Raw genomic sequence first — 114,100 nt, 5'->3', positions numbered from 1 at the left:
GAGCAGTTCACGCTGTTCGGGCGTGTAGTGGGCGAGGATCCGGGCCATCATCTCGGAAACGCCCTTGAACAGCACGCTGAACCGCTCCGGGTCCTGCGCGCTGAGGGTGACCTCGACCAGCACCTTGCGCCGGTCGTGCGGGTCGCGGACGCGGCGGACGTAGCCGGCCCGCTCCAGCCGGTCGATGACGCCGGTGACCGCGCCGGTGGACAGCCCGGACAGCTCGGCGATGCGCCCGGCGGTCATCGGCTGGCCGCTGCGGGCGGCGAGGTCGAGGCACTTGTGGTCGGTGGCGGACAGCCCGAGTTGCTCGGCGATGCGCGCATGGAACATCACCGTCACCAGGCTGCTGTCCCGACCCAGCCACGAGAACCGCTCCAGCTCCTCGTCGCTGACCGGATAGACCGCCCTGGCCTCGGCCGTCTCCGACATTCGCCATCACCCGCTTACTTGCTAAGACACTCGGCCCAGAAGACATCGTAACCGCCGAACGTCCGTTCCGCGACGGTCCAGCCTAGGGCTTCCAGCGACTACCCTGATCGTGATGGCAGCCGTCGAGCTAGGAATTCCAGGCGTGCGGAGCACCCCTGACGCCTCGACGCGTCCCGATCGGCCGGACTTGATCGACTCCTACGGCCGTGTGGCCACTGACCTGCGGGTTTCGCTCACGGACCGGTGCAATCTGCGGTGCACGTACTGCATGCCGGCCGAGGGTCTGGAGTGGCTGCCGAGCGGCGACCTGCTGACCGGGACCGAGCTGATCCGGCTCATTCGCGTCGCGGTCGACCTTCTCGGCGTGCGGGAGCTCCGGTTCACCGGCGGGGAACCGCTGCTGCGTAAGGATTTGCCGCAAATACTCGCGGCCGCGGCGGAACTGCGCCCGCGGCCCCGCATGTCCCTGACGACCAACGCGGTGTCGTTGGCCCGCAAGGCCCACCAGTTGGCCCTGGCCGGCCTGGACCGCATCAATGTGTCCCTCGACACACTTCGGCCGGACCGGTTCGCGACGATCACCCGCCGCGACCGCCTCGACGACGTGCTCGAAGGCCTGGCCGCCGCCCACGACGCCGGGCTGCGGCCGGTGAAGGTCAACACCGTGCTGATGCGCGGCGTGAACGCGGACGAAGCCCCGGACCTGCTCCAGTTCTGCCTCGACCACGGCTATCAGCTGCGGTTCATCGAGCAGATGCCGCTGGACGCCCAGCACGCGTGGGACCGCGCGAAGATGATCACCGCCGAGGAGATCCTCGACCGGCTGAGCACCCGGTTCACGCTCACTCCCGAGCCCACCGCCCGCGGCGCGGCGCCGGCCGAGCGCTGGCTGGTCGACGGCGGCCCGGCCACGGTCGGCGTGATCGCGTCGGTGACCAGGCCGTTCTGCGCGGCCTGCGACCGGACCCGGCTGACCGCCGACGGGGCGCTGCGGACCTGCCTGTTCGCCACCACCGAGACCGACCTACGCGGCCCGATGCGCGACGGCGCCTCCGACGAGGAGCTCGCGGGGCTGTGGCGGATCGCGATGTGGGGCAAGGCCAAGGGGCACGGCATCAACGACGACGGGTTCGCGCAGCCGGACCGTCCGATGAGCGCGATCGGGGGCTGACCGCGTGGTGTTGACCATCCGCTACTTCGCCGGCGCCAAGGCGGCGGCCGGCGTCGGCGACGAGCAGCTGAGCCTGCCGCCCGAGTCCACTGTGGACGACGTGCTGCGGCTCGTGCGGGACCGGCACGGCGAGGGACTGGCCCGCGTGCTCACCGCCTCCAGCCTGCTGCTGGACGGAATTGCCGTGCGGGACACCAGGATTCCGGTCGCCGACGGCCTTGAGCTCGACGTCCTGCCGCCCTTCGCCGGCGGCTGACCGGGTCGATCCGAGGTTCGGAACGGACCATTCCGCCACTCGGAGTTCGGGAAGGGCGCTGTCGTGGCGGCCGTCAGGCCGTGATCGCCGCGCGGATCTGGTCCGTCCAGGCGCGGCCGTCGATGGTGCGCAGGGCCTCGCGGTTGAGCTGGTCGGCGGCGTCGGTTTCGCCACGGTGCTTGCGCACCTGGGCCATCACGTGCAGGGACCAGGCTGAGCCGCTCGGATTGCCGGCGGTCTGGAAGATCTCCCGAGCCTGCACCGCACACGCGTAGGCATCGGCCATGTCCTGCTCCCCGCGACGGGCGATCAGCAAGTGCGCCAACAACAACAGCGCACGGGCCCGGTAGAGCGGCAGCGGGGCGGCGAGTTCGAGGGCGCGGCGGCCGATGGTCAGCGCCTCCTCCAGTCGGCCGACGGGGATCATCGCCATCGACGCCCCGATCAGCACCCACAGCCGGGTCCGCATGTGCCTGACCTCGTCCAGCATGCCCAGCGCCTCGTCGAAGCACCGCATGGCCTCAGGGAACTTGCCGGCCATGTGCAGGGTCAGGCCCAACGCCGACAGGCTCATCGCCTGCGCGCGGCGGCTGCCGGTGCGGCGGGCGCTGTCCAGGGCCTCGCGGGCCAACTCCAGCGCGGGTTCGAGCCGTGCCGTCATCTGGTACGCGGTTGCCAAGCGGTGCAACACTTCCAGCCCGGCGGTGACCTCGCCCATGGCCCGGAACATGGCCAGCGCGGTGGTGAGCTGCTCGATCGCCTCCATCGGGTGGCCGCGTTCCAGCAGGGCCGCGCCAAGGTTGGCGACGCTGTGGGCCTCGCAGTGCCGCAGGCCGGCCGCCCGGCACAGCTCGATGGACCGCCGGCAGTGCTCGATGGCCTCGCCGAGCCGCCCGAGTTCCAGCAGCACGAAGCCGATGTTGGCCTGCCCGATGACCTCGACGTCGCGCAGCCCGGACCGCCTGGCCAAGGTCAGCACCTCGTCGAAGTAGCCGGCCGCCTCGTCGAACTGGCCCAACTCCAGGTGGGAATTGCCGGCGTTGTTGAGCGAGGCCGCGGCGCCGTCGTCGGCCCCGAGCTCGCGGAAGATCTCGGCGGCGGCGAGGAAGCTGTCGATCGCCTCCTCCTGCCGGTCCATGTTCCACTGCGCGGTGCCGAGGTTGAACAGCATCGCCGCCTCGCCGCGGCGGTCCCCGGCCCGCCGGGCCACCGTGACGGCGGTCGAGGCGGTGGCGAACCAGTCCACGTTGTATTGGTGCGCAAGGAAATACCCGCGCAGGGCGTCGGCGAGGCGCACGGCGTGGTCGGCCAGGTGGTGCCGGGCCGCGTAGCCGAAGGCGGCGATCAGGTTGAGCCGCTCGGCATCCAGCCACGCCAACGCGTCGGGCTCGGTGGCGAAGGCCAGGCCCCGCTGCTTGCCGACGACCAGCCGCACCAGATCCCGGTACGCCACATGGGCCGCGCCGATCGCGCCGGACAGGTAGTGGTCGAGCAACCGCTGCACCACGATGTCCCGCTCGGTGCGGGTGTTCTCCTCATGCTCACGCTGCGCGGCGTAGAGCCGGATCAGGTCGTGGAACTGGAAGCGGCCCGGCTGCCCCGGCTGCACGAGGTGCACGGCGGCGAGCTGGTCGAGGAGCTCGGCGGCGTCGACGGCGTCGGTGGACATCAGCGCGGCGGCGGCCTGGGGCGTGAAGTCCGGCCCCGGCACGAGGCCCAGCAGCCGGAACAGCTCGCGGGCCCGCGGTTGCAGCGTCGTATAGGAAAGGTCGAACGCCGCGCGCACGGCGGTGCCCTCGTCGCCGGCGATGCTCAACGCCGACAGCCGGTTGCCGTTGCGGAGCTCGGCCACGTAGTCGGCCAGCCCGGACGGCGGCGACTTGGCCAGGTTGGCGGCGGCGATGCGCAGGGCCAGCGGCAGGTACGCGCACAGCCGGGCCAGCTCCGTCGACGCCGGGACGTCCTTGAGGTCGGGCCCGAGCACCGCGCTGAGCAGCTGTCTGGACTCGGCCGGCGTGAGCGGCTCCAACAGCACGGTCTCGACGTGAGGCAAGCGGTTGCGCAGGTCGTTGCGGCTGGTCACGAGCACCGCGCAGCCGTCGGGCGGCGGCAGCAGGGACCGGATCTGGTCGGCCGCGGCGGCGTTGTCCAGCACGATCAGGATCCGCTTGCCGTGGACGAGGGCGCGGAAGGTCGCCGCCTGGTGCTCGACGTCGATCGGGATCTGCTCCGGCGGCACGCCCATCGCCCGCAGGAACCGGGACAGCACCTGAGCGGTGCTCAGCGCGGGGCCGAGGGCGTAGCCGCGCAGGTTGGCGTAGAGCTGCCCGTCCGGAAAGCGCGGTCGCAGCCGGTGGGCGAGGTGGACGACGAAGGCCGTCTTGCCGACACCGGGCGGCCCCATCACGGCGACCGGCCCTTCCGGCATGCCGAGCCGGAACCGGGCGACCAGTTCGTCGATGAGCTCCTCGCGGCCGACGAAGTCGGCGATGTCGGCCGGCAGCTGCGACGGCACGACCACCGGCCGCGCCTCGCCCGAGGCCACCGGGGCGATCAGCTCGGGATCGTTGCGCAGCATGGCCTGGTGCAGCCGGCGCAGCGGCTCGCCGGGGTCGATGCCCAGCTCGTCGGCCAGATAGCCGGCCACGCCCCGGTAGGCGGCGAGCGCGTCGGCCTGCCGGCCGCTGCGGTGCAGGGCCAGCATCAGCTGACCCCAGAACGGCTCCCGCGTGGGGTGCTTGGCCGTCAACGACTGCAACTCGGCGATCAGCACCTGGTGCCGGCCGCGCTGGAGGTCGATGTCGATACGCCGTTCCAACACCTGGAGGTGCTGCTCGACCAGCTGCGGGACGACGTTGCGCTGGAGCTCCTCCGACGGCACGTCGGCCAGCGGGGCGCCGCGCCAGAGCTGGAGGGCCTCGTCAAGCGCGGCGGCCGCGGCGGTCAGGTCGCCGGCGTCACCGGCGCGCGTGCCCTCGTCGGACAGCTCGCGGAACCGCTCCAGGTCCACCGATCCCGGCGGCACGTCGATGTAGTAGCCCTCCGGCGCGGTGCGGACCAGGGCCGGGTCGCCGAGGGTCTGCCGCAGCCGCAGCACGTAGGTCTGGAGGGTGCCGCGGGCCCGGGCCGGCGGGTTGCCCGCCCACAGCCGCTCCACGAGCGCGTCCACCGGAACCACCCGATTGGCCCTCAGCAGCAGGCTGGCCAGCAGGGTCCGGTGCTTGGCCGCGCGGATCGGCACCGGCCGTCCGGCCAGCGAGACCTCCAGCGGTCCGAGGATGCGGAAGCGCATGTCGGTCGACATGCCCGCCTCCTCTCGGCCGTGCAGTTGTTGTTCAGCCTAGGAGCGTCGCGCGGTGCCGACTAGCGAAAATGGAACTTCCCACCGGGGAAGCGTCGAGTCTAGTTCGAGGACGGCGCGAGTCCCATCACGCCCAGCAGCCATGTGGCCTCGGCGTCGTGCCGATCGGCCGTCGCCCCATCGCCCGCGGCCCGGTGCGCGGCGGCGAGCACGACCAGTGCCCGCGGCCACCACAGCCGCAGGCCGGTCTTGCGCAGCAGCGCCACCGCCCGTTCGGCGAAGTCGATCGCCGCTTCGGTTTCCTCCCGGCGCAGATGCACGTGCGCCTGCGCGAGGAGCGCCCGTCCCTCACACAGCCTCAGCTCGTGCCGGGCGGTCAGCTCGACCGCCTCGACGGCGTGGGCCAGCGCGCGGGAGCTGTCGCTCATCGCGTACGTCAGCCCGATCAGTGCCTCGACCTCGCCGAACCGCAGGTCCCGCTGGCGGCTCAGGTCCAGCGCCTGCCGGTAGTGCTCGATCGCCTCGGCCGGGCGGTCACCGACCAGAGCGACGTCGCCGAGGGTGTTCAGCGCGTCGATGCGGGAGCGGAACATGCTCGGCGAGTCGGCCAGCTCCAAGGCGGTGGCGGCCATCCGCTCGGCCTCCTCCTGACGGCCGAAGTCCAGCCGCACCAGGGCCATCGCGTTGAACAGCCCGGACTCGCTCTCCTGGTTGCCCAGCCGCCTGCTCATCGCCACGCCGCGCTCGAAGTACTCCTCGACGGCCTCGAACCGGCCCATGTGCCGGCTGAAGTTGAGCAGGTTGTTGAGGCAGTTCACCTCGCCGTGCTCGATGCCCAGCTCGGCGCAGATGGCCCGGGCCCGGGCCAGGTAGCTGAAGCCCTCGTCGGTCTCGCCCAGGCTGACCTGCACCAGGCCCAGGTTGAACAGCACCGGGGCCAGCCGGGTCGGCTCGTTCTCGGCCAGGGCCAGCGCGTCGGCGAACCGGGTGGCGGCGCCGTCGAGATCGCCCATTTCGGACAGTGCGATGGCCAGGTTGGTCAGCGCCGAGTACTCGCCGACGCGCAGTCCCGTGCGGCGGAACACCTCCAGGGCGCGGGCGAAGCCGTCGGCGGCCTCGTTGGCCCGGCCGCGGCTCCAGTCCAGGGCGGCCCGGTTGTAGCGCATCGCCGCCTCGGCGACCTCGTCGGCGGCGACAGCCGCGGCGCCGAGGCCGGCCTGCGTGACGAGCTGCCATTCGGTGGCCAGCCGCTGGGCGTAGAAGAAGCCGCGCAGCGAATCCACCAGCTGCCAGACGATCTCGCCGCGGCCCTGCTGGATCAGCGGCACCAGGTTGGGCAGCTCGGCGGTCATCCAGTCCAGCGCCTCGTCGCGATCGTCGAACCGGTCGGGCCCCGGTCGCGGCGGCAACGGCACCAGGCTCGGGACCTCGGGTCCGAGCAGACCGGCGGCCTCCACGACCGTGTGCAGGTAATACGTCTGGAGCCGGGCCAGCGCCTGGTCCTCCGGCTCGGCCAGCGCCCGCTCGTGCGCGTAGACACGGAGCAGGTCGTACGCCTGGTAGCGGCCGGGGCCCAACTGCTGCACCAGGTTCGCGGCGGCGAGCTGGTCGAGCAGGCGGCGGGCCTGGTGCGGCGCGCAGTCGGCGAGCGGCGCCATCGACTCCGGCGTGAGGTCCTGGCACGGCGCGAGGCCGACCAGACGGAAGGCGCGCTTGGCCGGTTCGGCCAGCGCCTCATAAGAAAGGTCGAACGCGGCCCGGACGGTCACCGTCTCGTCCCCGTCGGCGGCCAGCGCGGCCAGCCGGTTGCCCTCGCGCAGCCGGCTCAGCTGCTCGGCCAGCCGCGGGTGCTCGTCGTCGATCATGTTCGCGGCGGCGATCCGCAGCGCCAGCGGCAGATGTGTGCACAGCTCGGCCAGTTCGGCGGCGGCGGCCGGCTCGTTGCGGACGGTCTCGTCGCCGAGGATGCGGGCCAGCAACGTGTTCGACTCGGCCGGGGTGAGGCCGCCGACGTGCACGCGGCTGGCGCCCGGCTGCTCGACGAGCCCGCGCAGCGCGTCCCGGCTCGTGATCAGGACGGCGCAGCCCGGGTCGCCGGGCAGCACGGGGCGGATCTGGCCGGGGCGGGCGGCGTTGTCCAGGACGATGAGCATTCGCTTGCCCGCCAACAGGGAGCGCAGCACCGCCGACTGCTCGTCGAGATCGGTGGGCACGTCGTCGGCCGCGACGCCGAGGGCACGCAGGAAGCGGGCCAGCACCTGGTCCGGGCCGAGCGCCGGGCCGCGGGCGTGGCCGCGGAGGTCCACGAACAGCTGGCCGTCGGGGAAGCGGGCGCGCAGCCGGTGGGCGACGTGCACCGCGAGCGCGGTCTTGCCGGTGCCGGGCGGCCCGGTCAGCACCACCACTGGGGTGGCGGTCGGCTCGGCCGGGACCAGCCGCTCGACGATCGCGGCCGTGGCAGCCTCCCGTCCGACGAAGTTGATCACCTCGGGCGGCAGCTGGGCCGGCACGGCGGCCTTGGCACCCAAGGGACTTCGCAGGCTCGGATGGTCGGACAGCACGGCCTGGTGCACGCGCAGCAGCTCGGCGCCGGGGTCCACGCCGAGCGCGTCGGAGAGGTACTCGTACACCTCTCTATATACGTGCAGCGCGTCGACGCGTCGGCCGGCGCGGTAGAGGGCGATCATCAGCTGGGCCCAGACCTGCTCGCGGGCCGGGTTGGCGTCGGCCAGATCGCGCAGCTCCGGCACCAGCTCCTCGTGCCGGCCGAGGGTGAGGCCGACGTCGATGCGGCGCTCCCGGGCGTCCAGCCACTCCGCCTCAAGGCGGTTGATCTCGTTGTGCCGCAACGGGTCCAGCGGAACATCGGCCAGCACCGGGCCGCGCCACAGCCGCAGCGCCTCGGTCAACAGGGTCCACATGGTCGTCGGATCCTCGACCGAACGGGCCCGAACGAGCAGTTCACGGAAACGGGTGGCGTCCAGCGAGCCGGCCGGGACGTCGAGCGCGTAACCGTCCTGGGCGGTGCGCAGCGCGCAGGCGGGGCCGAGCTGCTGGCGCAGGCGCATGACGTAGGTGCGCAGTGTGTTGCGCGCGCCGGCCGGCGGCCGCTCACCCCAGACGACGTCCACGAGCTCGGACGCGGCGACCGCGTGGTTGGCCTGGAGCAGCAGTGAGCCGAGCAGCAGCCGCTGCTTGGCCGCGGGCAGCGGGCGCGGGACTCCGTCGATGAGGACCTCCAGCGGGCCGAGGACGCGGAACTCGATCTCGCCCGCCATCCGTCCCCTCCCCTCGACCCACCGCCGTCGGGGGAGAGCCTAGCGGTCCGCGACGGGTCGCTGTATCGATCCAGTCAGTGGTACGCAAGGGGTTTCCGGGCAACTTTTCGGTTGCGCGGATGCCATCGCTTTTGGCCTAAACCACGTGACACAGGCCTCACGTTGGGTGATCGATCTCGACTTGGAAACGGCCAGATAACGACGCTCTGACCTGCGCGAACAACCGTGATCGACCCCGGTTGCGCCGCGTTACTGTGATGACGGTCACACACTTCTCCATTTGGCGATCCCGTCGTCGTTACCTAGTGTCGCTTCTCGGTCGAACCCGAATCGGCTGGCAGTACCCGAGGGACCGAAGCGCCAAACCCTGTTCGGCGGTCCCCCGGCACCACACCCCGAGCGAAGGACAACTACCGAACAGGGGCGGGGGAACCCACCCCCTGGGCGCCCGAGAACCGCCCAGAGGTGAGCACCACGCGGTCCCCACCGCCGGACACTGTGCGGGCAGCACCTTGCCCGCCACGGCCCGGCGTGCTCGAACAGCAGGCGCTGTAGGCGAGAGGTCAATGATTTCTTACCGCGGTAAGCACCGTCAGCAGTCCACCGTCGCTCGTACCGCCACCCAGGTCGTCCTGGCCGGTGCGATCGTCGCCGCCCCGATGGCGATTGCGGCCGGCACCGCCAACGCGGCGCCGAGCGTGAACTGGGACGCCGTTGCCAAGTGCGAGAGCAGCGGTAACTGGGCAATCAACACCGGAAACGGTTTCTACGGCGGTCTTCAGTTCACCGCCAGCACGTGGCGCGCCTACGGCGGCACCGCCTACGCGTCGCAGGCCAACCTGGCCAGCCGCGAGGCCCAGATCGCCGTCGCCGAGCGCGTGCTCGCCGGCCAGGGCATCGGCGCATGGCCGGTGTGTGGCCTTCGCGGCCTCGGCGGCACGACCGCCGGTGGCACCGGGGCTCCGGCTCCGGCCCCCAAGAAGAGCGCCCCCGCGCCCCAGCGCAAGGCCACCCCGGCCCCGCAGGCGCAGGCTCAGGCCCCGTACCAGGCTCCGAAGCTGGACGGCAACGGCGACTACACCGTCAAGGCGGGCGACACCCTGTCCGGGCTGGTGCAGGACCTGAAGCTGCCGGGCACCTGGCAGGACCTGTACAACAAGAACAAGGACGTCGTCGGTTCGAACCCGAACCTGATCATCGTGGGTCAGAAGCTGACCACGAAGTGACGTCTGCTTAAAGCTCGACGGGCGGAGCCGCATCGGCTCCGCCCGTTAGGCGTGTCTAGGGGCAGTTGACCCATTCGTCGGTGCCGTCGGTGAAGACCTGGCGCTTCCAGATGGGCAGCCGGGCCTTGACCTCGTCGACGAGTTCGGCGCAGACCACGAAGGCCTCGCGCCGGTGGGCGGCGGAGACCGCGCACGCCAGGGCCACGTCGCCGATGGCCAGGTGGCCGAGGCGGTGGCTGACGGCGAGCGCGCGCACGTCGGGATGACGGGCGGCGACCTCGGCGGCCACCTCGGCGATGACGTCCTTGGCGCTGGGATGGCCGGAGTACTCCAACTCCGTCACGCCCCGGCCATGGTCATGATCGCGGACCACGCCCTCGAAGGTGACCACGGCGCCGGCGCCCCGGTCGGAGACCAGGGCGGCGTGCTCGGCGGCGGAGACCGGGGTCTCGCTGATCTCGGCCCGCACCACGACCGCCGGAGCAGCAGCGGCCGGAGCCGCCGGGGTGTGGTCGCCGCCGGCCAACTGGTCCACCGCGTGATCCAGGACGCCGGCCAACACCGACAATCCGTCCTTCACGCCGCCGGTCGAACCGGGCAGGTTCACGACGAGCGTGGTGCCGGACACCCCGGACACGCCCCGGGACAGCACGGCGGTCGGCACCTGGGGCAGCCCGGCGGCCCGAATGGCGTCGGCGATGCCGGGAATCTCGTAGTCCAGGACCGAGCGCGTGGCCTCGGGCGTCCGGTCGGTCGGCGTGACGCCGGTGCCGCCGGTCGTCAGCACCACGGCCACGCCGTCGGCCACCGCGGACCGCACGGCGGCGGCCACGGGATCGCCGTCGGGCACGACCACCGGATCCGGCACGTCGTAGCCCCGCTCCCGCAGCCAGCCCACGATGACGGGACCGGTCCGGTCCGGGTACACCCCGGCCGCGGCCCGGTTGGATGCCACGACGACTCGCGCCCGCCTGCTCATCGGTCCTCCGGTCGGGTCCAACTGCCGGTCTTGCCGCCGTCCTTGCGCTCCACCCGCACCGCGTCCAGCACGGCGGCCGGGTCGACGGCCTTGACCATGTCGTGCAGGGTCAGCCCGGCCACCGCGACGGCGGTCAGCGCCTCCATCTCGACGCCGGTCCGGTCGGTCGTCTTCACGGTGGCCGTGATGCGCACGGCCTCGTCCTCCAGCTGAAGGTCCAGCTTCACGCCGGTGATGGCGATCGGATGGCACAGCGGCACGAGGTCGGGGGTGCGCTTGGCGCCCATGATGCCGGCGATCCGGGCGGTGGCCAGCGCGTCGCCCTTGGGCAGGCCGTCCCGCCGCAGCAGGTCGACGACCTCGGCGGTGGTGCGCAGCACCCCGGTCGCGACCGCGACCCGGGCACTGGCTTCCTTGGCCGAGACGTCGACCATCCGGGCCGCGCCGGCGGCGTCGACGTGACTGAGCTCGCTCACTTGTTCTGGGCGGCGTTCTTGACCGCCTCCGCCACCGCCGGCGAGACCGCGTTGTCGAACACGCTCGGCACGATGAACGAGGCGTTGAGCTGGGCCGGCTCCACCACGTCGGCGATGGCGTTGGCCGCGGCCACCAGCATCGCGTCGGTGATGGTGCTGGCGTGGGCGTCGAGCAGGCCGCGGAACACACCCGGGAAGGCCAGCACGTTGTTGATCTGGTTCGGGTAGTCGCTGCGGCCGGTGGCCACGATGGCGGCGTGCTGCTGGGCCTCCACCGGGTCGATCTCCGGGTCCGGGTTGGCCAGCGCGAACACGATGGCGTCGGAGTTCATGGTGGCCACCTGGGCCGCGCCGAACAGGTTGGGCGCGGAGACGCCGATGAACACGTCCGCCCCGACCAGCGCGTCGTGCAGGGTGCCGGCCTTGCGCTCGGCGTTGGTGCTGGCGGCGATCTGCTCCAGGTTGGAGTCCAGGTCGCCCCGGTCCGGGTGCACGATGCCGTGGATGTCGACGGCCAGGATGTCGCCCGGATTCTGGTGCTGGAGCAGCCGGATGATGGCCGAGCCGGCGGCGCCGACGCCGCACACCACGACCTTGCACTTGGTGATGTCCTTGGCGACCACCCGCAGGGCGTTGCGCAGCGCGCCGACGACCACGATGGCGGTGCCGTGCTGGTCGTCGTGGAAAACGGGGATGTCCAGCTTCTCCCGCAGCCGGGCCTCGATCTCGAAGCAGCGCGGGGCGGCGATGTCCTCCAGGTTGATGCCGCCGTAGACCGGGGCGATCAGCTCGACCGTGCGGATGATCTCCTCGGTGTCCTGTGTGTCCAGACACACCGGCCACGCGTCGACGCCGGCGAACTTCTTGAACAGCGCGGCCTTGCCCTCCATCACGGGCAGCGCGGCGGCCGGGCCGATGTTGCCCAGGCCGAGCACGGCGGAGCCGTCGGTGACCACGGCCACGGTGTTGCGCTTGATGGTGAGGCGGCGGGCGTCCTCGGGGTTGGCCGCGATGGCCTGGCAGATGCGGGCGACGCCCGGCGTGTAGGCGCGGGAGAGGTCGTCACGGTTGCGCAGCGCGACCTTGGAGGTCACCTCGATCTTGCCGCCGAGGTGGACCAGGAATGTGCGGTCGGACACCTTTCGGACGCGAACGCCCGGAAGTGCGTCCAGGCCGTCGGTGATGTCCTTGGCGTGATTGGCCGACATCGCGTTGCAGGTGATGTCGAACACGACCCGATCGACGTGCGACTCGACCACGTCGAAGGCGGTGATCACACCGCCGACCCGGCCGACTGCGCTGGTCAGGTCGCCGGCAGCGCTCGCAGACGGCGGCGCCTCGACCCGAATGGTGATCGAATATCCGGGTCCGGGAACCGGCATGACTGTCCTCCAGATTCGACGCGGCCGACGGCCGATCAAATGAGCCTAAACCGCGTCGAATTCCGGAACGTGAGCGACTCGAAAAGGCTCAGCGGTTGATCTCGGTGACCGGGTGCGTGTACGGCAGCGACTCGGCGTCGAGCGGGAACGCGATGTCGCCGAACGGGGACAGCGCACCCTGCACGTCGGTGGCCAGCTCGCTGACCGGGTGCTTCTCACCCTCGATGTGCGGCCACGCCGGGTCGATGCGCGCGGAGCGGTCCTTCGCCACGGTTCCTCCTCGATCGAACGGTCTACAGGGATAGTGTGCCCGACGCCGTTCCGGCGGCACAGCTAACGTGGTGCATGATGGCCGGCCTCTCACTCGCGGACTGGTTGCGGGCGCTCGACGACGACGCGCTCGTCGCGCTGCTGCGCGCCCGCCCGGACCTGGCGACACCGCCGCCCGCCGACAGCACTGTGCTGGCGACGCGGGCGGGTATCCGCGCGTCCGTGGCCAGGACCTGCGAGGACCTGGACACCTTCACGCTGACCGTGCTGGAGGCGCTGCTCGTCCTCGACGCCGACAGCGCGCCGGTGTCGGTCCGCGAGGTGGCCCGGCTGTTCGCGGCCGACGCGACACTCACCCGGGTGACCGGGGCCGTGCGCGCGCTGCGAACCCGGGCGATCGTGTGGGGCCCGGACGACGCGGTGTCCGCGGTGCCGGCCGCGCGCGAGGTGGCGCCGCAGCACCCGGGCGGCCTCGGCCGCTCGTTACCGCATCTCGCCGGCAAGGACCTGGCCGAGGTGCTCTCCGGCCTCGACGAGCCGGAGCGGCGGCTGCTCACCGCGCTCGCCGGGGACTCCCCGATCGGGCTGACCAAGGACGCCGCCGTGGTCGTGCCGCTGGATCGGGCCAGGACGCCGACCCAGCGGCTGCTGGCCATGGGGCTGCTGGCCCGCCGCGACAACGAGACCGTGGAGCTGCCGCGCGAGGTCGGCATGGCGGTCCGCGGCCGCCGTCCACTCGGGACGGTGCAGGTCAAGGAACCGGAACTCACCACCATTCGGCGCGATCCGTCCGTTGTGGACACCACCGCGGCCGGCGAGGCGTTGGAGCTGGTCAGGCACGTCGAGGGCCTGCTGCGGCTGTGGTCGCACGAGCCCGCGCCGGTGCTGCGCTCCGGCGGCCTCGGCGTGCGCGAGGTGCGTCGGATCGGCAAGGCCCTCGACGTCGACGACACCCGCGCCGGGTTGCTGGCCGAGCTGGTCGTGGGCGCCGGGCTGGCCGCCGACAGCGAGGGCATGGAGCCGGAGTGGGTGCCGACGACGCTGGCCGACGGCTGGCTGGTGGCCGCGCCGGAGCAGCGCTGGGCCACCCTGGCCGCCGCCTGGCTGGAGCTGCCGCGGCTGCCGGCGCTGATCGGCACCCGTGACGAGCGGGACAAGGCCATCGGCCCGCTCACCGACGAACTGCGCCGACCGCTGGCCCCGCGCGAGCGCCGCCGGGTGCTGGAGACGCTGTCCGAGCTGCCGCCGGGCTCCTCGGTGCCCAACGCCGACCAGGTGGCGGCGCTGCTGGCGTGGCGGGCGCCGCGCCGGGGCGGGCGGCTGCGGGACGACGTCGTGCGCTGGACGTACACGGAGGCGGCGGCGCTGGGTGTGATGGCGCTGGGCGCGGTCAGTTCGGCGACGCGGGCGCTGCTGGCCGAGGGGCCGGCGATGGCGGCCAAGCGGATGGCCGACGCGATGCCCGAGCCGCTGGACCACGTGCTGGTCCAGGCCGACCTGACGGTGGTCGCGCCCGGGCCGCTGGAGCCGATGCTGGCCGCCGACATGGCCATGGTGGCCGACGTCGAGTCGGCCGGCGGCGCGACGGTGTACCGGGTCGGCGAGGCGACGATCCGGCGGGCCCTCGACTCCGGTCGCACCGCCGACGAGCTGCACGAACTTTTCCGCAGCCGGTCGCGGACGCCGGTGCCGCAGTCGCTGACGTACATGATCGACGACGTGGCCCGCCGGCACGGCCGGCTGCGCGGCGGGGCCGCCGGGTCGTTCCTGCGCTGCGACGACCCGGTGCTGATCACCGAGGTGCTGGCCAACCCGGCGTCGGCCCGGCTGGAGCTGCGGCGGATCGCGCCGACCGTGCTGGTCAGCCCGCTGCCGCTGATCGAGGTGCTGGACGAGCTGCGCTCCGCCGGCTTCGCCCCGGCCGCCGAGAGCGCCGACGGCTCGGTGCTGGACCTGCGGCCCCCTGGCCGCCGGATCCCGGCCAAGGCGCGGCCGGCACGGCGGGGCCAGGCCCCGGCCGCCGTGGCCGACGAGCAGCTCGAAGTGTTGATCGGCCAGCTGCGGGCCGGCGACCGGGCGGCGGCGACGCCGCGGGGCACGGCCGTGGCGGCGACCCTGGAGCTGCTGCGGGCAGCCGCCAGCGACGGTCGCAGCGTGTGGCTGGGCTTTGTGGATTCACGAGGGGTCGCGACGCAGCGCGTTGTCACGCCGGTGAGCGTCGCCGGCGGCATCCTCGAAGGCGTGGACGGCGGCGAGATCCGTCGCTACCCCGTGCACCTGATCACGTCGGCGGCGCTGGTCGAGAAATAGGCGCGCAAGAGAGCGGGACCCGTCGACGACGAGCCCCGAATCCCTTCAACGTTGTACTGCTAGCCCGCGCGGACCGACATCCACTGACGCATGGCGTGTTCCACCAACGTGATCAGCGTCTGCTTGGTCGACTCCCGGTTGCGGGCGTCACAGGTCACGATCGGCACCGACTGGTCGATGGTCAACGCGTCCCGCACGTCGTCGATCCGGTGGTGCAGCATGCCGTCGAAGCAGTTCACCGCCACGACGTACGGCAGCTGCCGGTCGTCGAAGAAGTCGATCGACGCGAACGCGTCGGCCAACCGCCGGGTGTCCACCAGGACGACCGCGCCGATAGCACCGCGGACCAGGTCGTCCCACATGAACCAGAACCGGTGCTGACCGGGCGTGCCGAACAGATACAGAATCAGGTCGCTGTCCAGCGACACACGACCGAAGTCCATCGCGACCGTCGTGGTGACCTTGTTCGGCGTCGCCGACAAGTCGTCGACGCCGAGACTGGCCTCGGTCATCACCGCCTCGGTCGTCAACGGCACGATCTCGGACACCGACCCCACGAACGTCGTCTTGCCGACACCGAACCCACCGGCGACCACGATCTTCGCCGATGTCGTCGCCTGCCGGGCGATCTGGGGACTAGAGCCTGCGGAGCCCACTGAGCACCCTCTCCAGGAATTCAATGGACGGCCTGTCCCCCACGACCAGGCCGCTTTGGTGAATCAGGACTAGACCCATGCTGGCCATGTCACCGATGAGCACTCGAACCACCCCGAGGGGCAGCCGCAGGTGCGCCGCGATCTCCGCGACCGAGCGGGTCTCCACACACAGACCGCAGATCGACCGGTGCTCGGCGGTCACTGCGGCATCCCTGTCACGGCCGTGGTCGCTGGTGGACACCAGCGCCTCGATCGCCAGGTCGTAATCGGGTCGGGTCCGGCCGCCGGTCCTGGTGTAGGGCCGGACCAGCGATCCGGTCTCGACCACGGGCTCGTGCTGTGCCAGCTCCGGTTCGGGTTCCGGGTCCGGCGGTTGCACGAAGTGCACCTCGTAGCCGTCGGCATCGTAGAGCGGGCCGGACATCGGGTCGGAAATGGGTCCCGACGGCGGACCGCCCCGGTAGCCGGGGTTGCTGCGCTCGCCCGGCCGCTCCTCGGCGAAACCGAACGCGCCACCGCCCGGCATCTCCTCCGGCAGGCCGTACGCCCCACGACTGCGCTGCGGCGGCCCGTCGACGAAGCCGTGCTCGCCGAACAGGTCGGCCCCCGGTCCGCCGAACAGGCCGTTGCCGTACCCGTCGATGTCGAAGCGGTTCGGCACCTCGTCGAGCCCGTGCTGCGGCGGGTCGTCAAGACCGTGTGCTGCCATATCGCCTAGACCTCGTCCCGCGGTGCCGAATGCCCGGCCGCCGGCACCGGGCGGTCGGGGTGCGTCGTGCAGCTGGTGTCGTGGCGGATCATCCAGCACCTCATCCAGCTCGTAGTGCGCGTCGTCCTCGACTTCCGGGGCGGCGCCCTCCGAATCGGGATCGGAGAAACTGAAGCCCTCGGCGGCCCAGGCCTGGTAGTCGAACTTCTTACCGAACCGGCCGCCGGGTACGCCAGAACCCTTGGCCATTGCCTCTCACCCCCGCCCGGGCCTATCTGCGGACCACGCCCTGCAGCTGGGCCCGCAGTTCGGGCGTCAGCTGCTGGCCGACCCGCTCGACAAGGAGCGTCATCTCGTAGGCGACCAGACCGATGTCGCAGTTGGGCGCGGCGAGGACGGAGAGGCACGAGCCGTCGCTGATGGACATCAGGAACAGGTACCCCCGCTCCATCTCCACCACGGTTTGGTTGACCGTGCCGCCTTCGAAGCAGCGCGCGGCGCCCTGCGTCAGGCTGATCAGCCCGGACGACACCGCCGACAGCTGCTCCGCGCGGTCCCGCGGCAGGCCGTGGGAACCGGCCAGCAGCAGACCGTCGGCGGAGACGACGACGGCGTGCGCCACGCCGGGGACCCGGCGGACGAAGTCGGTGATCAGCCAGCTGAAGCTGCCGGGCTGCTGTACAGACGCGGTAGTCACTCCTGCTCCTCGTCTTCACTGCTCTGCGGCGATGTGGACGCATCACCAGAGTAGGCGTCTATCAAAGCGTGCCGGCCACGGCGCACGCCCTGTTGGTAGCTTGACATGCGACCCCGGATGGAGTCAGCCGACCGCGGTGCGGCCGGAGCCCTCGTGGTCGGGGTCTTCGGCGCTGCCGAGCCGGGGATGAGATGCGCCTTCGGAACCCGTTTCGGCAGGCCGGCCTGGGTTTGTGCGTCCGCCGCCTGGCTCAGCAGGGACTCAGCGGCCTGCCATCCTTCGTCGCCGGGCGATGACCATTCGTTACTGCGGGCCGCTGCCGGCCGGGCCGGTCGGGTGGGCAGCGGGGCCGAACCGTTGCGGGCCGCCGGGGCTTCCGGCTGCTGGCGGGCGGGTTCGGACTCTACGGCCGCGGCCGGCGCCGGCCGCTGGCCGGTCGTCGCCCGAGGCGTGCGCTTGGGCAGCGAGGACCCGCCCGTGGCCGCGGCGGCAGGTTTCTCGGCCTGGGCTGCGGCGGGCGGCTCTGCGGCCGGTTCGGGCTGTTCGAGGGCCTGCGTCGGCTGTTCCGGAGCGGGCTCCGGGGCCAGCTCGGGCACCTCGGGCAGCTGCATGGACATCGTGGCGGTGGCCGGTCCGGCGACGGCGTCGTCGGCACTGGCCCCGGCCGGCGACGGCACGCCGAACGGGCCCTCCACGTCGGGGGTCTCGTCCTCGACGGCCTGGAACCACTGCGACAGGACGGCCTCGTAGATCGGCAGCCGCTCGGTCGGCGCATCCAATTCGTGATCTAGATCACGTGCCGGGAAGGCGCTGGGCGCCGGCTGGGCCGGGGCCGGCACGGCGGACGGCGGCGCGGCGTGACCGTTGAGGCTGCCGCCACCGAGGCTGCCCCCGCTGAGACTGCCGCTGCCGTTGAGGTTGCCGTTGACGCCGTGGGTCGGTGCGGGCGGCTCCTCGGGCGCTTCCTGGAAGCCCGCGAACATGTCCACCGGCTTGTCGACGACCGAGTCCTCGAGCGACGGCATCCAGGTGGCGGTGCTCTCCAGCGGCGCCGGCTCCGGGGAGTTCGGCGACCAGCGCGGCACGCCGGTGACGCCCAGCTCCGGGCTGCCCGCGCTGGACACGAACTGCACCGGCACGCCGGCGTCACCGGTCGGCTCCTGCACCTGCAGCGGCGCCTGCTCCGGCGGGGCCGTTGAGCGGCGGGACATGCCGAAGGCGTTGGCGATGCCGCCGCCGTTCTGGGTGGCCGGCCGCTCGCCGCCCGACGGCGGCGTGCTGACGTCGGCCCCGGGGGCCAGCACCAGCGAGCCCGGCACCACGACGAGCGCGGTCATGCCGCCCTCGATGTCCTCGTTGCCGCGCAGCCGCACCTTGATGTCGTGCCGCTTGGCCAGCCGCGCGACCACGTACAGGCCCATGCGGCGGGACACGGCCACGTCGACCTCGGGCGGGTCGGCCAGGCGCTCGTTGGTCTCGTTCACGTCCGGGCCGGACATGCCCACGCCGCGGTCGTGGATCTCGATGGCCAGCTCGCCGCGCCGCGTCTTGGCGGTGCGCACGGTGACCTTGGTGTTCGGGTCGGAGAACGCGGTCGCGTTGTCCAGCAGCTCGGCGGTGAGGTGCACGAGGTCGTTGACCGCGCGGCCCTGGACCGTGAGCTCCGGAGTCGGCGCGACCTGGATGCGGGCGTACTGCTCGACCTCGGACACCGCGGCGCCGAGGACGTCGCCGGCCGGGACGGGCCGGGTCAGGCGTCGGCCCAGGTCGGTGCCCGAGAGAACCAGCAGGTTCTCGCTGTTGCGCCGCATACGGGTGGCCAGGTGGTCCAGCTCGAACAGGTTGGCCAGCTGGTCCGGGTCCTGCTCGTCCTGCTCCAGCCGGTCGATCAGGCCCAGCTGGCGTTCGACCAGGGCCTGGGAACGCCGGGACAGGTTGACGAACATGGCGTTGACGTTGTCGCGCAGCATGGCCTGCTGGGCCGCCATCCGGACCGCCTCGCCGTGCACCGCGTCGAAGGCCCGCGCCAGCTGGCCGACCTCCTCCTTGGTGTGGATCGGGACGGGATCGACCACTTCCCGGGCCGCTTCGGCCGGGTTGGGGTCGGTGAGGATGCGCTGCACCTCTTCCGGCAGGCGGTGGTCGGCGATGTCCAGCGCGGTGCGCCGCAGCACGCGCAGCGGCCGCAGCAGCGACCGGGCCACGAACAGGGCGGTCACCAGGGCCAGCAGCAGGGCGCCGAGAACCAGCGCCGAGTTGCGGATCGCGGAGTCCTGCGAGGTGTTGGCCAGCGCGTTCGTGTTGTCCTGGAGCTGCTGCAGCAGGGCCTGCTGGACCTGGTTGGTCAGGTTGACCGTCAGCGTGGAGTCGATGTCCCACTGCGTGGTGGCCAGGTTGTCGAGGCCCTGGTTGTTGGTGCCGCGGATGAGCGCGGCCTCTTCCAGCTTGTTGGCGTCGTCGACGATCAGGCCGGTGACCGTGTCGTCGAAGATGCGCTGCTGTTTCGGGTCCGCCGACTTGGTGAAGTCGTTCTTGGCCGCGTCGAGCTCGGCGTCGGCGGCCAGCAGGGCCCGCAGCTGATCCTGCGGGAAGGACTTGGTCTGGAAGACCTGGAGCAGGATGCCGCGCTTGCGGGAGTCCTGCTCCTTGGCGCGGGCCACGGCGTTGGTCGCCAGCTGCAATCGCACCAGGCTCGGGTCGGAGATGGTGGAGATGGCCTGCTCACCGAGGTCGAGCAGGTTCTGGATGGAGTCGCTGTAGGCGTTGAACGTGGCGCTGGCGGGGTACTTGGACTCGCCCACCGCCTTGCGCAGGTTCGTCAACCGGGACAGCTGGTCGGCCGCGGTGCTGAAGCGGGCCTCGACATCCGGGGACAGTCCTGGACCGAGCGTGCTCACCAGGTTGCGGAACGCGGTGATGTCCTGCACCACCCGGTCGCGCTCGCGGTCGAGGCTGACCTGGTCGCCCGTCCGGTTGGCCGCGACGAACTGCGCGGTCAGGTCGCGCTCACGCTGGAGCTGCTGCACGAGTTCGGCGACGGAGGTCTGCAGCTGCACCTGCTTGGCCAGGCGCTGGGCGTCGGTGAGGTTGGCCACGTCGGCGCGGACGCGGATGCCACCGAGGATCAACGCCAGGATGGTGGGGATCAGCAGGACGACGAGCAGCTTGGTGCGCAGTCGCCAGTTCTGCAGCCGCCACCTCGAGCCGGTGCCGTCCGCGTTGCGGTCGACGTCTCCGACATCGCCGCTATGTCCGATGTGTGTCGTTTCTTCGCTCACGTCCGCATCACGCTGCGCAGCCAGTCCTTCACCCTTTTCGGGGCCACCCGAACGCGCAGGACCAGCGGGGCCTGGTCGGCCGGGGCCTTTGTCTCGACGGGCCACCCTGGGCTTCCTCATTCCAGCAGCAGTGTCTCGGTCCCTCCCCGGACCAAGTTGGTTCCGAAGTGGGCCGAATTGCAGCACAACCACGGGGCGTAATGCCAGACGGCCCCGCTGCCTTCCTTCTCCGTGGTCCGCGCCGACCACATCCACTAGCCCAATGAGCGTAGTGGCGGATACCTCGGACGGGAAGACTCCAGATGCACTCACGGTATCCGCCGCGGGGGATGCCTTCATACGTCCGGGTGGCTACCATCCCCGCATGTTGGTATCGGTCGTGGTTTGATGCCAGCGGCCCGGTTGGGGGGCCCGTAGATCAAATTAATGAGGTGCGCATGGCCATCGGAGCGGTACGACGGACCGCTGTGGCGCTCGTGGGAGCGCTGGGTCTGGTCGCTTCCGCGGCCGGCTGCAGCCTGCTGCCCGGATCCGGAGCTTCCAGCTCGCCGAACCTGGAGCACCCCTCGCTCCGCGTCGGTTACGAGGCGCAGGTCGACGTGGCCCCGCTGTACATGGCGGTGAAGAACAACCTGTTCGACCAGGCCGGGCTGAAGATCGAGCTCGTGCAGGAGAACAGCGACCAGGAGGCGATCAAGCAGGTCCAGAACGGCCAGCTGGACATCGCCTTCGCCACCCATGTGAGCTTCTTCAAGGCCGAGGCCGGCGGCGCGCAACTGGAGCTGCAGGGCGAGGCCTACCAGGCCGGCACCAACACGATGGCCCTGGTCACGCTGCCCGCACAGGGCTACAACAACCCGTCGGCCAAGGCAAACCCGAAGATCGCGGTCAACGCCGACGACGACCTCGGCGTGCTGACCACGAAGTCGGTGCTGGACACCGCGGGCGTGCAGCAGAACCGCATCCAGTTCTCCACCGTCGGCTTCAACGACATGATCACGGCGCTGCAGAACCGCACCGTGGACGCCGCCTGGATGGTCGAGCCGTTCATCACCCGGGCCCAGCAGCAGCTGGGCGCGACGATCCTGACCGACGCCGCCCGCGGCGCCACCCAGGAGTTCCCGATGACCGGCTACGCGTCGTCCAAGAAGTTCGCCGACGCCAACCCGAACACCATGGCGGCCTTCCGCGCGACGTTGCAGCAGGCCCAGGAGCAGGCTTCGGACCGGCTCAAGGTGCAGAGCGTGCTGAAGGACTACGCCGGTGTCGACGCCGGCACCGCCGACCTGATCTCGGTCGGCAACTTCCCGACCACGCTCAACGCCGTCCGTCTCCAGCGTGTCGCCGACATGATGGAGACGTCCGGAATGCTGCAGAACCGCCTGGACGCGCAGTCGATGCTGCCGCCATCACAGCAGAACAGCTGATCTTCGAGAATTTCTGACGAAACGTAAGACGGCCGGGTCGGGATTTCCCCGACCCGGCCGTTGAAACGTTGCCGCTACGGAATATCAGGCGCCGCTCGGCTTGGCCAAGCAGTAGGTCAACTTCAGCGCCGGGTACGCGAGAGCGGCGGTCGGGTTCTCGCAGGCGCTCTTGTCGGCCTTGTCCTTGACCACCTTGACCTGGACGTTGTCCACGTCGGGGTCGGTGCACGCGAGGCTTGGGTAACCCATGTCCTGGGAAGCCTCCTGCATCTTGTAGCAGCCGCCGTCCTTGAAGATCGGCGCCAGGCACACCTTCACGTTGTTGAGCGTGCCGGACTCGTAATACGAGTCGTAGCCCTCCGCGCACGTCTCGGACGACTTGATCACCTGGCCGACGGTGTAGTTGGCCTTGTCCGAGGTGCAGTCGGCCTTGTCGTACTTCGGGCTGGTCAGCGTGCCGCTGACCGTCGCGCAGTCGCCGACCGCCGTGTTGTGCGCGTCGTCGGCGCTGGACACCGCGGTGCTGACGCCGAGGCCGATGACCACCCGGACGATGATCACCACGACGATCACGCCCACCGCGCCGCCGATGCCGGCCAGCAGCCTGCGGCTCTTCTTGGGCGGGGTGCCCATCGGGGCCTGCGGGAACGGCTGCGGCTGGCCGGGGCCGGGCTGGAAGCCGGCCTGCGGACCGGTGCCGGGAACCGGGCCGGCGCCCGGGAACTGACCCTGCGGGGCCTGCGGGTACGGCTGCCCCTGCGGGAACTGGCCCTGCGGGAACTGGCCCTGCGGGGCCTGCGGGAACTGCCCCTGCGGCTGCTGCGGGTAGGGCTGGCCCTGAGGCTGCTGCGGACCTTCCGGCCCGGCAGGAGGCATGGGTGGAGTGCTCATGGGTCCCCTCTTGGTGTTTCTCGTGACGAAACGCCTGGCCTCAGGCGTTGACCAACCCCCGAAAGGCGGACTGTAACCAGCGCAAAGGTCCCCGCGCCGGGTCTTTACCGGTTGGTTATGAGACGACGGGAGCGCCGGCACCCCGGGTGCCCGAGAGTGCCGTGACGCAGGTCACATCACACTCCGGCGGCCACTCGGCCGGGACGGGATTGGCAATCGGGTTCCGCCGGTTGCAACACTGGTCAGACCACCGATGTGAGGAGCACGAGCGGTGACCGACGGACCACTGATCGTCCAGTCCGACAAGACGCTGCTGCTGGAGGTCGACCATCCGCTCGCCGACGAGACGCGGACGGCCATCGCGCCGTTCGCGGAGTTGGAACGGGCGCCGGAGCACGTGCACACGTATCGGGTGACGCCGCTGGCGCTGTGGAACGCCCGTGCGGCCGGCCACGACGCGGAGCAGGTGGTGGACGCGCTGGTCCGGTACAGCCGGTACCCGGTGCCGCAGCCGCTGCTGGTGGACGTGGTCGACACGATGGCCCGCTTCGGCCGGCTGCAGCTGGTGAACAACCCGGCGCACGGCCTGACCATGGTGTCGCTGGACCGCGCGGTGCTGGAAGAGGTGCTGCGCAACAAGAAGATCAGCCCGATGCTGGGCGAGCGGGTCGCCGAGGACACGGTCATCGTGCACCCGAGCGAGCGCGGCCGGCTCAAGCAGGCGCTGCTCAAGGTGGGCTGGCCGGCCGAGGACCACGCCGGCTACGTCGACGGTGAGGCGCACCCGATCGCGTTGGAGGAGAACGGCTGGCAGCTGCGCGACTACCAGCGCCTGGCGGCGCAGTCGTTCTGGGCCGGCGGCTCGGGCGTGGTGGTGTTGCCGTGCGGCGCGGGCAAGACGATGGTCGGCGCGGCGGCGATGGCCGAGGCCCAGGCCACCACCCTGATCCTGGTCACCAACACGGTCGCGGGCCGGCAGTGGAAGCGCGAGCTGATCGCCCGGACCTCGCTGACCGAGGAGGAGATCGGCGAGTACTCGGGCGAGCGCAAGGAGGTCCGCCCGGTCACCATCGCGACGTACCAGGTGATCACCCGCAAGACCAAGGGCGAGTACAGGCACCTGGAGCTGTTCGACTCCCGCGACTGGGGCCTGGTCATCTACGACGAGGTGCACCTGCTGCCGGCCCCGGTGTTCCGGATGACGGCCGACCTCCAGTCCCGGCGGCGGCTCGGGCTGACCGCGACCCTGGTCCGCGAGGACGGTCGCGAGGGCGACGTGTTCTCACTGATCGGCCCCAAGCGCTACGACGTGCCGTGGCGGGACATCGAGGCCCAGGGCTGGATCGCGCCGGCCGACTGCGTCGAGGTGCGGGTGACGCTGACCGACAACGAGCGGCTCCAGTACGCGACGGCCGAGCCCGAGGAGCGGTACAAGCTCTGCTCCACGGCCCGCACGAAGCTGCCGGTGGTGCAGGCCATCCTGGACAAGCACAAGGGCGAGCCGACGCTGGTGATCGGGGCCTATCTCGATCAGCTCGACGAGCTCGGCGAGGGCCTGAACGCGCCGGTGATCCAGGGCTCGACCAAGAACAAGGAGCGCGAGGAGCTGTTCGACGCGTTCCGCCGGGGCGAGCTGAAGACGCTGGTGGTGTCCAAGGTCGCCAACTTCTCCATCGACCTGCCGGAGGCCTCCATCGCCGTGCAGGTGTCGGGCACGTTCGGCTCACGCCAGGAGGAGGCCCAGCGGCTGGGCCGGCTGCTGCGGCCCAAGGGCGACGGCCGGCAGGCGCACTTCTACTCGATCGTCTCCCGGGACACGCTGGACGCCGACTACGCGGCGCACCGCCAGCGCTTCCTGGCCGAGCAGGGCTACGCGTACAAGATCGTCGACGCCGACGACCTGCTGGGCCCGGCCCTGCCCGAGATCGGCTGACAAAAAAGTTCGGAAGGGGGCATTCCTCCACTCGGAGTGGAGGAATGCCGCCTTGATCAAGGGCTAGACAGTGATGATCGACATGGGGCGGTCGACGTCGTCGACCGCCCACATGAGTTCGAGGGCGTTCACCTCGGTCGTCACCACGATGGCGCGGTAGGCCACCGCGGTCGCCGCCACCACGGCGTCGACCCGGTCGGCCTTGCCGTTCACCGCGAAGTCGATCATGTACTCGTAGACCACCCCGGACTCCTCGGCCCAGTCGGTCTTGCACGCGCTCAACACCGTGGCCGGCTCCTTGCCGCCCGGGCGCTGCCGCAGCTCCGAGCGCACGGCCGAGGGCACGATGAGCCGGCACTCGTCGAGCAGGAAGCACTTGTGCAGGGCCATGAACCTGCGGTCGTTGGCCAGCGCGGCCTCCAGCGCCCCGACCGCGTACACCACGGGCGGGCGGAACGTGCCGCTCACTGCTGCGCCGAGCCTTCCTGGGGCGGCCGCAGCCGGGCCCGGGCCGCCTCGATGGCCTCGTCCGCGCCGGCCATCTCGGGCTTGGACAGCGGGCCGTGCCGGCTCTCCCAGTACTCCATCGCCGTCAGCCCCTCCTGGTTGAGCACGTGGTGCTCGACGACCCGGGTGACATAGCTGGCCAACGCCAGCCGCGCGTCGTCGGCCAGCTCCTGGACCCGGGGTGCCAGGTCCTCGGGCAGCGTGATCGTCACTCGCTTGCTCGGCACGCGCAACATTATGGCGGCGAATGCCGAACGCCGGGTGTCCGCCATACCAATGGGCGTTCGGATGTAGCCGTTCAGCGCCTTCGCAGCCACACCACGATCACGATGAGCAGCACGATGACTCCGATCGCGACGGCCGCCCGCCGGGCCACCGAAGCCCCGGCGACCTCAAGAAGGTCAAGGGGTTCGGAGGCCGGCGGTAAGGGTGGGGATGGTGGTGTGGGTGGGTCGGCTGCGCGCGTGGCGGGCCCGGTCGCGGCACTCGGATCGGCCGGCATGCTCGGATCGGCCGGGGCGCTCGGGTCAACTGCGGCGCTCGGGTCAACTGCGGCACTCGGATCAGCCGCAGTGCTTGGACTAGCTGCGGGGCTCGGATCGACCAGCGTGCTCGGGTCAACTGCGGTAGTCGGGTCGGCTGCGGCACCCGGATCGGCTGGGGTGCTCGGATCGGCTGGGGTGCTCGGATCGGCTGGGGTGCTCGGATCGGCTGGGGTGCTCGGATCGGCTGGGGTGCTCGGATCGGCTGGGGTAGTCGGGCCAGCTGCGGCACTTGGATCGGCTGCGGCACTCGGGGCCGCCGGGGTGCTCGTGCCAGCTGCGGCGCTCGGGTCGGTCGTCGGGGTCGGGGCGGTTGCCGCGGTCGGGGCCGTCTCCGGCGCCAGCTTCCCGGCCAGGCACTCGGCGAAGCGGTCGAGGATCTTGCCGCCGACCTCGGTGATCATGCCCCGGCCGAACTGCGCCGGCCGGCCGGTCACGGCGAGGTCGGTGAACACCGCGGCCACGGTGTCGGCGCCATCGGCCGCAAGGGTGACGGTGATGGTCGCGGAGGCGGTGCCGTTGCCGCGACTGTCCTTTCCGGACGCCTTGATCACCGCGCGATGGGCCTCGGCGTCGGTGGACTCGAAGGAGCCGGCGCCCTTGTACAGCAAGGCCACCGGCCCGAGCTTGACCTTCACGGTGCCGGCGAAGGACTCGGTCTCGACGGAGGTGAGCGCCGCCCCGGGCATGCACGGGGCGACGCGCTGGGGATCGAGCAGCGCCGACCACACCTCGTCGATCGGCGCCGCCACCCGGAACTGGTGTTCCAACCGCACCGGTCAGCCTCCGACCGCGATGGCCAGCGCCCGTCCGGTCAACACCCGGGCCAACTGGCTGCGGTACTCGGCGTCGCCGTTGCCGTCGGTGCCGGGGCTGGTGCCCTCGGCGGCATGCTCGGCGGCGGCCCGCAGCACGTCCGCGCCGGGCGACTGGCCGATCAAGGCATGCTCGACGGCGACCGCCCGCACGGGAACCGACGCCATGTTGGTCAGGCCGACCCGGGCGCCGGCGATGGTGCCACCGCTGACCTGAAGCGAGACTCCGACGGCGACGATCGACCACGCCTGGGCGACCCGGTTGAATTTCTCGTAGTGAGACAGCCAACCCGTGTGCTTGGGGATGACCACGGCCACCAGCAGCTCGTCCGGGGCCAGCGACGTCGTGAAGTAGTCGACGAAGAAGTCGGCGGCCGGGATCTCCCGGCGGCCGGACGGCCCCTCGACCACCATCACCGCGCCCAGGGCCAGCGCCACGGCCGGCAGATCGCCGGCCGGATCGGCGTGGGCCAGTGAGCCGCCGAAGGTGCCCCGGTGACGAACCTGGGGATCGGCCACGGTTTCCGTCGCCCGCGCGATCAGCGAGGCATGGTCCTGCACGAGGTGGTCGCGGGCCACGTCGTAGTGCGTGGTCATGGCCCCGATGACCAGGTTGTCGCCGTCCTCGCGCACGCCGCGGAGCTCGGGGACGCGCCCGAGGTCCACGATCATGGTCGGCGCGGCCAGCCGCATGCGCAGCACGGGCAGCAGACTTTGCCCGCCGGCCAACACCTTGGCGTCCTCGCCGGCCTCGGCCAGTGTTCGCACGGCTTCCTCCACGGTGGAGGGACGGGCGTAGTCGAAAGCGGACGGGATCACTGGAGGCCCCCTTCGATCGAGCCGAGGCCGCCGCCGGCCTGGCTGCCACCGGTGTCGACGGCCCGCCCGTGGATCGCGCCCCACACCCGGAACGGCGTGCACGGCATCTCGATGTCGTCGATTCCCATATGCCGCACCGAATCCACCACGGCGTTGACCACAGCCGGCGTGGAGGCGATGGTGCCGGCCTCGCCGACTCCCTTGACGCCCAACGGGTTGGTCGTCGACGGCGTCTCGGTCCGATCGGTCACGAACGACGGCAGGTCGGCCGCCGAAGGCAGCAGGTAGTCGGCGAACGTGCCGGTGGTCAGGGTGCCGTTCTCGTCGTGCACCGCCTCCTCGAACAACGCCTGGGCGATGCCCTGGGCCAGCCCGCCGTGCACCTGGCCCTCGACGATCAGCGGGTTCACGACCTTGCCGACGTCGTCCACGCACACGTACTTGCGGATGGCGACCCGGCCGGTCTCGGTGTCCACCTCGGCCGCGCAGAGGTGGGTTCCGTGCGGGAAGGAGAAGTTCTCCGGGTCGAAGGTGGCCTCGGAATCGAGGCTGGGCTCCACGCCGTCGGGCAGGTCGTGCGCGGCGAACACGGCCAGCGCGATGTCCGTGATGCCGGTGCCCTTGTCCGTGCCGCGCACGGAGAACCGGCCCTGGGCGAAGTCGAGGTCGTCCTCGCCGCACTCCAGCATGTGCGCGGCGATCTTGCGGGCCTTGGCGATCACCTTGTCCCCCGCCTTCACGACGGCGATGGCGCCGACCGTCAGCGAGCGGGAACCGTAGGTGTCCATGCCTTTGTGCGAGGACTGTGTGTCCCCGTGCAGCACCTCGACGTCCTCAAACGGCACGCCCAGCTGATCGGCCACGATCTGGCTCCACGCTGTCTCATGCCCCTGCCCGTGCGGCGAGGATCCGGTGACGACCTCGACCTTTCCGCTGGGCAGCATGCGAATCGCCGCGTGTTCCCAACCGCCGGCGCCGTAGGACAGCGAGCCCAGCACACGGGAGGGGGCCAGGCCGCACATCTCCGTGAAGGTGGAAATGCCGATGCCCAACTGCACGACATCACCGCGCTCGCGGCGCTCCGCCTGTTCCCGCCGCAGACCGTCGTAGTCGAACAGCTGCTTGGCCTTTTCCGTTGCCGCCTCGTAGTTTCCGGAGTCGTAGGTCAGGCCGCAGACCGTGGTGAACGGGAACTCCTCGTGCGTGATCCAGTTCTTTTCCCGTATCGCCAACGGATCCACGCCGAGTTCGGCGGCCAGCTCGTCCATCATGCGTTCGATGGCGAAGGTGGCCTCCGGCCGTCCCGCGCCGCGATAGGCGTCGGTCATCACCTTGTTGGTGAACACGTTGGTGCAGCTGAACCGGTAGGCCGGGATCTTGTAGATGGCGTTGAACATGAACGCGCCGAGAATGGGGATGCCCGGCGTGACCAGGCTCAGGTACGCGCCCATGTCGGCCAGCAGGTCGACCTTCAGCCCGGTGATCGTGCCGTCGCGGGTGGCCGACAGGGTCAGCCGTTGGATCTGGTCGCGACCGTGGTGGGCGGTCGCCATGGCTTCGGACCGGGTCTCGGTGTACTTGACCGGCTTGCCCAGGCGGCGGGCCAGCAGGAAGACAAGGATCTCCTCGGGCGTCACCTGGAGCTTGCCGCCGAAGCCGCCGCCGACGTCCGGCGCGATCACGCGGACCTTGTGCTCGGGCACGCCCAGCGTCAGCGCCAGCATCAGCCGCAGGATGTGCGGGACCTGGGTGGCCGACCACAGCGTGACCTGCTCGCCGGTCGGGTCGCAGAGCACCGACCGGGGCTCCATGAACGCCGGGATCAGCCGCTGCTGGCGGAACTTCCGCTCCAGCACGATCTCGCCGGCGGCGATGGCCTCGTCCACGTTGCCGCCGGTGCCGGCCTCGGCCGAGTCGAACACCCACAGCGCGCTCTTGTTGGTGCCCAAGGACTCGTGCACGAGCGCCGCGCCGTCGGCGACCGCCGCCTCCATGTCCAGCACCACGGGCAGCTCGTCGTAGTCGACGTCGATGGCCTCCAAGGCGTCGTGCGCCTCGGCCGAGGACCGGGCGACGACGATCGCCACCGCCTCGCCGGCGTAGTTGACCGTGTCGACGGCGATCGACGGGTGCGGCGGGTTCTTCATGTCCGGGGTGATCGCCCACGCGCACGGCAGGCTGCCCTGCTCGTCGGCCAGATCGGCGCCGGTCACGACGGCCAGCACACCGGACATCGACCGTGCCGCCTCGACGTCGATGGAGGTGATCCGCGCGTGCGCCACCGGGCTGCGCAGGATGGCCATGTGCAGCAGGCCGGGCAGCGTGATGTTGTCCGTCCACCGGGTGCGGCCGGTGATCAGGCGGGCGTCTTCCTTGCGGCGCCGGGACTTGCCGACCTCGGGCTCGGCGGTGGCGGTCACTCCCCACCCCCGACGGCCTCGTGCTCACGGTCGGCCTGGGCCGCCGGCTTCAACCGGTGCGCCGCGTCCTGGACCGCGCGCACGATGTTCTGGTAGCCGGTGCAGCGGCAGAGGTTGCCCTCCAGGCCGTGCCGCACGGTCCGCTCGTCCGGGTCGGGATCGTCGGCCAGCAGGTCGATGGCCTGCATGATCATGCCCGGCGTGCAGAAACCGCACTGCAGGGCGTGATTGTCGTGGAACGCCTGCTGCACGGGGTGCAGCTGGCCGTCCCGGGCCAGCCCCTCGATGGTGGTGATCTCGCAGCCGTCGGCCTGCACCGCCAGCATCGAGCACGACTTCACGCTGTGGCCGTCCACGTGCACCGTGCAGGACCCGCAGTTGCTGGTGTCGCAGCCGACGACCGTGCCCACTTTGCCCAGTGTGTCCCGCAGATGCTGCACGAGCAGTGTTCGCGGCTCCACCTCGTCGGTGTAGCTCACCCCGTCCACGACCATGGTGACTCGCATGTCGCCTCCAGGCAGCACGGAACCCGGCGGGCGGCCCACCACCGCGTCGTGACCGGGCTCACAGCCCGAGCCTGCCCCGGTTGCCCTACGGAAACAACCCCTCGCGCAGATACGGCAGTGGGACGGCATTGCCGCCGCAGCTGCGCGCCAGGCATGGCGTGAAGGCGTCCTTCCTACACTCCGAGTGGAGGAATGGTCCCTTCCGAACTGCTCAGCCGGTTCGGTGGATGGGGCCGGCGGAGTGGGCGAGGCGGTCGCCGCGGCCGCCCCAGCGCAGGGCGATGATCTCCGCGGCGATCGACACCGCGGTCTCCTCGGGGGTGCGGGCGCCGAGGTCGAGTCCGATGGGCGAGGACAGGCGGTCGATCTCCGCGTCGGTCAGGCCGGCCTCGCGCAGCCGGGACAGCCGGTCGTCGTGGGTGCGGCGGGAACCCATCGCCCCGACGTAGGCGATGTCCAGGCGCAGGGCCACTTCCAGCACCGGCACGTCGAACTTCGGATCGTGGGTGAGCACCGCGACCACCGTGCGGTGATCGATCTTGCCGGCCTCGGCCTGCTGCACCAGGTACCGGTGCGGCCAGTCGACGACGACCTCGTCGGCGTCGGGGAAACGGCCCTTGGTGGCGAACACCGCCCGCGCGTCGCAGACCGTGACGCGATAACCGAGGTAGGCGCCGAGGCGGACCATGGCGGCGGCGAAGTCGATCGCGCCGAACACCAGCATGCGCGGCGGCGGCTCGAAGGAGTTGATGAACACGGCCATGCCCTCGCCGCGGCGCTGCCCGTCGGGGCCGTAGTGCAGCAGCCCGCTGCGGCCGCTGGCCAGCATGCCGCGGGCGTCGTCGGTGATGGCGTCGTCCATGCGGGCGGACCCGAGATCCCCGGCCCGGCGGTCGGCCCACACCACCAGGTGCCGGCCGATCAGGGCCTCGTCGGGATGCTCGACCACGGTGGTCACGGCCACCGGCTCCTCGGCCCGCACCGAGGCGACCACATCGGCCAGCTCGGGGAAACGCTTGCCGTCCACGCGTTCCACGAAGACGTCGAGAATGCCGCCACAGGTCAGGCCGACCGCGAACGCGTCGTCGTCGGTGACGCCGTAGCGCTGCAACACCGGCCGCCCGTCGGCGATCACCTGCTGCGCCAGCTCGTACACCGCGCCCTCGACGCAGCCGCCGGACACGCTGCCGGAGACCTGGCCGTCGTCGGCGACGAGCATGGCCGCGCCGGGCTGGCGCGGGGCCGAGCGGAAGGTGGCCACGACCGTGCCGAGCGCGGTCGGACGGCCCTCCTGCCAGTTCTCGTCGACCTTGTCGAGAACGTCACGCACGCCGCACCTCCGTCAGCAGTTCGTCCAGCGTGGCCAGGCTGTGCCCGGCCAACAGCCGGTCGACGTGCGGCAACGCCGCGCGGATACCGGACTGTACCGGGGCGTAGCCCGGACGGCCGACATGCGGGTTCACCCACAGGACGGCATGCGCGAGCCGCCGCAGCCGGGCCAGTTGCTCGCCCAGCAGCGCCGCATCGCCGCGCTCCCACCCGTCCGAGAACACCACCGTGACCGCCTGCCGCGCCAGTCCGCGCTGCCCCCAGCGATCAAGAAATACCCGCAGGGTCTCCCCGAGTCGGGTGCCACCGGCGAAATCGGGCACGGCCCGGGCGGCCGCCTTGAGGGCCTGGTCCGGATCGCGCAACCGCAGCTGCCGGCTCACGCGGGTCAGTCGGGTGCCGAGCGTGAAGGCCTCGGTGCTCGGAGGAGATCTCCGGACGACGGCGTGGGCGAACCGCAGCAGGGCGTCGGAGTACGGGGTCATCGAGCCGGAGACGTCGATCAGCAGCACCAGCCGCCGCGGCCGCAAGCGCTTGCGGCGATAACGCAGACGTACCGGCTCGCCACCGGATCGCAGCAGCTCACGCAGGGTCTCGTCGGGATCGAGCCGACCCCGGCGCGACCGTCGGGTGCGGACACTGCGCCGCAGCGGCGGATCGGTCCTCAGCGTCGCCAGCAGCTCCTTCAGCGCGGCCCCGTCCAGTGCGGTGACGTCTCGTCGGCGCAGGACCTCGGTGTCGCTGGCGGCGACGTTCAGTTGCGGCACCTCGCCGTCGCCCTCGCCCGATACCGGGGCCACCAGCGGGGCGCTGACCGTGGTGCGCCGACGGGTGCGGCCGTTGCCGGTGGTCCGCGTCGGGACGTTGCCGAACCAGGCTGCGAAGGCCGCGTCGTAGTCGGGGATGTCGTCCGGCTCCGCGCACAGGCTCACCCGGCCCGCCCAGTACACCTGGCTCGGCTCCGCCACATCGACGTGGCTGAGCGCCTCCAGGTACGCCTGCACCCGCACCGGGTCCGCCCGCAGCACCGCGGCGAACCCCGCCAGTCCGGGCAGCGGGTCCGTCATCTTCGAATAATGCGACTCAGGCCAGCAACGCGTCCAATCCCTTGGCCACCACGCGGTCGGCGTCCTCCCGGTACTTCAGCACCGCGCCCAGGGTGAGCGCCGCCGCCTCCGCGTCGAGGATCGGCCGGTCCAGCGCCAGCAACGCCTGCGCCCAGTCCAGCGACTCCGCCACCCCCGGCGGCTTCAGCAGCTCGGCCGCCCGCATCCGCGAGACGGCCGTGGCGACCTGGGTCGCCAGGGCCTCGGTCAGCTCGGGCAGCCGTCGCCGCAGGATCGCGACCTCACGGGCGAGGCCCGGGTGTTCGAGCCAGTGGTAGAGGCAGCGGCGCTTGACCGCGTCGTGCACCTCGCGGGTCCGGTTCGAGGTCAGCACCACCACCGGCGGCTCGGCGGCACGGATCTCCCCCAGCTCCGGGATGCTCACCGCGTGCTCGCTGAGCACCTCCAGCAGGAACGCCTCGAACTCGTCGTCCGCACGGTCGATCTCGTCCACCAGCAGCACGCAGCCCGGCGTCTCCAGGGCCTGCAGCAGCGGCCGGGCCAGCAGGAACCGTCGGGTGTACAGCTCGGCCTCGGCGTCGTCGGTGCGCCCCCGGGCCTCCATGGCCCGCAGGTGCAGCAGCTGCCGCGGGAAGTCCCAGTCGTACAGCGCGCGGGCGGTGTCGATGCCCTCGTGGCACTGGAGGCGGATCAGGGGGGTGCCCAGGGCGTCGGCCAGGGCCTTGGCCAGGGCGGTCTTGCCGGTTCCGGGCTCGCCCTCGCAGAACAGCGGCCTGCTCATGCGCAGCGCCAGGAATGCCGCGGTGGCCAGCCCCTCGTCCGCGAGGTAGCCGACCCGGTCCAGCGCCGCGGCCAGCTCACCCGGGGTCTCCATGGCTTGAAGGGTAGGCCCATATCGGGGTCGAACCAGGGACGAACCCCGATGGCACGAGGTCGCCGCGCGGGCAGTCTTTGTGTCATGACGACGAACAACATGCTGAACGAGGCCGGCGACAAGATGAAGACCTTCCGCCGCAGCCGCGAGAACCGAATGCTGGCCGGCGTGTGCGGCGGGGCCGCCGAGCTGCTCGGCGTGGACGCCGCGATCCTGCGGGTCGCCATGGTGGTCGGCACCGTGTTCTTCGCCGGCGCCGGCGTTGTCCTCTACGCGGCGTGCTGGCTGCTGGTCCCCGAGGCGGACGACGAGTGAGTGGTGGTGTCGCCGCGCGTTCCACGCGAGGCGAGATCACACTCCGGGGGTTTGCCGAGCCATGCAGGGCCTTCGAGGGGTAGGCCCCGCATGGCTCGTATGAGCGGTACTCGGTTCTACGCCGCGTCCCGCTTGTCCACTGTGGCCACCACCCGGTTGCGGCCGGTGCGCTTGGCCCGGTACACGGCCGTGTCGGCGGCCAGCAAAAGCCGTTCCATCGTCGTGCCGCTGCTGCGGTGCACGGCGACGCCGATCGAACAGGACAGTCCGGCGATCGGCACACCTTCCTGTGGCGCCATCACGTAAAGAGCGCCGACCGTCTTGCGGATCCGTTCGGCGACAACGAGCGCGCCGGCCTCGTCGACGCCGGGCAGCAGCACTACGAACTCCTCGCCGCCGAACCGGCCGACGGCGTCGTCCGCGCGCACCTGGCCCTTCACCGCCGCGGCCACGGACTTCAGCACGGCGTCGCCGGCCAGATGCCCGTAGGTGTCGTTGACCCGCTTGAAGTGATCGAGGTCGACCATCAGCACGCCGACCGTCGCCCGCTGATCCTGCTTGGTGCGCGCCAACTCCTGCGTCGCCAGGTGGTGCCAGGTGACCGCGTTGAGCAGACCGGTCTTCACGTCGATGGTGGCCGCCGCCTCCAACTCCTTGACCAGCACGCTGCGGTGCAGCACCACGATCGGGCAGAACAGCAGCACCGTGAACAGCGGCTGGTACACCAGGGTGAGCGCGGTCAGCCCGCCGAGACAGAGCGTGGTCAACTCCAGGGCGTTGTCGTCCCAGCTGCCGAACAACTCCGTCAGCGGAGCGTTGCCCCGGTGGCGCAGGTTGATGGACACGGCCAGCAGCAGCGCGTCCACCAGCTCGAAGGTCAGCCCGCCCAGCACGCACGCCAGCGTGACGCTCAAGCTCCATTCCGGCAGCCGGTCGGTCAGCGGAATGCCGGCGACGGTGTTGGCGGCCAGGCAGGCCACGACGGCCGCGCTCGCGCCGAACACCGTGCGGTGCAGGGACACGTTGTGCAGGTGCTGCCAGATCCGCAGCCACATGTGCGAGTACAGGGCGACGCAGAGCAGGGCCACCAGCTGCGGCGGCAGCATCAGGACCGCCGGGATCAGCCAGATCGAGGTCATGTTGATGTGCGTGGAGCCGCTCATCCGGCGGCGGTCCCGCTCGATCCGCCGCGACAGCTCGGCCTGCACCATGCCCAGCGCCAGCAGGACGGTGAAGCGGATCAGGGCGACATCGGTGATCGGGCCGCGGGTGAACGAGGCCAGCGCCACGACGAGAGCGATCGCCTCCACCAGAACGGCGTAGGCGATCCAGCGTCCGGGCAGCGCCCACAGCGCGAATCCGGCCATGCGGTCTATGAGCCCGTAACGATCGACCCCTTTCGGAGAGGATCTGGACTGGCTCATACTGGACACGTCGCCCCCTTATTTCGACCGCCGTGTCCAGTGTTCAACCGGGCACGGCAGATTCGCTAGGTTCATCCGGGTGAGTTCACAACTGTGATCGGGAGGGTTCGCCATGGCCGTTACGCGAATGACACGCGACTAGCTCCTGCGGGTGTCCGCCCCTGATTCCGGTGCGGGCAGCCAGATATCCGGCCGGCTGGTGGTGGCGCGACGCCAGGCCACCGCCACCGGCGCCGCGATGAGCAGCCCGATCAGCCCAAACCAGCCCACCGCATTCGCCGCGCCGACACGGTCCGCGACCAGTCCGGCCACGAATGGGCTCAACCCCTGCGCGGCCATCATTCCCGCATATGCCAGACCCAACACCTGGGCCCGTCGAGAATCGTGCACTCCCCGAACTATCGACGCCGTTGTCTGCATGTACGTCGCGGTGCCGAATGCGCCGGCGACGATGAATAGGGCGGCCGATGCGACGAGTCCGGGATGCAGCAGGCACAGCAGCAGCGGAACGCCGGAGGCCACGCACATCAGCGCCAGTCCACGGGCCTGCGCGGTGCCCGGCACGAATCGTCCGAACACGAACGCTCCGATGACACTGCCGACCGGATCGGCGGCCAGCAACAGGCCCAAGGTGACCGTGGTGCCGCCCAGTTCGTCGTTGTAGGGCCCGGCCAGGCCTTCGTACACAATGAACATGCCGGTGAGCCAGCCGATCAGCAGCAGCGCCCGCAGACCGGGATCGTTGCGTAGCAAGGCAAAACCGCCGGGCGTGGCCCGATGTGCGGGATTGAGCGCCGCCGGCCGGGCCCGGACACCCGCGCGCAGCAGAATCGCGGAAACCAGGAACGACAAGGCATCCAGCGACAATGTCCAATAGGGCCCGATGACCGCCAGCAGCAGGCCGCCGCCGGCGAAACCGAGCACCTGGGCCGACTGGTTGGTGATGTTGCGGATCGCCATGCCGGCCAGAAAACCGTCCTGCGGCAACACATCGGCCAGCAGCGCCTGCTCGCCGGCCCGGAACGGGGCGTTCAGCAGCGACACCCCGGCCACCAGCACGCACAGCACCGGAAAGGGCATGCCGGGGATCGCCACCGGCACGATCATGGCCGCCCGCAACAGATCCGCGGTCAGCATCACCCGGCGCCGGGGCAGCCGGTCGGCCAGTCCGGACAGGAACACGCCGCCGACGAAGGACGGCACCAGCGTCAGGGCGAAGGTCAGCCCGGTCAGCGCGGCCGAGTGCGTGTTGTCGTAGACCAGGACGACCAGCGCCACGCGGGCCAGCTGGTCGCCGACCATGGACAGGCCGCCCGCGGCCCAGATCGCCCTGTACTCGGCGACCGCGAAGGCCGCCCCGAACCGTCCCGCCATCCCGCACCGCCCCCACCGTCCGTGCTGGCACGGTAGCGAGTGGTGAGCGAAACGGGTGGTGCTCGCGGGCTTTTCACCCGCGTCGCCTAACGCGGGCGGCCCGGCACTCCCGGCCGCGTCTGCCACGGGTGCGGCCCGTCCAGGGGCCGGTACTCCACGCCGATCGCGTCCAGCCTGGGCAGATGGTCCTCGGTCAGCCTGCGGGTGAAGTCGGTCAGGTCCCGGTTGCCCCGTTCGGTCCAGACCACTTCGGCGAACGCCGACAGCCGCGGGAAGGCCGCGTAGTCGACCCGCCGCGGCGAGTCGAGGTGCTCGGTCCAGACGTTGGCCTGCGCACCCAGGACCCGCTTGACGGCGTCGCCGGTCAGGTCGACCGGGATCGGGTCGTACTCGTACACGTCGGACACGGTGTGGACCATGCCGACCGGGATCGGCTCGTCACGCCGGTCGGACTCGCGGTGGTCGAGATACACCTTCTGCTCCGGGCACATCACCACGTCGAAGCCCGCGCGGGCGGCGTCCACCCCGGCCCGCTCGCCGCGCCAGGAGGCGATCACCGCACCGCCCGGCAGCGGGCCCACCTCGGCGATCTCGTCCCAGCCCATGGCGCGACGTCCATGCGTGCCAAGGTGTTCGGCGATCTGGCGGATGAACCAGCCGTGCAGCTCCGGCACCGTCTTGAGGCCACGTTGGTCGGCCTGCTCCTGCGTCCACTGCACGGTCGGAACCTCGTCGCCGCCGACGCAGATGACCTCGGACGGGAACACGTCCACCAGCTCGTCGAAGACGTGCCGGTAGAAGTCCACTGTGGAGTCCTCGGTGTTGAGCACGTTCTCGTTGACGCCCCACAGCGGCCACACCGGCAGCGGGTAGTCGAGGTTGCCCAGCTCCGGGTAGGCCGCGATGGCCGACTGGCTGTGGCCGGGAATGTCGATCTCCGGCACGACCACCACGTGCCGGCGGGCCGCGTAGGCGACGACCTCGCGGAGATCGTCCTGGGTGTAGAAACCGCCGTGCGGACGGCCGTCGGTCGCATCGTCCGTGCGGACGCCGACCCGCGAGCCCTCGCGCCAGCTGCCGATCTCCGTCAGCTTCGGGTAGCGCTTGACCTCGAACCGCCAGCCCTGGTCGTCGGTCAGGTGCAGGTGCAGGCGGTTCATCTTGTGCGCGGCCAGCAGGTCGATGAACCGCAGCAGGCCGTCCTTGGGCATGAAGTGCCTTGCCACGTCGAGCAAAGCGCCGCGGTAGCCGAAGCGGGGCCGGTCCTCCACCACGCCGCAGGGCAGCGACCACTGCCCGTTCCCGATCGGCGCGCGCCGGAACGCCTCGGGCCCCAGCAGCTGCCGGACCGACTGCGCCGCGTGGAACGCCGACTCCTCGTCCTGGGCCTCCACCAGCACGCCGTCCGGGAACACGCGGATCAGGTGGCCGTCCAGCCACGGCACGATGCGGAACCGGATCGTCGGGTCGGCCGCGGACCGCAGCGGCAGGCCCGTCGCCGCCACCAGCACCTCGCGCAGCCACGTCACCGCGGCCGGATCACCGTCCAGCGTGGTGTTCTCGTCCAGCGGCAGCCTGCCGCCGGTGGCGTCCACTCGCGACGGTCGGGGCAGCAGGGTCTCAAATCCGCGCACGCCCCGGATGCTAAGCGACGTCCTATGTCTAGACCAGTGTGCCCGCGTGCTGAATCAACTCCGCCCACTCCGTGACCGCCCTCGCGTCGACCGGGTAGTCCCAGCCGCCGGGACGCACCGCGCTGCCGACGTGGAACCGCCGCACGCCGTCGGCCCGCAGCCCGGAGACCTGTTCCGCCCTCAGCCCGCCGCCGGCCATCACGGACAGGCCGTCGGCCTCCTGCCTGGCGGCCAGCTCGCGCAGCACCGGCAGGCCGTCGGCCACGCCCTTGCCGCTGCCGGCGGCCAGCACGGTGTCGGCGCCCAGCGCCGCCACGTCCTTCCACGCCGCGAGCGGGTCGGCCGCGTGGTCCAGGGCCCGGTGGAAGGTGAACTTGCAGCCGTCGAGCTCGTCGATCACGGCCCGGCAGGTCGCGACATCGACGGCGCCGTCGACGGTGAGCCAGCCCAGCACGAACTCGGTGATGCCGACGTCCCGCAGCGCGATGGCCTCGGCCCGCAGCTGGTCGAGCGACCAGGGCGCGAACCCGGCGTCGTCGCGCAGCATGGCCCGCACGGGCAGGTCGGTGGCGGCGAGCACCCGCCGCGCGGTGGCCACGGCCGGGGTCAACCCGTCGGCGGCCATGTCGCTGACGAGCTCCAGCCGGTCGGCCCCACCCTCCTGGGCGGCGTGCGCGTCGCGGGCGTCGAGCGCGATGACTTCCAGCAGCAAGTCGGACATAGGTCTAGACCATAAGGCCAAGGGCCCCGTGATCACCACCGCCGATCAGGCAAGATCGGAAACTTCGAGAAAGTTTTCGCAACCTTGTATCTCCTGGCCGAGGCGCTGCTCCTGTCCTCATGTCCGGCCCGTTCACCCACGCCATGGGGAACGGGACGGCGGACCAGGCGCCCCACAAGCGCCGGTCGGGGGTGGCAGGACCGCCATGGGGATGACGGTTCCGCCAGGTCAGTACACGCGCGACGGGTGCCCGCACACAGGGGTGTCGGTCGGCCCGGTGTCGAGGGGGCATCGGTTCGGTCGTCGGAGAAGCGGGCGCCGGTCAGCGTGGAAGGACCCTTCACGTCAGCGGGGGTGTGAAGGGTTCGCGGGCCGGAGACGACCACGCCTGCGTCGGAAGGGGAGAACCGACGCCGGGCCGCCACAGTCGTCTCCGGCCCTTCTGCGCGTCCAGGGGTTTTCCCTCGTCCGCCGTGTTGATCACACCGTGGCGTGTATCTAGTCCGATCGTGCGATCCCTTGTTAAATCGTTGCGCTGTTCGAGGTGACTCGGCGGCACAATGAGCACGCATGGTGAACCGGGAGGGGCCGGGTCACCGTGTTGCTCCACGACAGGACGCAAGCCGCACGTGGGGAGACGGCGCGGCTGGCGTCACCGGGGAACACCAGAGGGGACGACTCATGAGCACCACGGACGACACCACGTCGACCAGCACTCCGGACGCGACCACTCTCGACCCCGCGATGCTGGACGAGGTCGAGCAGGCCCTGGCCGACGCGCAGGACGGCGGCGGCGAGACCACCGACGGCGGCATCCCGCACGCCGAGGACCACCCCGGCGGCATGGTCGCCCACGTCGGCGGCGGCGTCGCGCACCCGAACGGCGGCATTCCGCACGCCGAGACCACCAGGCCCGCCGGCGGCGGCGTCGCGCACCCCAACGGCGGCATCCCGCACGCGGAGATCGTCCGCCCGTGACGGATCGTGCTGGTGGCGGCAGCCCCGCCACCAGCACGGACACGTTGTTACCAATTCGTGAGTATCTGGCTCCGAGTTCGCCGCTCTTACCTACGTCGGGACCCGTCCGGGGGTCCGCCGGAGTGAATGGGGCGGCGGTGGCAGCACACGGAAACACGCCGGGGGGCGTGGCCGTCATCGAGCACGATTGGCCCATCTGGGTGTGGAGAACTACACCGGGTAGGGCAGGATGCAGGCACGGGGTGCGTCCCCGTGGCAGGGGGACCGGGGCGCGCCGACGTACCTCAGACCCGGAGGTGCATCGAATGGCCGTAGACACGTGGGACGGCTTGACCGGCCACGACCCGTGGGAGGGGCTGACCGGTCACGACCGCCACGCGGCGTGTCTCGTAGCGGCCAGAGCCGGCAACCGCAAAGCGCTCGACGTGCTGGTCGCCGACCTCACGCCGCTGGTCTGGCATGTCACGCGCAGCCAGGGGCTGGACAAGGTGCACGCGGAGGACGTCGTGCAGACCGTCTGGCTGGCCCTGCTGCGCCACCTCGACCGGCTGCAACAGCCCAAGGCCCTGGCCGCGTGGCTGATCGTGACGGCGCGGCGCGAGGCCCAGCGGGCCAAGACGACCGGCTTCGACCGGGAGACCCCGGTGGCGGCCGAGGACCTGGTGGACATACCGGCCCAGGTGGACGGTCCCGAGCAGCACGTGCTGCGCGACGACCGCGACCGTCGGCTGTGGGCCGCGTTCAAGCAGCTCACCGACCGCTGTCAGAAACTGCTCACGCTCACCGTGCTGTCCGGCCGGGCGCAGTACGACGCGGTCGCGGAGGCGTTGGAGATGCCCCGCGGCAGCATCGGCCCGACCCGCGGCCGCTGCCTGACCTCGCTGCGCGAGCTCCTGGACTCGGAAGGGGGCCCGCAATGAGCACTGCCGATGGTCAGCACGAGTTCGACGAGGCCGGCGTGGACATGGACAACCTCGCCGAGCAGGACCTGCTCCTGCTCGCCGAGCTCGACGTGCTGTTCGACAAGGTCGACCCGGTACCGGCCGACCTCGTCGAACGCGTCCAGTTCGCGATCGCGTTGGAGGACCTCGACGTCGAGGTCGCCCGCTGGGAGCGCGCCGAGGAGCTGGCCGGCGTCCGGGGCGCCGGCCCGAACACCGTGACGTTCACCGTGGAAGACCTGACCATCATGGTCAGCTTCGCTCCGGCCGGTGCCGGGTACCGGTTCGACGGCTGGCTGGTGCCCGGAGGACCGCACACCGTCGAGGTCCGGGTGGCCGGGCACTCGTCCACCACCGCGGAGGCCGACGAGGGCGGTCGGTTCGCGGTCGACGACGTGCCCAAGGGCACGACGCAGCTGGTGGTGCACCTGGCCAACGGAACCGGTTCCCGCCCGCGGACGATCGTGACGCCCACGCTGATGCTGTAGACGACTCGATCTTTCCCCGTACGGTGGACACCACACCTTCGGCGGGGTGTGCTGGTATGTACAAGTGCCTCCGTCGTCCACCGCCGCTGCCGCGCGCCCACGCGCCGTTGTGGCCGTGCTGGAGCGGGTGGCGAAGCTGCACGCCGGCGCGCACCGGACGGCTCTGTCGCAGCAGTACGCCGAGGCATCCCGGCTGCACCGCCGGGCGCTGAAGCTGCTGGACCGGGTGCCCGCTCAAGATCAGGAGCAGCAGCGGCTGCGGGTCCGCGTGCTCAGCTCCCTGGCGCACACCGACGCCGAGGCGTACGGGCTGCGTGAGGGCATGCCCTCGCTCCAACTGGCCGGCCGGCTGGTGTCGTCGATGCCGACCGGCTCGCCGCGCATGGTGCTGGAAGGCCTGATCGAGCGGCAGCGCGGCAACCTGCTGTGGCGGGCCGGCCGGCTGCCCGAGGCCCTCGTCGTGCTGGACAAGGCCGTCGTCGCCACCGACAAGGCGCTGGCCTCCGGCGCGCCCGTCGAGAACGGCCTGATCAGCGCCCTGACCGCGCGCGCCCTGGTCAACAGCGCCATGGGCAACCCGCACTCGGCCGGCGACGACCTGCGCCGCTGCCTGTGGCTCGGGCACACCTACCACTCGCCGCTGACGTTGGCGATCACCACCAACAACCTCGGCGAGATGCACTACCGCATGGGCGATGCCCCCACGGCGCTGCGCTACTACGAGGAAGCCGAGCGGCTGATGGCGCGCGTGGCGCCCACGGCCGTGCCGAAGGTGCGGTCCGACCGAGCGCAGGTGCTGCTGTACGCCGGGTTGGCCGAGGAGGCCGCCAACGCGCTGGACGAGGCCTTCGGCAGCCTGCGTGAACAGGGCGGCAACCGGGACCTGGCCGAGGCCGAGACATTGCGGGCCGCCGCCGCCGTGATGGAGGGCGACTACGCCACCGCCCGGTCGTTCGCCCAGCTGGCCCGGCGTCGCTACCTGCGGCAGGAACGGCCGGCCATGGCCTGGCTGGCCTCGTTGACCGGGCTGCACGCCGCCGTCGGGGCCGCGATGAGGACCCCTCGCAAGCCGTCGAAGACGTTGGTGCGGCGGGCCTTGGAGCTGTCCGAGGGGCTCAGCGGCGTCGCGCAGGCCGACGAGTCCGCCGTCGCCAAGCTGCTCGCCGTGCGCCTCCAGCTGCGGCGGGGCGAGGTGTCCGACGCCGCCCGCCTGCTGGCCGAGGTGCCTGCGCCGCGGCGGTTCACCTCCATCGACCACCGCATGCTGCGCCGGCTGGCCCGGGCCGAGGTGGCCGTGGCCACCGGCGACCGGCGCACCGCGTTCAGCCAGGCCCGCGCCGGCTTCACCGAGCTGGGTCGCACCCGTGACCGTATGGGCGGGTTGGAGCTGGTGAGCGGCACCGCCGTGCATGGGCGTGAGCTCGGCGTGCTGGCCGTGCGGCTCGTGCTGGACGGCAACCGCTCCACCGCCGACGCCCGACGGCTGTTCGACTGGTTGGAGCGGACCCGGGCACAGGTGTACCGGTACGAGCCGCAACCGTCCATCGACGATCCCGAGCTGGCCGACCGGATCACCGAGATCCGCGGACTGACCCGGGCCATGCAGCTGGCCAAGGCCGAGGGCCGCCGGGTCCGGGAGATGGCCGCCCGGCACGCCGCGCTCCAGCAGGAGGTCACCCGGCTCGGCTGGCAGACCACCGTGTGGGGCCGTCCCCGCCCCGTCGCCGACCTGGCCGAGGTGGGCAAGCGCCTCGAAGACCGAGCCATGATCAGCTTCGCCGCCGTCGACGACGTGCTGGTCGCCGTGGTCATCGTCGACGGCCGGCCCCGGCTCGTGCGCCTCGGCAGCGTCGCCGACGCCCGCCAGGCCGCCAAGATGTTCCACGCCGACCTCGACGCCCTGGCCCCCGACCACCTGTCGTCGGCCCTCGTCGAGGTCGTTTCCGCCTCCGCCCGCCGCCGCGCCCAGTTCCTCGACGACCAGCTCCTGCGGCCGTTGGCCTCGATCATCGGCGACCGTGAGCTCGTCGTCGTGCCCACCGGGCCCCTCTACCCCATCGCCTGGGGCGCCCTGCCGTCGCTTCGGGGCCGGCCCGTCGTCGTCGCGCCCTCCGCCACCGCCTGGCTGTCCGCCTCCGCCGACCAGCAGCTCCCCGGCACCGGCCGCTCGGTTCTGGTCGGCGGCCCCGACCTGCCCGCCGCCGTCGGCGAGGTCGCCCAGCTCACCCGTTACCTGCCCGGGGCCCAGGTGCTCGACGGCTCCTCCGCCACCGTCGAAGCCGTGCTGGAGGCCCTCGACGGCGCCCAGCTCGCCCACATCGCCGCCCACGGCATGCACGAGCCCGGCAACGCCCTGTTCTCCCGTCTCGACCTGGTCGACGGCGGCCTCTTCGCCCACGAGACCGCCCGGTTGCAACGCCCGCCCGAGCAGGTCGTCCTCGCCGCCTGCGAGCTCGCCATGACCCGCATCCGCCCCGGCGACGAGGCCCTCGGCTTCGCCGGCGCGTTGCTGGCCACCGGCGTCCGCACCGTCACCGCCGCCGTCTCCCGCGTCGGCGACCACACCGCCGCCGAGAGCATGGCCTTCTACCACCGCCGCGTCGCTGAAGGCGCCCGCCCCGCCGTCGCCCTGGCCGACGCCACCGCCGCCGACCCCTTCCGCCGCCCCTTCATCTGCCTGGGCGCCAGCAACTAACCACCGCGAGTCCCGCTCTCGGGCAGCCATGTGTTGAGTTCATGCGTGCCCGAGAGCGGGACTCGCGGTAGCGGCAGCCTGCCTCGGTGACGCCGCCGCGGGCGGATTCATGCCATCGACGATCGTCAAGATCCGGTTTGAGGCTGCCGACGAACGCACCGTCGCGCCGGCCGTCCACCGTGGCCCACAGGACTGCCCGCCCAGTAGCACGCGTGGCCTGGCGGCTCCGCCCACCCGATCTCTCCGTCGGCCCGCACAGTCGCCGACGGACTGGCCTGACTCCGCCGCTGAATCTCTGCCTGAAACCGTATTTCGGTGTGCCGGAGAGCGTGACTCGCGGGGGCGTCAGAGGGTGCGGGAGTTGGCGTAGGCGGCTAGGGCGGCTAGTTGGGCGGGGTCCAGGGAGGGGCGGACGGCGGTGCGGGCCTTGGCGAGGTGGGCGGCGGTGACCTCGGCCGCCGACAGGGACTCCCGCATGGCGGTCAGCGCGGCCTCCCGGACCAGGCCGGCGCAGTCGGCGGCGGAGTAGCCGTCCAACTCCTCGGCCAGGGCCGCCAGATCCACGTCGGCGGCCAGCGGCATGTTGCGTGACGACGAGCGCAGGATTTCGGCCCGAGCGTCGGCGTCCGGCGGCGGCACGTAGATCACGCGCTCCAGGCGGCCCGGCCGCAACAGGGCCGGGTCGAGCAGCTCGGGGCGGTTGGTCGCGCCGACGACGATCACGTCCCGCAGCGGCTCCACGCCGTCCAGCTCGGTCAGCAGCGCGGCCACGACCCGGTCGGCGACGCCGGAGTCGGAGGACTGGCCCCGGCGCGGCGCAAGGGCGTCGACCTCGTCCAGGAACACCATGGTCGGCGAGGCCTCGGCGGCGCGGCGGAACAGCTCCCGCACGGCCCGCTCGGACTCGCCGACGAACTTGTCCATCAGCTCCGCGCCCTTGACCGACAGCACATTCAGCCGCCCGCTGCCGGCCAGCGCCCGCACCAGGAACGTCTTGCCGCAGCCGGGCGGCCCGTACATCAGCACCCCGCGCGGCGGCTGAACTCCCAGGCGCGCAAAGGAATCCGGGTACTGCAACGGCCACAGCACGGCCTCGGTCAAAGCCTGCTTGACGTCCTTCATGTCGCCGACGTCGTCCAGCGTCAGGCCGCCGGTCTGCAATGTGTCCGAAGTGGACATAGAGATCGGGCGCACGGTCTCCAACGCGCCCAACAGGTCCTGCTGGCTGACCTGGAGCACACCCTCTGAGTGCCGCATGGCCGCCCGCAGTGCGGCCTCGCGCCGTAGCGCGGCCAGGTCGGCGGCGACAAAGCCGGGCGTACGGTCGGCGACCGCGCCGAGGTCCACATCGGACTCCACCGGCACCTCGCGCAGCAGCACCCGCAGCAACTCCACGCGAACCTTGCTGTCCGGCAAGGGAAGCGAGAGCGAGCGGTCCACGAGCTCCGGCGCGCGCAAACGGGGGTCGATGGCCTCCGGGTGCGCGCTGGTCACGGCCAGGGCCAGGCCTTCGGTGCGGACGGCCGCGCGCAGTGTGTCCAGCACGATCGTCGCCACCGGCGGCGGAGTGGTCGGCAGCAGCGCGTCAATATCGGAGATCAACAGGATGGAATGCTTGGCGGTCTTGGTTATCGCCGCCGACAGCTGCTTGGCCGCGGCGTTCGCCTCCAGCGCGGCGATGCTCGGCGCGGACAGCTCCACGACCGAGGCGCCGACGCTCTGCGCCACGGCCCGCACAAGGGTCGCCTTGCCGACGCCCTCGGGGCCGCTGATCAGCACGCCCAGCTGCGCCGACGCACCGAGCTGGGCCAGCAGCTCCGGCCGGTGGAAGGTCAGGTCGAGCCACTCCGTCAACAGCTTGGCCTGGTCCTGCTGGCCGACCAGGTCCGCGATCGGCACCGGCGGAACCTCGGGCAGCTCGACCGGAACCTCCACGGGCTTCGGCTCCGGCTCGACCACGACCTCCATGCCACGCCAGGTCAACACGCTGCTCGGGCCGATCGTCACCGGCCCCGGCGGCTGCGTGGCCGTCACGGTGATCAGCTCGTTGGTCCAGGTGGTGCCGATGGCCAGCGACAGCTGCCGCCGCGCCTGCGAGACGTCCGAGCCGGGCGGCGGGGCCAGGTCCTGCGGCAGCAGCGACACCGCGTCACCCGTGGTCAGGACCTTGCCGGTCAGCGCGAGCCGCAACGTGTCCGGGTGCACCGAGGCCGAGGCCAGCCGGGAGCCGGACACCACGATCGACCGCGCCGCCGACACCTCGACCGGCGCGACGGCGATCTCCGAGCCCTCGACGATGCCCAGATTGGACAGCGTCACGTCGTCGACGAAAACGATGCCGTGCGGGGTCTCGCCGTCGTGGGCCGCGGCCAGCGCGGCGCTGACGCGGGCCCCGGTCAGCTTCACCGCGTCCCACTGACGCAGGCCCAACGCGTCGAGCACCTCGGGATGCAGGCGGACGACACCTCGCCGGGTGTCCAACGCGGACGGGGACAGCCGGGCGGTCAGCGAGATCACGGCGCCAGCTTAGCCACGGCGAGCGTGACTCAGCGGCGTTCCTGGCGGCGAAGCCCCAGCTGACGCCAGCCCCGGCGGCGGGTGCCGTCGCCGTTGCCGTTGGTGGTCGAGTCGGTGCGCCGGGGCAGCCGAACCTGGCTGATCCGGCTGGCCGCGCCGGCCACCCGGCGGCGCAGCGGCGGCCGCAGCCCGAACCGGCGGGCGGCGCTGCCGGCACGGCGGATGGCCCGCCGCTCCCGCGACGGCACCGACCAGGCCTCGGGGTGCCGGGCCAGCCAGTAGTAGCGGTAGACCGAGTACGGGATGTGCCCCAGGTAGATCAGCATCGCCGCGACCAGCGCCCACAGCGGGTACAGCAGCACGGTCGCGGCCACCAGCACCACGCCGACCAGCAGCGGGGCCACGATCCGCGGCGGCACCTTGATCGTCTTCAGGGACAGCGTCGGCACCCGGCTGATCATCAGCGCGGCCACGATCACCGTCCAGATCGCCACGACGATCGGCGAGGTCCAGAAGCCGTTGCCGGCGGCCAGCCACAGCACGATCGGCAGCAGGGCGAGCAACGCGCCCGGCGGGGCCGGCACGCCGACGAAGAACTCCTTGGTGAACGGCGGCTTCTCGGTGTCCTCCAGCAGCGTGTTGAACCGCGCCAGCCGCAGCACCATGCACGCCGCGAAGATCAGCGAGACGATCCACAGCCCGTTGTCGGAGCCGTGGGCCCAGATGTAGAGCATCAGCGCCGGCGAGACACCGAAGGAGATGGCGTCGGCCAGCGAGTCCAGCTCGGCGCCCATCTTGCTGGTGGCGTCCAGCAGCCGGGCGATCCGGCCGTCGAGGCTGTCCAGGATCGCCGCCGCGCCGATCGCGCCGATCGCCACCGCGTAGTTGTTGGTGAGGGCGAACTGCACGCCGGACAGGCCGGCGCACATGGCCAGCACCGTGATGGCGTTGGGCAGCAGCCGCACACCGGGCCCCGAAGGCATGGTGGTCAGCCCCCGAGTTCGGCGAGCACGGTCTCGCCGCCGATGGTGCGCTGCCCCGGCTCGACCAGCACCTTGCTGCCCAGCGGCACGTAGAGGTCGACCCGCGAGCCGAACCGGATCAGGCCGTAGGTGCGGCCGGCGACGGCCGGCTCGCCTGCCTTGACCTCGCACACGATGCGACGCGCGACCAGGCCGGCGATCTGCACCACGACCAGGTCCTTGCCGTCCTCGGTGCGGATGGCCAGCGAGTTGCGCTCGTTGTCCTCGGACGCCTTGTCCAGGTCGGCCGACAGGAACTTGCCCGGGCGGTAGTGCGCGGCGGTGATCTCGCCGGTGGCCGGCAGCCGCTGCACGTGCACGTCGAAGATGTTGAGGAAGGTGCTGATCCGCAGCATCCGCCCGAACGGAAGGCCGAGCTCGGCCGGCGGCTCCGCCTCCAGGACGTCGGCGACCGTGCCGTCGGCCGCGGCGACCGCGATGTTCGGGCGGGTCGGCGTCACCCGGGCCGGCTCACGGAAGAACCAGGCGGCCCAGGCCGTGGCCACGAAGCCGAGGAAGCCCAGCCGGCGGTTGATCAGCCGCAGCACGAGCGCGCCCACGGCGAAGCCGGCCACGATCGGCCGGCCGCCCGGGTGCATCGGCGGCACGGTCTTGCGGGCCAGGTCCAGGAAGTGGCTGGCGGAGAACCCGGCGGGTTCGGGCGAGTTGGCGTTCATCGCGCCACACGATAGGGCACCCGCCGCGGCTGCCTTTCGCGCGTCACCGGGTGCGCTACTGACGGCCGCCCCGCCCGGCGCCGCGCAGCAGGCTCAGCAGCGCCAGCAGGATCACCGCCCCGACCAGCGCGATGCCGAAACTGGTGAAGTTCCAGCCGAAGTCCTGCGGATGCCCGGTGGCCAGCTGGTACAGCCAGCCGCCGAGAAACGCGCCGGCCACGCCGACCAGGATGCTGACGATGCAGCCCTGCGGCCGGCGGTCGCGACCGCCGACGACGAGGTTGGCCGCCCAGCCCACGATCGCGCCCAGCACGATCCATCCGATGAGTCCCACGACACGACTCTACGCATCGAGTCCGACAACGGTGACGAGATCGCCCGCCGCCACCTCGCTGACCCCCTCCGGCACGACGACCAGGCAGTTCGCCACGGCCAGCGCGCTGAGCAGGTGCGAGCCGGGGCCGCCGGCCAGCTCGACCGTGCCGGCGGCGTGGTCGAGCACACCGCGGCGGAACTGGCGGCGTCCGGGCGGCGAGTGCAGGGCCTGGGCGATCACGGCGGTCCGGGTCGGCCGCTGGACCACCGCGTGCCCCATGGCCGAGCGCAGCGCCGGCCGCAGGAACACCTCGAACGACACCTGGGCGCTGACCGGGTTGCCCGGCAGGGTCACCACCGGCACGCCCCGGTAGTTGCCGGCGCCCTGCGGCATGCCCGGCTGCATGGCCACCTTGCGGAACTCCACGCCGTTGCCGGTGAAGGCGTCCTTCACCACTTCATAGGCGCCGGCGCTGACGCCACCGGAGGTGACGATCAGGTCGGCCGAGTCCAGCCGGTCGGCCAGCGCCTGGTGGAAGGCGTCGACGTCGTCCGGCACGAAGCTCAGCACCTCGGCCAGCGCGCCCACCGAACGGATGGCCGCGGCCAGCATCACGCCGTTGGACTCGTAGATCTGGCCGGGCAGCAACGGATTCCCGGCCGCGACCAGTTCGGATCCGGTGGACAGCACCAGCACCCGAGGCCGCCGCCGCACCGGCAGCTCGCCCGCGCCGACCGCGGCCGCCAGGCCCAGCTGCGCCGGCCCGAGCTCCGCGCCCGCGCGCAGCACCACGTCGCCGACCTTGACGTCCTCGCCGGCCCGGCGGATGTGCAGGCCCGGCTCGACCTCGCCGTTGATCAACACCCGCTCGACGCCGCCGTCGGTCAGCTCGACCTGGACGACGGCGTCCGCGCCCGGCGGCACCGGGGCCCCGGTCATGATGCGCTGCGCCGTGCCGGGCATGAGCTCGGTCGATTCGGTCTTTCCGGCGGGGATGTCGTCGGTTACTGGGAGTTCGACCGGGGCATCCCTGATGTCTCGCGCCCGAACGGCGTAACCGTCCATCGCCGAATTGTCGAACGGTGGCAGCGCCACCGGAGAGTGAAGGTCCTCGGCGATGGCGAGACCGAGACAGTCCGCGACCGGAATGCGTTCGACCGGCGTATTGCCGACCAGCCCCAACACGGTCGAAAGGTGTTCGTCGACGGTCGCCAACCGGCTAGCTGAAGTGGACACGGCCCCCATCCTCCCGCATACCGGCCGGTGACGGCGGTACCGCCGTTCGAGTCATCGGAAATTGCTGTGCGGCAACGATTCTGGCGCATGAAGAGCACCCGACAAGCAGATGGCGAGCCGCCTGCTCGCCGCTAACGTTGTCGTGAGATCCATTCGGCGCCCCCAGCGCCGTGCGCCACATCTCAAGGAGGACGCCGTGGCAGTCGGCACGGTCAAGTGGTTCAACTCGGAAAAGGGTTACGGGTTCATCGCTCAGGACAGTGGTCAGGATGTGTTCGTCCACTACTCGGCGATTCAGATGGACGGATTCAGGGCACTGGCCGAGGGCGACCGGGTTGAGTTCGAGGTCCAGGCCGGCCGTGACGGCCGCAGCCAGGCCGCGGACGTCCGCAAGGTCTGATCTGACGAAGTCGAAGCAACGTTGAACGGCGGCGGCCCGCGCGGCCGCCGCCGTTTTCCCACCAACCGGCCGCGAGGCGAGATTCGCGGACGTTAGGCTGACCTGGTGTCGGACGACTTGACCGGTAAGCGCCTGGGCCACTACCGCATCGACGCGGTGCTGGGCCGAGGCGGCATGAGCGTCATGTACCGCGCCACGGACATGAGGCTGGGCCGCAAGGTCGCGCTGAAGGTCATCTCCGAGCACCTGACCGAGGACCCGGAGTTCCGGGAGCGCTTCGTCGACGAGGCGCGCAACACCGCGGCCATCGACCACTCCAACGTCGTGCCGCTGTACGACTTCGGTGAGCTGGACGGCCTGCTCTACATCGCCATGCGGCTGGTCGACGGGTCCGACCTGGCCAGCTTGATCAAGGACGGGCCGCTGACGCCCTCGCGCGCCCTCATCCTGGTCAGCCAGGCCGGCGAGGCGCTGGACATGCTGGCCGGGCGCGGCCTGGTGCACCTGGACGTCAAGCCGGCCAACATGCTGGTCACCAGCCGCGAGTCCGCGGGCGAGCACGTCTACCTGGCCGACTTCGGCCTGACCAGGCGCGGCGCCACCGGCCACCGCACCCGTGGCGGCGACTTCCTCGGCTCGCCCACCTACGCGGCGCCCGAGCACCTGCGGGGCGAGCCCGTCGACGGCCGCACCGACCTCTACTCACTGGCCTGCGTGCTGTTCGCCTGCCTCACCGGCCGCCCGCCGTTCCAGGGCACCGTGTCCGAGGTCATCCAGGGCCACCTGGGCAGCCAGCCGCCGTCGGTGACCACGCTGGTGAGCCTGCCGGCCGGCATCGACGACGTGATCCGCAAGGGCATGGCCAAGGACCCCAAGCAGCGCTACGCCAACTGCCGCGAGCTGGTCGCCGCCGCGCGGTCGGCGCTCGTGACCGTCTCGCAGCCGGGCGTGCCCGCGCCGCCGCCCGTGACCCAGCAGCCGACCCTGCGCACCGAGCCGGCCAGCGGCCCGGTCCCGGTGCAGGCCGTCGCCCAGGCGCACGGCCCCGCCTCGCAGCCGTTCCCCAGCCAGCAGCCCGGGCCCATGCAGCCGCGGCCGTACCAGCATCAGGGCCCGGCGCAGCCGCAGTACGGCTACGCGCAGGCCGGTGACCAGCCGATCCGGCTGCGGCCGCCGACGCCGATCAACAACACCGCCTTCCGCGAGGACGGCGGCGCCGCCCGCTGGGCGGTGCCCGTCCTGGCCGGAACCGCGCTGCTCGTGATCCTTGTGGTGTTCATCGTCTGGATCACTGCCTGAGGCCGCCTTGCTTGCACTCGGCCTCCGCGAGTGCTAAACACGAACTAGCACTCGGGCACTGCGAGTGCCAACACGTTAGGTCGGGACGGTGAGGCCGTCGGGGAGATCCCCGGCAGTCGTCCGTCGCGGGCACCGAGCCGGCCGAGCACCGTGTCATCCATAAGCCGGAGGACCACACCGCAATGGCCAAGATGATCGCGTTCGACGAGGACGCCCGCCGCGGTCTCGAGCGCGGGATGAACATCCTCGCTGACGCCGTCAAGGTGACGCTCGGCCCCAAGGGTCGCAACGTCGTGCTGGAGAAGAAGTGGGGCGCCCCCACCATCACCAACGATGGTGTCTCCATCGCCAAGGAGATCGAGCTCGAGGACCCGTGGGAGAAGATCGGGGCCGAGCTCGTCAAGGAGGTCGCCAAGAAGACCGACGACGTCGCGGGTGACGGCACCACCACCGCCACCGTGCTCGCCCAGGCGCTGGTGCGCGAGGGCCTGCGCAACGTCGCGGCCGGCGCCAACCCGCTCGGTCTCAAGCGCGGCATCGAGAAGGCCGTCGAGGCCGTCGCCGAGCAGCTGCTCAAGACCGCCAAGGAGATCGAGACGAAGGAGCAGATCGCTGCTACCGCGTCCATCTCCGCCGCCGACTCCACGATCGGCGAGCTCATCGCCGAGGCGATGGACAAGGTCGGCAAGGAAGGTGTCATCACCGTCGAGGAGAGCAACACCCTCGGGCTCGAGCTGGAGCTCACCGAGGGCATGCGCTTCGACAAGGGGTACATCTCCGGTTACTTCGTGACCGACGCCGAGCGTCAGGAAGCGGTCCTCGAGGACCCGTACATCCTGCTGTTCGGCTCCAAGATCGCGTCCGTCAAGGACCTGCTGCCGCTGCTGGAGAAGGTCATCCAGTCCGGCAAGCCGCTGCTGATCATCTCCGAGGACGTCGAGGGCGAGGCCCTCGCGACCCTGGTGGTCAACAAGATCCGTGGCACCTTCAAGTCCGTCGCCGTCAAGGCCCCGGGCTTCGGCGACCGCCGCAAGGCCATCCTGCAGGACATCGCCACCCTCACCGGTGGCCAGGTCATCTCCGAGGACGTGGGCCTCAAGCTGGAGAACGCCGACCTGACCCTGCTGGGCAAGGCGCGCAAGGTCGTGGTGACCAAGGACGAGACCACGATCGTCGAGGGCTCCGGCGACGCCGAGCAGATCCAGGGTCGCGTCAAGCAGATCCGCGCCGAGATCGAGAAGTCGGACTCGGACTACGACCGTGAGAAGCTGCAGGAGCGGCTGGCCAAGCTGGCCGGCGGCGTTGCGGTGATCAAGGCCGGCGCCGCCACCGAGGTGGAGCTCAAGGAGCGCAAGCACCGCATCGAGGACGCGGTGCGCAACGCCAAGGCCGCCGTCGAGGAGGGCATCGTCGCCGGTGGTGGCGTGGCCCTGCTGCAGGCCGCCGAGGCCGCGTTCGCCAGCCTCAACCTCACCGGTGACGAGGCGACCGGCGCGAACATCGTCAAGGTCGCCGTCGAGGCGCCCCTGAAGCAGATCGCCGTCAACGCCGGCCTCGAGGGTGGCGTTGTGGTGGAGAAGGTCAAGGGCCTCAAGCCCGGCGAGGGCCTCGACGCCGCCACCGGCGAGTACAAGGACCTGGTCGCCGCCGGCATCATCGACCCCGCCAAGGTGACCCGCTCCGCGCTGCAGAACGCCGCGTCGATCGCCGCGCTGTTCCTCACCACCGAGGCTGTCGTCGCCGACAAGCCCGAGAAGAACCCGGCCCCGGCCGGCGCCCCCGACGCCGGCGGCATGGACTTCTGAGTCCAGCCCCGCCAGCTGAGGCACAAAGCCCGGCCCCGCTCCGCGGGGCCGGGCTTTCCCTTTGCCCCCCGCGAGTCCCGCTCTCCGACACACCGAAATACGGTTTCAGGCAGAGGTTCATCGGCAGGTTGGCTCCGCCGTTGTGTCCGAAAGCGACACTCGGCGCACAGGTCATCGACTACACCGTCGACGATTATGCGGGCCGCCTGGAGAGCGGTGGGCGAAGCCGTCAGGCCACGCGCGCTACGGGGCGGGTAACCCGGCGGCGCGGGGTGGGTCGCCTTCACCACGGCCATCTCCCGCAGCCGCGCCCCGAACCCGACGCGGAGCGAGCAGGCCTCATGAACCTGGGGTGCGGCCATCCTGACGTTGAACGCCAGTAAGGGGCCTTCCTGGCGTTCAACGCCAGGAATGGCCCCTTCCACACGTGAAGGTCAGCCCTTCTTCGGGGGGCTGTAGTCGTCGGTGATGATCACGATGACGCCGGGGTCGGCGGCCTGGATGCCGTCGAAGCGGGGCATGGAGCGCATGTGGAAGGCCTGGGCCATGGCGTTGGCCTCGGCTTCCTCGTCGGTGCCGGGCCGGAAGTACACCGTGGTGGTGGCGATGATGCCCTGCGAGTAGTTGCCGACGGTCGGCACGCTGTAGCCGGCGGCGCGGAAGTCGCTGGCGGCCTGCTGGGCCATGCCGGCGATGGTGCCGTTGTTGTACACGCGCACCGGCACCGACTGCGGGTTGCCACCGCCGCCGCCGCCACCGCCACCGCCGCCGGACGGGGCCGGCTGGGTGGTGGTCGTGGTGACCGGCGGCTTGGCCGTGGTCGTGGTGGCCGGCGGGGCCGCCGAGGTGGTGGTCGGCTTGGCCGGGCCGGAGGTGGTCGTGGTGGCCGGGGGCGGCGTGGTGGTGCTGGTGCCGCCGGCCTCGTTGCCCCCGCCGCCGAGCGGCAGCAGGCTGATGACGCCCATCACGAGCGCGATGGCGGCGACGACGAGCAGGACGATGCCGGCGATGCGGGCGGGCCGGGCCGGGCCGCCGGCGGGCTCCGGCGTGCTCATCGGGGCTCGAACCCCAGTCGGCGCGCGGCGCGGGCGCGTTGACGGCCGGCGCGCAGCCGGCGCAGCCGCTTGATCAGCATGGGGTCGACCGCCATGGCTTCCTGCTTCTCAATCAGACCGTTGAGCACCTGGTAGTACCGGGTCGAGGACATGTCGAACAGCTCACGGATGGCCTGCTCCTTGGCCCCCGCGTACTTCCACCACTGGCGTTCGAACGCCAGGATGGCGTGTTCTCGTCGGGTCAGGCCGTCGGCAGGCTCTTCCACCTGCGTCATGGCCTTCACGGCGTCCATCTGGCTCCTCGCCCCTCACGGTCGCGGATCCCTGCGGTCGCAGGAATCACAGCCGTGTGATTCCCAGGCGACCATTCAATCACGTGATCTTGCTTCGGACCGTGCCCAGCCCCGGCGCGTCCCGATCCGGCAGAGCCTACCGACCACCCCTGACAATGATCTTGCCGAACCGGCCCCTAGGGTCGTCACATGGCGATTCACCCGATCCGCGTGGTGGGCGACCCGGTGCTGAGCGCCCCGACCCGCCCGATCACGGAATTCGACGACGAGCTGCGCACCCTGGTCTGCGACCTGTACGAGACGATGGCCGCCGCGCACGGCGTCGGGCTCGCGGCCAACCAGATCGGGGTCGACCGCCGGGTGTTCGTCTACGACTGCCCGGACGACGAGGGCGTGCGGCACAAGGGAGTTGTCGTCAACCCGGTGCTGACCACCTCGGAGCGGCCGGAGGGCATGCCCGACCCGGACGACGACTTCGAGGGCTGCCTGTCGGTGCCCGGCGAGACGTACCCGACGGGCCGGGCGACCTGGGCCAAGGTGACCGGCTTCGACGACAACGGCGAGCCCCTGGAGGTGGAGGGCACCGGCTTCTTCGCCCGCTGCCTGCAGCACGAGACCGACCACCTCGACGGCCTGCTCTACCTGGACCGACTGGTGGGCCGCAACGCCCGCGCGGCCAAGAAGATGGTCAAGCGCAACGGGTGGGGCGTGCCCGGCCTGTCCTGGGACCCGGCGGTGGAGCCCGATCCGTTCGCGGACGACGAGGACGAGGACGAGGACTGAGCTCACGTATGTGAACGGCCGGGCGGTTCTGCGTGCCCGTTCGTTCGCCCCGTTGATCCGGGCCGGGTGTACGGACGTCTTCCTTCCGTAGGGCGCCACACCTGGGGAGGCACAGTCATGGGCAGGGTCGTCGTCACGGCCACCACCTCGCACCGGCACGCGATGCGCACGATCGCGGCCACGTTGACCGATCGCGACCACGAGGTGGAGCTGATCACCGGCCTTGAGCCGCCGACCGGCCGCGTGCTGGTCGACCAGCACCGGCGGCTGTGCCGGCTGCTGGCCGAGTCGGACGAGCCGACGGTGGTGGTCGGCGATGTGGCGTTCCAGGGCACGTTGCCGCTCAGCTACGGCGCGCCCGGCCCGAAGCCGGCGGCGCTGATCCTGGTCGGCACCGAGCCGTATTCGCTGAGCAGCATCGACACCGCCCCGGCCGGCCTGGGCCTGCCGCCGGACCGCACGGCCGCCGGCCGCCAGCGCAATCGCCGGGCGTACGAGTACGTCCGGGACGCGCTGGGCGGCGTGCAGGAGGAGTTCGTGGCGGCCATGCGGTCGGTCGGCGTCACGCACGACCCGCTGCCGTTCGTGCTGGACGCGCCGGTGCTGGCGGCGGACCGGTTTCTCCAGTTGTCCGTGGAGGAACTGAGTTATCGCCGCAGCGACACGCCTTCGCACGTGCGTTTCGTCGGCACGCTGCCGTCGCGGAAGATCGCCGACGAGGTGGTGGTGAGCGACGGCGCCTTCGACACCGTGCAGCAGGCGTTGCGCAACGCCAGGCCGCTGGTGCTGACCGGTCGTTCGGCGGACCAGCTGGAGAGCAACACCCGGGCCGCGGCCACGGGGGCGGCGCTGTACCTGGCCACGGACAAGCCGTCGGAGGACGAGATCAAGAAGGCGGTGCGGATCGTCATGACCGATCCGACCTATCGGGGCAACGCCAAGCGGCTGGCCGCCGAGTACGCGCGGCTCGACGCGCTGGGCAGCATCGCTGACGCGGTGGCGTCGTATCTACGGCAGTAGCAGCAGCTTTCCCGTGGTGGCACGGGATTCCAGGTCGGCGTGGGCCTGGGCGGCGTCCTTCAGGGCGTAGCGGCCGCCGATGCGCGCGGTGATCTGTCCCTTGCCGACCATGGCGAACACCTCGCTGCTACGGCGGATCAGCGCCTCCCGCGTCGGCACGTGGTCGCCGACGGCCGCGTAGGACAACAGGATGCTGTTGGGCAGGTCCATCGGCGTCAGCGTCGGCACGCCCATGAACGGTCCGTAGTAGACGTGCACGCCGTGGCGGCGCAGGGAAAGCTGCGAGGAGCGGAAGGTCGGTGCGCCGCCGCCGTCGTAGACCACGTGGGCGCCCTCGCCGGCGGTCAGCTCGCGGATCTTGTCCTCGAAGCCGCCGCCGCTGGACACCAGCACGTGGTCGGCCTCAGCCGCGGCGACCTTCTCCGGGCGGGACACCAGGCCGATGGACGTGCCGCCGCGGGCCTTGATCATCTGGGTCAGCATCAGCCCGACGCCACCGGCCGCCGCGTGCACGACGGCGGTGTCACCGGGCTTGATCGCGTACGTCTCGGTGGTGAAGTGGTTGGCGGTCAGCCCCTGCATCATCACCGCCGCCGCGGTCTCGTCGTCGATGTCGTCGGGCAGCTTGACCAGCGACTCGGCCGGCGCGAGCACGAGCTCGGCGTAGCTGCCGGGCACGTAGAACCAGGCCACCCGGTCGCCGACGGCCAGGTCCTCGACACCGTCGCCGACGCTCACGATCCGGCCCGCGCCCTCGACGCCCAGCGTGACCGGGGCGCCCCAGCCACCCATGCCGGTCTCCCGGGCCCCGATGTCCATGTAGTTCACGCCAATGGCCGAAGGGCGGACGACCGCCTGGCCCGGACCGGGCGTCGGATCGGGCCGCTCGGTCCAGGCCAGCACCTCGGGACCGCCGTGGCGGTCGATGTGAATTGTTCGCATGCCATCGAACTTAGGCGGCAAAAAATGGACCAGCAAGTACAGAAAACTCAGCCCAGCAGGCGCTGCACCTCGGCCAGCTCGTCCGGCTTCAACGGCCCGAACTCCAGCGCGCCTACGTTCTCCTCGACCTGGGCCACCGTGCGGCAGCCGGGGATCGGCACGGCCCGGTCACACCGCGCCCAGATCCACGCCAGCGCGCCCTGCGTCAGCGTGCGGCCGCCCGAGGTCAGCACCTCGCGGACGGCCTCCACCCGCTCGACGAACGCGGGCGTCGGCTTGCCGTCACGGAAGAACTGCATCCAACCCGGCACCTTGTTCCGCACGTCGTCGTCCGGCAAGGACGCCGAGGCCCAGTCGCGGCCGGTCAGCAGCCCCATCGCCAGCGGGCCTCGGCACAGCATCGTCAGGTCGTGATCCTCCAGCACCGGATACATGTCCGGCCGGTCGTGCAGCACGTTCATCTCCGCCTGCACGTACGAGCCGAACGCCTTGGCCCGCTCGGGGTCGTCCGTGCTCCACCCGTACGCCCTGATCAGCCCCTCCAGGACCAGGTCGTCGAGGGCATCGCGCAGCTCCGCGGCCTGATCGAACGGCAGGTCGCCTAGGTGCAGCTGGTAGATGTCCACGTGGTCGGTGCGCAGCCGACGCAGCGACTCCGTCAACGCCTTGCGCATGTAGGCCACGGAGCCGTCGCCGCCGGTCATCTGCCGGGTGGCGGGGTCGAACACGTTGCCCCACTTGGTGGCGATGCGGATCTCGTCCCGCCGGCCGGCGAACACCTGGCCCAGCAGCTCCTCGGCGTGCCCGGTGCCGTACACGTCGGCGGTGTCGAACAGGGTCACCCCCAGCTCCACCGCCCGCCGCAGCGCCCGCGCCGACTCCTCGTCGTCCGTCGGCCCCCAGCCGACCGCCTGCGTGCCGTCGAAGAACGGGCCGCCCATCGCCCAGGTCCCGATGCCCATGTTCGCCATGGAGCCGATCCAACTAGCTGGAGCGCACTCCAGGTCAAACTTCTTTTCGCCAGGGCACGCTGGGCAGCCCGGCCAGCTCGCGCAGCGACCGGCAGCGCACCAGCTCGTCGTACCGCTCGGCCAGCACATGGGCCCGGATCCGCTGGGCCTGCGAAGTCGTCGGCAGCTCCCCGAGCAGCAGGAACGGCATGGTCAGCCGCCAGCCCTGGACCACCGTCTGGCGCTGCCGGTGCGGCGAGCGCAGCACCATCCGGGCCACCCGCATGGCGTGCTCGTTGCCGGTCATCCGGGCCGGATAGCCCATGTGGTCCCAGGCCCAGCGGTTCTCGTCGGCCACCCGGCAGCGCAGGCAGGGCAGGTCGCCGGTGCCCAGTTCCGCGCCGCAGGCCGGGCAGCGCGTCAGCGTCATGGCCACGTCGGTGCAGGTCCACGGCAGCTTGCCGACGTCCTCCAGCAGCACCAGCTCGGCCAGCTCCAGCTCCGGGATGCCGGAGACCTCGACCAGGGGCCGCCAGTCCAGCGTCCAGAACTGGTCGACCAGTTCCGCGCACACCAGGCACGAGGGATAGCCGCGGCCGGCCAACTCGCCGCAGGCCGGGCAGTCGATGACCGTCGTCGGTCGGACCGCCCGTCGAGCGCCGGGTGGAAACGGTTGATCGTCTGCCACCGGCACAAGGTACGCGAAGCGAGGCTGGCAGGAAGCGGCCGCATTCGCTAGCGTCGGGAGCCGACAACTGAACACACCGCGGGAGCTCGCGCCACAAGCGGGCTGAGAGGGCGGCTGGATCGACTTTTCGATCCGGTGCCGCCGACCGCCTGAACCTGTACTGGGTAATGCCAGCGTAGGGAGGAATCGCCATGACGTCCCTTGACGACCGTGTCCGGCCGACCGTGACCACCGGTCCCATCCAGGGTTCTCACAAGGTCTACGTGGACGGCCCGAACGGTGTTGGATTCGATGGGGTCCGGGTGCCCATGCGCCGCGTGGAGCTCACCAACGGCGAACACCTTGACCTGTACGACACCTCCGGCCCGTACACCGACGACTCCGCGGTGATCGACGTCCAGAGTGGACTGTCCAAGCTGCGGGAGCCGTGGGTGGCCGAGCGTGAGCCGGTCAACGGCGCGGTGACGCAGCTGGCCTACGCCAAGGCCGGCATCATCACCAAGGAGATGGCCTACTGCGCCGCCCGCGAGGGCGTCGACCCCGAGTTCGTGCGCAGCGAGGTCGCCATCGGCCGGGCCGTGATCCCGGTCAACCGCAACCATCCCGAGTCCGAGCCGGCCATCATCGGCAAGAAGTTCCTGGTCAAGATCAACGCCAACATGGGCAACTCGGCCGTCTCCTCGTCCATCGAGGAGGAGGTGGACAAGATGGTGTGGGCCGCCCGCTGGGGCGCCGACACCATCATGGACCTGTCCACCGGCAAGCGGATCCACGAGACGCGGGAGTGGATCCTGCGCAACTCGCCGGTCCCGGTCGGCACCGTCCCGATCTACCAGGCGCTGGAGAAGGTGAACGGGGATCCGACCGAGCTGTCCTGGGAGATCTACCGGGACACCGTGATCGAGCAGTGCGAGCAGGGCGTCGACTACATGACCGTGCACGCCGGCGTGCTGCTGCGGTACGTGCCGCTGACCGCCAAGCGGGTCACCGGCATCGTGTCCCGCGGCGGCTCGATCATGGCCGCCTGGTGCCTCGCGCACCACCAGGAGAGCTTCCTCTACACCAACTTCGAGGAACTCTGCGACATCCTGCGGGCCTATGACGTCACCTTCTCGCTGGGCGACGGGCTGCGCCCGGGGTCCATCGCGGACGCCAACGACGCCGCCCAGTTCGCCGAGCTGCGCACCCTCGGCGAGCTCACGCACATCGCCCGCGCGAAGGACGTGCAGGTGATGATCGAGGGCCCCGGCCACGTGCCGATGCACAAGATCGTGGAGAACGTGCGGCTGGAGGAGGAGCTCTGCGGCGAGGCGCCGTTCTACACGCTCGGCCCGCTGGCCACCGACATCGCGCCGGCCTACGACCACATCACCTCGGCCATCGGGGCCGCCCAGATCGCCTGGGCCGGCACCGCGATGCTCTGCTATGTCACACCCAAGGAGCACCTCGGCCTGCCCAACCGGGACGACGTGAAGGTCGGCGTGATCACGTACAAGATCGCCGCGCATTCGGCCGACCTGGCCAAGGGGCACCCCAAGGCCCAGGAGCGGGACGACGCGCTGTCCAAGGCCCGCTTCGAGTTCCGCTGGACCGACCAGTTCAACCTGTCGCTCGACCCCGACACCGCGCGGTCCTACCACGACGAGACGCTGCCGGTCGAAGCCGCCAAGACCGCGCACTTCTGCTCCATGTGCGGGCCCAAGTTCTGCTCGATGCGCATCACCCAGGACGTGCGCAAGTACGCTGAGGAGCACAACTTGTCCTCTGTGGAAGCGATCGAGGCGGGAATGGCGGAGATGTCGCAGGAGTTCTCGGCGCACGGCAAGCAGGTCTACCTACCGGTAGTGGAGTCGTGAACTCGACTCCCCCGCGGGCTTTGACCATCGCCGGCACCGATTCCGGCGGTGGGGCGGGGGTGCACGCCGACTGCCGCACGTTCTTCGCCTGCGGCGTGCACGCCACCACCGCGGTCACCGCGGTCACCGTGCAGAACTCGGTCGGGGTCTCGGGTTTCCACGAGATCCCGCCCGAGGTGGTGGCCGCGCAGATCGAGGCGGTGGTCACCGATATCGGTGTCACGGCGGCAAAAACCGGCATGCTGGCGTCGGCGGCGATCATCGAGGCGGTCGCCGCGGCGTGCGACAACGTGGGCATCGGGCGGGCGCGGAAGGTCCCGTTCGTGGTCGACCCGGTGTCGGCGTCCATGCACGGCGACCAGCTGCTGCACGACAATGCTTTGGCGGGGCTGAAGAATCTGCTGTTTCCGCGAGCATCGCTCGTCACGCCGAATCTCGACGAGGTGCGGCTGCTGACCGGCATCGACGTGACGCGCCGGGACCAGATGCTCGACGCGGCCAAGGCCATGTTCGACTTCGGGCCGCAGTGGGTGCTGATCAAGGCCGGGCATCTGCGGGCCGACCCGGAGTGCGTGGACATCCTGTACGACGGCGTGGCCGTGATCGAGCTGCCCGGGCCGCGCTTCGACGTCAAGGACACGCACGGCAGCGGCGACACCCTGGCCTCGTCGATCACCTCGGCCCTGGCCAAGGGCGCGACCATGCCGGCCGCCGTCGAGTTCGGCAAGCGCTTCATCGTGCAGGCCGTGAAGAACGCCTACCCCCTGGGCGCGGGCGTCGGTCCCGTGTCGAACTTCTGGCGTCTGTCGGACGACCGCTTCTAGATGACGTGAAGGGACCATTCCTCCACTCCGAGTAGAGGAATGGTCCCTTCCGAACTCTGAAGCCCTGACGTCAGGTGATGGGTTGGGGTAGGGCGGCTGCGGCGGCGTCGTAGGCTTCGCGGGCTCGTTTGATCTCGGCGAAGTTGGCGGCGGTCCAGTTGTTCAGCGCGATCAGGTAGCCGCTGATGCTCTCGCCCAGCGGCGTCAGCGCGTACTCCACGCTCGGCGGCGTTGTCGGATAGACCTTGCGCGTGACCAGGCCGTCCCGCTCCAGGCTGCGCAGGTTCTGGGTGAGCACCTTGGGCGTGATGCCGGCCACCTCGCGGCGCAGCTCGCCGAACCGGTGCGGACGCTGGGCCAGCTTGCCGACCATCAGCGCGGTCCACTTGTTGGCCACCAGGTCCAGCACGTCCCGGCACGGGCAGGCCAGCAGATACGGGTCCCAGGCGGTTTCCATCAGGTACCTACTTTACAAATTAGTGCGTACTGGCGGATGTGTACCACCTATCCCAAGATGACGTAGTCACCATTGGATGGGAAGGGAACGAAGATGCGAGTCGTGCGCCAGACCGAGCTGGGCGGACCGGACGTGCTCAAGGTGGTCGAGGTCGAGCGACCCGAGCCGGGGCCGACGGAGATCGAGGTGCGGGTGCACGCGGCGGGCGTGAACCCGGTGGACTGGAAGACCCGCGAGCACGGCGTGTTCCTCGGCACGCCGCCGTTCGTGCTGGGCTGGGACGTCGCCGGCACGGTCGAACGCGTCGGCTTCGGGGTCAGCTGGCTCAAGCCGGGCGACGAGGTGCTGGGCATGCCGCTGTTCCCGAAGCAGGCCGGCGGCTACGGCGAGTACGTCGTCGCCCCGTCGCGGCACTTCGTGCGCAAGCCGGCCGACCTCGGCGTTTTCGAGGCCGCCGCGCTGCCCCTGGCCGGGCTGACGGCGTGGCAGGCGCTGGTCGACGACGCCAAGGTTCAGCCCGGGCAGAAGGTGCTCGTACACGCCGCGGCCGGCGGCGTGGGCCACCTGGCGGTCCAGATCGCCAAGGCCCACGGCGCCTACGTCTACGGCACGGCCCGCACGCTCAAGCACGACTTCCTGCGGGGCATCGGCGTCGACGAGCCGATCGACTACACCACCACCGACTTCACCCAGGTCGCCAAGGACGTGGACGTGGTGTTCGACCTGATCGGCGGCGACAACGCGCTGCGCTCCGCGGACGTGCTCAAGCCGGGCGGCACCGTGTTCGCCGTGCCCGGCGGCGTCGACGACGCGCTGGCGGCCAAGGCCGCCGAGCTCGGCGTCCGCGCCACCGGCATCCTCGTCGAGCCGGACCAGCGCGGTCTGCTGGCCCTGCTCGACCTGATCGCCGACGGCAAGCTGACCGTCCACGTCGACCAGGTGCTCCCGCTGGCCGAGGCCGGCAAGGCGCACGAAATCGGCGCGTCCAACCAGCTCACCGGCAAGCTGGTGCTAGACGTCCTCGGACACTAGGGCCTCCAGCGCCGGCACGGCGGCGGCCAGCGCGGTCCGCTGCTCCTCGGTCAGCCGCTCCAGGCGGTTGTGCAACTCGTGCAGCCGCTCGGAGCGGACCCCGGCCATGATCCGCTCGCCCTCCGGCGTGGCCCGCACCAGCGACGCGCGGCCGTCCTGCGGGTCGGCCTCCCGCATCACGTAGCCGGACTCCACCAGCGCGGCGATGATCCGGGACAGCGTCGGCGGGGCCACCCCCTCCCGCGCGGCCAGGTCGCCCAGCCGCATCGGCCCCTTGTAGGCCAGCGTGGCCAGGGCCGAGATCGAGCCCTGGCCGAGGCCGGGGGACCCGCTGCGGCGCAGGATCCGGGACAACCGGCCGACCGCCAGGTACAGCCGCGTGGTCTCGTCGACCGTAGCCGTCGTCGTCGACATCGCCACGACACTCACTCCTCGGGTTGGTGGCACCTCTCGTTCATGATGACTCAACGAGCCGGGGAGGAGGCCTGCGCCCAGAAGCGTTGCGGAATTCTCCCCGCAAGTAGGGCCGAACGGCCTGCTTCCACTGCCCCACGCATCGCCGCCGCCATGCGCTCCGGGTCCTGCGCACGGGTGACGGCGGTGGCCAGCAGCACGGCCGAGCAGCCCAGCTCCATGGCCTGGGCGGCGTCGGAGGCGGTGCCGATGCCGGCGTCGAGGATCACCGGCACGCTCGCACGGGAGACGATCAGCTCGATGTTGTGCGGGTTGCGGATGCCGAGACCGGTGCCGATGGGGGAACCCAGCGGCATCACGGCGGCGCAGCCCACCTCCTCCAGCCGCAGCGCCAGCACCGGGTCGTCGTTGGTGTAGGGCAGCACCACGAAGCCGTCGTCGACCAACTGCTGGGCGGCGTCGAGCAGCTCCACGGAGTCCGGCAGCAGGGTCCGGTCGTCGGCGACGACCTCCAGCTTCACCCAGTTGGTCTCCAGGGCCTCCCGGGCCAGCCGGGCCGTGAGCACCGCCTCCGCCGCCGTCCGGCAGCCCGCGGTGTTCGGCAGCGGCTCAATTCCCAGGCGGCGCAACAGGTCCAGCACGCCCGTGCCGCCGGCGGCGTCCATCCGCCGCATGGCGACGGTGGTCAGCTCGGTGCCGGCGGCCAGCAGCGCCCGTTCCAGCACGGCCAGGTTGGCCGCGCCGCCGGTGCCCATGACCAGGCGCGAGCCGAACTCGCGGTCGGCGATGACAAACGGATCGTCCACGCTTCAGCCTCCCTGCACCGCGGTGAGCACCTCGATGGCGCCGCCGGCCTCGATCACCGTCTCCGCCCAGTCGGCGCGCGGCACGACCTCGCCGTCCAGCGCCACCGCGATGCCCTGCGGCGGGGCGGCGATGGCGGCGAGCGCGTCGGCGACGGTGGCCCCGTCGGCCAGTTCGCGCTCGGTCCCGTTGACCACGACCAGCACTTTCAGCCTCCCCCGTTGGAAACGGCGAGCAGTCGGCCCGGATCGGCGGCACGCGCCGGTTCCGGGGGTTCACGGCCGGCCAGTAGGTCGACCACCGCCTCGGCGGTGATCGGGGCGAGCAGGATGCCGTTTCGGTGATGGCCCGTCGCGGCCAGCACGCCCGGCTCCAGCCAGCCCAGCAGCGGCAGGTTGTCGGGGCTGCCGGGGCGCAGGCCGGCGGCGCATTCCACCACCGCGTACTCCCCGATCCCCGGCAGCACGCGTTCGGCGTCGCGCAGCAGATCCCGCACGCCACCGACCGTCACCTCGGTGTCGAAGCCCGCTTCGTACTGGGTCGCGCCCAGCACCAGGCCTCGGCCGTCCCTCGGCACCAGGTAGACCTGCCGGCCCTCGACCAGGGCCCGGACCGTTCGTTTCGGCGGATCAAGGGCCCCGTCGCGGGCTTTCAGCCGCAGCACCTCGCCCTTGACCGGCCGGATGACCTTGGCCAGCCCTTCGTACAGGCCGCCGCTCCAGGCGCCCGCGGCCAGCACCACGACATCGCAGTCCACGGTGGATCCGTTGGCCAGCAGCACTTCGCCCGCGCTGACGCTGGTCGCGGCGACCGCGATCGGCTGCGTGCCGGCATCCACCGCCGCCTTGCGCAACGCGGTCAGCAGCACCCTGTTGTCCACGGCCAGGTCCCCGGGCACCAACAGTCCACTTCGGACGGATGTGCCGAGCGAGGGCTCCAACCGCCGGGCCTCGCGGGCGTTGACCTTCTCGACCTCGCGGCCCAGTCGGCCCAGGAAGTCGGCGACCCCGTCGAGCTCCTCCCGGTCGGCCGCATCAACCGCGACGACCAGGGTTCCCTCTGTGCGGAGGCCACCGTTCTTTTCCAGTCTGGCGGCGAAATCCGGCCAGCGGTCCAGCGACGCGCTGCCCAGGGCCAGCACGTGTTCCTCGCCCGGCCACGCCTCCGTGACCGGCGCGAGCATGCCGCCCGCCACCCAGGACGCGCCCGAACCCGGCGCGGCATCGATCAGCTGGACCTGGTGGCCCGCCTCGGCGGCCGCCCAGGCGACCGACAGACCGACGACCCCACCACCGACAACGGCGATCTTCACGACACATCACGCTCCCTGCGCCGGCATGACCCGGATCAGGTTCGACGGTCAGAGCTGGCAAGCTCCCTCTCAGCCCGGTTCCTCCAGGCTCCCGTGCGGACCACTGGGTTCTACCGTAGCACCCGTGCCAGCACTGGATGGAGATCAGATCAGGAAGCGGCTCGCCGACGCACGGCTGTACCTGTGCACCGACGCCCGCACCGGGACCGGCGACCTCGCCGAGTTCGTCGACGCCGCCCTCGCCGGCGGCGTGGACATCGTGCAGCTGCGGGACAAGGGCATGGAGGCCCGTCACGAGCTCGCGGCGCTGGAGGTGATCGCCGAGGCCTGCGCCCGCCACGGGGCCCTGCTGTCGGTCAACGACCGCGCCGACATCGCCGTCGCGGCCGGGGCCGACGTCCTGCACCTCGGCCAGGACGACCTGCCCGTGCCGTTGGCCCGCCGCATCGCCGGCGACGACATCGCCATCGGCCGGTCCACCCACGACTTCGCGCAGGCCGACGCCGCCGCCGCGGAGGCCGGCGTGGACTACTTCTGCACGGGCCCCTGTTGGCCGACACCCACCAAGCCCGGTCGGCCGGCGCCAGGGCTGGATCTGGTGCGCCATGTGACATCAGAGCGGCCTTGGTTCGCCATCGGCGGCATCGACCTGCCCCGCCTGGACGAGGTCCTGGCCGCCGGCGCGCAGCGGATCGTGGTCGTGCGGGCCATCACGGCGGCGGAGGACCCCCGTGCGGCGGCCGAGGCGTTGAAGGCCCGCCTCGCCTAGGCCCGGCGGCGTTTTTTCGCTACGTGAGTGGCTCATTTCGCGTTTTCGGGCACCTGAGCCACTCAGGTGCCCCTGGAAGCGAAATGAGCCACTCACGTAGAACAAAAAAAGCCCCGGCGGCCGGCTTGCAGGGAGGGGTGCCGGCCGCCGGGGCGGTGGTGGGCTTGCAGGGGGAGCCCACCGGGGAATCAGCTCGTCACGAGCCGTAGTCCGTAGGTGCTCAGCGCCGGGTTCACCGGGCTGAAGTACGTGGTGCCGCCGTGCGTGCAGTCACCGGAGCCGCCGGAGGTGACGCCCTGGGCCTGGTTGCCGCTGATCCAGGCGCCGCCGGAGTCGCCGGGCTCGGCGCAGACGTTGGTCCTGGTCAGGCCGGTGACGGTGCCCTGCTGGTAGACGACGGTCTGGTTCTTGGCCTGGATGGTGCCGCAGTGCCAGCCGGTGGTGGAGCCGGAGCGGCAGACCGCGGCGCCGACGGCGGCCTCGGCGGAGCCCTTGACGGCCACGGCGCCTCCGCCGCTGGCCACGGTCCCGGACAGCGTCCACTGGCCGCTGGTCACGTCGACCTTGCCGTAGTCCCCGCCGGAGCCGAAGTGGCTGCCGTTGATCCGACCGAGTGAAACCTGGTTGTACCCGGATGCAGCACCGCCGCCGGCCGTGCAATGGCCGGCGGTCACGAAGTGTTTGCCGCCGGCGGCGTCGGTGGCGCTGAAGCCGACCGAGCACCGGAAGTTCGATCCGTACCACGCGTCGCCGCCGCGAACGGCGTACAGCGGCTTCGGTCGCTCGGTCACGGCCTGCGCGCGGACGGCCGCACCGGCCGTCGCCAGGAAGGCCTCGGTGGCCGGCGAACGGTCCAGAACCTGCACCACGACCTGGTCGGTCGGCAGGTCGACGTACCAGCCGACCACCCCGGCCGGCACCTGCTTCTGGCGGAGTCCGTCTGCGACGGCGGTCAGTTGCGCGTCCGTTCGGGTGACAACCCTTGCCTCAACGCCCGCGGCGCGTACACGCGCGAGGGCTGTGACGTCGGTCACCGCCACGACGGCCTCGCCGGCCGCGGCGTCGAACCAGGAGCCGGCGAAGATCGGCCCGAGAACAGTGCGCAGCGTTGCGACCTGCACATCGGCACGATTCTGTTGAGCGAATGTCACCATCGCCCGAGCGGGTGACAACCCCAGATCACGCTGCAACGCGCTCGCTACATCGGGTGATATGACCACACCATTCGTGGACGTATCGACAGAGACGGGCGCAGAAGCTGCCGCTGCCGGTACGCTGACAGTAGCGGCGAGGCCGATGGACAACAGGGCAGCGCCGGTGATGCGAGCCGCAGCAATGCGGTTCATCAGACGTCTCCCTCATCTTCGGATGCGGGGACTCGGGAGTGGCGGTTGCAGGGACCCCTTCCCGAGCCTTTCAGGGGGACGGGCGGTGGGGCGGCGGCAGGGGTCGCCCCACCTTCCCCCCACCTCTGACTCTCGACTCGCTATGTCTAGCGTGGTGAGTCACGGTGGTCGCTGCGAAAGCCGCCAAACTTCGCCTCCCCCGGAAATCCGTCCCGCCGGGCACGCCGCCGAATGTCCTTCGGCCGAGAGTCCGATCGGGCGCAAAGCGTGTCACAAGATCCGACCGCATGGGTACGACGCGTAGCGGTTAACACTTGACGTTTAAGTAACGTCGCGCATAAATGCTGTTCCATACCGCTGACCGCGATCCTTTGCCCGTCCGGACGTCCTCATGACCGTTCGGCCTATCGGTGGCAGTCGGACTACCCGAATCGGCGGCAGCCCGGTTGGCCCCTGGCGAGCAGCGCGATCAGCGGCTAGTTCGCGCGCGGCCGTGCGGGACCTAGTTCGCCCCCGGCGGCGGATTGCCGCTCGTGCCGGTCAGCTGCTGCGAGGTTGTCGTCGTGGTCGTGGTCGACGGGCTCGTGGACGTCGATGTGCTGGTCGACGTGGATGACGGCGGCGTGCTGGACGTGGTCGTGGGCGTGGTGCTCGACGTGGACGTCTCGGTGGTGGTCGGCGGCGGGGTGCTCGTCGGGTGCGAGTTGCCGCCCTGCCCCGACTGCCCGAACAGCGCGCCGACGGTGGTGCGGTCGCCGTTGCCGGCGGTGGCGTGGCCGCTCAGCAGCTCCACGCCGGTCAGCACGCCCATGCCGAGCACGAAGGCCACGCCGACGGCGGCGACCATCATCGGCCACCGGCGCTTGCCGGCCTCCTCCTCCTTGGGCGGCGCGACCATCAGCCGCACGGTCTCGGCGTCGTGCGACGCGCCGACCGGCGGCTGCTCATCCGTCCTGATACGGGCGGTCACGCGGCTGCGGGCGGCCTGGATGGACCGCTCGTACATCGCCGTGCCGACGGTGCCGACCACGCTGGCCAGCCCGGCTCCGGTGATGGTGCCCGCGACGCCCAGTTTCGACCCCAACACGGCCGCCGTCACGGACGCCAGCGCGCCCGCCGTGACCTGAGTCGGCTTGATCTCCAGCCGTTTCGTGCTGTGCTCCTCGCTCATCGCTCCCAATCCCCTACTGCACCTGTCAACGCACAAGACGCGGCGGGCACTCCCGGGGTTGGGCGATGGTGAGCACGAACACCCCGTTCAGTCCACTGTGGACGAATGATGCGGCACCACGTGGGTCGGCGGCCCTTCCACGCCGCAGTGCAGGCAATCCCCCGGATGCGGGGAATCCTCGACAACGGCGGGGCTGGGCGCCTGGCCGAGAACTCGGTTGTCCACCCAGAAGGCGATCAAACCCCCGATGACGGCGGCGATTGCGCAAATCAGCAGGGCCATCTGCCAACCGGCGGTCAACGCGGTCGGATCGGCGTACTTCTCGCCGGTGATGCCGGCCGCCGCCGGCAGCACGGCCACCGCGAGCAACGAACCCGTCCTGGCCACCGCGTTGTTCACGCCCGAGGCCACGCCCGCGTGCCGGTCGGGGGCCGCGGCCAGCACGGTCGCCGTCACCGGCGCGACGGCGATCACCAGGCCGAGGCCGAACACCACGACGCCCGGCAGCACGCCCGTGAGATAGGACGACCCCGGCACCGCCCAGCGCAGCATGAGCATGCCGGCGCCGACCAGGACCGGGCCGACGATCAACTGGAGGCGCGGGCCGATGCGCTGGGCGAGCTTCCCGGACTGCGCGGAGCCCAACAGCATGATCACCGTGATCGGCAGCCCGGCCAGGCCGGCCAGTACCGGCGGGTAGTGCATGGACACCTGCAGCTGCATGACCATCAGCATCATCACGCCGCCGAGCGCCGCGTAGAGCATGAACGTCAGCAGGTTGGACACGGTGAACGTGCGGTTGGCGAACAGGTCGGGCGGGACCAGCGGGTCCCGCTCGCGGACCTGGAGGACGCAGAAGCCGGCCAGCGAGAGCACGCCGACGATGATCGCGACCAGCACGATCGGGTCGGTCATGCCCCGCGCCGGCCCTTCGACCAGCGCCCCGGTGACGCCGGCCAGCCCCAGCGCGCACAACACCGTGCCGAGCACCTCGGGATGGCCCTTCATCTGTGAGTCCTTGGACTCGGGCACGTAGCGGCGGCACAGGTAGATGCACAGGACCGCGACCGGCACGTTGACCAGGAACGCCAGCCGCCACGACCAGGCCTGGATCAGCAGGCCGCCGACCAGCGGCCCGACCGCCGTGGCCACGCCGCCGAGACCCGACCACGCGCCGATGGCCCGGGCCCGGTCGTCGTGGGCGAAGGCCGACTGCAGGATCGCCAGCGAGCCCGGGGTCAGCAGGGCCCCTCCGATGCCCTGGAGGACCCGTGCGGCCACCAGCACGCCGGTGGTGGGGGCCAGGCCGCACAGGACGGACGCCAGGCCGAACCAGACGACTCCGATCTCGAACACCCGGCGCCGGCCGTAGCGGTCGCCCAGGGAGCCGGCGACGAGGATCAGGGAGGCCAGCGACAGCAGGTAGCCGTCGAGCACCCACTGCAGGCCGGTCACCGAGGCGGTGAACTCGGCGCCGATCTTGGGCAGGGCGACGTTGACGACCGTGCCGTCGAGCATCGCCATGCCGGAGCCGCAGACGGTGGCGGCGAGCACGCCGCGGGCCTGCGGACTGCCCCACCGAACGCCGGTGAGCGCGTTGCCCGGAGTGGTCATGGCTGCACTGTGTTCCCGCCGCACGGACCGGCGCAAGCTGAGGTGGAACGAGGCACGACTTCGTGTCACTTCTGTCGGAAACGGCCGTGCTCGAACTTCCCAGGCGGGCCCGGCGATGGCTAGCGTCGGAGGGCATGGCCGACAAGCGAGCACTCCGCAGTCACAGCTGGTTCGGCGACCAGGGCGTGCTGGGCTTCACCCATCGGTCCTGGCTGCGCAACCAGGGCCATCCCGACCAGGCCTTCGACGGGCGGCCGGTGATCGGCATCTGCCAGACCGCCAGCGATCTCACGCCCTGCAACGCCCACCTGCGGGAAATCGCCGAGTTCGTCAAGCGCGGCGTGTACGAGGCGGGCGGCCTGCCCATGGAGTTCCCGGTCACCTCGCTCGGCGAGATCCTGATGCGCCCCACCACCATGCTGTTCCGCAACCTGGTCTCGATGGACGTCGAGGAGACGCTGCGGGCCAACCCGCTGGACGGCGTCGTCCTGCTGACCGGCTGCGACAAGACCACGCCGGCCCTGCTGATGGGCGCGGCCAGCGTCGACCTGCCGACCATGGTGGTCGGCGGCGGCCCGATGCTCAACGGCCGGTTCCGCGGCAAGCAGCTGGGCTCCGGCACCGATGTCTGGCGGTTCGCCGACGCCCGTCGCACCGGCGCCATGTCCCAGGCCGACATGAACGCCGCCGAGGCCTGCATGTCCCGCTCGGCCGGACACTGCAACACCATGGGCACCGCGTCCACGATGGGCTGCTGGGCCGAGTCGATGGGGCTGTCGCTGCCCGGCATGGCCGCGCTGCCGGCGGTGGACTCACGCCGCCGCGCGATGGCCCACGTGACCGGCATCCGCATCGTGGAACTGGTGCGCGAGAACGTCCCGATGTCGGCCATCGCCACCCGGCAGGCGCTGGAGAACGCCGTGGTCGTGAACGCGGCGATCGGCGGCTCCAGCAACTTCGCGGTGCACCTGCTGGCCCTGGCCGGCCGGCTGGGCGTGCCGTTCGACCTCGACGACCTGGACCGGCTGGGCCGCTCGGTGCCGCTGCTGGTGGACCTGATGCCGGCGGGCAAGTTCCTCATGGAGGACTTCTGCTACGCCGGCGGCCTGCCGGCGGTGCTGCGCGAGCTCGGCGACCGGCTGCCGCATCCGGACGCGATCACCGTGACCGGCGGGACGCTGGCCGAGAACGTCGCCGACGCCGAGGTGTTCGACCGAGAGGTGATCCGGACCGCGGCCGATCCACTGCGGACGGACGCCGGACTGGCCGTGCTGCGCGGCAATCTCGCGCCGGACGGGGCGATCATCAAGCCGGCCGCGGCGTCAGCCTCGCTGCTGCGGCACACCGGCCGCGCCGTGGTGTTCCACGGTGTCGAGGACCTCCACGCCCGCATCGATACTGTCGAATGCGACCGGGACAGCGTGTTCGTGCTGACCGGCGTCGGCCCGCGCGGCTTCCCCGGCATGCCGGAGGTCGGCAACTTCGGGTTGCCCCGCAAGCTGCTCGAGTCCGGTGTGGACGATGCCGTGCGCATCTCCGACGGCCGGATGAGCGGCACCGCCTTCGGCACGGTGGTGCTGCACGTGGCCCCGGAGTCCGCGGTCGGCGGCCCGTTGGCCCTCGTCCGCGACGGCGACGTCATCGAGCTCGACGTCGAGCAGCGCCGGCTGCACCTGGCCGTGGACGAAGCCGAGCTCGCCGCCCGCCGCGCGGCGTGGACGCCGCCGGTCCGCGCGGCCGAGCGGGGCTGGGTGCGGCTCTACGTCGACCACGTCGGCCAGGCCGACCACGGCGCCGACCTGGACTTCCTCGTCGGCGGCTCAGGAGCGCCGGTGCCCCCCGGAAACCACTGAGACGATCAGGCGCTCGGCCGGTTCAGCGTGGCCACGAACTTGTACCGGTCGCCCCGGTACACCGAGCGCACCCACTCCACCGGGTTGCCCTCGGTGTCGAAGGAGTGCCGGGACAGCAGCAGCATCGGCAGCCCGATGTCGGCGCCGAGCAGCTCCGCCTCCTCGGGCGTGGCCAGCGCGGTCTCGATGGTCTCCTCGGCGTGCCCCATCTCCACCCCGAACCGCTCCCGCAGCACCTGGTAGAGCGAGCCGCCGGAGCTGACGTAGCGCCGCAGGCCACGGAACCGGCCCAGCGCCAGGTGCGTGGTCTCCAGCGCCATCGGCTCGCCGTCGGCCAGCCGCAGCCGGTGCAGGCGCAGCACCTTGGCCCCGGCCCGCACGCCCAGGTAGCGGGCCAGCTCGGCGTCGGCCGCCTCCTCCGAGGCCTCCAACAGCCGCGAGGACGGCTGCCGGCCCTGGGCCAGCATGTCCTGTGTGTACGAAGACAGCTGCAAGCGCTGCGCCACCTTGGGTTCGGCGGCGAACGTGCCCTTGCCCTGCACCCGCAGCAACCGACCCTCGACCGTCAGCTCGGCAAGCGCTTGCCGGACCGTGGTGCGCGAGACGTCGAAATCCGCCGCGAGCGAGCGTTCCGTCGGTATCGGCGACCCGGGCGGCATGGACCGCAACAGGTCGAGCAGATGCCGCTTGAGCCCCCAGTACTTGGGCTCACGCTGCGCACGCGATCGCAGCCCGGCGTCGTTGCCACCGGCCGGCGAGGTTTCGAGCATGGCCTCCTCCTAACGATCGCCCACTCCCCAGCGAACAGGATGCCTTGTCAACCGCTGGCTGCGCGATCACACCCCCGGTCATTCGTCGGATGACTTTGCAACGGTCTCGCAACGACCTTGACATCGAGTGTGGCACGGCACACCCTTTTTCCTCATTGGTCTACACCAAATTGGTCTGCACCAAACACGGTGTCCGGCAGGTGAGCCGGGGTTGAAGGGCGGAGAACTGTGCTCCCTCAGAGTGGGCTGCGTAGAAAGTGGATCGCGGCGGCGGCGGGCGTCGCTGCGGTGTCGATGATCGCAGCCGGTTGCGGCGGTGGTTCGAACAGTGGCAGCGGCGGTGGTGACAAGACCCTCACGGTCTGGCTGATGAGCGGCTCCGCGCCGGACGCCACGGTCGCGGCGATCGACAAGGACTTCGAGGACGCGCACCCGGGCGTCAAGGTCAAGTACGAGGTCCAGCAGTGGAACGGCATCGGTCAGAAGCTGACCACGGCGCTGACCAGCGGCGGGCCGGACGTCATCGAGCTGGGCAACACCCAGGTCGCGCAGTACAGCTCGACCGGGACCCTGCTCGACGTCACCGACGCGGTGGGCGACCTCAACGGCAGCCAGTGGCTGTCCGCGCTCAAGGACGAGGGCGCGTGGCAGGGCAAGCAGTTCGGCGTGCCGTTCTACGCGGCCAACCGCGCGGTCATCTACCGCACCGACCTGTTCCAGCAGGCCGGCATCACCGCGCCGCCCACCTCGAACGACGAGTGGCTGGCCGACCTGACCAAGCTCAAGGGGCTGCCGGGCGGCATCGACCCGCTCTACCTGCCGGGCCAGGACTGGTACGTCTGGCTGTCGTTCCTGTGGGACCAGGGCGGTGACCTGGCCACCAGCAGCGGCGACACCTGGAAGTCGGCGATCAACTCGCCGGCCGGCAAGGCGGCGTTCGAGTTCTACAAGAAGCTCGGCGACACCTCCGGCTCGCCGGCGCCCAAGGACGCCGACGAGGCCACCCCGCAGCAGTCCGACGTGGTCGCCAAGGGCACCACCGCCAGCTTCATCGGCTTCGGCTACGAGCTGGCCGCGGTGGAGAAGGCCAACCCGGCCCTGAAGGGCAAGTTCGGCGCGTTCCCGATCCCGTCCAAGACCGCGGGCAAGACCGCGCCGGTCTTCCTCGGCGGCTCGGACCTGGCCATCCCGGCCAACTCCAAGAACGCCGACCTGGCCAAGGACTGGCTGAAGATCGAGACCAGCGCCAAGTACCAGGGCCAGTTGGCCGCCAACGGCGTCGTGCCGGGCACCTCGACCGACAGCAGCGCGCTGGACAGCACCGCGACCGGCAAGGCGATGGCCGCGGGCGCCAAGAACGGCAAGGGCACCCCGACCACCCCGAAGTGGGCCGCGGTCGAGGCGGACAACCCGATCAAGGCCGCGCTGACCGCGTACCTGACCGGCCAGAAGAGCCTGGACCAGGCCGTCGCCGACGCGGACGCCGCGATCAACAAGTCGTTGAGCGCGAGCTGACCTGGTGTCGGTGACGACGAAGGCCGCGGTGCCGGCGGGGACCACCCCGCCGGCGCCGCGTTCCACTGTCTCGGACGGTGGGTCGGGGATCGGCAGGTTCGTGCGCCGGCTGTTCAGCCAGCGCACGCTGCCGTACCTGCTCCTGCTGCCGGCCACGGCGACCATCCTGGTGATGCTCGGCTGGCCGGTGCTGTCCGTGTTCCTGACCAGCTTCCAGAAGCTCGACCTGGGCGAACTCGTCTCGGGCAAGGTCGTCTGGAACGGTCTGGACAACTTCCGCAACATCCTGACCGACGACGTGTTCTGGGCGGACACGCTGCGGACCGTGCTGTTCACCGCGGCCTGCGTGGTCTGCACCGTCGGCGGCGGCCTGCTGGTGGCGCTGCTGATGAAGCACATGCACGGCTGGGTCCGGGTCGTGCTCCAGCTGGCCCTGGTGCTGGCGTGGGCGATGCCCATCCTGGCCGCCACCACGGTGTTCCAGTGGATGTTCGACCAGAACTACGGGATCCTGAACAAGACACTGGTCGAGCTGGGTTTCACCAGCTTCCACCACTACTCGTGGTTCCAGACCGGGTTGAGCACCATGACGGTGATCGTCATCCTGATCACCTGGCAGGGCATCCCGTTCGTGGCCTTCACCCTGTACGCCGGCGTGCTGGGAGTGCCGGCGGACCTGTACGAGGCGGCGGGTCTGGACGGCGCCAGCAGCTGGCAGACCTTCCGCGCGGTGACCTGGACCGCGCTGCGGCCGCTGGTCAACGTGGTGATCTTCCTGTCCCTGCTGTGGGACTTCAAGGTGTTCACCCAGGTCTGGGCCATCCGCATGGGCGGTCCCGACGGCGGCAGCCAGACGCTGCCCGTGCTCCAGTACCTCAAGGGCATCGCCACCAGCCACTTCGGCGCGGCGGCGGCGGTCAGCGTGATCATGATCCTCTGCCTGGTCGTGCTCACCGCCCAGAACCTGCGGCTGATGCTGCGCACCGAGGAGGTGGACTGACATGGGGCGGACCAAGAAGCGGCTCGTCTCGGCGGTCGGCCTGCTGGTCGCGCTGCTGTTCGCGTTCCCGATCTACTGGATGATCGCCACCGCGCTCAAGCCGGCCAACCAGCTGCTGTCCGACGACTACGACCTGGTGCCGCTGGGCCTGACCTTCCAGCACTTCGTCGACGGCATCGGCAAGGAGGGCTTCCTCAGCTCGCTGGAGAACAGCGTGATCGTGGCCCTGTCCGCGGTGGCCTTCGCGCTGATCGCCGGCCTGCTGGCGGCGGTGCCGCTGGCCCGGCTGCGCTTCCGCGGGCGCAAGGGTTTCCTGCTGCTGGTGCTGGTGGCGCAGATGGCCCCGTTCGAGGCGCTGCTCATCCCGATGTTCCTGATGATCCGCTCGTTCGACCTGCTGCACGCCCTGCCCGGGCTGATCCTGGTCTACTTCGCGGCCGCCCTGCCGTTCACCGCGTGGACGCTGCGCGGCTTCGTCAAGGGCATCCCGGTGGACCTGGAGGAGGCCGCCATGGTCGACGGCTGCGGCCGGTGGGCGGCGTTCCGCCGGGTCACCCTGCCGCTGCTGGGCCCCGGCCTGGTCGCCACCTCGGTGTTCAGCTTCGTGACGGCGTGGAACGAGTTCCTGTACGCGCTGACGTTCCTCCAGAACGGCAACGTCACGCTGCCGGTGTGGCTGTCCAGCTTCGTCTCGGTATTCGGGACGGACTGGGGCGGCGCGATGGCCGCCTCGACCGTGTTCACGTTGCCGGTGCTGGTTTTCTTCCTGTTCGTGCAGCGCAACCTGGTGTCGGGGGTGACGGCCGGCGCGGTCAAGGGCTGAGACCCGGCCGCGGATGCACTACCGTCAGGGGCACGACGGACCTGGGATCGCCGCCACAGGACCCAGAACTCAAGGAGCACGATCATGACCCGCCAGACCGAACCTTCGGCCGGGCAGCACATGAGTGCCGAGGTCGCCTCGCAGCCCAAGATCTTCGCCGATCTGGTCGCGCGTCGCGGCGAGATCGCCGAGATCGCGGCGCAGGTGTCCGCGCGGCGTCCCCGGTTCGCCCTGCTCGCCGCGCGTGGCTCCAGCGACCACGCGGCGCTGTACGCCAAGTACCTCATCGAGGTGCTGCTCCAGCTGCCGGCCGGGCTGGTGTCGCCGTCCACCACCACGCTGTACGGCGCCCAGCCCGACCTGACCGACGTGCTGCTCATCTCGGTCAGCCAGAGCGGCGGGTCGCCCGACCTGCTTGAGGTCACCGAGTCCGCGCGGGCCCGCGGCGCGCTCACCGTCGCCGTCACCAACACGCCCGACTCGCCCCTCAACCACGCCGCGGAGCTCTCCGTCGACGTCGGCGCCGGTCCCGAGCTGGCCGTCGCCGCCACCAAGACCTACTCGGCCACGCTGCTGGCCCTGTACCTGCTCGTCGACGCCGTCCGCGGCGGCTCGGCCGAGCACGCCGCGGCCCTGGGCGAGCTGGCCCAGCAGACCCTCGACGACTCCGCCGCGGCGGTCCAGGAGGCGGTGCAGCGCTTCCGCTTCGTCGACCGGGTGCTCACCACCGGCCGGGGCTACTCGTCGGCCACCGCCGCCGAGGCCGCCCTCAAGCTGGCCGAGACCAGCTACCTGTCGGCCCGCTCGTACAGCGGCGCCGACCTCCTGCACGGGCCCGTCGCCGCCGTGGACGCCGAGACCGGGGTCCTGGCCATCACCAGCTCCGGCAAGGGCGGGACGGCCATGAGCGAGGTCCTGGACGTCATCCACTCCCGTGGGGCGGACGTCTTCGCCGTGGGTTCCGCCGCCTCCCGGGTGTCGGCGGCGCTGCGCATCCCGGTGGCCGAGACCGCCGAGGAGGTCGCCCCCATCCTTGAGGTCCTCCCCATACAGCGCCTGGCCCTGGGCCTCTCGCTGGCCCGCGGCGGCGACCCCGACAGCCCCCGCGGCCTCAACAAGGTCACCAAAACCCGCTGACGCCAAAACCGCGAGTCCCGCTCTCCAGCAACTGAGTGTCGAGTTACGGAACTCGACACATGGTTGCCCGAGAGCGGGACTCGCGGTTTCCGGCTGGTGGTTTTAGTTGCCGGCGGTGGCTAGTTCGGCGTAGTCGTCGACCTCGGCGTCGAAGGCGACCTCGCCGTCCACCCAGACCTTGCGGGGGCGAAGGTCGTCGTCCCACCACACGAGGTCGGCGACGGCGCCCGGGGCGATGCGGCCCAACCACTTCTCCCCGATGACGTTGGCCGGGGTACGGGTGGCGGCGATGAGAGCGTCCTGTTCGGACACTCCCAACGAGACGATGTTGCGGACCGCGCGGTCCAGGGTGAGAGCGCTGCCGGCGATGGTGCCGTCGGGCGAGCGGGGCACACCGGCCTCGGTGAGCAGAACATCGGCGCCGCCGAGGCGGTAGCGGCCGGGCGGCATGCCGGCCGCGGCGACAGCATCCGTCACCAGGGCGACGCGCGGGCCGGCGGCGGCGAAGACGAGCCGGCAGATCGGGCCCACGACGTGCGCGAGATCGGCGATGAGGCCGAGGGTGAAGCGGTTGTCGGTCAGCGCGATGCCGGGGACGCCGGGTTCGCGGTGCGTCAGCGGGCTCTGGGCGTTGAACAGGTGCGTGACCATCGACGCGCCGGCATCGGCGGCCGCGGTGGTCTGGGCGGCGGTGGCATTGCTGTGGCCTACCGACACGATCACGCCGGCGTCCACCAGCCGCCGCACGGCCTCCAGGCCGCCGGGCAGCTCGGGGGCCATGGTGACGATCCGCAGCGCGGCAGCGACGATCTCGTCGGCCAGCAGCCGGTCGAGGTTGGCCGGCGCGGGCGGGACCATCACGCTGGCGTCGTGCACGCCCGGCCGGGCCGGGGACAGGAAGGGGCCTTCCAGGTGCAGTCCGAGCGGCCGAGCGACGCCGGTCGTGGGCAGCGCGGCCGAGGCGGCGACGACCGCGTGGGCCTGGCGCAGCACCGTCGGCACCGGCGCGGTGATCAGCGTGGGGAGAAAGCGGGTCACGCCGGTGGACGGCAAGGACTCCGCGACGGTGCGCATCGACGCCGCGTCGACGTCGGCGAAGTCGACCCCGAAGGCCCCGTTGATCTGGACGTCGACCAGGCCCGCGGTGAGCAGGCCGGTGGTCAGCACCTCGGTCGCGCCGGCGTGGTCCTCGGTGACGTCGACGAAACGGCCACCCCGGATCCGCACCGCGACCGGGCCGGTCATGGCCCCGCCGACGAGTGCTCGTGGCGCTGCGACTACGGCGTCCAAATTGCCCTCCATTGGTCCAGACCATTAGACGGTACGGGCAGTGGCGGCCAAACGTCCAGTCAATTGTCAACCATCTGATCATAATTCTGGTCAGTTTCTGACACGATACTCCGTTTGGCGGATAGTCGCAGCTCGGCCCCGGCCCGACGATCACGATCCCAGGCCCCATGACGCATACTGGGAGGCGGAAACATCCGAGGTCTGGCGAAACGATTCGAGGCGGTCGTGGCAGTCACCGACGACGCGATCCTGCGCGTGAAGGAGATGATCGTCTCCGGGGAGCTGAAGCCGGGCGACCGGTTGCCCCGCGAGGCGGACCTGGCTGAGCGCCTGGGCCTGTCGCGGAACTCGCTGCGCGAGGCCGTGAAGGCGTTGTCGCTGGTCAGGGTGTTGGATGTGCGTCAGGGCGACGGCACCTACGTGTCGAGCCTGCGGGCCGACGACCTGCTCGGCGCCCTCTCGTTCGTGCTCGACCTGCACCGCGGCGAGGACTCCGTGCTGGAGGTCCTGGAGGTCCGCCGCATCCTGGAGCCCGCCGCCGCGGCCATGGCCGCGCAGCGCATCGACGACCAGGAGGTGTCCGCGCTGCGTGAGCTGTGCGACGCCGCGGCCGCCGCCGAGTCGGTGGAGGAACTGGTCGAGCACGACCTGGAGTTCCACCGCCGCGTCGTCCAGGCCTCTGGCAACGCCTACCTGGCCCAGCTGCTGGACACCCTGGCCGGTCCCACCGTCCGGGTCCGCATCTGGCGGGGCATCACCCAGGCCAGCGCCGTCGACCGGACCGTCGCCGAGCACCGCGCCATCGTCGACGCCCTGGCCACCCGGCAGCCCGACCTGGCCCGGTCGTGGTCGACCGTGCACGTGGCCGGGGTCGAGCAGTGGCTCAAGGACCTGGCGTGATCAGGCGGCCTTGATCCCGTAGACGCGGGCCGCCGTGTCGCCCCAGACCGCGTCCCGCTCCGACTCCGACAGGCCGTCGAGCAGCTCCTCGGTGGCCTCCACCACCTGCGCGTACGAGGCGTGCAGCAGGCAGACCGGCCAGTCCGAGCCGAACATCACCCGGTCCGGGCCGAAGGCGTCCAGCACCGTGTCCACGTACGGCCGCAGGTCGGCGACCGTCCAGTCCTTGCTGGCCTCGGTCACCAGCCCCGACACCTTGCACGTCACGTTGGGCAGCGCCGCCAGCTCGCGCAGCTGCGTCGCCCAGGGCTCAAGCTCACCGGTAGTGATCGGAGGCTTCGAGCAGTGATCAAGCACGAAGTCGGTGCCAGGCAGCTCCTTGGTGGCCTGGATCGCCGCCGGCAGCTGATGCGCGAGCGTCAGCAACTCGTACACCAGTCCCGCCTCCCCCACCGCTTTGAGGCCGCGCAGCACGTCCTCTCGGACCAGCCAGTTCGGGTCCGGCTCCCCTTGCACCTGGTGGCGGATCCCCTTCAGCCACCGCCCGTTCGGGCCTTCCCGCAACGCCTCCAGCGTCTCCGCCACGTCCGGCGCCGTCAGGTCCGCCCAGCCCGTCACCGCCTGCACCAGCGGCGACTCCGCCGCCAGCGCCAGGAACTCCGGCGTCTCCTCCGGCACCGTGATCGTCTGCACCAGCACGCTCGCGTCGATCCCCGCCGCGCTGCTCAGCGGCGTCAGGTCGTCCAGCGTGAACGTCCGGTGCAGCACGTCGGCAACGCCCGGGTCGGCCGTCCACGGCTGGTCCCGGACCGCCAGGTCCCACATGTGGTGATGCGCGTCAACCCTCACGAAGCCGCTCCAGGAGTCGGTACGTCGGCGGCCAGGAGGCCCTCGGCCTTGAGGTCGGCCCACAGCTCGGCCGGCACCTTCTTGGCCAGCAGGGCGGCGTTCTCGGTGATCTCCCCGGCGCTCCGGGCGCCCACGGCGATGGCCTTGACGGCGGGGTGGCCGAAGGGGAACTGGAGGGCGGCCTGGGGCAGGACGACGCCGTGACGGCCGCAGACGGAGGCGATGCGGCGGGCACGGCCGATGACCTCGGCGGGGGCGGCGGCGTAGTTGTAGGTGGCGTCGGCGGGGACTTCGGGGCGGGCCAGGAGACCGGAGTTGAAGATGGCGACGGCGACGACGGAGACGCCGCGTTCCTCGCACAGGGGCAGGAAAGAGGCGAGGGAATCCTGCTCCAGCAAGGTGTAGCGGCCGGCGAGCATGACGTAGTCCAACGACGCCTCGCGGAGGAAGCGCTCGGGCATCTGCCACTGGTTCATGCCGACGCCGACGGCCCCGATGACGCCCTGCTCCTTCAAGGAGTGCAGTGCGGGCAGACCTTCGGAAACGGCCTGGTCCCAGTGGTTGTCGGGGTCGTGCAGGTAGGCGATGTCGACGTGGTCGACGCCGAGGCGCTCCAGGGAACCCTCCAGGGAACGGCGGATGCCGTCGGCGCTGAAGTCCCAGACGCGGCGATGGGTGGCGGGCACGAGGAAGCCGGCGTCGTCGAGGCCGCCGCCGTCGTAGGGCTCCAGGACCCGGCCGACCTTGGTGGAGACGGCGAACTCGGAGCGAGGGCGGTCACGGAGGGCCTCGCCGAGTCGGCGCTCGGACAGCCCGAGGCCGTAGTGGGGCGCGGTGTCGAAGTAGCGGACACCGGCGTCCCAGGCGGCGTCGACGGCGGCACGGGCGTCCTCATCGGACACCTCGGCGTACAGGTTGGCGATCGGCGCGCCGCCGAAACCGAGGCCGGAGATCACGGCAGGGCCCAGACGAGGTTCACCGACGGCGTGGCGCCGGAGTAGTCGTCCTGGACCTCCAACAGCTCGGCCATTCGGGCCTGCCAGGGGATGTTGGCGGGGTGCTCCTCCAGGAAGGCCCGCATCTGCGCGTAGTCCTCGACCTCGACGACGTGGAACAGCTCGCGGCCGGAGCGCCAGATCCGCCACGAGTGGACGCCGGCCTCCCGCAGGGCCGTGTCGAGCTCGGCGGGGATCACGGCGTGCACGGCCTCGTAATCGGCCTCCCGCCCCGGCTTGAGCCGGGTGTGCAGGGCGACGGTCTCCACTAGTCCTGGGCCTTTCCGCTCGTCAACCGCGCCAGCACCAGCGCACCGATGATGATGGCCCCGTTGATCGCCCCGATCCAGTACACGTTCACGTGGGCCAGGGTGAGGATGTTCTGCACGAGCCCCAGCATCAGCACGCCGCACATGGCGCCGAACAGGGTGCCCTTGCCGCCGTTGAGGCTGACGCCGCCGAGCACGGCGGCGGCGAAGGCGTTGAAGATCCAGCCGGAGCCCTGGCTGGCGGTGACCGAGCCGTAGTGGCCGACCATCATCGCGCCGGCCAGCGCGGCCAGCACGCTGGCCAGGATCAGCACGATGGCGGTGACCCGGGTGCTGCGGATGCCGGCGGCCTTGGCCGCGGCCTCGTTGCCGCCGATGGCGTACAGCGAGCGCCCGTGCCGGAAGTAGCCCATGAACACGATGGCGACCACGAACAGGGCGAGGAAGATCCAGATCGAGGCGTGCACGCCGAGCCACACGGCGTTGCCCAGGTAGTACAGCGACGGCATGTTCGGGCTGGACAGCGACTGGCCGACGGTGAGGCCCTGCTGCACGCCGCGAATGGTGATCAACATGCCCAACGTGATGATGAAGCCGGACAGTTGCAGCCGCAGCACCAGAAACGCGTTGATGGCCCCGATGAGCACGCCGGCCAGCAGGCACACCGGCAGCGCGGTCCACTGCGGCAGCCCGAGGCCGAGGCCGTGCTCGGAGCTCGGCAGCACCAGCACCATGGCCAGCGCGGGCGCGAAGCCCAGCGTCGACTCCAGCGACAGGTCCATCTTGCCGACGATCAGCACCAGCGCCTCGCCCAGCACGACCAGGCCCAGCTCGGACTGCTGCTGCACGACGTTGAGCAGGTTGCCGCCGGTCAGGAAGATCGGACTGGCGATGAAGCCGACGATCAGCAGCACCACGATCGCCGGCAACAGGGCCAGATCGCGCAGCTTGGCGACTTGCAGTCGCGGCCGGGCGGCCACGACCGGGGCGGACACGTCACTCACCACTGCTCTCCCCGATCCCTTCGATCACACTGACCAGCTCGTTGTCGGTCCAGCCGGCGGGGAACTCGCCGGCCACCGAGCCGTGGAACATCACCAGGACCCGGTCGCACGGACGCAGGTCGTCCAGCTCGTCGGAGATCACCAGCACCGCGGCCCCCGCGGCGGCCGCCCGGTCGACGGCGTCGAGCAGGTTCTCCTTGGACTTCACGTCCACGCCCGCGGTCGGGTCCATCAGCACCAGCAGCGCCGGATCGCCGGACAGCGCCCGCGCCATCACGACCTTCTGCTGGTTGCCGCCGGACAGGTCGGCCACGTCCTGCTCCGGCCCGGAGGTCTTGATGGCCAGGTCGCCGATCATCTGCTCGGCCACCTCGGCCCGCCGCCGTCCCGAGACGGCGCCGAACCGGCCCAGTCGCCGGGTGATCGGGAAGGTCGCGTTCTCGGCGATGCTCATGCCGGGCACGAAGCCCTCCTTGTGCCGGTCCTCCGGCACGAAGCCGACACCGCCGGCCAACGCGGCCGGCACGCTGCCGGGCTTCAGGGCTTTCCCCGACACGGCAACGGTTCCGGCGTCGGCCTTGCGCAGCCCGACGATGACCTCGCCCAGCTCCACCTTGCCGCTGCTGCCGGAGCCGGCGATGCCGACCACCTCGCCCCTGCACACCGACAGGTCGATGCCGCTGAAGTGCTTTTCCAGAGCCAGACCCTGAATGTCCAAAATGGATTCAGGAGCCGGCGTCGGACGCGACGGGCCGGCCCCGAGGCCGACCGCCTCGCCGGTCATCGACTCCACCAGCTGATCCTTGGACAGGTCGGCCACCGGGCTGGTGAGGATGTGGCGGGCGTCCCGGAACACCGTCACCGTCTGGCAGATCTCGAAGATCTCCTGCAGATGGTGGGAGATGAACAGGAACGTCACGCCGGCCGCCCGCAGCGAGCGCATGCGCTCGAACAGGCGCTCGATGGCCGGGCCGTCCAGCTGGGCGGTCGGCTCGTCGAGAATGATGAACTTGGCGCCGAAGGACAGCGCCCGCGCGATCTCCACCAGCTGCCGCTGCTCGACCGTGAGAGCGGCGGCGTCGGCGTTCGGATCGACGTCGACGCCGTACTCGGACAACAGATCGCCCGCGGTGCGACGCAGTCGAGACCAGCTGATCACCGGTCCGCCGTCGAGACTCTGCCGGTTGATGAACAGGTTCTCGGCGACGGTCAGGGTCGGGATGATGGTGGACTTCTGATAGACGCAGGCCACCTTCGTCCGCCACGCCTGACGGTCGGACAGGGACGGCGCCGGTTCACCGCGGAACGTGATCTGCCCGCTGTCCGGCCGGTTCAGGCCGGTCAGCATGGAGACCAGGGTCGACTTGCCGGCGCCGTTGCGGCCGACGAGCGCGTGCGTCTCACCGTCGGCGACGGTGATGCGCACATCGTCGAGCGCGACGGTCTGTCCGAACCGTTTGGTGATGTTGCTGGCCTCGACTGCGTTCATCACTTCGCTACCTGGTTGCCCCAGAGGCTCTTGTCGTCCACGTTGTCCTTGGTCACCAGCGGGGCCGGCAGCTGGTCCTCCAGCTGGCCGCCGCCCACGTCGATGATGGTGCTGTTGTGGTCGGTCGGGCCGGGCTTGAACGTCGTGCCCTGCACCGCGGCCTTGGCGTAGAACAGCGCCCACTTCGCGTACAGGTCGGCCGGCTGCGAGACGGTGGCGTCGATCTGGCCCTGCCGGATCGCGTCGAACTCCTGCGGGATGCCGTCGTTGGAGATGATCGAGATGTGGCCCGGCTGGCCGACCGGGATCAGGTGGTTGGTGGACTTCAGCAGTTGCAGGGTCGCGCTCAGGAACGCACCGCCGGCCTGCATGTAGATGCCGTTGATGTCCGGGTTCGCGGTCAGGTCGGTCTGCAGCGCGGCCGACGCCTTGGCGCCCTCCCAGTTGGTCGGCTCGGCGAGCACCGTGACGTTCGGATAGTTCTGCTTCATGCAGTCGCCGAACGCCTCCGACCGGTCGCGGCCGTTGACCGAGGACAGGTCGCCCTCGAACTCGACGACCTTGCCCTTGCCCTTGATCTGCTCGCCGAGGAACTTGCAGGCCTTCTCGCCGTACGCCTTGTTGTCGGCCCGCACAACCATGAACGCGCCGCCCTTGTCCGGTCGGGTGTCGACCGTGACGACCGGGATCTTCTGCTGGTTGAGCTGCGAGATGGTGCTGGCGATGGCGCCGGTGTCCTGCGGGGCCATCACGATCGCCTTGGCCCCCTGCGCGGTCATGGCCTGCACGTTGGACACCAGCTTGGTGATGTCGTTCTGCGAGTTGGTCGGGGTCATCAGGTTGATGCCCAGGTCCTTGGCCTCGGTCGGCACGTACTTGTTGTACGAGTTCCAGAAGTCCGTGTCGGCCCGCGGGAAGTCCACGCCGATCGGCCCGACGCTGCCGCTGCCGCCGCCGTCGGCCGAATCGCCTCTGTTGCAGGCGGCCAGTGTGCCGGCGAGCGCTACGCACACCGCGACGGTGAGGATGCTGCGCTTGTCCATCGTTCCTCGTTTCGTTCTAACTCGGCGGCCGCAGGCGCAGGCCGTACATGCCGCCGTCCACCGCGAGCACGGTGCCGGCGGTCGATCCCGACAGGGGGCTGGCGAGGTAGCAGATGGCGTTGGCCACCTCGTCGGCGGAAACGAGCCGCCCGGACGGCTGGCGCGCCTGCAGCGCGGCCCGTTCGGCGGCGGGGTCGGGCGCCGCGTCGAGCAGCCGGCCGACCCAGGGTGTGTCCACGGTGCCGGGCGCGACGGCGTTGACCCGGATGCCCTCCCGCACGTGGTCGGCGGCCATCGCCAGGGTGAGCCCGTACACCGCGCCCTTGCTGGCGGAGTACAGGGCGCGCTGCGGCAGCCCGGCCCACGCGGCGATGGAGCAGGTGTTGACGATGGCGGCCGACGGCGACTGCCGCAGCCACGGCAGCGCGGCCCGGCTGACCCGGGCCATGCCGATCACGTTGACGTCCAGGACCTGCTGCCACTGGGCGTCGTCGTTGGCGGCGACGTCGCCCTGGGCGCCGATGCCGGCGTTGTTGATCACGATGTCGAGCCGGCCGAAGCGCTCGGCGGCCTCGGCCACCGCGGCCCGCACCGAGGCGTCATCCGTTACGTCGCAACGGATTCCGACCAGCGGACCGGCGACCTGGTCGGGATTGAGGTCCAGGGCCGCGACTGTTGCGCCGCGGGAGGCCAGCAACTCCGCCGTGGCGCGGCCGATGCCGGACGCGCCGCCGGTGACAACGGCTGCCAGGCCGCCGAAATCATTCGACACAGCGTCGGTCATGCCACACCCTCCGTCCACACGGGACCGTCCGGATACACGTACCGGCTCAGCGTCTCCTCCCGCAACTGCGCGGAGAAGCCCGGCTGGGCCGGCGCGACGTAGCGGCCGCCGACCACCGAAGCCGGATCCGTGAAGTGCTCGTGCAGGTGGTCGACCCACTCGATGACCCGGCCGTCCAGCGACGCGGACACCGCGACGTAGTCGAAGAAGGACAGGTGCCGCACCAGCTCGCACAGGCCGACACCGCCGGCGTGCGGGCACACCGGAACGCCGAACTTGGCCGCCAGCAACAGGATCGCGATGTTCTCGTTGACGCCGGCGACCCGGCAGGCGTCGATCTGCACCACGTCGACCGCGCCGGCCTGCAGCAGTTGCTTGAACACCACGCGGTTCTGCACGTGCTCGCCGGTGGCCACCTTGATCGGAGCCAGCGCGTCGGCGATGGCCCGGTGGGCCAGCACGTCGTCGGGCGAGGTCGGCTCCTCGATCCAGTACGGCGAGTACGGGGCCAACTCGCGCATCCAGCGGATCGCCACGTCGGTGTCCCAGCGCTGGTTGGCGTCCACCGCGACCCGCACGCCCGAGCCGACGACCTCGCGGGCCAGCTTCATGCGCCGCACGTCGTCGTCGAGGTCGCCGCCGACCTTGAGCTTGATCATGTCGAAGCCCTCGGCGACGGCCTGCTTGGCCAGCCGGGTCAGCTTCTCGTCGGAGTAGCCCAGCCAGCCCGGCGACGTCGTGTAGGCGGGGAAGCCGTTCTCGCTCAGCTGCGCGATCCGCCCGGCCCTGGTCGGCTCCGCCTTGCGCAGGATCGACAGCGCCTCGTCCGGCGTCAACGCGTCGGACAGGTAGCGGAAGTCGATCAGGCCGACGATCTCCTCCGGCGTCATTCCGGACAGGAAACGCCACAGCGGCAGGCCGGCGCGGCGGGACGCGAGGTCCCACGCGGCGTTGACCACCGCGCCGATGGCCATGTGCACGACGCCCTTCTCGGGGCCGAGCCAGCGCAGCTGCGAGTCGCCGATCAGCTCGGACGACAGCGCGGCCAGCGCCGCCGCGTCCTCCGGCACCGGCCGGCCGACCACGTGCGGGGCCAGCGCCTTGATGGCGGCGGCCTGCACGTCGTTGCCGCGGCCGATGGTGAAGGCCAGACCGTAGCCGTCGGGGCCCTCGTCGGTGCGCAGCGTGACGTAGGCCGCCGAGTAGTCGGGATCGGGGTTCATCGCGTCGGACCCGTCCAGCTCCCGCGAGGTGGGGAACCGGATGTCCAACACGTCGAGTGCGACGACACGGGCCATCTCAGGCCGCCCCGAAGGTCTGCCGCTGCTTGCCGAGGCCATCGATCTCCAACTCGACGACGTCGCCCGCGCGCAGGTACGGCTTGGGGTCCGCCTGGCCCAGTGCGACGCCCGCGGGAGTGCCAGTATTGATCAGGTCGCCGGGCCGCAACACCATGAACTGGCTGAGGTAGCGGATCACCTCGGCAACGTGGAAGATCATGTTCTTCGTGGAGGAGTCCTGCTTCAGCTCGCCGTTCACCCACAGCCGCAGCCCGAGCTGCTGCGGGTCGCCGATGTCCTCGGCCGGCACCAGCCACGGGCCGAGCGGGTTGAAGGTCTCGCAGTTCTTGCCCTTGTCCCACGTCCCGCCGCGCTCGATCTGGAACTCGCGCTCGGAGACGTCATGGGAGAGCACGTAGCCGGCGACGCAGGCCAGAGCCTCCTCGTGGCTGTCGAGGTAGCGGGCCGTCCTGCCGATGACCACGCCCAGCTCGACCTCCCAGTCCGTCTTCACGGATTGGCGGGGCACCAGGACCTCGTCGTACGGGCCGACCACGGTGTCCGGGGTCTTGAGGAAGACCACCGGCTCGTCGGGGGCCGTCGCGCCGGTCTCGGCCGCGTGGTCGGAGTAGTTCAGCCCGATGCAGATGATCTTGCCGATGCCGGCCAGCGGGGGGCCGACGCGGAGGTTGCTGTCGTCGAGGACCGGCAGGTCGCCGGCGTCGAGGGCGGCTCGGACTCTGGCCACTCCGTCGCCGCCGAGGAAGGCTCCGTCGATGTCCGCCGTCACCGGGGTGAGGTCGTGGACGACGCCCTCCTCGGTGCGGACGGCAGGGCGCTCGCTACCGGGAGCGCCGAGGCGCAGCAGCTGCACGGAGGGTTCCTCCTCGCTCGTACCGAAAGACCTCCGATGTATATCCGCTGAGTCCGGCGAAGTCCAGACTGGACGACGGAACCTTGACCTAACTGATCCGATGACTTCATGGGGTGGCTGTGGCGAATACCGAGGGTTACCTGGTCGGCGTGGATGCCGGTGGGACGACGACCCGAGCCCTCGTGGCCGACCTGACCGGGGCCCGCGTGGGCACCGGGCGGGCCGGCGGGGCGAATCCCAACTCGCACCCGCCGGAGGTGGCCGCCGAGCAGGTCGCGGCGGCCATCGCGGCGGCGCTGGCCTCGGCCGGCGTGCCGCCCGACCGGGTCCGCGCCGGGGTGCTGGGGCTGGCCGGGGCGAGCAAGCTGGCCGACGACCGGGTGGCGGCGCTGTTCGACGCCGCATGGCACGGGGCCGGTCTCAAGTGCGGCCTTCGTGTCGTCACCGACGCCGAGGCCGCCTTCGCGGCGGGCACGGCGGCCTCCGACGGCACGGTGCTCGTCGCCGGCACCGGTTCGGCCGCGGCCCGCATCGTGAACCGGCGTCAGGTCGCCATCGCCGGCGGCTTCGGCTGGCTGCTCGGCGACGAGGGCTCGGCCTTCTGGCTCGGGCGGCAGGCCGTGCGGGCCACGCTGCGGACCCTCGCCACCGGCGCGGCGCTGGGGGCGCTGGCCCGGAGCGTGCTGTCCACCGTGGTGGCGATGCCGGAGGTCAGCGGCGATCCGATGCTGCGACGCTCGGTGGTGTCGCGCCTGATCACCGCCGTCAACGCCGAGCCGCCCATCCATCTCGCCCGGCTGGCGCCGTTGGTCACGTCCGCCGCCGAGGCCCATGACCCGTTGGCCGCCGAGATCGTCGAGGAGGCCGTGGACTGGCTCGTCCGGACCGCCCGCGACGCCCGGTCCGGCGGTGAGCGCACGCCCGTGGTCGTCATCGGCAGCGTCGCCGCCGGGGGTGGGGTGCTGGGGCAGCGCCTGCTCTCGGCGTTGGAGGAGGCCTGTGGCGGCGAGGTGACGGTCGCCAGCGACGGCGCCGCCGGGGCCGCTTGGCTGGCGTCCCTGGAACTGCTCGGCCCGGCGGCCTTGACGCTACGCCCGCAGCTCTTGAGCGGCACCTAATTCGCCACATGCGCTTCCCACTTGGCGCCAGATGCCACATAGGAAGCGCATGTGGCGTTCACGCCGGCTTTTGCCACGTGCGCTTCCTACTTGGCGCTGGATGCCACATGGGAAGCGCATGTGGCAAAAGAGGGGGTGGGGTAAGGGCGCCCCGGTTAGGCTCGCGCCGGGGTCAGGCGCGGGCGGCTAGGGCCTGGGCGCGTTCGGTGTCGCCGATGGCCTCGTAGACGGCCTGGGCGGCGGCCCAGAACTGGCGGGCCTCGGGCAGGCGGTCGAGGTCGGCGTGGATGTCGCCGATGCGGGACAGGGACTCGGCCTCGGCCCAGCGGTCGCTCGCGCCGCGGCAGGCCTCCAGGGCCAGGCGGAGGTCCTGGAGGGCGGTGTCGGGGCGGCCGCGGTCGGCGTGCACGGCGGCCATCTTCATCAGCACCCACGGCTTGGCCCCACTGGCCCCGACGGCGAGGGAGGCGGCCATGGCGCTGAGGGCGTCGTCGAAGCGGCCGCGGGAGTGGTGCACGTCGCCGATGGTGGCCAGCGCGGCGCCGACGCCGTCCTGGTCGTCGAACTCCCGGAACAGCTCAAGGGCCTGCGCGGCGTACATGTCGGCGCAGGCCATGTCGCCGCGGTCGACGGCGAGGAAGGCGGTGCCGGCCAGGGACCAGGCCTCGCCGAGCCGGTCGTTGGTCTGCCGGCGCAGCTGCCGGGACCGCAGGTAGAGCTGGGTGGACTGGACGAAGTCGCCCATCCGCCGATAGGCCTCGGCCAGGCTGACCGCCACGCAGCCCTCGGCGTGCAGGTCGCCGGTCTCCTCGGCGGCGACCAGGGCCAGCTGCTGGGTGCGCACCCAGATGGTCCACGGCTTGCGGTGCAGCCAGTAGTTCCACAGCGCCACGGCGAGCTTCCACGACGGCCCGCAGGCCAGATGCTCCAGCCCGAGCTGGATCACGGGCACGAAGTTGGGCAGCTCGGCGTCGCACCAGCGAAGGGCGGCGTCGTGGTCGGCGAACTCCAGCACCTGCACGGGCGAGGGCACGGGATCGGGCGTCAGCGCGTCGTCACGGAAGGGCGCCAGCGCGAGGCCGGCGGCGTAGGCGGTCGCCTGGTACCAGGTGACCATGCGGGTGACGGCCGGCTCGCGCTCGTCGGCGGCCACCAGCTCGCCGGCGTACTCCCGGAGCAGGTCGTGCAGCTGGTACCGATCGCGGCCGGCGGCCTGCACGAGGTGCGCGGCGGCCAGCCGGTCCAGCAATGTCCGCGCGGCGGCCATGGTCAACCCGGCCAGGGCGGCGGCGGCCCCGGTGCTGATGTGCGGACCCCGGTGCAAGCCGAGCAGCCGGAACATGCGCGCGCAGTCATCGTCGAGGCGTCGGTACGACCAGTCGAAGACGGTCCGCACGGCGACGGAGTCGAAGGTCGTCAGCACGTCCAGCCGGCCGTCGACGTCCAACTCCTCGACCAGGTCCCGCACGAGGTAATGCGGCTGGGCCAGCACGCGTTCGGCGGCGATCCGCAGCGCCAGCGGCAGAAAGCCGCAGCGGGCGGCCAGATCGGTGATCGCCTCGGGCTCGATGGCGGCCCGATCCTCGCCGATCACCCGGCGGATCAGGGCGATGGAGTCGGCCGGCGTCATCGGGCCGAGGGTCACGCGCAGCGCGTCGGACTGGACGGCGATGCCCGACAGCCGCTCGCGGCTGGTCATCACGACCACGCACCCGGGCGCGGCCGGCAACAGCGGCCGAACCTGCTCCGAGGACGCGGCGTTGTCCAGAACCACCAACAACTTCCGGTCCGCCACCAGCGACCGGAACAGGGCCGAGCAGCGCTCAAGGCCGCTGGGAATCCCGTTGGCCGGCACGCCGAGCGCGCTCAGGAACTCCTCCAGCGCCACCCGCGGCTCCACGGGCCGCTCGTGCGGGGAGTGTCCGCGCAGGTCGATGTACAGCTGGCCGTCGGGAAAACGGTCCACGGCGTGGTGTCCCCAGCGCAGCGCCAGCATGGTCTTGCCGGTGCCCGGCGGGCCGTCGATGATCACGGCGCGCGCGTCGTTGTTGTCCAGCAACCGCAACTGATCGCCGCGCCCGACGAAGCGACGGATGCCCGCCGGCAGCTGCGCGGGCCGCACCGACGCTTCCGCGTTGGCCAGAGCGACCAGTGCGCCGCCGGCTTCGAGGTTCTCGTCGCAGGCACGGGCCAGCTCCGGCGAGGGCGGGCGGCCGTTCTCGACCTTGCTGAGGTAGCCGGGCGTGAAGCCGATGACCTTGGACAGGTCGCGCAGGGACAGGCCGCGGTGCTGGCGCAGCCGCCGCAGCTCCTGCCCGAACAGCGCCGCGGCGCCCTCGGTCCTGCTACCTCTACCCATGTCCCTACCCCGGGTCGGTATCGGACACGAGTCTACGTCGCGGATGTCGTAAACCCGGGTGGCCCGAGGGCAGGCTTGCGCGGAAGGCCCACCAGGTCGGCGCGAGCATCAGCACGTAGAGCGGCCAGGACAGGCCGACGCGGGCGATGCCGGAGGCGATCACGTCGCCCTGCCACCACAGGAATCCGAACACGATCACCCGGATGCCGTACTGGATGGAGTAGACGAGGGTGGCGCGGCCGTAGGCGCGCAACAGATCCGGGTCCTGCCGCCACTGGGTGCGCTGGCCGAGCAGCGCCCCGATGATGACGCCCAGCAGCGGCCACCGGACCGCCCAGCTGACCACGAAGGCCAGCCCGCTGGCGGCGTTGCTGAGCAACTGCACCAGGAAGAAGTCGATGGCCCGCCCGGTGTACATGGCGACCAGCGCGGCGACGGACACCACGAAGGCGCCGACCAGCACCGCCCGGATCTTGTCCCCGCGCGCCAACCGGATGGCCCCGACCAGCACGGCGGTGGCCACGGCGATGAGCGCACCCCACCCGACCGAGTGATTCGTGAGCAGCCAGCCGGCCACGAACGCGACGGACGGCAGGGTGGCATCCAGGGCCGCGCCGCGCCCGCCCAGCAGCTGCGCGAAGGTCTCTTCCCGCTCGATCACCCCCCAAGCCTGCCAGGTTAGGTGACCCTAATGGGTAACTAACACTCACGGTTACGACCTGAATACGCCATGAACGGGCCATTGACCTGGGTGAGCGCGGTCACTACGGTGGCACGAAATCGTCTGGAAAGTTAACAGACAGGAGTTCCCAGTGCGTGCCGGAAGCCCGAGACTGCTGCGCGAGATCAATGATCGCGCCGCGATCGACGCGCTGCTGCGCAACGGGCCGCTCACCCGGTCCGAGCTGGAAGGCATCATCGGGCTGTCCAAGCCCGCGACCGCCCAGCTGCTCACGCGCCTCGAAGCCCAGGACATCGTTCGCCGAGACGGCCTGCGCGGCGGCGGACGCGGTCCCCGCGCCCAACTGTGGGCGGTCAACGGCGGCCTGGCCCACGTGGCCGCCGTCGACCTCACGCCCGACTCGGTCGACGTGGCCATCGCCGACATCTCCGGCGCCACGCTCACCGAGCACCACGCCCTGATGCCCAAGGGCAGCGACGTGCTGACGGTGTTCGCCGAGGCCATGGCCAAGGCCGCCAGCGACGCCAACCTCCAGGTCAGCGACCTGCACCACGTGGTCGTCGGCAGCCCCGGCGCGGTCGACCCGGCCACCGGTCAGCTCGGCTTCGCGCCGCACCTGCCCGGCTGGGAGGGCTTCGACGTCGTCGGCCGGCTGCACGAGCTGCTGGGCACCTCGGTCACCGTCGAGAACGACGTCAACCTGGTCGCGCTGGAAGAGATGATCATCGGCCGCGCCGTCGACGTCCGCGACTTCGTGCTGGTGTGGCCGGTCGACGCGGTCGGCTCCGCGGTCGTGATCAACCGCGTGCTGCTGCGCGGCGCCACCGGCGGCGCCGGCGAGATCGACTGGATGCGCGTGCCGGACCTGTCCCGACAGGACACCGGCATCGACCGCGCCGGCACCCGCTACGGCGACCTGCTCTCCAACTCGTCGGTGACGAAGTTGGCCCGCTCGCACGGAATCTCCGCCCGCCACGCGCTCGGCGCGGTCACCAAGGCGCTGTCGCACGGCAACGCCGGCCGCGAGTTCCTGACCGACCTGGCCCGGCGCATCGCCGTCGGCATCGCCAACGTGGTCAGCGTCGTCGACCCGGAGCTCGTGCTGCTGTCCGGCGAGGTCGCCCACGCCGGCGGAACCGTGCTGTGCGAGTTGGTCGCCGCCGAACTGCGCCGCCTGGTCATTCCCCGAACCCCGGTCGAACTCGCGCTGGTCGCCGGCCACGCGGTGCGCGCCGGGGCCATGCACTCCGCCCTGGCCGTGGTCAGGGAAGAGGTCTTCGGCCTACCGGCCAACGACATGCTGCCGCCGCTGCACACCGCTCGATAAATCCGCCGAAACCCCTGTCCTTGGAGGGCCCATGCGCACCCCCAGACGCGCCGCCCTGAACCGAGCAGCTGTCTGCTCGGCCGGAGCATTAGTCCTGCTTCTTTCGGCGTGCACCGCCGGCGGCGGCGGTTCGACCGGCGCCCAGGCCGCGCCCAGCGCGGACCAGAAGGTCACGCTCACCGTCTACAGCGCCTTCGCCGACCGCGAGCTGGGCATCCTGAACAAGGTGCTGGACGGCTTCCACGCCGCCCACCCCAACATCACGATCAACAGCCAGGGCAGCCAGGACGACGACAAGATCACCCAGGCGATCCGCGGCGGCAACCCGCCGGACGTGGCGATCTCGTTCTCCACCGACAACATCGGGCAGTTCTGCTCGTCGGGGGCCTGGCAGGACCTCAAGCCCTACATCGAGCGCGACAAGGTGGATCTGACCCAGATCCCCAAGGCCGTGCAGGACTACACCCAGTTCAACGGCACCCGCTGCGCGATGCCGATGCTGGCCGACGTCTACGGCCTGTACTACAACAAGGACCTGTTCGCGGCCAAGGGCATCACCACCCCGCCCAAGACCACCAGCGAGCTGCTCGAGGACACCAAGAAGCTGACCGAGCGCAACGCGGACGGCTCGATCAAGGTGGCCGGCTTCATCCCGCAGTTCGGCTTCTACGCCAACCACCCGCAGGTGTGGGCCCCGCAGTTCGGCGCCAAGTGGCTGGACAGCAACGGCAAGTCGGACCTGGCCGGCGACCCGGCCTGGACCGAGATGTTCAACTTCCAGAAGCAGCTGGTCGACTTCTACGGCTGGGACAACCTGCAGAAGTTCACCGCCGGCCTCGGCCAGGAGTACTCGCCCGACCATGCCTTCAACAAGGGCCAGGTCGCGATGATGTTCGACGGCGAGTACCGCACCGCCTTCCTCAAGTCGGACGCGCCGAACGTCAACTACGACACCGCGCCGTCCCCGGTGGCCGACGACAAGACCGACCTGTACGGCGGCGGCTACACCACCGGCACGATCATCGGCATCCCCAAGGGCGTCAAGAACGCCGGCGCCGCGTGGGAGCTGATCAAGTACCTGTCCACCGACACCAACGCGTTGGTGCAGCTGGCCAACGGCCTGGGCAACGTGCCGAGCACCAAGGCGGCGCTGCACAGCAGCGCGCTGCAGATGCCGGCCCAGTTCAACACCTTCCTCAAGGTGTTCGACAACCCGAACCTGGCCAACAACCCGGCCAGCCCCAACGGCGGCGCCTACCTGAAGACGGTCGAGGACCTGGGTTCCGCCTGGCAGAGCGGCACGGTCAAGGACCTGCACTCCTCGTTCGCCTCGGCCGACAAGACGATCGACGACGCCAAGGCGCTCGGCGGCAACTGATGACAGCGACTCTGCTCGGTTCGGCCGATGCGGCCGCCGCGTCCGTCCCCTCCTCGGGGCGGGCGCGGCGGCGCGGTCGCCATCGCAAGTGGGTGCTGTTGTTCCTGGCGCCGTGGGCCGCCGGCATGGTGCTGTTCTTCGTGTACCCGCTGCTGGCGACGGTGTACTTCTCGTTCACGAACTACGACGGGCTGAACACCGCCGACTTCGTGGGCCTGCGCAACTACGTCTTCATGTTCACCAGCGACCCGCTGGTGAAAGCGGCCGCGTACAACACGCTGTGGCTGGTCATCGTGCTGACCATCGGCCGGCTGGCCTTCGCCATGGGCGTGGCCCAGATCCTGACCAAGGTGCGCAACGGCTCCGGCTTCCTGCGGGCGCTGTGCTACCTGCCCTCGCTGGCCCCGCCGGTGGCCGCCACCCTGACCTTCGTGTTCCTGTTCAACCCGGGCACCGGCCCGGTGAACACGATTCTGGGCTGGCTGGGCGTCAACGGGCCGCTGTGGTTCAACGACCCCAACCTGTCCAAGCCGTCGCTGACTCTGCTCACGCTGTGGGGCTCGGGCGAGCTGATGATCATCATTCTGGCCGCGATGCTGGACGTGCCGGGCGATCTCTACGAGGCGGCCGACCTGGACGGCGCCGGGCCGATGATGAAGTTCCGCAAGATCACGCTGCCGTCCATCGCGCCGGTGCTGCTGTTCGGCGTGGTCAACTCGATCATCTTCGCCCTGCAGTACTTCACGCAGGCGGTGGTGGCCGGCTCGGTGGCCTCCGGATCGGCCGACGCGGTCGGCAACTCCAAGCTCATCGGCTACCCGGACAACAGCACGCTGACCTTCCCGGTGTGGATGTACAACGAGGGATTCCGCTCGTACCACATGGGTTACGCCTCGGCCATGGCCGTGCTGCTGTTCATCGTGTCGTTCGCGTTCACCGCGATCCTCATCCGCCAGCTGCGCGCGGGGAAGGCGGAGGCATCCTGATGGCTACCCTGACCGCGACCGCGGCGGCCACCCGCCCGGCGCCCCCACGCAAGAAGCGGCACCCTCGCGACATCGTCGGCTGGGTCGCCGTGCACGCGGTGGCCCTGGCCCTGGGCATCGGCTTCGCGCTGCCGATCGTTTTTGTGCTGCTGACCGCTTTCATGTCCGACCAGCAGGCACTGACCTCCGACCTGTGGCCGCGCTCCTGGCACCCGGAGAACTTCCTCACGGTGTTCCAGAAGGCGCCGATGCTGGAGTACTTCGCCAACAGCCTGATCTACTCGGTGCTGGCCACCGCCGGCATGCTGCTGTCCAGCATCCCGGCCGCGTACGCGTTGGCGCGCCTGCGTTTCCGGGGCAGCAACCTCATCTTCATGCTGGTGATCGCCGCGATGATGCTGCCGCCGCAGGTGGTGGCCGTGCCGATCTACAGCATGTGGGCCAACCTCCACCTCACCGGCACGCTGTGGCCGCTGGTGGTGCCGTACTTCCTCGGCGACGCCTTCAGCATCTTCCTGCTGCGCCAGTTCTTCGTGACGGTGCCGCAGGACTACTTCGACGCGGCCCGCATGGACGGCTGCAACGAGTTCCAGATGCTCTACCGCGTGCTGGTGCCGATGACCAAACCGGGGCTGGCCGCCGCCGGCCTGTTCACCTTTCTCTACACCTGGAACGACTACTTCGGGCCGCTGCTGTACGTGGGCGAGAAGCAGGACAGCTGGACGCTCTCGGTGGCGCTGGCGTCCTTCCGGGGCATGCACCAGGTGCAGTGGAACCTGACGATGGCCGCGACCGTTCTTGTCCTGGTGCCGGTGATCGTGCTGTTCCTGTTCGCACAGAAGTCGTTCGTCAAGGGGATCACTTTCACGGGAGTCAAAGGGTGAAACTCACTGTCGTAGGGGGCGGTTCCACCTACACCCCGGAGCTGATCGACGGCATCGCCGGCCGGCGCACCAGTCTGGACGTGGACGAGATCGTGCTCGTCGACCCGGACGCGGAGCGCCTGGCCGTCGTGGGGCCGTTCAGCCAGCGCCTGCTCGACCACGCCGGTCACCCGGCCAAGGTTCGCACCACCAGCGTTCTCGAGGAGGGTGTCGAAGGTGCGTCCGCCGTACTGTTTCAGCTGAGGGTCGGCGGGCAGACCGCGCGCCGCTCCGACGAGACCTTCCCGCACATCTGCGACTGCGTCGGCCAGGAGACCACCGGCGCCGGCGGCCTGGCCAAGGCGCTGCGCACGGTCCCGGTGGTGCTGGACATCGCCGACCGGGTGCGGGAGATCGCCGGCGAGGACACCTGGATCGTCAACTTCACCAACCCGGTCGGCATCGTGACCCGCGCCCTGCTTCAGGCCGGGCACAAGGCCGTCGGGCTGTGCAACGTGGCGATCACGTTCCAGCGCTGGACCTCGCAGCTGCTCGGGCTGCAGCCCGATGACGTGAAGCTGGAACACGTGGGCCTCAACCACCTCACGTGGGAACGCGGCCTGATCGTCAACGGCGAGAACGTGCTGCCCCAGCTGATCGCCGAGCACTCCCAGGAGCTGTCCGAGCACATCGGCATCCCGGCGGCGCTGATCCGGCGGATGGGCGTCGTGCCCTCGTACTACCTGAAGTACTTCTACGAGCACGACGAGGTCGTGGCGAAGCAGAAGCACGAGCGGCCGCGCGCCGACGTCGTCATCGAGGTCGAGAACGAGCTGCTCAAGATCTACCAGGACCCGGCCGTGGTGACCAAGCCCGAGTCGCTGTCCCAGCGCGGCGGGGCGTACTACTCGGAGGCCGCGATCCAGCTGGTCCACTCGCTCACCAGCGGCGGCCCCGGCGAGGAGCACGTGGTCAACGTGCTCAACAACGGCACGCTGCCGTTCCTGCCGGACGACGCCGTGATCGAGGTTCCGTCTATTGTGGACAGTCACGGCGCGACCCCGCTCCCGGTCAAGCCGGTCGAACCCGCGTTCGCCGGGCTCATCTCGCACGTGACCGGGTACGAGTACCTGGCGCTGGAGGCGGCCGTCCACGGTGGCCGCGACCGGGTCGCCGACGCACTGCTCGCCCACCCGTTGATCGGCCAGTACTCGATCGCCGAGAAGCTCGCCGACGAGCTGGTCGCGGAGAACAAGGACCTACTGCCATGGGCCAAGGCGTGAAGGCGGCCGTACTCGCCATCGACGGCGGGAACAGCAAGACCGACGTGATCCTGATAGACGAGAACGGGACCGTGCTCTCACACGTGCGCGGCCCCGGCGCATCGCCGCAGAACATCGGCCTGCACCCCAGTCTCGAATCGTTCAACCGCATGGTGCACGAGGCGGCCGGCAAGGCCGGGCTGGCCACGACCAGGCCGTTCGCCAGGCACACGGCGGCCTACCTGGCCGGCGCCGACCTGCCGCGCGAGGAGGAGATCCTCCAGCGGGAGTTCGGCAAGCTGGGCTGGTCGGACAGCACCGTGGTCGGCAACGACACCTTCGCGCTGCTGCGGTCGGGCACCTCCGACGGCGTCGGCGTGGCCGTGGTGTGCGGGGCCGGCATCAACTGCGTCGGCGTGGCGCGGGACGGCCGGATGCACCGGTTTCCCGCGCTGGGCCGGATCTCCGGCGACTGGGGTGGAGGCTCCCAGATCGGCGGAGACGCGTTGTGGCACGCCGTGCGGGCCGACGACGGCCGCGGGCCGCAGACCGCGCTGCTGCCGGCGATCCTCGCCCACTTCGGCGTGACCAGCATCAGCGAGGTCGTCGCCGGCCTGCACTTCGAGGAGATCTCCGGCGACGTCGTGCACGAGCTGTGCCCGCTGCTGTTCCGCGTGGCCGCCGAGGGCGACGCCATCGCCGCCTCGGTCGTCGAGCGGCTCATCGAGGAGATCGTGGTGCTGGCGACCGTGTCGCTGCGCCGCCTCGACCTGCTCGGCGAGCAGGTCGACATCGTGCTCGGCGGCGGCGTGATGACCAACGCCGGCGGCGGCATGATCGAGGAGATCACCCGCCGCTGCCACGCGGCCGCCCCGCTGGCCGACGTGCACCTGGTGGATCTCCCCCCGGTCGCCGGCGCCGCGTTGCTCGGGCTGGACGCCATCGGCGCCAGCTCCGAGGTCGAGAGCCGGCTGCGGTCCCACTACGCCCCCGAAGCCGAGGAACGGCTCGTCGCGGGCTGACCCAGACCCCGCGGGAAGGGAGTTGACGGCGGCGGCGCTCCCTGTCCGCGGTTCCAACGTTGTGCCGGGAGAGTTCCCGATGATGCAGGGAAGGACGCCTTACCCGCGTTGAACGAGGGTAAGGCGTCCTTCCCTGCATCAGGGGGTCTCGGTCACCGAGTCGTGGGCGTCCCGGCGTCGGTGGTGGTGGTCGTGGTGGCCGGCGGGGTTGTCGTGGTCGTCGGCGGCACGGTCGTGGTCGTCGTGGTGACCGCCGTGGTGGTGAGGGTGGCCCCGACGACCTCGGCCTGGGTGCTGGGCGCGGGTTTGCTCACGGTCACGGTTTTCACGGTCGTGGTGCCGTTGACGGTCACCGTGGAGGCGATCACCGTGACGGGGAAGCCGTCGCCGTCCATGGGCAGACCGTCGGGCCCCTCCTGGCCGCTGGTGGCCAGCGGCTGCCCGCCGCGGTCGATGGTGCGGGCCGGCGCCTGACCGTCCGAAGTGGACACGAGCAGCACGCCGACAACGACACCGATGACGGCGGCAATGGCCGCGCTCGCGGACACCGCCGATCGCAACGACAAACGCACGGGGAAACTCCTGCTCCATCGACCAGTCGGTCGGACCATCGGGCAGCGAACCATGAGCGCTACCGGATGGAGCAGTTACTCACCCGTTCGTGTCAACAATGTCAGCCGACCGAGGAGTAATCCTCAGCGTCGGTTGGCCATCCTGATCATGTCCCCGAGGCGGTGGATGAGGCCGCTGGCGTCGGCCGGCGAGAGGGTGGCCCAGTCCTCGCCGTCACGGCCCCGCCCGGCCACGCCGAGGTAGCGGCCGGCCTCGGTGTCGAACCAGCTCAACCCGGGCATGCGCCGTCCGACACCGTGCTCGTCGAACATGGCCCCGGCGAACTGCCCGAGCCGCAGCACGGGCTCGCCGAGCATGGTGGTCAGCGTCTGGGACTCGGGGCTGTGCCGGTTGGGCTGCGCGAGTTCCTTGGCCGGCACCGAAACCTGCTGCCCGGGGCCGGGCTGGTGCGGCGGCAGGAGGGCCACCAGCGACGCCGCCAGCGCGGTGTCGCGGATGTACTCCAGCCGCATCGTGCCGCCCTGCTGCACGGCCAGCAGCGCCCGCTGCCCGACGGCCACGGTCGCGGCGTACAGCATCAGCCCGCGCTCGCGGTCCAGCGTGGAGATGGTGTCCAGCTGGACGTGCGGGCGCGCCAACAGCTGGAGCGCGTCGTGGAGGTTGGGGTCGAGCTGGCGACCACGCGCCAGCCCACCCCGCTCCAGGTCCTCGTACACGGCCGTGCGCAACCGCGCGCGCTCGTCCAGGGTCGCCCCGTGGCTGGGCACGTCGAACGGATAGGGCACGGACCCGAGTCGCAGGTCCTCCCACACGATGTCGAACGCGGCCAGCGGGAGGATCGCGATCGGCGGCATCAGTACCCGCCGGTCGGATTCTCACCGATGACGGTCGGGGCGACCATCTGGCCGTCGCCGAACACGTCGTCGGTCTCGACCAGGAAGGTCGGCCGCTTGTGCTCCTTGTCCTCTTCCTTCTTGCCGCCACGGCCGGCGCCGCCCGCGCCCATGCCGGACTGGCCGGCACTGCCCGAAGCGCCGCCCATGCCGCCGCGCGCACCGGCGCCCTCGGCCGCACTGCCCGCGCCGGTCGAGCCACCCATGCCCGGCTTGCCCGCCGAGGACGTCGACGAGGAGCCGCCCATGCCCATGCCGCCACGGGCGCCACCGCCGGCGCCACCAGCGCCGCCAGGGCCGAAACCGCCGGCCACACCGGGGTTTCCGCCGCCGGGCCCGTACGGGCTGTTGCCGCCGGGGGTGTTGCCGAAGTTCTGGTTGGTGTAGCCGGGGCCGCCATGACCGGGGTCGTAGCCGGCGATCTGGGTCGGGCCGCTGCCCGTCCCACCGACCGGGCCGGGCGTGTAGCTGCCGCCGCCGGGACCCGTGGCCACCGGGTGGTAGTTCGCGCCGCCCGGGTTGTACGAGCTGCCGCCGCCGTAGCTGCCGCCGCCCGAATGCCCTTGGTACGCCGCGACTCCGCTGCCCGAGCCCACCGGGCCCGCGCTGGCCACCGTGGTGCTGGCCGTGCTGCCGCCGCTGATGTCCGGCGGCGGCGTGAAGGCCGGGATGGAGGACGAGGCCAGCTGCATCGAGGCGTCCCGCGTCTCGACCACCTTGACGGCCTTGTCCTTGGCCTCGTTGGAGGCGTTGTAGGTGGTGTACATCTGCACCGGCAGCGCGATCATGGCAATCGGGTTGCCGGCCGCGTGCTCCATCATCTTGACCGGGTCGAAGTTCACCGGCTCCGGCATGTCGGTCTTGGCCTTGGCCGCCGCGTCCACCTGGTCGTGCATGGCGGTGCCGGTCGCGTTGAAGAACTCCGCGGTGTCGGCACTCCAGTCACGGACCTTGGACAGGTGCGCGCGAGCCAGGTCGGCCGCCGCACCCTCCCAGTGCGACTGCGACCCGTTGATCGCCGCGTCCAGCGTGATCGCGGCCTCGCGCAGCTGCCCGGCGAGGTCCTTCCACTCGTCCCCGGCCTTGTACGCCGCGCCCGGGTCGACGTTGGTCGTCACGAGCTTCTTGAGGTCGTCGTGCGACAAGCCCGGGTAGTTGGCGTTCGGATGGGGAACCGCGGGGTGTCCCGTCATCGCTCCATACCCCCTGTTTCGAGAAGACTCATGACTTCGGCAGCTTCGGCTCGGCGCCGTTGGCCAGCGCCCTGGCGTGGTCGCAGGCGGCGGGCGCGGTCTTCGAGTCCAGCGCCACCACGCTGATGATGAAAGTGGTGTTCGGGTCCAGCGCCAGGTCCACGCCGCACGTGCCGGCGTCCGGCGCGGCGACCAGCATGGCCTTGTGGCTGCCGATCGTGAACGGCGTGAGGGTCGGGTGGAGCCCGTTGGGATCCGGCCGCTTGTCCAGCGGGTAGGACCCGACCTGGGTGCCGACACCATCCTTGTTAGGGGCGAACCAGGTGCACTGGCCGGTGTCCGGGTCGACCTTGGGCGGATCGGCGAGCCCCATCGACACCAGCACGTCCTGCGGCAGCACCGCGCACTTGTCGAACGCCGGCGCGGCAGCGCTGGTGGTCGTCGCCGACCCGGCGCTGGTGTCGGTCGCGGGCGAAGCGGTGCCGCCCGCGGCTCCGCCACAGCCGGCAGCCGCCAACGCGACACCGGCCGTGACCACGGTCAGTAGCAAGGAACGACGCACTAGTAATTACCCGCCCGCTTCACGCCGCCGTGCGCATCCTGATCGGTGCTCTGGTATCCGGTGACACTGGAATTGATCGCTTCGATGAGCGCGTCCAGGCTGCTGGCGAACCGGTACATCTGCTGCGAGCCCGAATCCTGGCCACCGCTGGAGATTTGCAGGTTGCGCTGGGCGATCTGCTGCGCGTACCCGGCGCCGATGGGCATCGTGCTCGGATCGAGGAGCCGCATACGCGCCTTCGCGGCGATGCTCTTGATCTCGGTCAGCTTGTCGTTGATGACCTTGGCGGTGTTCTCGTCGACCGCGAACTGGCCGGTCTGGGCCGCGCCCGACAGGCCCTCGACCATCGAGAAGAGACCGCCGAACAGCCCGCCCCCACCGCCGGACTGCTGGTTGACCCGCTGCGCGTACTCGTACGTGGCTTGCGCCGCCGGGTCCATCGACGACTGGTCCCCTGGTGTCGACATGCCTCTCCCCACCCTGAGTGCTGACGGTTCCTGATGCTAGCGAATCGTCCACTCGGACGCGGAATAGTTCACCAAGGTTCCCGGTCGGAGGAGATATTCACCGCAGTCGCGTGACCACGGCCCGCGCGACCGGCGTGAGCAGGCGTTTCACCGTCTCACGGTCACCAGCGGCCGTGCCGCCGGTGGAAAGCGTGATCACCGATCGTCCCGTTCGGAAGGACAGATTCCAGGTCGACGGCCCTGAATCGGTCAGGCAACTGGCGCCGTCACCAAGAGTCACGCCAAGAGTCACGGCCTGGCCGCCGCAGTCGGCCCGGTCGTGCTGGACGGTCCACTGCGGCTTGTCCCAGACCGTCATGTCCATCCGGATCTCCCGGTACTGCGGACCGAGCGCCCCGTCGGGCACGACGTTGGACCGCACGCAGCTGGCGGAGGTGCGCAGCGCGGTCTCGCCGTCGTCCTGCGACACGGCAGCGAAGCCGGCGTCGGCGTACTCCAGGACCAGCGAGGACGGGCCACCGGGGTAGGCCTGCTGGAAGGCGTCGGAGGACAGCAGCAGGCACGGACTCTTCACGCCGGTGAACGGCGCGGTGTGCCGGTACACCGCCGGCCCGGCGGCCCCGGCGACCACGGCGTCGACCACGGCCCGGGTCACGTCCAGCACGAACTGGTGCTGGTCCCGGTCGCCGTACACCGGTCGGCGCAGGTCGAAGCTGATCGTCACCGCGAGCTTGGGCCGGCCGATCACCGTCGTCCAGCCGGCGCCGTCGCGATAGGACGACACCTCCAGCCCCCGGTCGTGCCGCATCACGGCGTTGTTCTGCAGCGGCCACGAGCGGGTCTGGTCCACTTTGTCCGAAGTGGTGAACGGGGTCTGCTGCACGGTGACGCTGAGCTCGTCCCCGCCGACCAGGGTGTACCGGCAGTTGCTGATGGAGTCCAGGCCGCCCTGCGGCACGGCGGCATCGGCCGGCACGTCGCCGTCGAGGTGACTGTCGATAAAGGACGAACCGGGATCGATGCGCACGCCCTGGTCCCCGAGCGTGCGGGTGGACAGCAGCGCGCAGGCGTCGTAGGCGGCGGTGTCGCCGTAGCTGAGCGGCTCCCCGCCACCCGGCTCCTGCACGACGACGGGCTGCCCGAGCGGCGGCAGATCACCGGGGTGCGGCTGCGGGGCGGCGTCGCTGCCGCCGGCGACGACTGCCACGAGAACCACCACGACGCCGGTCGCGGCGGCGGCGACCAGCCACCCGTAGCGCTGCATCACCAACTCCAGGGTCCACCGAGAGCGACAGGGTCGGCGCAGACAGTAGCCCCTGGACGGGTCAGGTCGCGGCCGGCAGACGACCGTCGGCCACGAAGGCCACCTTGAGCGCGTCGTAGCAGGCCACCTCGGGGTCTTTGCCCTGGTCGACGTCGATCTGCACGCTGGAGTGCGCGGTCGCCGCGAGGTAGACCGAGCAGCCCGGGTCGGCGGTCTTGAGCACCTTCTTGCCGGGCCGCCCGCCCACCGTGGTGGCCGTGGTGCCGGCGGGAACGGCCAGGTCATCCAGGCCGACCTGGGTGAAGAGGCTGACGGTGGCGTAGTAGCCGTCGCCGAGCAACCAGCCGCACGAGCTGGTGGCCGTCACATTCACCCCATTGTGTGGCGGCGTGGCGATGCCGAGCGCGCCCCGGCCCTTGTCGTCGAGCAGCGTGCACGGGTCGACGCCGTCCAGCGAAGCCGGCCGTTGCGATGAGATCCCGGACACGCCGGGAGTGCCGGTCCCGCCGGACGTGTTGCCACCTGAGGAGCAGGCCGTGAGCAGGAGCAGGCCCGCGACCAGCGGGAGCACGCGTGCGGACATGGCGCAGACCCTAGTGGTAGCCGATCACCGGCGGCGCCGTGACCGACGGTGGCGTAGGTCGAGCCGGGCCGTGCATCCTGACTGATTGGTTGGCCAGTTCAACCAGTTTGCCGGGGGATTCGAGGGAGGGACCGCAGTGCCGCACCGCTTCACCACGTTCGTCGCCGTCGGGGACAGCTTCACCGAGGGCCTGGAGGATCTCGGGCCGGACGGCCAGGTCTACCGGGGCTGGGCCGACCGGCTGGCCGAGCTGCTGGCCGCGGACGCGCCGGAGTTCCGCTACGCCAACCTGGCCGTGCGCAGCCGCAAGATGCTGGAGATCCTGACCGACCAGGTGCCGATCGCCGCCGCGATGAAGGCCGACCTGGTGACGCTGTGCGCCGGCACCAACGACATCATCCGCCCGGGCAGCGACCCGGACCGGATCGCCGCCCTGTTCGACGACGCCGCCACACAGCTGGCCGCGGCCGGCAGCCACGTGGTGATCTTCACGGGCATGGACACCAGGGGCACCCCGGTGCTGGGCCGGCTCCGCGGCAAGATCGCCACCTACAACGGGCACCTGCGGGCGATCGCCGACAAGCACGGCGCGACCGTGGTCGACCTGTGGCCGCTGGAGATGCTGCGGGACTCCCGCGCCTGGGCGGCCGACCGGCTGCACCCCTCGCCGGAGGGTCACCGGCGGCTGGCGCTGCTGGTGGCCGACCGCCTTGGCGTCAAGGCCGACTCGTGGAACGACCCGTGGCCGCCGGCCGTGCCGCTCGGTGGACTGGCCCGGCGGCAGCAGGATCTGCGCTGGGCCAAGGACTTCTTCATGCCGTGGATCGGACGGCGGCTGCGCCGCGTGCACTCGGGCGACGGTCTCACGGCGAAGCGGCCGGAGCTCGGCGAGCTCTGAGCGGAATCCGACCCGCCGGGCACGGCCCGGCAACGGGAATCGTCCCCCGGAAGAGAAGACGGACGACGTGGCTCGCGGTTTCCGCGAGCACACGCCGCCCGAGGCTGTGTGGTTCCTACCTGACCCCCAGGTGCAAGTAGGAACCACACAACGCGGTCCAGCCGGCGCTCTCCCCGAGCGTCGCCTGAACCGATGGGGTGACAGACCCCCTCTGGGTCCCCCAGCATCACCCGCACGCAGTCCGCCCGTGGACAGCGTCAGCGGTGTCCGCCTTCAACGTTTTCACATCGCCTGACGGGGGCACTAAACGTCGGCTAAACCAGCCAACAGGGTGTCGACGGCGTCCGCGTACGGCGAGCGCATCCGCCGGTAGACGGCCAGCGCGAGGTTGAGTTCGAGCCGCGCGGCCTGCCCACGGCCCTGCTCAAGGTGCAGTTCGCCGAGCTGGTGGTGCAGCATCGCCTCGACGTAGGCCATCCCGTAGGTCTGGGCCAGTCGCAGGCCGTCGCGGGCGTAGCCCTCGGCCTCGGTGTAGCGGCCCAGCTGCCGGCTCACCCAGCACAGGTTGGCCAGCGAGCGGGCGCCGTCCTCGTGGTTGTCGCCGTCCCGGTGCAGCTGGAACGCGCGCCGGTAGTACTCGAAGGCCTTCTCGTTCTCGCCGCGGTCCTGGACCAGCACGCCGAGGTTGTTCAGCGCGATGGCCTCGCCCTGGCCGTCGCCGATCTGCCGGTACAGCCCGAGCGAGGTGTTCAGGTGGGCCTCGGCCTCGTCGAACCGGCGCAGCTCGGACAGGATGCCGCCGAGGTTGTCGCCGGTCAGCGCGATCAGGGCCGGGTCGTCCAGGTAGACGGCGATGGTGTGGGCCTCGACATAGCGCTGCAGCGCCAGCTCGTACTCGCCTACCAGTTCGGCGGCGTTGCCCAGGCCGCGCAGCATGCGCGACTCGCCGTCACGGTCACCCACCGCACGAGCGGCGCGCAGGCCCAGCTCGAACACCGCGGCCCAGTCGGATGTCAGACCCCGCAGGTACACATAGGTGCGCAGGCACAGCGCGAGCTGCCAAGTCAGCCGGTGGAGCCCGGCCGCCGCGCCCAGCTGCACGGCGGCGACCAGGTTCGGCCACTCCGTGTCGAACCAGCGCAACGCCTGCTCGGCCGAGGCGAGCATCGGGATCTCGACGCCCTCGCCGGACACCGCGGCCACGTGATTGTCCCGAGGCGGGCGGATCAGCCGGTGCGCCCGGTCCGCGACGAGGAGGTAGTAGTTCACCAGCTTTTCCACGGCCCGGGTCCGCTGCTGGCCGGTCAGCTCGGTGGCGGCGATCTCGCGGGCGTGCAGGCGGATCAGGTCGTGCAGCGTGTAGCGGTCGGCCCTGGTCTCGGCCAGCAGGTGGGCGCTGGCCAGCTCGCGCAGCCGGCGGCGGGCGGTCACCAGGTCGACCTCGGTCAGGGCCGCGACCACGTGCGGCGACACCGAGGCGCCTTCGTGCACGCCGATCGCGCGGAAGGTCTCGGCCAGGTCCGGGTGCAACGTCCGGTACGACACGTCGAACGCCCCGCGCACGCTGGTGTCGGCGTCCTCCAGGTCGAGGGCGCGCAACCGGTGCTGCTCGTCGGCCAGCTCGCCGACCAGGTCGTCAACCGTCCATTGTGGACTGGCTGCCAGCCGGGCGGCGGCGATGCGCAGCGCCAGCGGAAGGTGCCCGCAGAGCGCGGCCAGCCGTCGCAGCGAGTCGATCTCGGCGCTGCGGCGCTGATGTCCGGTCGAAAAGTCCAGCAGGCGAACGGAAGCCTCGCTGGACAACGTGGTCAACGCCAGCAGCCGCGCGCCGCCGCGGGCCACCAAGCCGTCCAGACGACGACGGCTGGTGACCACCACCAGCGAACCGGAGCCGGCCGGCAACAACGGCCGCACCTGCTCGGAGTCGCGGGCGTCGTCCAGCAGCACCAGCACGCGACGCTCGGCCAGCAGCGACCGGTAGAGGCCCGCGCGCTCGTTGAGGTCGAACGGGATCGCCTCCGCCGGCACGCCGAGGGCCAGCAGGAACTGGGTCAGCACCTCGGCCGGCGACGTCGGTTCGTGGCCGGGGTCGAAGCCGCGCAGAGCCGCGAACAGCTGGCCGTCCGGAAAGGCGCCGGCGTTGCGATGCGCCCAGGTCAGGGCCAGGGCGGTCTTGCCGATGCCGGCCGGGCCGACCACGCCGGCGACGGTGATCGCGCCTTCGACGCCGCCACCGTGCTGAAGGCCGTCCAGCCACGCCAGCTCCACGTCCCGGCCGGCGAACGCGCTGGTCGCGGCGGGCAGCTGGGCCGGGATGACCGGGCCGTAGACCTGCCGGCCGGCCTGGGTCCGCGTCGGCAACCGCAGCCCCGGGTCGTCCCGCAGCACCTGCTCGTGCAGCTGGCGCAGCTCGGGGCCGGGATCGATGCCCAGTTCCTCGGTGGCGTACCGGTGAAAGCGCCGGTAGGAGACCAGGGCGTCGATGCGCCGGGCCGACCGGTACTGGGCCAGCATCAGCAGGCTGAGCAGCCGCTCACGGAACGGATGATCGTCGACCAACCGGCGCAGCTCGCCGATCACCTCGGCGTGCCGGCCCAGCTCCAAGTCGGCGGCGACGCGTTCCTCCACGGCCACCAGCCGCAGCTCGTCGATGTCGGGCTGGCCCGTCTTCTGCAGCTGCGCGCCGGCCAGCACCGGGCCGCGCCACAGCTCCAGCGCGCGACCGAGCAGCTCGGCCCGCTCGGCCGCCGGGCGGCCGCTGGCGTCGCCGATCAATCGCTTGGCGCGGTGCAGGTCCACGAGTTCGGGCTGCACCTGGAGCACGTAGCCGGGCGGCTGGGTGCGGATGGAGGCGGCGCCGCCGGCCTTGGCCAGGATGCGCCGGAGCTTGGACACGTAGCCGTGCACGATGGTGCGCGCCGTCTCCGGCGGCTCGTCGGCCCACAGCGCGTCGACGATGCGATCGAACGAGACGACCTGGTTGGCGTCGAGCACCAGCAGCGCGAGCAGGCTGCGCACGCCGGATCCACCGAGCGGCACCGGGCGCCCGTCGACCAGCAGCTGTACCGGACCGAGCACGCCGAACTCGAGCGTGGCACCTGCTCGCTCGACGGTCGTGGACGGCAGCATCATTCGGGGCAGCTCCCTGAGGCGAGCGATGCGTCCAACTTACGGGAACCTGTTAACCGTTCGTGAGGCGTCTCCCCGGAACAGGCTAACAAAAGACTACTCACAGTAGTCGATGGTCACGGTGCTGGTCCGTTCGTGTCACCCGTCCGGCATGAAGCTTGTGACGCGTGACCGGGGCTCCGAGTTCCCTCAGCCGAACAATTTCGCGAGCCGCGCCCGCACGCTGGCCACCCACGGCGCGCCGATGTGGCCGAACGTGCGCAGTGCCTCTTCCCACACCTGGCGGGCCGCCAGCTTGTCGCCGCGGTCCAGATAGACATCGCCGAGACCCCGCACCGCGTAACCCTCACGCAGCGCGGTGCCACTCACCCGGGACAGCCGGACGGCCTCGGTGAACGACGCCTCGGCGTGGTCCAGCCAGCCCGCGGCGCGGTTGGTCTCGCCCAGGTGCACCCGCACCCACGCCTGCCGCTCCGAGTCGTCGTACTGCTGGTAGATGTGCAGCGCCTGCTGGTTGTAGGCCAGCGAACCCTCGTAGTCGCCGCTCAACCGGGCCAGCTCGCCGAGCGTGCTCAGCGGCTGCGCCTGCCGGTAGCGGTCGCCGAGCAGCCGGTACAGCGCGAGCGACTGACGCGACAACGCCATCGCCTCGTCATGACGGCTCAGGTGGAACAGCGCCGACGCCGCATGCGCCGATCCGAGGGCCACCACCGGCAGGTCGCCGTCACCCTCGGCCAGCCGTCGGCACGCCTCGTGCTCGGCCAGGGCGCGCTCGTGCTCGCCCAGACGCCCATAGAGCAGGCCGAGGCCGTGGTGCATGAGGGCCTCGCCGTTGCGGTCGCCGGCCGCCTTCGCCGCGGCCAGCCCCAGCTCGTGGCTGGTGCGCCAGTCCTCCCACGGGCAGTGCGTGGCCAGGAAGTCCAGCTGCAGCCGGGCCAGCTGCCACACGTGCGTGCTGAAAGCGCCCTGGTGCGCGTTGCGCAGGACGGAAAGCAGGTTGCTGCGCTCGCGCTCGAACCACGTCAGCGCGTGGGCCCGGTTCTCCAGCCGGGGCGTGGCCACCAGCGAGCACAGGCTCGGCGCCAACGAGTCGGCCGGCGGGCGGATGAGCCGGCGGGCCCGGTCCGAGACCACGCAGTAGTACTCCAGCACGCGCGCGCCGACCGCGAACGCCTCGGCCTGCGTGAGCTCGGCGGAGGCGACCTCACGGGCGTGCAGCCGCACGAGGTCGTGCATCGTGAACCAGTCCTGGCTGGTCTCGGTGATGAGGTGGGCGGCGCTCAGCGCGCGCAGCGCCGTGCGGGCGGAGCCGACCGAGCCGTTGCCCATGGCCGCGACCAGGTGCGGCCCGAAGTTGGCCCCGGGGAAGAAACCCAGCAGCCGGAACACGGACGCGAACTCCGGCGGCAGCGTGCGGTAGGAGACGTCGAACGCCCGCCGCACGCTGACCTGCATGTCGTCGTCGGCGTCCTCGATGTCCAGCACCTGGAGCCGATGCCGCTCGTCGGCCAGTTCGTCGGCCAGCCGGGCCAGCGTGCCGTTCGGGGCCATGGCCAGCCGCGCGCCCACGATCCGCAGGGCCAGCGGAAGATGACCACAAAGGTTTGCAATTCGTGACGCATTCACCGGATCGCGCTGCGACCAGGCGATGTCCGAGACCTCGTCGAGCAGCCGCACCGCCTGCGGGCCCGGCAGCGTGCCCACCGGCACGTAGGCGGCGCCGTCCCGCGCGACCAGACCGTCCAGCCGCCGACGGCTGGTGACGATGGTCAACGGGCCTCGGCCGCCGGGCAGCAGCGGCCGCACCTGCTCGGAGTCGCGGGCGTCGTCCAACATCACGAGCATGCGGCGGCCGGTCAGCAGCGACCGGTACAGCGCAGCCCGCTCCGCCAGGTCGACCGGAACCGCCTGGGGCGCGACGCCCAGCGCGATCAGGAACCGCCGCAGCACGTCGGCCGGCTCGGCCGGCGGCCGGTTCTGGTCGTACCCGCGCAGGCAGACGAAGAGCTGGCCGTCGGGGAACTCCCGGGCCACCTGACCGGCCCAGGTCACCGCCAGCGCGGTCTTGCCGGTGCCCGCGGCGCCGACGACAACGCCCAGCGTGGACGTGTCCTCCTGGAGCAGACGGTCCAGGCTGGACAGTTCCTCGTGGCGTCCGGTGAAGCCGGTCGGGGCCGGCGGCAGCTGCGCCGGCACGACCACGCCGGCGATCTCCACACTGGACGGCTCCGGCGGCAGCAGCGACGGGTCGTCGTACAGGATGCGGTCGTAGAGGGCGCGCAGCACCGGGTCCAGCGGCTGGTCGCGGCGGCCGGCCTGGATGCGCTCGTAGACGGCCAGCGCCTCGGCGCGGCGGCCCTGCCGGTGCAGCTCGGTCATCTGGCGGCCGACCAGGTCGCGGCGCAGCGCGTCCGGCAGCAGCACCAGATCGGCGGCGGAAATGGCCGTCGGGTCGTGCACGTCGATGCGCTCGGGGTCGATGCGCAGCCGGTAGCCGAAGCGCTCGGTGATCAATTCGGTGTCGCCGCCCGGGTCGGCCTTGTCCAGCAGCACCCGCAGCTCGTCGGCCGCCTCGGTGTGCTCGGTCAGCACGATTTCGTTGGGGTGCAACGCGATTCTGGTGAGCAGCGTGCAGGCCTCGGCCGAGTCGACGGGAAGTGGACCGTCGACCCCGAGGATCTCAGGCCGGCCGAGCAGGCGGATCAGGACACCGCCGCGACGGACTGCCGGATGCGCGCTGGTCACGAGCTGCTCCCGCCCCATCAGGTGGTTCTGACGGGCAAGCTACCGCCACCAGGGCCGGCGGGTCCCCGGGTTGGTCGGCCACAGGTCGAAAAACCCGGACATCTTTGCCCGATTCGTGGCCCGACAGCCGGCGGTCGCATGCGAAGCGATCCCGCCGTCCGCTCCCGATTGCGGACGACGGGACCGCGCTGCGCCAGTGTGGCCGCCAACAGCTCGGAACCCACCCCGAGCGGGGGTCCCGACCTGCCGGTGATCAAGGTCTGGCGAAGCGGAAGTGGCCTTGCGCCAACGGAATTGGCAAACCCAGCCGCTCCCCGGTTTGCGCGGCAACCGTAACAGAGCGCGTGTGACCGGTCACAGCCACCCCACCCTATCGGAGCATCACCGGTGTTCAGGGCCGCCGAGCCAGACGCGCGACGCGACAACGGCACCAGCTGGCCTCCTCTCCGACCCCCATCGCCTGCCCGTCAGGTCGCGGCGGCAAACTCGATGCTCGCACTTGATCGGTTCGGATTTCCTTAACGCCGTTAAGCGCCCGGAGAACATCGTTAAGGTGTCACTCGTGAAACTGAGTCGGGACGCCGTCGTGCAGGCCGCGTTGGAGCTGCTCGACGAGGTCGGGCTGGCCGACCTCACGCTGCGCGGCGTGGCCGAACGGCTGCACGTTCAGGCGCCCGCCCTCTACTGGCACGTCCGCAACCGCCAGGATCTCGTCGACCAGATGGCCGCCGCCATGATCCGCGACGGCATCGGCGGCATCGCCCCCGACGGCGCGTGGATGGACCAGCTCGGCGACATCGCCCGTGCCTACCGGCAGACCCTGCTCTCGCACCGCGACGGCGCCCGCGTCCTGGCCGAGGCCTGCACCGCCGACCCCGCCGTCAACCGCCTCGCCGAGCTCTCCCTGCGCATGCTCACCTCCGCCGGCTTCACCACCCCCGACGCCATGCGCGCCCTCGTCTGCCTGCTCAGCTACGTCACCGGCTTCGTCGCCGACGAGCAGGCCGCCCAGCCCCACACCGAGAAACCGGATCCCGTGCTGTTCCCCCTGCTCACCGCCGCCGGCGCCGGGCACCGCACCACGGAGACCTTCGAGTTCGGCCTGGAACTCCTGCTGAGCGGCCTCCGCCTGGCCCGCCTGTCTTCATAGCCACCCCCGCACGCCCGCACCCCCGGGGCGGGGGGGAGTCGAATGTGGCGTCAGGGGCGTGGCACGGCTGTGTGCCTGAAAGCGTGTTTCGGTGTGCCGGAGAGCGGGACACGCGGGGGTTAGACGACGTCGGCGATGAGGTAGGGGTCGAGGGCGGCGGAGCGGTGGACGGCCAGGTCGGCGTCGACGGCGAAGACCAGGCAGCCGGGCTGGGAGTCGGCCCAGGCGACGCCGGGGCGGCCCATGGCAAAGGCAGTGGTGGCAACACAGTCGGCGGTGGTGAGATCGGCGGCCACCACGGTGACGCTGAGCAGGCCACGGGCCGGCAGACCGGTGCGGCCGTCGAGGATGTGCTCGCCCCGTTCATACGTGGCGGAGGTGGCGACGGCCAGGTCGCGAACGCCCAGGACGGCGCACATGCGGTCGGCCTGCTCGGGGTGGCGGATGCCGACCAGCCAGGGGCGGCCGGGCTCGGGCTCGCCGATGGCCACGACGTCGCCGCCGGCGTTGACACAGAACCTTTCAACCCCTCGATCCCGCAGCTGATCGGCCGCCCGCTGGACGGCCCAGCCCTTGACGACGCCGCACGGGTCGAAGGTGTGGCCGGGCGGGGTGGCGGTGAAGGCGCCGTCGCTGATGCGCTCGTAGTGCCGGCAGATGTCGATCACCTCGGCCAGCTCGGCCGACACCTCGGCGACCTCGCCCCGGCCGTAGCGGCTGACCTCGCTGTCCGGGCGGAACGGGCTGAAGCGGGCATCCACGCGGCGCAGGTCGGCGTACAGCAGGTCGATGTGCCGCGGGAGGTCGATGTGCCGCGGGGCGCCGTCGACCGGGTCGCGGACGTCGACCGAGACCGGCATCCCCATCACCTGCTCGACGTGCCGCATGACCTCAACAATGGCGAACGAGCCTGTGCGGCGGCTGTGCAAGTTCTGTCGGTCGGCTGTCGACCGGGGCGTCGACTCGCCCGGCGCCCGCCGCAGGCCGCACCATGGTCACGTGCGAGCTGACAAGGCGGAGGCCCCGGTACGACTGCTGGTCGTCGACG

General features: G+C 71.0%; 101 protein-coding genes, 1 pseudogene and 2 riboswitches (2 of these 104 running past the window's edge). Of the genes and pseudogenes, 36 read left to right on the top strand and 66 right to left on the bottom strand.

Annotated features, from left to right (window positions below):
- Positions 1–432 carry the 5' portion of a MarR family transcriptional regulator gene (locus tag AB0M73_RS09275; protein WP_043719622.1) on the bottom strand. 69 nt of this gene lie to the left of the window's left edge, so 432 of the gene's 501 nt are visible here — the first part of the coding sequence; it begins with the start codon at positions 430–432; the stop codon falls past the left edge of the window.
- A gap of 112 nt (positions 433–544) precedes the next feature.
- Here AB0M73_RS09275 and moaA point away from each other — a divergent pair, with 112 nt between their 5' ends.
- Together moaA and AB0M73_RS09265 are read left to right on the top strand one after the other, a co-directional pair.
- A complete protein-coding gene (gene moaA / locus AB0M73_RS09270) occupies positions 545–1,603 on the top strand; it encodes a GTP 3',8-cyclase MoaA (RefSeq protein WP_363888908.1) in 1,059 nt (352 codons plus the stop codon).
- A gap of 4 nt (positions 1,604–1,607) precedes the next feature.
- Positions 1,608–1,859: a MoaD/ThiS family protein gene (locus AB0M73_RS09265; protein WP_043719626.1), complete on the top strand. Its 252-nt coding sequence runs from the start codon at positions 1,608–1,610 to the stop codon at positions 1,857–1,859.
- Between the two features lie 73 nt (positions 1,860–1,932).
- Here AB0M73_RS09265 and AB0M73_RS09260 read toward each other — a convergent pair whose 3' ends face one another.
- Both AB0M73_RS09260 and AB0M73_RS09255 read right to left on the bottom strand, forming a co-directional pair.
- Positions 1,933–5,163 (bottom strand): BTAD domain-containing putative transcriptional regulator, encoded by a 3,231-nt coding sequence (locus AB0M73_RS09260; protein ID WP_363888906.1) that lies wholly within the window; start codon positions 5,161–5,163, stop codon positions 1,933–1,935.
- 98 nt (positions 5,164–5,261) lie between these two features.
- The gene (locus tag AB0M73_RS09255; protein ID WP_363888903.1) at positions 5,262–8,438 is read right to left on the bottom strand and encodes a BTAD domain-containing putative transcriptional regulator; all 3,177 of its coding nucleotides are present in this window, start codon (positions 8,436–8,438) and stop codon (positions 5,262–5,264) included.
- A 569-nt stretch (positions 8,439–9,007) separates the two neighbouring features.
- Here AB0M73_RS09255 and AB0M73_RS09250 point away from each other — a divergent pair.
- On the top strand, positions 9,008–9,664 hold the full coding sequence (locus AB0M73_RS09250) for a transglycosylase family protein (protein WP_363889157.1): 657 nt from the start codon (positions 9,008–9,010) through the stop codon (positions 9,662–9,664).
- A gap of 55 nt (positions 9,665–9,719) precedes the next feature.
- On the opposite strand, the gene AB0M73_RS09245 is transcribed toward AB0M73_RS09250, so the two are convergent.
- From AB0M73_RS09245 to AB0M73_RS09230, 4 genes are all read right to left on the bottom strand, one after another.
- Positions 9,720–10,643 carry a molybdenum cofactor biosynthesis protein MoaE gene (locus tag AB0M73_RS09245; RefSeq protein ID WP_363888900.1) on the bottom strand — a complete coding sequence of 308 codons (924 nt, stop codon included), beginning with the start codon at positions 10,641–10,643 and terminating at the stop codon, positions 9,720–9,722.
- Positions 10,640–11,119: a cyclic pyranopterin monophosphate synthase MoaC gene (gene moaC, locus AB0M73_RS09240; RefSeq protein ID WP_363888897.1), complete on the bottom strand. Its 480-nt coding sequence runs from the start codon at positions 11,117–11,119 to the stop codon at positions 10,640–10,642. Before moaC ends, AB0M73_RS09245 begins: the two co-directional genes overlap by 4 nt.
- The gene (locus tag AB0M73_RS09235; RefSeq protein WP_363888894.1) at positions 11,116–12,501 is read right to left on the bottom strand and encodes an NAD-dependent malic enzyme; all 1,386 of its coding nucleotides are present in this window, start codon (positions 12,499–12,501) and stop codon (positions 11,116–11,118) included. Before AB0M73_RS09235 ends, moaC begins: the two co-directional genes overlap by 4 nt.
- Positions 12,502–12,589: 88 nt before the next feature.
- Positions 12,590–12,772 carry a hypothetical protein gene (locus AB0M73_RS09230; protein ID WP_043719636.1) on the bottom strand — a complete coding sequence of 61 codons (183 nt, stop codon included), beginning with the start codon at positions 12,770–12,772 and terminating at the stop codon, positions 12,590–12,592.
- Between the two features lie 77 nt (positions 12,773–12,849).
- Here AB0M73_RS09230 and AB0M73_RS09225 point away from each other — a divergent pair, with 77 nt between their 5' ends.
- Positions 12,850–15,081, top strand: a complete 2,232-nt coding sequence (locus AB0M73_RS09225; protein ID WP_363888891.1) for a helicase-associated domain-containing protein — start codon at positions 12,850–12,852, stop codon at positions 15,079–15,081.
- 59 nt (positions 15,082–15,140) lie between these two features.
- On the opposite strand, the gene AB0M73_RS09220 is transcribed toward AB0M73_RS09225, so the two are convergent.
- From AB0M73_RS09220 to AB0M73_RS09205, 4 genes are read right to left on the bottom strand one after another with little or no spacing between them, the layout of a single operon-like run.
- Positions 15,141–15,737, bottom strand: a complete 597-nt coding sequence (locus AB0M73_RS09220; protein ID WP_043719637.1) for an ATP/GTP-binding protein — start codon at positions 15,735–15,737, stop codon at positions 15,141–15,143.
- Positions 15,718–16,695, bottom strand: coding sequence for a DUF742 domain-containing protein (locus AB0M73_RS09215; RefSeq protein ID WP_363888888.1), 978 nt, complete (start codon positions 16,693–16,695; stop codon positions 15,718–15,720). Before AB0M73_RS09215 ends, AB0M73_RS09220 begins: the two co-directional genes overlap by 20 nt.
- A 22-nt stretch (positions 16,696–16,717) precedes the next feature.
- A complete protein-coding gene (locus AB0M73_RS09210) occupies positions 16,718–17,143 on the bottom strand; it encodes a roadblock/LC7 domain-containing protein (protein WP_043719639.1) in 426 nt (141 codons plus the stop codon).
- Positions 17,140–20,421, bottom strand: coding sequence for a nitrate- and nitrite sensing domain-containing protein (locus tag AB0M73_RS09205; RefSeq protein ID WP_363888884.1), 3,282 nt, complete (start codon positions 20,419–20,421; stop codon positions 17,140–17,142). Before AB0M73_RS09205 ends, AB0M73_RS09210 begins: the two co-directional genes overlap by 4 nt.
- Before the next feature lie 467 nt (positions 20,422–20,888).
- Here AB0M73_RS09205 and AB0M73_RS09200 point away from each other — a divergent pair, with 467 nt between their 5' ends.
- Positions 20,889–21,848, top strand: coding sequence for an ABC transporter substrate-binding protein (locus tag AB0M73_RS09200; RefSeq protein WP_363888881.1), 960 nt, complete (start codon positions 20,889–20,891; stop codon positions 21,846–21,848).
- Positions 21,849–21,932: 84 nt separating this feature from the next.
- On the opposite strand, the gene AB0M73_RS09195 is transcribed toward AB0M73_RS09200, so the two are convergent.
- Positions 21,933–22,739: a hypothetical protein gene (locus AB0M73_RS09195; protein WP_363888878.1), complete on the bottom strand. Its 807-nt coding sequence runs from the start codon at positions 22,737–22,739 to the stop codon at positions 21,933–21,935.
- Positions 22,740–23,010: 271 nt separating this feature from the next.
- Here AB0M73_RS09195 and AB0M73_RS09190 point away from each other — a divergent pair, with 271 nt between their 5' ends.
- The gene (locus tag AB0M73_RS09190) at positions 23,011–24,672 is read left to right on the top strand and encodes a DNA repair helicase XPB (protein ID WP_363888876.1); all 1,662 of its coding nucleotides are present in this window, start codon (positions 23,011–23,013) and stop codon (positions 24,670–24,672) included.
- A gap of 63 nt (positions 24,673–24,735) precedes the next feature.
- Here AB0M73_RS09190 and AB0M73_RS09185 read toward each other — a convergent pair whose 3' ends face one another.
- The 9 genes and pseudogenes from AB0M73_RS09185 to AB0M73_RS09145 form a co-directional block, all read right to left on the bottom strand.
- Positions 24,736–25,140 carry a hypothetical protein gene (locus AB0M73_RS09185; RefSeq protein WP_363888872.1) on the bottom strand — a complete coding sequence of 135 codons (405 nt, stop codon included), beginning with the start codon at positions 25,138–25,140 and terminating at the stop codon, positions 24,736–24,738.
- The gene (locus tag AB0M73_RS09180) at positions 25,137–25,406 is read right to left on the bottom strand and encodes a hypothetical protein (protein ID WP_363888870.1); all 270 of its coding nucleotides are present in this window, start codon (positions 25,404–25,406) and stop codon (positions 25,137–25,139) included. The genes AB0M73_RS09185 and AB0M73_RS09180 overlap by 4 nt, the downstream gene beginning before the upstream one ends.
- A gap of 665 nt (positions 25,407–26,071) precedes the next feature.
- Positions 26,072–26,497 (bottom strand): annotated as a pseudogene (locus AB0M73_RS09175) (SRPBCC family protein); the annotation flags it as partial.
- Between the two features lie 3 nt (positions 26,498–26,500).
- The gene (locus AB0M73_RS09170; RefSeq protein ID WP_363888868.1) at positions 26,501–27,355 is read right to left on the bottom strand and encodes a xanthine dehydrogenase family protein subunit M; all 855 of its coding nucleotides are present in this window, start codon (positions 27,353–27,355) and stop codon (positions 26,501–26,503) included.
- Complete coding sequence (locus AB0M73_RS09165) at positions 27,352–29,775, bottom strand: xanthine dehydrogenase family protein molybdopterin-binding subunit (RefSeq protein WP_363888865.1); 2,424 nt, start codon at positions 29,773–29,775, stop codon at positions 27,352–27,354. The genes AB0M73_RS09170 and AB0M73_RS09165 overlap by 4 nt, the downstream gene beginning before the upstream one ends.
- A complete protein-coding gene (locus AB0M73_RS09160; protein WP_363888863.1) occupies positions 29,772–30,281 on the bottom strand; it encodes a (2Fe-2S)-binding protein in 510 nt (169 codons plus the stop codon). The genes AB0M73_RS09165 and AB0M73_RS09160 overlap by 4 nt, the downstream gene beginning before the upstream one ends.
- A 211-nt stretch (positions 30,282–30,492) precedes the next feature.
- Positions 30,493–31,611 carry an XdhC/CoxI family protein gene (locus AB0M73_RS09155; protein WP_363888861.1) on the bottom strand — a complete coding sequence of 373 codons (1,119 nt, stop codon included), beginning with the start codon at positions 31,609–31,611 and terminating at the stop codon, positions 30,493–30,495.
- Positions 31,604–32,677, bottom strand: a complete 1,074-nt coding sequence (locus tag AB0M73_RS09150; protein ID WP_363888859.1) for a VWA domain-containing protein — start codon at positions 32,675–32,677, stop codon at positions 31,604–31,606. The genes AB0M73_RS09155 and AB0M73_RS09150 overlap by 8 nt, the downstream gene beginning before the upstream one ends.
- A gap of 16 nt (positions 32,678–32,693) precedes the next feature.
- A complete protein-coding gene (locus tag AB0M73_RS09145; protein WP_363888856.1) occupies positions 32,694–33,551 on the bottom strand; it encodes a MoxR family ATPase in 858 nt (285 codons plus the stop codon).
- An 84-nt stretch (positions 33,552–33,635) separates the two neighbouring features.
- Between AB0M73_RS09145 and AB0M73_RS09140 the strand changes: the two genes are divergently transcribed.
- Positions 33,636–33,866, top strand: a complete 231-nt coding sequence (locus AB0M73_RS09140) for a PspC domain-containing protein (RefSeq protein ID WP_363888853.1) — start codon at positions 33,636–33,638, stop codon at positions 33,864–33,866.
- A gap of 116 nt (positions 33,867–33,982) precedes the next feature.
- Here the strand turns inward: AB0M73_RS09140 and AB0M73_RS09135 are convergent, their stop codons facing one another.
- The 4 genes from AB0M73_RS09135 to AB0M73_RS09120 all read right to left on the bottom strand — a co-directional run bounded on the left by AB0M73_RS09135 (position 33,983) and on the right by AB0M73_RS09120 (position 39,019).
- The gene (locus tag AB0M73_RS09135) at positions 33,983–35,233 is read right to left on the bottom strand and encodes a GGDEF domain-containing protein (protein ID WP_363888850.1); all 1,251 of its coding nucleotides are present in this window, start codon (positions 35,231–35,233) and stop codon (positions 33,983–33,985) included.
- Positions 35,234–35,428: 195 nt separating this feature from the next.
- Positions 35,429–36,664, bottom strand: a complete 1,236-nt coding sequence (locus AB0M73_RS09130; protein ID WP_363888847.1) for an MFS transporter — start codon at positions 36,662–36,664, stop codon at positions 35,429–35,431.
- Between the two features lie 86 nt (positions 36,665–36,750).
- Positions 36,751–38,298 carry a beta-N-acetylhexosaminidase gene (locus AB0M73_RS09125; protein ID WP_363888845.1) on the bottom strand — a complete coding sequence of 516 codons (1,548 nt, stop codon included), beginning with the start codon at positions 38,296–38,298 and terminating at the stop codon, positions 36,751–36,753.
- A 28-nt stretch (positions 38,299–38,326) separates the two neighbouring features.
- A complete protein-coding gene (locus AB0M73_RS09120) occupies positions 38,327–39,019 on the bottom strand; it encodes a copper homeostasis protein CutC (protein WP_363888843.1) in 693 nt (230 codons plus the stop codon).
- Positions 39,020–39,700: 681 nt separating this feature from the next.
- Between AB0M73_RS09120 and AB0M73_RS09115 the strand changes: the two genes are divergently transcribed.
- The 4 genes from AB0M73_RS09115 (at position 39,701) to AB0M73_RS09100 (ending at position 44,121) form a co-directional block, all read left to right on the top strand.
- Positions 39,701–39,997, top strand: coding sequence for a hypothetical protein (locus AB0M73_RS09115; protein ID WP_363888841.1), 297 nt, complete (start codon positions 39,701–39,703; stop codon positions 39,995–39,997).
- Positions 39,998–40,302: 305 nt separating this feature from the next.
- Positions 40,303–40,917, top strand: coding sequence for a sigma-70 family RNA polymerase sigma factor (locus AB0M73_RS09110; protein ID WP_363888838.1), 615 nt, complete (start codon positions 40,303–40,305; stop codon positions 40,915–40,917).
- Between the two features lie 44 nt (positions 40,918–40,961).
- Complete coding sequence (locus AB0M73_RS09105) at positions 40,962–41,426, top strand: carboxypeptidase regulatory-like domain-containing protein (protein ID WP_363889155.1); 465 nt, start codon at positions 40,962–40,964, stop codon at positions 41,424–41,426.
- A 64-nt stretch (positions 41,427–41,490) separates the two neighbouring features.
- Positions 41,491–44,121: a CHAT domain-containing tetratricopeptide repeat protein gene (locus AB0M73_RS09100; protein WP_363888835.1), complete on the top strand. Its 2,631-nt coding sequence runs from the start codon at positions 41,491–41,493 to the stop codon at positions 44,119–44,121.
- A 345-nt stretch (positions 44,122–44,466) separates the two neighbouring features.
- On the opposite strand, the gene AB0M73_RS09095 is transcribed toward AB0M73_RS09100, so the two are convergent.
- The 5 genes from AB0M73_RS09095 to glp are packed head-to-tail and all read right to left on the bottom strand — an operon-like array spanning position 44,467 to position 49,868.
- Entirely contained in the window at positions 44,467–46,638 is a 2,172-nt protein-coding gene (locus tag AB0M73_RS09095) for an AAA family ATPase (protein WP_363888832.1), read from the bottom strand.
- 29 nt (positions 46,639–46,667) lie between these two features.
- Positions 46,668–47,621: a CDP-diacylglycerol--serine O-phosphatidyltransferase gene (gene pssA / locus AB0M73_RS09090; RefSeq protein ID WP_043719673.1), complete on the bottom strand. Its 954-nt coding sequence runs from the start codon at positions 47,619–47,621 to the stop codon at positions 46,668–46,670.
- A gap of 5 nt (positions 47,622–47,626) precedes the next feature.
- Positions 47,627–48,337: a phosphatidylserine decarboxylase gene (locus AB0M73_RS09085; RefSeq protein ID WP_363888829.1), complete on the bottom strand. Its 711-nt coding sequence runs from the start codon at positions 48,335–48,337 to the stop codon at positions 47,627–47,629.
- Between the two features lie 55 nt (positions 48,338–48,392).
- Positions 48,393–48,671 carry a GlsB/YeaQ/YmgE family stress response membrane protein gene (locus tag AB0M73_RS09080; RefSeq protein ID WP_043719679.1) on the bottom strand — a complete coding sequence of 93 codons (279 nt, stop codon included), beginning with the start codon at positions 48,669–48,671 and terminating at the stop codon, positions 48,393–48,395.
- A 9-nt stretch (positions 48,672–48,680) separates the two neighbouring features.
- Positions 48,681–49,868 carry a gephyrin-like molybdotransferase Glp gene (gene glp / locus AB0M73_RS09075; RefSeq protein WP_363889152.1) on the bottom strand — a complete coding sequence of 396 codons (1,188 nt, stop codon included), beginning with the start codon at positions 49,866–49,868 and terminating at the stop codon, positions 48,681–48,683.
- Positions 49,869–50,085: 217 nt separating this feature from the next.
- Here glp and AB0M73_RS09070 point away from each other — a divergent pair, with 217 nt between their 5' ends.
- The 3 genes from AB0M73_RS09070 (at position 50,086) to groL (ending at position 53,393) form a co-directional block, all read left to right on the top strand.
- On the top strand, positions 50,086–50,289 hold the full coding sequence (locus tag AB0M73_RS09070) for a cold-shock protein (protein WP_025354171.1): 204 nt from the start codon (positions 50,086–50,088) through the stop codon (positions 50,287–50,289).
- 105 nt (positions 50,290–50,394) lie between these two features.
- Positions 50,395–51,588: a protein kinase gene (locus AB0M73_RS09065; protein ID WP_363888825.1), complete on the top strand. Its 1,194-nt coding sequence runs from the start codon at positions 50,395–50,397 to the stop codon at positions 51,586–51,588.
- A gap of 182 nt (positions 51,589–51,770) precedes the next feature.
- Positions 51,771–53,393: a chaperonin GroEL gene (gene groL, locus AB0M73_RS09060; protein ID WP_043719687.1), complete on the top strand. Its 1,623-nt coding sequence runs from the start codon at positions 51,771–51,773 to the stop codon at positions 53,391–53,393.
- 434 nt (positions 53,394–53,827) lie between these two features.
- Here groL and AB0M73_RS09055 read toward each other — a convergent pair whose 3' ends face one another.
- Together AB0M73_RS09055 and AB0M73_RS09050 are read right to left on the bottom strand one after the other, a co-directional pair.
- The gene (locus tag AB0M73_RS09055) at positions 53,828–54,448 is read right to left on the bottom strand and encodes a LytR C-terminal domain-containing protein (protein ID WP_363888821.1); all 621 of its coding nucleotides are present in this window, start codon (positions 54,446–54,448) and stop codon (positions 53,828–53,830) included.
- A complete protein-coding gene (locus AB0M73_RS09050; protein ID WP_043719692.1) occupies positions 54,445–54,741 on the bottom strand; it encodes a DUF3263 domain-containing protein in 297 nt (98 codons plus the stop codon). The genes AB0M73_RS09055 and AB0M73_RS09050 overlap by 4 nt, the downstream gene beginning before the upstream one ends.
- Positions 54,742–54,930: 189 nt before the next feature.
- Here AB0M73_RS09050 and AB0M73_RS09045 point away from each other — a divergent pair, with 189 nt between their 5' ends.
- The gene (locus AB0M73_RS09045) at positions 54,931–55,524 is read left to right on the top strand and encodes a peptide deformylase (RefSeq protein ID WP_363888818.1); all 594 of its coding nucleotides are present in this window, start codon (positions 54,931–54,933) and stop codon (positions 55,522–55,524) included.
- 117 nt (positions 55,525–55,641) lie between these two features.
- Positions 55,642–56,544 (top strand): nucleotide disphospho-sugar-binding domain-containing protein, encoded by a 903-nt coding sequence (locus AB0M73_RS09040; RefSeq protein ID WP_363888814.1) that lies wholly within the window; start codon positions 55,642–55,644, stop codon positions 56,542–56,544.
- Here AB0M73_RS09040 and AB0M73_RS09035 read toward each other — a convergent pair.
- From AB0M73_RS09035 to AB0M73_RS09025, 3 genes are read right to left on the bottom strand one after another with little or no spacing between them, the layout of a single operon-like run.
- On the bottom strand, positions 56,533–57,486 hold the full coding sequence (locus AB0M73_RS09035) for a quinone oxidoreductase (protein WP_363888811.1): 954 nt from the start codon (positions 57,484–57,486) through the stop codon (positions 56,533–56,535). The genes AB0M73_RS09040 and AB0M73_RS09035 overlap by 12 nt on opposite strands.
- Positions 57,487–57,533: 47 nt before the next feature.
- Positions 57,534–58,457 (bottom strand): aldo/keto reductase, encoded by a 924-nt coding sequence (locus tag AB0M73_RS09030; protein WP_363888809.1) that lies wholly within the window; start codon positions 58,455–58,457, stop codon positions 57,534–57,536.
- Positions 58,458–58,491: 34 nt separating this feature from the next.
- The gene (locus AB0M73_RS09025; protein ID WP_363888806.1) at positions 58,492–59,124 is read right to left on the bottom strand and encodes a hypothetical protein; all 633 of its coding nucleotides are present in this window, start codon (positions 59,122–59,124) and stop codon (positions 58,492–58,494) included.
- Positions 59,125–59,192: 68 nt separating this feature from the next.
- Positions 59,193–59,323: riboswitch (TPP riboswitch) on the top strand.
- Here AB0M73_RS09025 and thiC point away from each other — a divergent pair.
- Both thiC and thiD read left to right on the top strand, forming a co-directional pair.
- Complete coding sequence (gene thiC, locus AB0M73_RS09020; RefSeq protein WP_363888803.1) at positions 59,316–60,980, top strand: phosphomethylpyrimidine synthase ThiC; 1,665 nt, start codon at positions 59,316–59,318, stop codon at positions 60,978–60,980. It overlaps the preceding riboswitch by 8 nt.
- A complete protein-coding gene (thiD, locus tag AB0M73_RS09015; protein ID WP_363888800.1) occupies positions 60,977–61,804 on the top strand; it encodes a bifunctional hydroxymethylpyrimidine kinase/phosphomethylpyrimidine kinase in 828 nt (275 codons plus the stop codon). Before thiC ends, thiD begins: the two co-directional genes overlap by 4 nt.
- Positions 61,805–61,874: 70 nt before the next feature.
- On the opposite strand, the gene AB0M73_RS09010 is transcribed toward thiD, so the two are convergent.
- Positions 61,875–62,261 (bottom strand): helix-turn-helix domain-containing protein, encoded by a 387-nt coding sequence (locus AB0M73_RS09010; protein WP_363888798.1) that lies wholly within the window; start codon positions 62,259–62,261, stop codon positions 61,875–61,877.
- A 93-nt stretch (positions 62,262–62,354) separates the two neighbouring features.
- Between AB0M73_RS09010 and AB0M73_RS09005 the strand changes: the two genes are divergently transcribed.
- On the top strand, positions 62,355–63,293 hold the full coding sequence (locus tag AB0M73_RS09005) for an NADP-dependent oxidoreductase (RefSeq protein ID WP_363888795.1): 939 nt from the start codon (positions 62,355–62,357) through the stop codon (positions 63,291–63,293).
- On the opposite strand, the gene AB0M73_RS09000 is transcribed toward AB0M73_RS09005, so the two are convergent.
- From AB0M73_RS09000 to thiO, 4 genes are all read right to left on the bottom strand, one after another.
- Positions 63,273–63,707, bottom strand: a complete 435-nt coding sequence (locus AB0M73_RS09000; RefSeq protein ID WP_363889150.1) for a MarR family transcriptional regulator — start codon at positions 63,705–63,707, stop codon at positions 63,273–63,275. The genes AB0M73_RS09005 and AB0M73_RS09000 overlap by 21 nt on opposite strands.
- Positions 63,708–63,757: 50 nt before the next feature.
- Positions 63,758–64,513, bottom strand: a complete 756-nt coding sequence (locus tag AB0M73_RS08995; RefSeq protein WP_043719712.1) for a thiazole synthase — start codon at positions 64,511–64,513, stop codon at positions 63,758–63,760.
- Positions 64,514–64,516: 3 nt separating this feature from the next.
- On the bottom strand, positions 64,517–64,717 hold the full coding sequence (gene thiS, locus AB0M73_RS08990) for a sulfur carrier protein ThiS (protein WP_043719713.1): 201 nt from the start codon (positions 64,715–64,717) through the stop codon (positions 64,517–64,519).
- Between the two features lie 2 nt (positions 64,718–64,719).
- A complete protein-coding gene (thiO, locus tag AB0M73_RS08985; RefSeq protein ID WP_363888790.1) occupies positions 64,720–65,823 on the bottom strand; it encodes a glycine oxidase ThiO in 1,104 nt (367 codons plus the stop codon).
- Positions 65,819–65,928: riboswitch (TPP riboswitch) on the bottom strand. Its footprint overlaps the gene before it by 5 nt.
- 19 nt (positions 65,929–65,947) lie before the next feature.
- Between thiO and thiE the strand changes: the two genes are divergently transcribed.
- The gene (gene thiE, locus AB0M73_RS08980; RefSeq protein WP_363888786.1) at positions 65,948–66,592 is read left to right on the top strand and encodes a thiamine phosphate synthase; all 645 of its coding nucleotides are present in this window, start codon (positions 65,948–65,950) and stop codon (positions 66,590–66,592) included.
- Positions 66,593–66,780: 188 nt separating this feature from the next.
- Here thiE and AB0M73_RS08975 read toward each other — a convergent pair whose 3' ends face one another.
- The 3 genes from AB0M73_RS08975 to AB0M73_RS08965 form a co-directional block, all read right to left on the bottom strand.
- Positions 66,781–67,713, bottom strand: a complete 933-nt coding sequence (locus tag AB0M73_RS08975; protein ID WP_363888783.1) for a S1 family peptidase — start codon at positions 67,711–67,713, stop codon at positions 66,781–66,783.
- Positions 67,714–68,440: 727 nt separating this feature from the next.
- Positions 68,441–69,109, bottom strand: coding sequence for a hypothetical protein (locus tag AB0M73_RS08970; protein WP_363888780.1), 669 nt, complete (start codon positions 69,107–69,109; stop codon positions 68,441–68,443).
- A gap of 87 nt (positions 69,110–69,196) precedes the next feature.
- Positions 69,197–70,723 carry an MFS transporter gene (locus AB0M73_RS08965; protein ID WP_363888777.1) on the bottom strand — a complete coding sequence of 509 codons (1,527 nt, stop codon included), beginning with the start codon at positions 70,721–70,723 and terminating at the stop codon, positions 69,197–69,199.
- A gap of 134 nt (positions 70,724–70,857) precedes the next feature.
- Here AB0M73_RS08965 and AB0M73_RS08960 point away from each other — a divergent pair, with 134 nt between their 5' ends.
- Positions 70,858–72,576 carry an IlvD/Edd family dehydratase gene (locus AB0M73_RS08960; protein WP_363888776.1) on the top strand — a complete coding sequence of 573 codons (1,719 nt, stop codon included), beginning with the start codon at positions 70,858–70,860 and terminating at the stop codon, positions 72,574–72,576.
- A gap of 5 nt (positions 72,577–72,581) precedes the next feature.
- Here the strand turns inward: AB0M73_RS08960 and AB0M73_RS08955 are convergent, their stop codons facing one another.
- Positions 72,582–73,346 carry a GntR family transcriptional regulator gene (locus tag AB0M73_RS08955; RefSeq protein WP_363888773.1) on the bottom strand — a complete coding sequence of 255 codons (765 nt, stop codon included), beginning with the start codon at positions 73,344–73,346 and terminating at the stop codon, positions 72,582–72,584.
- A 294-nt stretch (positions 73,347–73,640) separates the two neighbouring features.
- On the opposite strand from AB0M73_RS08955, the gene AB0M73_RS08950 reads away from it, so the two are divergent.
- The 4 genes from AB0M73_RS08950 to AB0M73_RS08935 all read left to right on the top strand — a co-directional run bounded on the left by AB0M73_RS08950 (position 73,641) and on the right by AB0M73_RS08935 (position 77,821).
- Positions 73,641–74,861 (top strand): extracellular solute-binding protein, encoded by a 1,221-nt coding sequence (locus AB0M73_RS08950; RefSeq protein WP_363888770.1) that lies wholly within the window; start codon positions 73,641–73,643, stop codon positions 74,859–74,861.
- A 4-nt stretch (positions 74,862–74,865) separates the two neighbouring features.
- On the top strand, positions 74,866–75,861 hold the full coding sequence (locus AB0M73_RS08945; protein ID WP_363888767.1) for a sugar ABC transporter permease: 996 nt from the start codon (positions 74,866–74,868) through the stop codon (positions 75,859–75,861).
- A gap of 1 nt (position 75,862) precedes the next feature.
- Positions 75,863–76,684 (top strand): carbohydrate ABC transporter permease, encoded by an 822-nt coding sequence (locus AB0M73_RS08940; protein ID WP_363888764.1) that lies wholly within the window; start codon positions 75,863–75,865, stop codon positions 76,682–76,684.
- Positions 76,685–76,768: 84 nt separating this feature from the next.
- Positions 76,769–77,821, top strand: coding sequence for an SIS domain-containing protein (locus tag AB0M73_RS08935; protein WP_363888762.1), 1,053 nt, complete (start codon positions 76,769–76,771; stop codon positions 77,819–77,821).
- A gap of 102 nt (positions 77,822–77,923) precedes the next feature.
- Here AB0M73_RS08935 and nagA read toward each other — a convergent pair whose 3' ends face one another.
- Positions 77,924–79,111: an N-acetylglucosamine-6-phosphate deacetylase gene (gene nagA, locus AB0M73_RS08930; RefSeq protein ID WP_363888760.1), complete on the bottom strand. Its 1,188-nt coding sequence runs from the start codon at positions 79,109–79,111 to the stop codon at positions 77,924–77,926.
- Between the two features lie 225 nt (positions 79,112–79,336).
- Here nagA and AB0M73_RS08925 point away from each other — a divergent pair, with 225 nt between their 5' ends.
- Complete coding sequence (locus tag AB0M73_RS08925; protein WP_043719743.1) at positions 79,337–80,011, top strand: FadR/GntR family transcriptional regulator; 675 nt, start codon at positions 79,337–79,339, stop codon at positions 80,009–80,011.
- On the opposite strand, the gene AB0M73_RS08920 is transcribed toward AB0M73_RS08925, so the two are convergent.
- The 9 genes from AB0M73_RS08920 to AB0M73_RS08880 are packed head-to-tail and all read right to left on the bottom strand — an operon-like array spanning position 80,012 to position 88,598.
- Positions 80,012–80,860 (bottom strand): amidohydrolase family protein, encoded by an 849-nt coding sequence (locus tag AB0M73_RS08920; RefSeq protein WP_363888757.1) that lies wholly within the window; start codon positions 80,858–80,860, stop codon positions 80,012–80,014.
- Positions 80,857–81,816 (bottom strand): aldo/keto reductase, encoded by a 960-nt coding sequence (locus AB0M73_RS08915; protein WP_363888755.1) that lies wholly within the window; start codon positions 81,814–81,816, stop codon positions 80,857–80,859. Before AB0M73_RS08915 ends, AB0M73_RS08920 begins: the two co-directional genes overlap by 4 nt.
- Positions 81,813–82,124 carry an L-rhamnose mutarotase gene (locus AB0M73_RS08910; protein ID WP_363888753.1) on the bottom strand — a complete coding sequence of 104 codons (312 nt, stop codon included), beginning with the start codon at positions 82,122–82,124 and terminating at the stop codon, positions 81,813–81,815. Before AB0M73_RS08910 ends, AB0M73_RS08915 begins: the two co-directional genes overlap by 4 nt.
- A complete protein-coding gene (locus AB0M73_RS08905; protein ID WP_363888750.1) occupies positions 82,124–83,128 on the bottom strand; it encodes an ABC transporter permease in 1,005 nt (334 codons plus the stop codon). Before AB0M73_RS08905 ends, AB0M73_RS08910 begins: the two co-directional genes overlap by 1 nt.
- The gene (locus tag AB0M73_RS08900) at positions 83,121–84,617 is read right to left on the bottom strand and encodes a sugar ABC transporter ATP-binding protein (protein ID WP_363888747.1); all 1,497 of its coding nucleotides are present in this window, start codon (positions 84,615–84,617) and stop codon (positions 83,121–83,123) included. The genes AB0M73_RS08905 and AB0M73_RS08900 overlap by 8 nt, the downstream gene beginning before the upstream one ends.
- A complete protein-coding gene (locus tag AB0M73_RS08895) occupies positions 84,617–85,660 on the bottom strand; it encodes a sugar ABC transporter substrate-binding protein (RefSeq protein ID WP_363888744.1) in 1,044 nt (347 codons plus the stop codon). The genes AB0M73_RS08900 and AB0M73_RS08895 overlap by 1 nt, the downstream gene beginning before the upstream one ends.
- A 16-nt stretch (positions 85,661–85,676) precedes the next feature.
- Positions 85,677–86,444: an SDR family oxidoreductase gene (locus AB0M73_RS08890; protein WP_363888741.1), complete on the bottom strand. Its 768-nt coding sequence runs from the start codon at positions 86,442–86,444 to the stop codon at positions 85,677–85,679.
- Positions 86,441–87,742: an enolase C-terminal domain-like protein gene (locus AB0M73_RS08885; protein WP_363888739.1), complete on the bottom strand. Its 1,302-nt coding sequence runs from the start codon at positions 87,740–87,742 to the stop codon at positions 86,441–86,443. Before AB0M73_RS08885 ends, AB0M73_RS08890 begins: the two co-directional genes overlap by 4 nt.
- 1 nt (position 87,743) lies before the next feature.
- On the bottom strand, positions 87,744–88,598 hold the full coding sequence (locus AB0M73_RS08880) for a fumarylacetoacetate hydrolase family protein (protein WP_363888737.1): 855 nt from the start codon (positions 88,596–88,598) through the stop codon (positions 87,744–87,746).
- Positions 88,599–88,717: 119 nt separating this feature from the next.
- Between AB0M73_RS08880 and AB0M73_RS08875 the strand changes: the two genes are divergently transcribed.
- Positions 88,718–89,716, top strand: coding sequence for a BadF/BadG/BcrA/BcrD ATPase family protein (locus AB0M73_RS08875; RefSeq protein ID WP_363888733.1), 999 nt, complete (start codon positions 88,718–88,720; stop codon positions 89,714–89,716).
- Positions 89,717–89,888: 172 nt separating this feature from the next.
- On the opposite strand, the gene AB0M73_RS08870 is transcribed toward AB0M73_RS08875, so the two are convergent.
- Together AB0M73_RS08870 and AB0M73_RS08865 are read right to left on the bottom strand one after the other, a co-directional pair.
- The gene (locus tag AB0M73_RS08870; protein ID WP_363888730.1) at positions 89,889–92,075 is read right to left on the bottom strand and encodes a tetratricopeptide repeat protein; all 2,187 of its coding nucleotides are present in this window, start codon (positions 92,073–92,075) and stop codon (positions 89,889–89,891) included.
- Positions 92,076–92,079: 4 nt separating this feature from the next.
- Positions 92,080–92,736, bottom strand: a complete 657-nt coding sequence (locus AB0M73_RS08865) for a DUF3159 domain-containing protein (RefSeq protein ID WP_363888727.1) — start codon at positions 92,734–92,736, stop codon at positions 92,080–92,082.
- Between the two features lie 151 nt (positions 92,737–92,887).
- Between AB0M73_RS08865 and AB0M73_RS08860 the strand changes: the two genes are divergently transcribed.
- The 6 genes from AB0M73_RS08860 to AB0M73_RS08835 are packed head-to-tail and all read left to right on the top strand — an operon-like array spanning position 92,888 to position 99,595.
- Entirely contained in the window at positions 92,888–94,084 is a 1,197-nt protein-coding gene (locus tag AB0M73_RS08860) for an ROK family transcriptional regulator (protein ID WP_043719768.1), read from the top strand.
- Positions 94,085–94,115: 31 nt separating this feature from the next.
- On the top strand, positions 94,116–95,462 hold the full coding sequence (locus AB0M73_RS08855; RefSeq protein WP_363888723.1) for an ABC transporter substrate-binding protein: 1,347 nt from the start codon (positions 94,116–94,118) through the stop codon (positions 95,460–95,462).
- The gene (locus AB0M73_RS08850; protein ID WP_363888721.1) at positions 95,462–96,448 is read left to right on the top strand and encodes a sugar ABC transporter permease; all 987 of its coding nucleotides are present in this window, start codon (positions 95,462–95,464) and stop codon (positions 96,446–96,448) included. The genes AB0M73_RS08855 and AB0M73_RS08850 overlap by 1 nt, the downstream gene beginning before the upstream one ends.
- The gene (locus AB0M73_RS08845) at positions 96,448–97,332 is read left to right on the top strand and encodes a carbohydrate ABC transporter permease (RefSeq protein ID WP_363888719.1); all 885 of its coding nucleotides are present in this window, start codon (positions 96,448–96,450) and stop codon (positions 97,330–97,332) included. The genes AB0M73_RS08850 and AB0M73_RS08845 overlap by 1 nt, the downstream gene beginning before the upstream one ends.
- The gene (locus tag AB0M73_RS08840; protein ID WP_043719775.1) at positions 97,329–98,594 is read left to right on the top strand and encodes a 6-phospho-beta-glucosidase; all 1,266 of its coding nucleotides are present in this window, start codon (positions 97,329–97,331) and stop codon (positions 98,592–98,594) included. The genes AB0M73_RS08845 and AB0M73_RS08840 overlap by 4 nt, the downstream gene beginning before the upstream one ends.
- A complete protein-coding gene (locus tag AB0M73_RS08835) occupies positions 98,579–99,595 on the top strand; it encodes a BadF/BadG/BcrA/BcrD ATPase family protein (RefSeq protein WP_363888717.1) in 1,017 nt (338 codons plus the stop codon). Before AB0M73_RS08840 ends, AB0M73_RS08835 begins: the two co-directional genes overlap by 16 nt.
- 152 nt (positions 99,596–99,747) lie before the next feature.
- Here the strand turns inward: AB0M73_RS08835 and AB0M73_RS08830 are convergent, their stop codons facing one another.
- From AB0M73_RS08830 to AB0M73_RS08800, 7 genes are all read right to left on the bottom strand, one after another.
- Positions 99,748–100,167, bottom strand: coding sequence for a hypothetical protein (locus AB0M73_RS08830; RefSeq protein WP_363888715.1), 420 nt, complete (start codon positions 100,165–100,167; stop codon positions 99,748–99,750).
- Between the two features lie 123 nt (positions 100,168–100,290).
- The gene (locus tag AB0M73_RS08825; protein WP_363888712.1) at positions 100,291–101,022 is read right to left on the bottom strand and encodes an ESX secretion-associated protein EspG; all 732 of its coding nucleotides are present in this window, start codon (positions 101,020–101,022) and stop codon (positions 100,291–100,293) included.
- Positions 101,022–102,254, bottom strand: coding sequence for a PPE domain-containing protein (locus AB0M73_RS08820; protein ID WP_363888710.1), 1,233 nt, complete (start codon positions 102,252–102,254; stop codon positions 101,022–101,024). Before AB0M73_RS08820 ends, AB0M73_RS08825 begins: the two co-directional genes overlap by 1 nt.
- A gap of 28 nt (positions 102,255–102,282) precedes the next feature.
- Positions 102,283–102,804, bottom strand: a complete 522-nt coding sequence (locus tag AB0M73_RS08815; protein WP_363888708.1) for a DUF3558 family protein — start codon at positions 102,802–102,804, stop codon at positions 102,283–102,285.
- 11 nt (positions 102,805–102,815) lie between these two features.
- Positions 102,816–103,256 carry a hypothetical protein gene (locus tag AB0M73_RS08810; RefSeq protein ID WP_363888705.1) on the bottom strand — a complete coding sequence of 147 codons (441 nt, stop codon included), beginning with the start codon at positions 103,254–103,256 and terminating at the stop codon, positions 102,816–102,818.
- A 124-nt stretch (positions 103,257–103,380) separates the two neighbouring features.
- Positions 103,381–104,547 carry a hypothetical protein gene (locus AB0M73_RS08805; RefSeq protein WP_363888702.1) on the bottom strand — a complete coding sequence of 389 codons (1,167 nt, stop codon included), beginning with the start codon at positions 104,545–104,547 and terminating at the stop codon, positions 103,381–103,383.
- Positions 104,548–104,608: 61 nt separating this feature from the next.
- Positions 104,609–105,130, bottom strand: a complete 522-nt coding sequence (locus AB0M73_RS08800; protein WP_043719788.1) for a DUF3558 family protein — start codon at positions 105,128–105,130, stop codon at positions 104,609–104,611.
- Positions 105,131–105,266: 136 nt separating this feature from the next.
- Here AB0M73_RS08800 and AB0M73_RS08795 point away from each other — a divergent pair, with 136 nt between their 5' ends.
- A complete protein-coding gene (locus tag AB0M73_RS08795) occupies positions 105,267–106,028 on the top strand; it encodes an SGNH/GDSL hydrolase family protein (protein WP_363888699.1) in 762 nt (253 codons plus the stop codon).
- Positions 106,029–106,331: 303 nt separating this feature from the next.
- Here the strand turns inward: AB0M73_RS08795 and AB0M73_RS08790 are convergent, their stop codons facing one another.
- Positions 106,332–109,160: a BTAD domain-containing putative transcriptional regulator gene (locus AB0M73_RS08790; protein ID WP_363888696.1), complete on the bottom strand. Its 2,829-nt coding sequence runs from the start codon at positions 109,158–109,160 to the stop codon at positions 106,332–106,334.
- 186 nt (positions 109,161–109,346) lie between these two features.
- Positions 109,347–111,920 carry a tetratricopeptide repeat protein gene (locus AB0M73_RS08785; protein WP_363888693.1) on the bottom strand — a complete coding sequence of 858 codons (2,574 nt, stop codon included), beginning with the start codon at positions 111,918–111,920 and terminating at the stop codon, positions 109,347–109,349.
- A 544-nt stretch (positions 111,921–112,464) separates the two neighbouring features.
- On the opposite strand from AB0M73_RS08785, the gene AB0M73_RS08780 reads away from it, so the two are divergent.
- Entirely contained in the window at positions 112,465–113,052 is a 588-nt protein-coding gene (locus AB0M73_RS08780; RefSeq protein ID WP_363888691.1) for a TetR/AcrR family transcriptional regulator C-terminal domain-containing protein, read from the top strand.
- Between the two features lie 119 nt (positions 113,053–113,171).
- Here AB0M73_RS08780 and AB0M73_RS08775 read toward each other — a convergent pair whose 3' ends face one another.
- Complete coding sequence (locus tag AB0M73_RS08775; protein ID WP_363888689.1) at positions 113,172–113,939, bottom strand: FAD:protein FMN transferase; 768 nt, start codon at positions 113,937–113,939, stop codon at positions 113,172–113,174.
- Between the two features lie 112 nt (positions 113,940–114,051).
- Between AB0M73_RS08775 and AB0M73_RS08770 the strand changes: the two genes are divergently transcribed.
- On the top strand, positions 114,052–114,100 hold the 5' portion of the coding sequence (locus AB0M73_RS08770) for a response regulator transcription factor (RefSeq protein WP_043730447.1). The gene runs 656 nt beyond the window's last position; the window shows 49 of its 705 coding nt (coding positions 1–49); its start codon is at positions 114,052–114,054; its stop codon lies beyond the right edge, outside the window.

This window comes from Kutzneria sp. NPDC051319, from assembly GCF_040682195.1.
Lineage (GTDB): Bacteria > Actinomycetota > Actinomycetes > Mycobacteriales > Pseudonocardiaceae > Kutzneria.
This window is presented reverse-complemented; position numbering and strand designations above follow the sequence as displayed.

Bases quoted from the DNA above. Each gene is read 5' to 3' on its own strand.
- AB0M73_RS09000 (WP_363889150.1), bottom strand. From the start codon at position 63,707: ATGTCGACGACGACGGCTACGGTCGACGAGACCACGCGGCTGTACCTG.
- AB0M73_RS09115 (WP_363888841.1), top strand. From the start codon at position 39,701: ATGAGCACCACGGACGACACCACGTCGACCAGCACTCCGGACGCGACC.
- AB0M73_RS09030 (WP_363888809.1), bottom strand. From the start codon at position 58,457: ATGGCGAACATGGGCATCGGGACCTGGGCGATGGGCGGCCCGTTCTTC.
- AB0M73_RS08890 (WP_363888741.1), bottom strand. From the start codon at position 86,444: ATGACCGACGCTGTGTCGAATGATTTCGGCGGCCTGGCAGCCGTTGTC.
- AB0M73_RS09005 (WP_363888795.1), top strand. From the start codon at position 62,355: ATGCGAGTCGTGCGCCAGACCGAGCTGGGCGGACCGGACGTGCTCAAG.
- AB0M73_RS09225 (WP_363888891.1), top strand. From the start codon at position 12,850: ATGGCCGGCCTCTCACTCGCGGACTGGTTGCGGGCGCTCGACGACGAC.
- AB0M73_RS09120 (WP_363888843.1), bottom strand. From the start codon at position 39,019: ATGTCCGACTTGCTGCTGGAAGTCATCGCGCTCGACGCCCGCGACGCG.
- AB0M73_RS08785 (WP_363888693.1), bottom strand. From the start codon at position 111,920: ATGGGGCGGGAGCAGCTCGTGACCAGCGCGCATCCGGCAGTCCGTCGC.
- AB0M73_RS09260 (WP_363888906.1), bottom strand. From the start codon at position 5,163: ATGTCGACCGACATGCGCTTCCGCATCCTCGGACCGCTGGAGGTCTCG.
- AB0M73_RS09085 (WP_363888829.1), bottom strand. From the start codon at position 48,337: ATGAACGCCAACTCGCCCGAACCCGCCGGGTTCTCCGCCAGCCACTTC.
- AB0M73_RS08790 (WP_363888696.1), bottom strand. From the start codon at position 109,160: ATGATGCTGCCGTCCACGACCGTCGAGCGAGCAGGTGCCACGCTCGAG.
- AB0M73_RS09055 (WP_363888821.1), bottom strand. From the start codon at position 54,448: ATGAGCACGCCGGAGCCCGCCGGCGGCCCGGCCCGGCCCGCCCGCATC.
- AB0M73_RS09105 (WP_363889155.1), top strand. From the start codon at position 40,962: ATGGACAACCTCGCCGAGCAGGACCTGCTCCTGCTCGCCGAGCTCGAC.
- AB0M73_RS09145 (WP_363888856.1), bottom strand. From the start codon at position 33,551: ATGGAGACCCCGGGTGAGCTGGCCGCGGCGCTGGACCGGGTCGGCTAC.
- AB0M73_RS09140 (WP_363888853.1), top strand. From the start codon at position 33,636: ATGACGACGAACAACATGCTGAACGAGGCCGGCGACAAGATGAAGACC.
- AB0M73_RS09050 (WP_043719692.1), bottom strand. From the start codon at position 54,741: ATGGACGCCGTGAAGGCCATGACGCAGGTGGAAGAGCCTGCCGACGGC.
- AB0M73_RS08895 (WP_363888744.1), bottom strand. From the start codon at position 85,660: ATGGACAAGCGCAGCATCCTCACCGTCGCGGTGTGCGTAGCGCTCGCC.
- AB0M73_RS08850 (WP_363888721.1), top strand. From the start codon at position 95,462: ATGACAGCGACTCTGCTCGGTTCGGCCGATGCGGCCGCCGCGTCCGTC.
- AB0M73_RS08820 (WP_363888710.1), bottom strand. From the start codon at position 102,254: ATGACGGGACACCCCGCGGTTCCCCATCCGAACGCCAACTACCCGGGC.
- AB0M73_RS09245 (WP_363888900.1), bottom strand. From the start codon at position 10,643: ATGAGCAGGCGGGCGCGAGTCGTCGTGGCATCCAACCGGGCCGCGGCC.
- AB0M73_RS08970 (WP_363888780.1), bottom strand. From the start codon at position 69,109: ATGAGCGAGGAGCACAGCACGAAACGGCTGGAGATCAAGCCGACTCAG.
- AB0M73_RS09150 (WP_363888859.1), bottom strand. From the start codon at position 32,677: ATGACGGACCCGCTGCCCGGACTGGCGGGGTTCGCCGCGGTGCTGCGG.
- AB0M73_RS09130 (WP_363888847.1), bottom strand. From the start codon at position 36,664: ATGGCGGGACGGTTCGGGGCGGCCTTCGCGGTCGCCGAGTACAGGGCG.
- AB0M73_RS09215 (WP_363888888.1), bottom strand. From the start codon at position 16,695: ATGGCCAAGGGTTCTGGCGTACCCGGCGGCCGGTTCGGTAAGAAGTTC.
- AB0M73_RS08805 (WP_363888702.1), bottom strand. From the start codon at position 104,547: ATGCAGCGCTACGGGTGGCTGGTCGCCGCCGCCGCGACCGGCGTCGTG.
- AB0M73_RS08885 (WP_363888739.1), bottom strand. From the start codon at position 87,742: ATGGCCCGTGTCGTCGCACTCGACGTGTTGGACATCCGGTTCCCCACC.
- AB0M73_RS09235 (WP_363888894.1), bottom strand. From the start codon at position 12,501: ATGCCGGTTCCCGGACCCGGATATTCGATCACCATTCGGGTCGAGGCG.
- AB0M73_RS08775 (WP_363888689.1), bottom strand. From the start codon at position 113,939: ATGCGGCACGTCGAGCAGGTGATGGGGATGCCGGTCTCGGTCGACGTC.
- AB0M73_RS08965 (WP_363888777.1), bottom strand. From the start codon at position 70,723: ATGACCACTCCGGGCAACGCGCTCACCGGCGTTCGGTGGGGCAGTCCG.
- AB0M73_RS09010 (WP_363888798.1), bottom strand. From the start codon at position 62,261: ATGGAAACCGCCTGGGACCCGTATCTGCTGGCCTGCCCGTGCCGGGAC.
- AB0M73_RS09195 (WP_363888878.1), bottom strand. From the start codon at position 22,739: ATGAGCACTCCACCCATGCCTCCTGCCGGGCCGGAAGGTCCGCAGCAG.
- AB0M73_RS08825 (WP_363888712.1), bottom strand. From the start codon at position 101,022: ATGCCGCCGATCGCGATCCTCCCGCTGGCCGCGTTCGACATCGTGTGG.
- pssA (WP_043719673.1), bottom strand. From the start codon at position 47,621: ATGCCTTCGGGGCCCGGTGTGCGGCTGCTGCCCAACGCCATCACGGTG.
- AB0M73_RS08935 (WP_363888762.1), top strand. From the start codon at position 76,769: ATGACCCGCCAGACCGAACCTTCGGCCGGGCAGCACATGAGTGCCGAG.
- AB0M73_RS09035 (WP_363888811.1), bottom strand. From the start codon at position 57,486: ATGCGAACAATTCACATCGACCGCCACGGCGGTCCCGAGGTGCTGGCC.
- groL (WP_043719687.1), top strand. From the start codon at position 51,771: ATGGCCAAGATGATCGCGTTCGACGAGGACGCCCGCCGCGGTCTCGAG.
- moaA (WP_363888908.1), top strand. From the start codon at position 545: ATGGCAGCCGTCGAGCTAGGAATTCCAGGCGTGCGGAGCACCCCTGAC.
- AB0M73_RS09135 (WP_363888850.1), bottom strand. From the start codon at position 35,233: ATGGCCGGATTCGCGCTGTGGGCGCTGCCCGGACGCTGGATCGCCTAC.
- AB0M73_RS09045 (WP_363888818.1), top strand. From the start codon at position 54,931: ATGGCGATTCACCCGATCCGCGTGGTGGGCGACCCGGTGCTGAGCGCC.
- thiC (WP_363888803.1), top strand. From the start codon at position 59,316: ATGACGTCCCTTGACGACCGTGTCCGGCCGACCGTGACCACCGGTCCC.
- AB0M73_RS08870 (WP_363888730.1), bottom strand. From the start codon at position 92,075: ATGGGTAGAGGTAGCAGGACCGAGGGCGCCGCGGCGCTGTTCGGGCAG.
- AB0M73_RS08900 (WP_363888747.1), bottom strand. From the start codon at position 84,617: ATGAACGCAGTCGAGGCCAGCAACATCACCAAACGGTTCGGACAGACC.
- AB0M73_RS08940 (WP_363888764.1), top strand. From the start codon at position 75,863: ATGGGGCGGACCAAGAAGCGGCTCGTCTCGGCGGTCGGCCTGCTGGTC.
- AB0M73_RS08855 (WP_363888723.1), top strand. From the start codon at position 94,116: ATGCGCACCCCCAGACGCGCCGCCCTGAACCGAGCAGCTGTCTGCTCG.
- AB0M73_RS08810 (WP_363888705.1), bottom strand. From the start codon at position 103,256: ATGGACCCGGCGGCGCAAGCCACGTACGAGTACGCGCAGCGGGTCAAC.
- AB0M73_RS08950 (WP_363888770.1), top strand. From the start codon at position 73,641: ATGATCGCAGCCGGTTGCGGCGGTGGTTCGAACAGTGGCAGCGGCGGT.
- AB0M73_RS08800 (WP_043719788.1), bottom strand. From the start codon at position 105,130: ATGTCCGCACGCGTGCTCCCGCTGGTCGCGGGCCTGCTCCTGCTCACG.
- AB0M73_RS09160 (WP_363888863.1), bottom strand. From the start codon at position 30,281: ATGCGAGTCACCATGGTCGTGGACGGGGTGAGCTACACCGACGAGGTG.
- AB0M73_RS09110 (WP_363888838.1), top strand. From the start codon at position 40,303: ATGGCCGTAGACACGTGGGACGGCTTGACCGGCCACGACCCGTGGGAG.
- AB0M73_RS08960 (WP_363888776.1), top strand. From the start codon at position 70,858: ATGGCCGACAAGCGAGCACTCCGCAGTCACAGCTGGTTCGGCGACCAG.
- AB0M73_RS09040 (WP_363888814.1), top strand. From the start codon at position 55,642: ATGGGCAGGGTCGTCGTCACGGCCACCACCTCGCACCGGCACGCGATG.
- AB0M73_RS08955 (WP_363888773.1), bottom strand. From the start codon at position 73,346: ATGCTCGAAACCTCGCCGGCCGGTGGCAACGACGCCGGGCTGCGATCG.
- AB0M73_RS09255 (WP_363888903.1), bottom strand. From the start codon at position 8,438: ATGGCGGGCGAGATCGAGTTCCGCGTCCTCGGCCCGCTGGAGGTCCTC.
- AB0M73_RS08835 (WP_363888717.1), top strand. From the start codon at position 98,579: ATGGGCCAAGGCGTGAAGGCGGCCGTACTCGCCATCGACGGCGGGAAC.
- AB0M73_RS08845 (WP_363888719.1), top strand. From the start codon at position 96,448: ATGGCTACCCTGACCGCGACCGCGGCGGCCACCCGCCCGGCGCCCCCA.